This is a genomic window from Bradyrhizobium sp. 63_E2_N1_3 (genome assembly GCF_052076005.1).
Lineage (GTDB): Bacteria > Pseudomonadota > Alphaproteobacteria > Rhizobiales > Xanthobacteraceae > Bradyrhizobium > Bradyrhizobium barranii.
In genome coordinates this window covers 8306369-8415524 of record NZ_CP197235.1, presented here as the reverse complement: position 1 = coordinate 8415524, position 109156 = coordinate 8306369, and the positions used below count along the sequence as shown (strand labels likewise).

115 protein-coding genes, 3 tRNA genes and 2 pseudogenes (2 of these 120 cut by a window edge) are annotated in these 109156 nt (G+C 64.9%); 73 read left to right on the top strand and 47 right to left on the bottom strand.

What is annotated here, in order from left to right; translation table 11 throughout:
* The 3 genes in view from hpaH to AB7531_RS40055 are tightly spaced (at most 25 nt apart) and all read left to right on the top strand, a layout consistent with a single transcriptional unit that may run on beyond the window.
* Positions 1-700: the 3' portion of a 2-oxo-hept-4-ene-1,7-dioate hydratase gene (hpaH, locus tag AB7531_RS40065; protein WP_063985891.1), read on the top strand. The gene continues 104 nt to the left of window position 1, outside the view; the window shows 700 of its 804 coding nt (coding positions 105-804); the start codon falls outside the window, past its left edge; it ends in the stop codon at positions 698-700.
* Between the two features lie 25 nt (positions 701-725).
* Entirely contained in the window at positions 726-1118 is a 393-nt protein-coding gene (locus tag AB7531_RS40060; RefSeq protein ID WP_063985890.1) for a RidA family protein, read from the top strand.
* A gap of 13 nt (positions 1119-1131) precedes the next feature.
* Positions 1132-2007 (top strand): amidohydrolase family protein, encoded by an 876-nt coding sequence (locus AB7531_RS40055; RefSeq protein ID WP_063985889.1) that lies wholly within the window; start codon positions 1132-1134, stop codon positions 2005-2007.
* A 218-nt stretch (positions 2008-2225) separates the two neighbouring features.
* Here the strand turns inward: AB7531_RS40055 and AB7531_RS40050 are convergent, their stop codons facing one another.
* The 3 genes from AB7531_RS40050 to AB7531_RS40040 form a co-directional block, all read right to left on the bottom strand.
* A complete protein-coding gene (locus tag AB7531_RS40050; protein WP_063985888.1) occupies positions 2226-3233 on the bottom strand; it encodes an LLM class flavin-dependent oxidoreductase in 1008 nt (335 codons plus the stop codon).
* Between the two features lie 309 nt (positions 3234-3542).
* On the bottom strand, positions 3543-3761 hold the full coding sequence (locus AB7531_RS40045) for a hypothetical protein (RefSeq protein ID WP_028151408.1): 219 nt from the start codon (positions 3759-3761) through the stop codon (positions 3543-3545).
* Positions 3762-3819: 58 nt separating this feature from the next.
* Complete coding sequence (locus AB7531_RS40040) at positions 3820-3987, bottom strand: hypothetical protein (protein ID WP_231143679.1); 168 nt, start codon at positions 3985-3987, stop codon at positions 3820-3822.
* A gap of 170 nt (positions 3988-4157) precedes the next feature.
* On the opposite strand from AB7531_RS40040, the gene AB7531_RS40035 reads away from it, so the two are divergent.
* Together AB7531_RS40035 and AB7531_RS40030 are read left to right on the top strand one after the other, a co-directional pair.
* The gene (locus AB7531_RS40035) at positions 4158-4397 is read left to right on the top strand and encodes a hypothetical protein (protein ID WP_063985887.1); all 240 of its coding nucleotides are present in this window, start codon (positions 4158-4160) and stop codon (positions 4395-4397) included.
* Entirely contained in the window at positions 4394-4843 is a 450-nt protein-coding gene (locus AB7531_RS40030; RefSeq protein WP_063985886.1) for a DUF3085 domain-containing protein, read from the top strand. Before AB7531_RS40035 ends, AB7531_RS40030 begins: the two co-directional genes overlap by 4 nt.
* Positions 4844-4856: 13 nt before the next feature.
* Here AB7531_RS40030 and AB7531_RS40025 read toward each other — a convergent pair whose 3' ends face one another.
* Positions 4857-6620: a SulP family inorganic anion transporter gene (locus AB7531_RS40025; protein ID WP_231143678.1), complete on the bottom strand. Its 1764-nt coding sequence runs from the start codon at positions 6618-6620 to the stop codon at positions 4857-4859.
* Positions 6621-6991: 371 nt separating this feature from the next.
* On the opposite strand from AB7531_RS40025, the gene AB7531_RS40020 reads away from it, so the two are divergent.
* The 3 genes from AB7531_RS40020 to AB7531_RS40010 all read left to right on the top strand — a co-directional run bounded on the left by AB7531_RS40020 (position 6992) and on the right by AB7531_RS40010 (position 8815).
* Entirely contained in the window at positions 6992-7480 is a 489-nt protein-coding gene (locus tag AB7531_RS40020) for a hypothetical protein (RefSeq protein ID WP_063985884.1), read from the top strand.
* 11 nt (positions 7481-7491) lie between these two features.
* A complete protein-coding gene (locus tag AB7531_RS40015) occupies positions 7492-8130 on the top strand; it encodes a ferric reductase-like transmembrane domain-containing protein (protein WP_063985883.1) in 639 nt (212 codons plus the stop codon).
* A 196-nt stretch (positions 8131-8326) separates the two neighbouring features.
* A complete protein-coding gene (locus tag AB7531_RS40010; RefSeq protein WP_063985882.1) occupies positions 8327-8815 on the top strand; it encodes a cyclic nucleotide-binding domain-containing protein in 489 nt (162 codons plus the stop codon).
* A 96-nt stretch (positions 8816-8911) separates the two neighbouring features.
* On the opposite strand, the gene AB7531_RS40005 is transcribed toward AB7531_RS40010, so the two are convergent.
* Positions 8912-9403, bottom strand: coding sequence for a septal ring lytic transglycosylase RlpA family protein (locus tag AB7531_RS40005; protein ID WP_094184040.1), 492 nt, complete (start codon positions 9401-9403; stop codon positions 8912-8914).
* A gap of 1102 nt (positions 9404-10505) precedes the next feature.
* On the opposite strand from AB7531_RS40005, the gene AB7531_RS40000 reads away from it, so the two are divergent.
* On the top strand, positions 10506-11525 hold the full coding sequence (locus tag AB7531_RS40000; protein ID WP_245328497.1) for an outer membrane protein: 1020 nt from the start codon (positions 10506-10508) through the stop codon (positions 11523-11525).
* A gap of 100 nt (positions 11526-11625) precedes the next feature.
* Here the strand turns inward: AB7531_RS40000 and AB7531_RS39995 are convergent.
* Positions 11626-11700, bottom strand: a tRNA-Thr gene (locus AB7531_RS39995).
* Positions 11701-12017: 317 nt separating this feature from the next.
* Here AB7531_RS39995 and AB7531_RS39990 point away from each other — a divergent pair.
* From AB7531_RS39990 to AB7531_RS39970, 5 genes are all read left to right on the top strand, one after another.
* The gene (locus tag AB7531_RS39990; RefSeq protein ID WP_063985880.1) at positions 12018-12206 is read left to right on the top strand and encodes a hypothetical protein; all 189 of its coding nucleotides are present in this window, start codon (positions 12018-12020) and stop codon (positions 12204-12206) included.
* A gap of 40 nt (positions 12207-12246) precedes the next feature.
* Positions 12247-13953 (top strand): FAD-dependent oxidoreductase, encoded by a 1707-nt coding sequence (locus AB7531_RS39985; RefSeq protein ID WP_063985879.1) that lies wholly within the window; start codon positions 12247-12249, stop codon positions 13951-13953.
* Positions 13954-14079: 126 nt separating this feature from the next.
* Entirely contained in the window at positions 14080-14388 is a 309-nt protein-coding gene (locus AB7531_RS39980) for an EthD family reductase (RefSeq protein ID WP_063985878.1), read from the top strand.
* A 260-nt stretch (positions 14389-14648) separates the two neighbouring features.
* Positions 14649-15158 carry a hypothetical protein gene (locus tag AB7531_RS39975; RefSeq protein WP_028151419.1) on the top strand — a complete coding sequence of 170 codons (510 nt, stop codon included), beginning with the start codon at positions 14649-14651 and terminating at the stop codon, positions 15156-15158.
* A 114-nt stretch (positions 15159-15272) separates the two neighbouring features.
* Positions 15273-16097 carry an alpha/beta fold hydrolase gene (locus tag AB7531_RS39970; RefSeq protein WP_028151420.1) on the top strand — a complete coding sequence of 275 codons (825 nt, stop codon included), beginning with the start codon at positions 15273-15275 and terminating at the stop codon, positions 16095-16097.
* Between the two features lie 200 nt (positions 16098-16297).
* Here AB7531_RS39970 and AB7531_RS39965 read toward each other — a convergent pair whose 3' ends face one another.
* A complete protein-coding gene (locus AB7531_RS39965; RefSeq protein WP_063985877.1) occupies positions 16298-16951 on the bottom strand; it encodes a TetR/AcrR family transcriptional regulator in 654 nt (217 codons plus the stop codon).
* A gap of 84 nt (positions 16952-17035) precedes the next feature.
* Between AB7531_RS39965 and AB7531_RS39960 the strand changes: the two genes are divergently transcribed.
* From AB7531_RS39960 to AB7531_RS39910, 11 genes are all read left to right on the top strand, one after another.
* Positions 17036-17974 carry an SDR family oxidoreductase gene (locus AB7531_RS39960; protein ID WP_063985876.1) on the top strand — a complete coding sequence of 313 codons (939 nt, stop codon included), beginning with the start codon at positions 17036-17038 and terminating at the stop codon, positions 17972-17974.
* Between the two features lie 26 nt (positions 17975-18000).
* Complete coding sequence (locus tag AB7531_RS39955) at positions 18001-18660, top strand: NAD(P)H-binding protein (protein WP_063986740.1); 660 nt, start codon at positions 18001-18003, stop codon at positions 18658-18660.
* An 81-nt stretch (positions 18661-18741) separates the two neighbouring features.
* Positions 18742-19191, top strand: coding sequence for a DUF2948 family protein (locus tag AB7531_RS39950; protein ID WP_063986739.1), 450 nt, complete (start codon positions 18742-18744; stop codon positions 19189-19191).
* Positions 19192-19336: 145 nt separating this feature from the next.
* The gene (gene hisD / locus AB7531_RS39945; protein ID WP_063985875.1) at positions 19337-20632 is read left to right on the top strand and encodes a histidinol dehydrogenase; all 1296 of its coding nucleotides are present in this window, start codon (positions 19337-19339) and stop codon (positions 20630-20632) included.
* Positions 20629-21126 carry a UPF0262 family protein gene (locus AB7531_RS39940; protein ID WP_063985874.1) on the top strand — a complete coding sequence of 166 codons (498 nt, stop codon included), beginning with the start codon at positions 20629-20631 and terminating at the stop codon, positions 21124-21126. The genes hisD and AB7531_RS39940 overlap by 4 nt, the downstream gene beginning before the upstream one ends.
* Before the next feature lie 132 nt (positions 21127-21258).
* Positions 21259-21726, top strand: coding sequence for an arsenate-mycothiol transferase ArsC (locus AB7531_RS39935; protein WP_063985873.1), 468 nt, complete (start codon positions 21259-21261; stop codon positions 21724-21726).
* A 145-nt stretch (positions 21727-21871) separates the two neighbouring features.
* Positions 21872-22501 carry a Maf-like protein gene (locus tag AB7531_RS39930; protein ID WP_028151428.1) on the top strand — a complete coding sequence of 210 codons (630 nt, stop codon included), beginning with the start codon at positions 21872-21874 and terminating at the stop codon, positions 22499-22501.
* Between the two features lie 145 nt (positions 22502-22646).
* Positions 22647-22829, top strand: a complete 183-nt coding sequence (gene yacG, locus AB7531_RS39925) for a DNA gyrase inhibitor YacG (protein ID WP_028151429.1) — start codon at positions 22647-22649, stop codon at positions 22827-22829.
* A 184-nt stretch (positions 22830-23013) separates the two neighbouring features.
* Positions 23014-23089: transfer RNA gene (locus AB7531_RS39920), tRNA-Phe, on the top strand.
* 109 nt (positions 23090-23198) lie between these two features.
* Positions 23199-23354 (top strand): hypothetical protein, encoded by a 156-nt coding sequence (locus AB7531_RS39915; RefSeq protein WP_187387828.1) that lies wholly within the window; start codon positions 23199-23201, stop codon positions 23352-23354.
* A 114-nt stretch (positions 23355-23468) separates the two neighbouring features.
* Positions 23469-23960, top strand: a complete 492-nt coding sequence (locus tag AB7531_RS39910; protein WP_063986738.1) for a hypothetical protein — start codon at positions 23469-23471, stop codon at positions 23958-23960.
* A gap of 674 nt (positions 23961-24634) precedes the next feature.
* On the opposite strand, the gene AB7531_RS39905 is transcribed toward AB7531_RS39910, so the two are convergent.
* Positions 24635-25018 carry a PLDc N-terminal domain-containing protein gene (locus tag AB7531_RS39905; protein ID WP_028147401.1) on the bottom strand — a complete coding sequence of 128 codons (384 nt, stop codon included), beginning with the start codon at positions 25016-25018 and terminating at the stop codon, positions 24635-24637.
* Positions 25019-25174: 156 nt separating this feature from the next.
* On the opposite strand from AB7531_RS39905, the gene AB7531_RS39900 reads away from it, so the two are divergent.
* Positions 25175-25300, top strand: coding sequence for a hypothetical protein (locus AB7531_RS39900; RefSeq protein WP_256376437.1), 126 nt, complete (start codon positions 25175-25177; stop codon positions 25298-25300).
* Positions 25301-25425: 125 nt separating this feature from the next.
* Here the strand turns inward: AB7531_RS39900 and AB7531_RS39895 are convergent, their stop codons facing one another.
* Complete coding sequence (locus tag AB7531_RS39895; protein WP_084795314.1) at positions 25426-25653, bottom strand: DUF3551 domain-containing protein; 228 nt, start codon at positions 25651-25653, stop codon at positions 25426-25428.
* A gap of 899 nt (positions 25654-26552) precedes the next feature.
* On the bottom strand, positions 26553-28613 hold the full coding sequence (locus AB7531_RS39890) for an ATP-binding protein (protein WP_063985872.1): 2061 nt from the start codon (positions 28611-28613) through the stop codon (positions 26553-26555).
* A gap of 204 nt (positions 28614-28817) precedes the next feature.
* Here AB7531_RS39890 and AB7531_RS39885 point away from each other — a divergent pair, with 204 nt between their 5' ends.
* From AB7531_RS39885 to AB7531_RS39875, 3 genes are read left to right on the top strand one after another with little or no spacing between them, the layout of a single operon-like run.
* Complete coding sequence (locus tag AB7531_RS39885; protein ID WP_063985871.1) at positions 28818-29480, top strand: FABP family protein; 663 nt, start codon at positions 28818-28820, stop codon at positions 29478-29480.
* A gap of 19 nt (positions 29481-29499) precedes the next feature.
* The gene (locus tag AB7531_RS39880) at positions 29500-30210 is read left to right on the top strand and encodes a RibD family protein (protein ID WP_063985870.1); all 711 of its coding nucleotides are present in this window, start codon (positions 29500-29502) and stop codon (positions 30208-30210) included.
* 9 nt (positions 30211-30219) lie between these two features.
* On the top strand, positions 30220-31488 hold the full coding sequence (locus tag AB7531_RS39875; protein WP_063985869.1) for a flavin monoamine oxidase family protein: 1269 nt from the start codon (positions 30220-30222) through the stop codon (positions 31486-31488).
* A 31-nt stretch (positions 31489-31519) separates the two neighbouring features.
* Here the strand turns inward: AB7531_RS39875 and AB7531_RS39870 are convergent, their stop codons facing one another.
* From AB7531_RS39870 to AB7531_RS39840, 7 genes and pseudogenes are all read right to left on the bottom strand, one after another.
* A complete protein-coding gene (locus AB7531_RS39870) occupies positions 31520-31840 on the bottom strand; it encodes a hypothetical protein (RefSeq protein WP_063985868.1) in 321 nt (106 codons plus the stop codon).
* A gap of 121 nt (positions 31841-31961) precedes the next feature.
* Positions 31962-32536 (bottom strand): annotated as a pseudogene (locus AB7531_RS39865) (cysteine hydrolase family protein).
* 133 nt (positions 32537-32669) lie between these two features.
* Positions 32670-33017, bottom strand: coding sequence for a DUF3088 domain-containing protein (locus AB7531_RS39860; protein WP_063985867.1), 348 nt, complete (start codon positions 33015-33017; stop codon positions 32670-32672).
* Between the two features lie 55 nt (positions 33018-33072).
* Positions 33073-33648, bottom strand: a complete 576-nt coding sequence (locus AB7531_RS39855; protein WP_028147393.1) for a hypothetical protein — start codon at positions 33646-33648, stop codon at positions 33073-33075.
* Between the two features lie 202 nt (positions 33649-33850).
* Positions 33851-35167, bottom strand: a complete 1317-nt coding sequence (locus AB7531_RS39850; RefSeq protein ID WP_063985866.1) for a tetratricopeptide repeat protein — start codon at positions 35165-35167, stop codon at positions 33851-33853.
* Between the two features lie 12 nt (positions 35168-35179).
* The gene (locus tag AB7531_RS39845; RefSeq protein WP_063985865.1) at positions 35180-36202 is read right to left on the bottom strand and encodes an aldo/keto reductase; all 1023 of its coding nucleotides are present in this window, start codon (positions 36200-36202) and stop codon (positions 35180-35182) included.
* Positions 36203-36508: 306 nt separating this feature from the next.
* On the bottom strand, positions 36509-36934 hold the full coding sequence (locus AB7531_RS39840; RefSeq protein ID WP_063986737.1) for a PaaI family thioesterase: 426 nt from the start codon (positions 36932-36934) through the stop codon (positions 36509-36511).
* 71 nt (positions 36935-37005) lie between these two features.
* On the opposite strand from AB7531_RS39840, the gene AB7531_RS39835 reads away from it, so the two are divergent.
* Positions 37006-37632: an NUDIX hydrolase gene (locus AB7531_RS39835; protein ID WP_063985864.1), complete on the top strand. Its 627-nt coding sequence runs from the start codon at positions 37006-37008 to the stop codon at positions 37630-37632.
* 56 nt (positions 37633-37688) lie between these two features.
* Complete coding sequence (locus AB7531_RS39830; protein WP_063985863.1) at positions 37689-38903, top strand: hypothetical protein; 1215 nt, start codon at positions 37689-37691, stop codon at positions 38901-38903.
* 172 nt (positions 38904-39075) lie between these two features.
* On the opposite strand, the gene AB7531_RS39825 is transcribed toward AB7531_RS39830, so the two are convergent.
* Positions 39076-39384, bottom strand: a complete 309-nt coding sequence (locus AB7531_RS39825) for a hypothetical protein (RefSeq protein ID WP_063986736.1) — start codon at positions 39382-39384, stop codon at positions 39076-39078.
* A 197-nt stretch (positions 39385-39581) separates the two neighbouring features.
* Between AB7531_RS39825 and AB7531_RS39820 the strand changes: the two genes are divergently transcribed.
* From AB7531_RS39820 to AB7531_RS39800, 5 genes are all read left to right on the top strand, one after another.
* Complete coding sequence (locus AB7531_RS39820; RefSeq protein ID WP_063985862.1) at positions 39582-40061, top strand: hypothetical protein; 480 nt, start codon at positions 39582-39584, stop codon at positions 40059-40061.
* Positions 40062-40270: 209 nt separating this feature from the next.
* Positions 40271-41218 carry a TAXI family TRAP transporter solute-binding subunit gene (locus tag AB7531_RS39815; protein WP_063985861.1) on the top strand — a complete coding sequence of 316 codons (948 nt, stop codon included), beginning with the start codon at positions 40271-40273 and terminating at the stop codon, positions 41216-41218.
* Positions 41219-41408: 190 nt separating this feature from the next.
* Positions 41409-43517: a TRAP transporter permease gene (locus tag AB7531_RS39810; RefSeq protein ID WP_063985860.1), complete on the top strand. Its 2109-nt coding sequence runs from the start codon at positions 41409-41411 to the stop codon at positions 43515-43517.
* Positions 43478-43891 carry a DUF1850 domain-containing protein gene (locus AB7531_RS39805; protein ID WP_063985859.1) on the top strand — a complete coding sequence of 138 codons (414 nt, stop codon included), beginning with the start codon at positions 43478-43480 and terminating at the stop codon, positions 43889-43891. The genes AB7531_RS39810 and AB7531_RS39805 overlap by 40 nt, the downstream gene beginning before the upstream one ends.
* 90 nt (positions 43892-43981) lie before the next feature.
* A complete protein-coding gene (locus AB7531_RS39800) occupies positions 43982-44788 on the top strand; it encodes an SDR family NAD(P)-dependent oxidoreductase (RefSeq protein ID WP_063985858.1) in 807 nt (268 codons plus the stop codon).
* Between the two features lie 166 nt (positions 44789-44954).
* Here AB7531_RS39800 and AB7531_RS39795 read toward each other — a convergent pair whose 3' ends face one another.
* Together AB7531_RS39795 and AB7531_RS39790 are read right to left on the bottom strand one after the other, a co-directional pair.
* Complete coding sequence (locus tag AB7531_RS39795) at positions 44955-45725, bottom strand: hypothetical protein (protein ID WP_063985857.1); 771 nt, start codon at positions 45723-45725, stop codon at positions 44955-44957.
* Positions 45726-45811: 86 nt separating this feature from the next.
* Entirely contained in the window at positions 45812-47389 is a 1578-nt protein-coding gene (locus AB7531_RS39790; protein WP_084795312.1) for a cation:proton antiporter, read from the bottom strand.
* Positions 47390-47506: 117 nt separating this feature from the next.
* Between AB7531_RS39790 and AB7531_RS39785 the strand changes: the two genes are divergently transcribed.
* From AB7531_RS39785 to AB7531_RS39765, 5 genes are all read left to right on the top strand, one after another.
* Positions 47507-48268, top strand: a complete 762-nt coding sequence (locus AB7531_RS39785; RefSeq protein WP_063985856.1) for a tetratricopeptide repeat protein — start codon at positions 47507-47509, stop codon at positions 48266-48268.
* Positions 48269-48402: 134 nt separating this feature from the next.
* Positions 48403-49788, top strand: a complete 1386-nt coding sequence (locus AB7531_RS39780) for a tetratricopeptide repeat protein (RefSeq protein WP_063985855.1) — start codon at positions 48403-48405, stop codon at positions 49786-49788.
* Positions 49789-50120: 332 nt separating this feature from the next.
* Complete coding sequence (locus tag AB7531_RS39775) at positions 50121-52031, top strand: propionyl-CoA synthetase (RefSeq protein WP_063985854.1); 1911 nt, start codon at positions 50121-50123, stop codon at positions 52029-52031.
* A 260-nt stretch (positions 52032-52291) separates the two neighbouring features.
* Positions 52292-52561 carry a hypothetical protein gene (locus AB7531_RS39770; protein ID WP_063985853.1) on the top strand — a complete coding sequence of 90 codons (270 nt, stop codon included), beginning with the start codon at positions 52292-52294 and terminating at the stop codon, positions 52559-52561.
* Positions 52562-52742: 181 nt separating this feature from the next.
* A complete protein-coding gene (locus AB7531_RS39765) occupies positions 52743-53489 on the top strand; it encodes an OmpW/AlkL family protein (protein WP_063985852.1) in 747 nt (248 codons plus the stop codon).
* 310 nt (positions 53490-53799) lie between these two features.
* Here the strand turns inward: AB7531_RS39765 and AB7531_RS39760 are convergent, their stop codons facing one another.
* Positions 53800-54495 carry a DUF1013 domain-containing protein gene (locus AB7531_RS39760; RefSeq protein WP_063985851.1) on the bottom strand — a complete coding sequence of 232 codons (696 nt, stop codon included), beginning with the start codon at positions 54493-54495 and terminating at the stop codon, positions 53800-53802.
* 265 nt (positions 54496-54760) lie between these two features.
* On the opposite strand from AB7531_RS39760, the gene ispH reads away from it, so the two are divergent.
* The 3 genes from ispH to rnhA are packed head-to-tail and all read left to right on the top strand — an operon-like array spanning position 54761 to position 57180.
* Positions 54761-55729, top strand: coding sequence for a 4-hydroxy-3-methylbut-2-enyl diphosphate reductase (gene ispH, locus AB7531_RS39755; protein ID WP_063985850.1), 969 nt, complete (start codon positions 54761-54763; stop codon positions 55727-55729).
* Positions 55730-55735: 6 nt separating this feature from the next.
* Complete coding sequence (locus tag AB7531_RS39750; protein WP_063985849.1) at positions 55736-56719, top strand: homoserine kinase; 984 nt, start codon at positions 55736-55738, stop codon at positions 56717-56719.
* Complete coding sequence (gene rnhA, locus AB7531_RS39745) at positions 56716-57180, top strand: ribonuclease HI (protein WP_063985848.1); 465 nt, start codon at positions 56716-56718, stop codon at positions 57178-57180. The genes AB7531_RS39750 and rnhA overlap by 4 nt, the downstream gene beginning before the upstream one ends.
* 180 nt (positions 57181-57360) lie before the next feature.
* Here rnhA and AB7531_RS39740 read toward each other — a convergent pair whose 3' ends face one another.
* From AB7531_RS39740 to AB7531_RS39715, 6 genes are all read right to left on the bottom strand, one after another.
* A complete protein-coding gene (locus AB7531_RS39740) occupies positions 57361-57846 on the bottom strand; it encodes a peroxiredoxin (protein WP_007597501.1) in 486 nt (161 codons plus the stop codon).
* 96 nt (positions 57847-57942) lie between these two features.
* Entirely contained in the window at positions 57943-58497 is a 555-nt protein-coding gene (locus AB7531_RS39735) for a DUF924 family protein (RefSeq protein WP_063985847.1), read from the bottom strand.
* Between the two features lie 30 nt (positions 58498-58527).
* Positions 58528-60213 (bottom strand): long-chain fatty acid--CoA ligase, encoded by a 1686-nt coding sequence (locus tag AB7531_RS39730; RefSeq protein WP_063985846.1) that lies wholly within the window; start codon positions 60211-60213, stop codon positions 58528-58530.
* Positions 60214-60404: 191 nt separating this feature from the next.
* Positions 60405-61874, bottom strand: a complete 1470-nt coding sequence (locus tag AB7531_RS39725; protein WP_063985845.1) for a D-alanyl-D-alanine carboxypeptidase family protein — start codon at positions 61872-61874, stop codon at positions 60405-60407.
* Positions 61875-62050: 176 nt separating this feature from the next.
* A complete protein-coding gene (locus AB7531_RS39720) occupies positions 62051-63847 on the bottom strand; it encodes a glucan ABC transporter ATP-binding protein/ permease (protein ID WP_063985844.1) in 1797 nt (598 codons plus the stop codon).
* A 91-nt stretch (positions 63848-63938) separates the two neighbouring features.
* A complete protein-coding gene (locus AB7531_RS39715) occupies positions 63939-64988 on the bottom strand; it encodes an ABC transporter substrate-binding protein (protein ID WP_063985843.1) in 1050 nt (349 codons plus the stop codon).
* Between the two features lie 227 nt (positions 64989-65215).
* On the opposite strand from AB7531_RS39715, the gene AB7531_RS39710 reads away from it, so the two are divergent.
* The 7 genes from AB7531_RS39710 (at position 65216) to AB7531_RS39680 (ending at position 71020) form a co-directional block, all read left to right on the top strand.
* Positions 65216-65593, top strand: a complete 378-nt coding sequence (locus AB7531_RS39710; protein WP_063985842.1) for a hypothetical protein — start codon at positions 65216-65218, stop codon at positions 65591-65593.
* Between the two features lie 148 nt (positions 65594-65741).
* A complete protein-coding gene (hisE, locus tag AB7531_RS39705; protein ID WP_028147364.1) occupies positions 65742-66146 on the top strand; it encodes a phosphoribosyl-ATP diphosphatase in 405 nt (134 codons plus the stop codon).
* 134 nt (positions 66147-66280) lie between these two features.
* A complete protein-coding gene (locus AB7531_RS39700) occupies positions 66281-66883 on the top strand; it encodes a YqaA family protein (protein ID WP_081369120.1) in 603 nt (200 codons plus the stop codon).
* Between the two features lie 122 nt (positions 66884-67005).
* The gene (locus tag AB7531_RS39695; protein WP_063985840.1) at positions 67006-67545 is read left to right on the top strand and encodes a hypothetical protein; all 540 of its coding nucleotides are present in this window, start codon (positions 67006-67008) and stop codon (positions 67543-67545) included.
* Between the two features lie 27 nt (positions 67546-67572).
* Complete coding sequence (locus AB7531_RS39690) at positions 67573-68973, top strand: aspartate ammonia-lyase (RefSeq protein ID WP_014491544.1); 1401 nt, start codon at positions 67573-67575, stop codon at positions 68971-68973.
* 155 nt (positions 68974-69128) lie between these two features.
* The gene (locus AB7531_RS39685; protein ID WP_014491545.1) at positions 69129-70097 is read left to right on the top strand and encodes an NAD(P)H-dependent flavin oxidoreductase; all 969 of its coding nucleotides are present in this window, start codon (positions 69129-69131) and stop codon (positions 70095-70097) included.
* Between the two features lie 149 nt (positions 70098-70246).
* Positions 70247-71020, top strand: a complete 774-nt coding sequence (locus AB7531_RS39680) for a thioesterase family protein (RefSeq protein WP_063985839.1) — start codon at positions 70247-70249, stop codon at positions 71018-71020.
* A gap of 421 nt (positions 71021-71441) precedes the next feature.
* Here AB7531_RS39680 and AB7531_RS39675 read toward each other — a convergent pair whose 3' ends face one another.
* Entirely contained in the window at positions 71442-73004 is a 1563-nt protein-coding gene (locus tag AB7531_RS39675; protein ID WP_231143672.1) for an AMP-binding protein, read from the bottom strand.
* Between the two features lie 108 nt (positions 73005-73112).
* On the opposite strand from AB7531_RS39675, the gene AB7531_RS39670 reads away from it, so the two are divergent.
* From AB7531_RS39670 to AB7531_RS39640, 7 genes are all read left to right on the top strand, one after another.
* Positions 73113-74078: an NAD(P)H-dependent flavin oxidoreductase gene (locus AB7531_RS39670; protein WP_063985837.1), complete on the top strand. Its 966-nt coding sequence runs from the start codon at positions 73113-73115 to the stop codon at positions 74076-74078.
* A gap of 168 nt (positions 74079-74246) precedes the next feature.
* The gene (locus tag AB7531_RS39665) at positions 74247-74495 is read left to right on the top strand and encodes a hypothetical protein (RefSeq protein WP_028147356.1); all 249 of its coding nucleotides are present in this window, start codon (positions 74247-74249) and stop codon (positions 74493-74495) included.
* Between the two features lie 130 nt (positions 74496-74625).
* A complete protein-coding gene (locus AB7531_RS39660) occupies positions 74626-75333 on the top strand; it encodes a hypothetical protein (RefSeq protein WP_063986734.1) in 708 nt (235 codons plus the stop codon).
* An 87-nt stretch (positions 75334-75420) separates the two neighbouring features.
* Positions 75421-76104, top strand: coding sequence for a hypothetical protein (locus AB7531_RS39655; RefSeq protein WP_231143671.1), 684 nt, complete (start codon positions 75421-75423; stop codon positions 76102-76104).
* A gap of 130 nt (positions 76105-76234) precedes the next feature.
* Complete coding sequence (locus tag AB7531_RS39650; RefSeq protein ID WP_063985836.1) at positions 76235-76456, top strand: hypothetical protein; 222 nt, start codon at positions 76235-76237, stop codon at positions 76454-76456.
* Positions 76457-76464: 8 nt separating this feature from the next.
* Positions 76465-76932 carry a hypothetical protein gene (locus tag AB7531_RS39645; RefSeq protein ID WP_063985835.1) on the top strand — a complete coding sequence of 156 codons (468 nt, stop codon included), beginning with the start codon at positions 76465-76467 and terminating at the stop codon, positions 76930-76932.
* Between the two features lie 2 nt (positions 76933-76934).
* Complete coding sequence (locus tag AB7531_RS39640) at positions 76935-78824, top strand: hypothetical protein (protein ID WP_063985834.1); 1890 nt, start codon at positions 76935-76937, stop codon at positions 78822-78824.
* A gap of 127 nt (positions 78825-78951) precedes the next feature.
* Here AB7531_RS39640 and AB7531_RS39635 read toward each other — a convergent pair whose 3' ends face one another.
* Positions 78952-79176: a cysteine rich repeat-containing protein gene (locus AB7531_RS39635; RefSeq protein WP_063985833.1), complete on the bottom strand. Its 225-nt coding sequence runs from the start codon at positions 79174-79176 to the stop codon at positions 78952-78954.
* Between the two features lie 225 nt (positions 79177-79401).
* On the opposite strand from AB7531_RS39635, the gene AB7531_RS39630 reads away from it, so the two are divergent.
* Positions 79402-79683: a hypothetical protein gene (locus AB7531_RS39630; protein ID WP_014491556.1), complete on the top strand. Its 282-nt coding sequence runs from the start codon at positions 79402-79404 to the stop codon at positions 79681-79683.
* Between the two features lie 137 nt (positions 79684-79820).
* Here AB7531_RS39630 and AB7531_RS39625 read toward each other — a convergent pair.
* The 5 genes and pseudogenes from AB7531_RS39625 to AB7531_RS39605 all read right to left on the bottom strand — a co-directional run bounded on the left by AB7531_RS39625 (position 79821) and on the right by AB7531_RS39605 (position 86097).
* Positions 79821-81757 (bottom strand): annotated as a pseudogene (locus tag AB7531_RS39625) (sensor histidine kinase).
* On the bottom strand, positions 81754-82437 hold the full coding sequence (locus tag AB7531_RS39620) for a response regulator (RefSeq protein WP_063986733.1): 684 nt from the start codon (positions 82435-82437) through the stop codon (positions 81754-81756). The pseudogene AB7531_RS39625 and the gene AB7531_RS39620 overlap by 4 nt, the downstream one beginning before the upstream one ends.
* Positions 82438-82558: 121 nt before the next feature.
* A complete protein-coding gene (locus tag AB7531_RS39615; protein WP_063985831.1) occupies positions 82559-85306 on the bottom strand; it encodes a DUF2235 domain-containing protein in 2748 nt (915 codons plus the stop codon).
* 272 nt (positions 85307-85578) lie between these two features.
* Positions 85579-85830: a GCG_CRPN prefix-to-repeats domain-containing protein gene (locus tag AB7531_RS39610; RefSeq protein WP_063985830.1), complete on the bottom strand. Its 252-nt coding sequence runs from the start codon at positions 85828-85830 to the stop codon at positions 85579-85581.
* Between the two features lie 24 nt (positions 85831-85854).
* Positions 85855-86097 (bottom strand): hypothetical protein, encoded by a 243-nt coding sequence (locus AB7531_RS39605; protein WP_063985829.1) that lies wholly within the window; start codon positions 86095-86097, stop codon positions 85855-85857.
* Positions 86098-86399: 302 nt separating this feature from the next.
* Between AB7531_RS39605 and AB7531_RS39600 the strand changes: the two genes are divergently transcribed.
* Positions 86400-87359 (top strand): AraC family transcriptional regulator, encoded by a 960-nt coding sequence (locus AB7531_RS39600; RefSeq protein WP_063985828.1) that lies wholly within the window; start codon positions 86400-86402, stop codon positions 87357-87359.
* A gap of 7 nt (positions 87360-87366) precedes the next feature.
* Here AB7531_RS39600 and AB7531_RS39595 read toward each other — a convergent pair whose 3' ends face one another.
* Positions 87367-87597, bottom strand: a complete 231-nt coding sequence (locus AB7531_RS39595) for a hypothetical protein (protein ID WP_063985827.1) — start codon at positions 87595-87597, stop codon at positions 87367-87369.
* A gap of 136 nt (positions 87598-87733) precedes the next feature.
* Here AB7531_RS39595 and AB7531_RS39590 point away from each other — a divergent pair, with 136 nt between their 5' ends.
* Complete coding sequence (locus tag AB7531_RS39590; RefSeq protein ID WP_231143670.1) at positions 87734-88183, top strand: DUF6314 family protein; 450 nt, start codon at positions 87734-87736, stop codon at positions 88181-88183.
* A gap of 35 nt (positions 88184-88218) precedes the next feature.
* Here the strand turns inward: AB7531_RS39590 and AB7531_RS39585 are convergent, their stop codons facing one another.
* A complete protein-coding gene (locus AB7531_RS39585) occupies positions 88219-88521 on the bottom strand; it encodes a hypothetical protein (protein ID WP_028147344.1) in 303 nt (100 codons plus the stop codon).
* A 192-nt stretch (positions 88522-88713) separates the two neighbouring features.
* A tRNA-Leu gene (locus AB7531_RS39580) sits at positions 88714-88798 on the bottom strand.
* Positions 88799-88954: 156 nt separating this feature from the next.
* Between AB7531_RS39580 and AB7531_RS39575 the strand changes: the two genes are divergently transcribed.
* Positions 88955-89494 (top strand): disulfide bond formation protein B, encoded by a 540-nt coding sequence (locus AB7531_RS39575; RefSeq protein ID WP_063985825.1) that lies wholly within the window; start codon positions 88955-88957, stop codon positions 89492-89494.
* Positions 89495-89662: 168 nt separating this feature from the next.
* On the opposite strand, the gene AB7531_RS39570 is transcribed toward AB7531_RS39575, so the two are convergent.
* Complete coding sequence (locus tag AB7531_RS39570) at positions 89663-90748, bottom strand: AbrB family transcriptional regulator (protein WP_063985824.1); 1086 nt, start codon at positions 90746-90748, stop codon at positions 89663-89665.
* A gap of 101 nt (positions 90749-90849) precedes the next feature.
* The gene (locus AB7531_RS39565) at positions 90850-91146 is read right to left on the bottom strand and encodes a PsiF family protein (protein WP_063985823.1); all 297 of its coding nucleotides are present in this window, start codon (positions 91144-91146) and stop codon (positions 90850-90852) included.
* Positions 91147-91344: 198 nt separating this feature from the next.
* Here AB7531_RS39565 and AB7531_RS39560 point away from each other — a divergent pair, with 198 nt between their 5' ends.
* Positions 91345-91836, top strand: a complete 492-nt coding sequence (locus AB7531_RS39560) for a hypothetical protein (RefSeq protein WP_063985822.1) — start codon at positions 91345-91347, stop codon at positions 91834-91836.
* Between the two features lie 45 nt (positions 91837-91881).
* Here AB7531_RS39560 and AB7531_RS39555 read toward each other — a convergent pair whose 3' ends face one another.
* The gene (locus AB7531_RS39555; protein WP_028159202.1) at positions 91882-92430 is read right to left on the bottom strand and encodes a TetR/AcrR family transcriptional regulator; all 549 of its coding nucleotides are present in this window, start codon (positions 92428-92430) and stop codon (positions 91882-91884) included.
* A 111-nt stretch (positions 92431-92541) separates the two neighbouring features.
* Here AB7531_RS39555 and AB7531_RS39550 point away from each other — a divergent pair, with 111 nt between their 5' ends.
* The 3 genes from AB7531_RS39550 to AB7531_RS39540 all read left to right on the top strand — a co-directional run bounded on the left by AB7531_RS39550 (position 92542) and on the right by AB7531_RS39540 (position 94205).
* On the top strand, positions 92542-92967 hold the full coding sequence (locus AB7531_RS39550; protein WP_014491606.1) for an acyl-CoA thioesterase: 426 nt from the start codon (positions 92542-92544) through the stop codon (positions 92965-92967).
* 3 nt (positions 92968-92970) lie between these two features.
* A complete protein-coding gene (locus AB7531_RS39545; RefSeq protein WP_063985821.1) occupies positions 92971-93447 on the top strand; it encodes a PaaI family thioesterase in 477 nt (158 codons plus the stop codon).
* A 98-nt stretch (positions 93448-93545) separates the two neighbouring features.
* Entirely contained in the window at positions 93546-94205 is a 660-nt protein-coding gene (locus AB7531_RS39540) for a DsbA family protein (RefSeq protein ID WP_063985820.1), read from the top strand.
* Positions 94206-94283: 78 nt separating this feature from the next.
* Here AB7531_RS39540 and AB7531_RS39535 read toward each other — a convergent pair whose 3' ends face one another.
* From AB7531_RS39535 to AB7531_RS39525, 3 genes are all read right to left on the bottom strand, one after another.
* Positions 94284-94490 carry a hypothetical protein gene (locus AB7531_RS39535; protein ID WP_028159206.1) on the bottom strand — a complete coding sequence of 69 codons (207 nt, stop codon included), beginning with the start codon at positions 94488-94490 and terminating at the stop codon, positions 94284-94286.
* Between the two features lie 82 nt (positions 94491-94572).
* Complete coding sequence (locus AB7531_RS39530) at positions 94573-95643, bottom strand: phospholipase (protein WP_441280264.1); 1071 nt, start codon at positions 95641-95643, stop codon at positions 94573-94575.
* 34 nt (positions 95644-95677) lie between these two features.
* A complete protein-coding gene (locus tag AB7531_RS39525; RefSeq protein WP_063985818.1) occupies positions 95678-96649 on the bottom strand; it encodes a S1C family serine protease in 972 nt (323 codons plus the stop codon).
* A gap of 284 nt (positions 96650-96933) precedes the next feature.
* Here AB7531_RS39525 and AB7531_RS39520 point away from each other — a divergent pair, with 284 nt between their 5' ends.
* From AB7531_RS39520 to AB7531_RS39495, 6 genes are all read left to right on the top strand, one after another.
* On the top strand, positions 96934-98352 hold the full coding sequence (locus AB7531_RS39520) for a M20 family metallopeptidase (RefSeq protein ID WP_063986732.1): 1419 nt from the start codon (positions 96934-96936) through the stop codon (positions 98350-98352).
* A 260-nt stretch (positions 98353-98612) separates the two neighbouring features.
* The gene (locus AB7531_RS39515; RefSeq protein ID WP_063985817.1) at positions 98613-100403 is read left to right on the top strand and encodes a peptide ABC transporter substrate-binding protein; all 1791 of its coding nucleotides are present in this window, start codon (positions 98613-98615) and stop codon (positions 100401-100403) included.
* Positions 100404-100432: 29 nt separating this feature from the next.
* The gene (locus AB7531_RS39510) at positions 100433-101392 is read left to right on the top strand and encodes an ABC transporter permease (RefSeq protein WP_063985816.1); all 960 of its coding nucleotides are present in this window, start codon (positions 100433-100435) and stop codon (positions 101390-101392) included.
* On the top strand, positions 101358-102275 hold the full coding sequence (locus AB7531_RS39505) for an ABC transporter permease (protein WP_014491615.1): 918 nt from the start codon (positions 101358-101360) through the stop codon (positions 102273-102275). Before AB7531_RS39510 ends, AB7531_RS39505 begins: the two co-directional genes overlap by 35 nt.
* A complete protein-coding gene (locus tag AB7531_RS39500) occupies positions 102275-103270 on the top strand; it encodes an ABC transporter ATP-binding protein (protein WP_014491616.1) in 996 nt (331 codons plus the stop codon). Before AB7531_RS39505 ends, AB7531_RS39500 begins: the two co-directional genes overlap by 1 nt.
* Complete coding sequence (locus tag AB7531_RS39495; RefSeq protein ID WP_063985815.1) at positions 103267-104235, top strand: ABC transporter ATP-binding protein; 969 nt, start codon at positions 103267-103269, stop codon at positions 104233-104235. The genes AB7531_RS39500 and AB7531_RS39495 overlap by 4 nt, the downstream gene beginning before the upstream one ends.
* 24 nt (positions 104236-104259) lie before the next feature.
* Here AB7531_RS39495 and AB7531_RS39490 read toward each other — a convergent pair whose 3' ends face one another.
* The 4 genes from AB7531_RS39490 to AB7531_RS39475 all read right to left on the bottom strand — a co-directional run bounded on the left by AB7531_RS39490 (position 104260) and on the right by AB7531_RS39475 (position 108573).
* Positions 104260-104883 (bottom strand): HAD family hydrolase, encoded by a 624-nt coding sequence (locus AB7531_RS39490; protein ID WP_231143669.1) that lies wholly within the window; start codon positions 104881-104883, stop codon positions 104260-104262.
* A gap of 129 nt (positions 104884-105012) precedes the next feature.
* Positions 105013-106038, bottom strand: a complete 1026-nt coding sequence (locus AB7531_RS39485; protein ID WP_063985813.1) for a helix-turn-helix domain-containing protein — start codon at positions 106036-106038, stop codon at positions 105013-105015.
* Positions 106039-106267: 229 nt separating this feature from the next.
* Positions 106268-108172, bottom strand: a complete 1905-nt coding sequence (locus tag AB7531_RS39480; RefSeq protein ID WP_063985812.1) for a sensor domain-containing diguanylate cyclase — start codon at positions 108170-108172, stop codon at positions 106268-106270.
* 179 nt (positions 108173-108351) lie between these two features.
* Complete coding sequence (locus tag AB7531_RS39475) at positions 108352-108573, bottom strand: dodecin (protein ID WP_063985811.1); 222 nt, start codon at positions 108571-108573, stop codon at positions 108352-108354.
* Between the two features lie 146 nt (positions 108574-108719).
* Here AB7531_RS39475 and AB7531_RS39470 point away from each other — a divergent pair, with 146 nt between their 5' ends.
* Positions 108720-109156: the beginning of a DMT family transporter gene (locus tag AB7531_RS39470; RefSeq protein WP_063985810.1), read on the top strand. It continues 445 nt past the right edge of the window; 437 of the gene's 882 nt are visible here — the first part of the coding sequence; the start codon lies at positions 108720-108722; its stop codon lies beyond the right edge, outside the window.

Genomic DNA, 109156 nt, shown 5'->3' with positions numbered 1-109156 from the left:
CATCGAGGATGCCTACGCCATCCAGCGCGCCTGGACGAAACTGCAGCTCGGCCGCGGCCGTGTTATCAAGGGACACAAGATCGGCCTGACCTTGAAGGCGATGCAGAACGCGGTCGGCATCTCCGAGCCCGATTACGGCGTGCTGTTCGCCGACATGTTCTATGCCGACGCCACGCCCATTCCGTTTGACCGCTTTCACGCGCCGCGCATCGAGGTCGAGCTCGCCTTCGTGCTGAAGGCGCCGCTGCGCGGACCTGACTGCACCATCTTCGACGTGCTCAACGCCACCGACTACGTCACGCCTGCGCTCGAAATCCTGGAGACGCGCATGCATCGCATCGATCCCGAGACCGGCAAAACGCGGAAGGTGATGGACACGATCTCGGACAACGCGGCCAACGCCGCGCTGGTGCTCGGCGGCCGGCCGTTCCGCCCGATGGATGCGGATTTGCGCTGGATCGGCGCGCTGCTGTTCCGCAACGGCGAGGTCGAGGAGACTGGGCTTGCGGCCGGCGTGCTCAATCATCCCGCCAACGGCATCGCCTGGCTCGCCAACCGTCTTGCGCCGCATGACGAACATCTCGCGGCCGGCGAGGTGGTGCTGGCGGGATCGTTCACCCGTCCCGTCGACATCCGGCGCGGCGACACGTTCCATGCCGACTATGGCGCGTTCGGCTCGGTGTCGTGCCAGTTCGTCTGAATCAACACATAAGAGGGAGCGCATCATGACGGGTCAAACGCGGCGCAAGAGCATCCACATCGGCGGCTTCAAGCACGCCAACCCGATTCCCAACGCCTGCCGCATCGGCAATCTCGTGATGTCCGGTGTCATCCTCGGCCGTGATGCGGCCGGCGTGATGCCTGCGAGCCTGGACGCGCAATGCGCCAACATGTTCGCGCATATGAAGGCGACGGTGGAAGCCGCCGGCGGCACCACGGACGACATCATCAAGATGACGGTGTGGCTGAAGGACCGTACACACCGCGGCCCGGTCAATGTCGAGTGGCTAAAAATGTTTCCGGACGAGCATTCGCGCCCGGCGCGTCACGCGCTGCCGATGGACAATATGGACGGCGGCGCGCTGGTGCAGTGCGACTTCACCGCCGTGATCGACTGAGGGAGCTTTGCGCATGCCGACTTATCTGCCGTTCGACCCGAACCCCCGTCGCCCGGTCAGGGCGCCGCCGCCGAAGACTGTCGACAGCCAGTTTCACGTGCTGGGGCCCATCGACAAATATCCGGAACGCCCCGGCGCTGCCTATCGGATGCCGAGCGCGACCTGGGAAGCAGCGCTGCGCGTGCACAAGACGCTCGGCATCGAGCGCGGCATCATCGTGCAGACCACGACCTATGGTGCGGATCATTCCGTCGTACTCGACGGTCTTGCGGCGATGGGCCCGAACTATCGCGGCTGCGCCAACGCACTGGTGTTCGCGGAAGCGAGCGACTCGTATCTTTCCAAGCTGCATGACGCGGGTGTGCGCGGCGCGCGCTTCAGTTTCCGCCAGGAGCTCGGCGCCGTGCTGTCGGACGCCGATTTCGCCCGCGCCATCGCGCGCATCCGCGAGCTCGGCTGGTACGTGAAGATCCAGCCCGAGAAGGACGGCATCGTCTCCAGCGTCGCCAAGTACGAGAATCTCGACGTCCCCGTGCTGATCGACCACATGGCGCGGCCCGTGCCCTCGAATGGCCGGGATGATCCGAACCTGCGCAAGATGCTGGAGCTGCTCGAGAAGGGCAATTTCTGGGTCATGCTGTCGCTCGGCGAGAAGACCTCGCAGGCCGGCCCGCCCTATGACGACGTGATCCCGATCGCGCGCGCCTATATCGAGGCCGCAATCGACCGCTGCGTCTGGGCCAGCGACTGGCCGCATCCCGTCTCCGTCAAGCAGCCGCCCAACGACGCCGACCTGCTAGAGCTGATGTACCGCTACGCGCCCGACCAGGCCGAGCTGGAGAAGATCCTCGTGCACAATCCGGCAAAGCTGTTCGGCTTTCCGGACTAGCAAGACCCTCATGGTGAGGAGCGCGGTACGCGCGTCTCGAACCATGCAGGCCCGGCTGTCGCCCGAGGCCATCCTTCGAGACGCCCGCCTTTGGCGGGCTCCTCAGGATGAGGTCTCGTATCGTGGCAAAGTCTTAGACCCTCATGCTGAGGAGCCGCTAGCGGCAGACGTCTCGCCCCATGAAGGCCGGGCGCTTTCACAGCCTCCAATTCTGGCGCTCACACCGCCGGCCGTGCCGCCAGCCGGTCGCGCACCCCGGCTGCGATTTCGAACGAGCGCAGCCGCGCGGCGTGGTCGTAGATCTGGCCCGTCGTCATCAGCTCGTCCGCGCCGGTCTCGGCGATCAGCGCCTTCAGCTTCTCCTCGACAGTTTCGGGCGAGCCGACGGCGGAGCAGGACAGCGACTGGCCAACCATGGCCTTCTCGGCCGGTGACCACAGCGCGTCCATGTCGTCGACCGGCGGCGGCAGCGGGCCGGGCGTGCCGCGGCGCAGATTGATGAACTGCTGTTGGAGGGAGGAGAACATCCTCTGCGCCTCCGCGTCGCTCTCGGCGGCGAACACGTTGACGCCGACCATCGCATAGGGCTTGTCGAGCTGCGCCGACGGCTCGAAGCGCGCCCGATATTCGCGCAGCGCCGGCATCATCATTTGAGGCGCGAAGTGCGAGGCGAACGCGAATGGCAGCCCGAGCATCGCGGCAAGCTGCGCGCCAAAGGTGCTCGATCCCAGGATCCAGAGCGGCACTTTCGTCCCAAAGCCGGGCACGGCGCGGATCGACTGGTTCGGCTGGACATCACCGAGCAGCGCCTGCAACTCCAGCACGTCGTGCGGAAAGTTTTCGGAGCTCGTGGCGAGGTCGCGCCGCAATGCCCGCGCGGTGAACTGATCGGTGCCCGGCGCGCGGCCGAGCCCGAGATCGATCCGCCCGGGATAGAGCGACTCCAGCGTGCCGAACTGCTCGGCGATGACCAGCGGCGAATGGTTCGGCAGCATGATCCCGCCGGACCCGACCCGGATCGTCCTAGTCCCGCCCGCGACATGCCCGATCACCACCGACGTCGCCGCGCTCGCGATGCCCGTCATGTTGTGATGCTCGGCGAGCCAGAACCGCTTGTAGCCCCAGGTCTCGGCATGCTGGGCGAGGTCGAGCGAGTTGCGGAACGCCTGCGCCGCATCGCCACCTCTTCGGATGGGAGCGAGGTCGAGCACGGAGAAGGGGATCATGTTTGGCGTACCGGGTGGGAGTGCGATGTGCGCTGCGGCCTCACATGTAGTGGCTTATTATGGAAATGTTAGCGCGGCCGTAGCGCGCAAATGCAATCCAAATCTGCTGTGCTAACGTCAGAGACGATGTAGCGGGCCAGGATTCACCTTTTGCTTCTCAAGAGCGAAATCGTCCTCCGTTTACTAGTTTTGGCTCCATCTCGTGAATTGTTCTGCCGTTCCTATTCCACGTCTCTGGCGTCGAGGGACGAACCTCCATGATTGTCGGTTCGGTCGAGATGTGGCCGGCACTTTTCCCGTTGGCGGCAGCTACAGCAAGCCGCGCTTGTGCTGGATGATGATGATAACGCGAATGATGCAGTCCGATACTGACTCGCCGGGCCGCCGTGCCTTGTGCAGCATTTGCCACGTCACCTCATCGATCTGTATCTGCCATTTGCCGCTTGCCAGGCGTTGTCCGGTATCGTCGGACGGGAACTCGGCCGCAATCAGAGCGCGGCACTCGTCGGTGATTTCAATTTCCGGCATTGTTGGTCGTTCTCGCGGACGGTGTGCTCGCGTGCAGCCCTCGCCCGATCCGGAGAGATCAGCCAGTTAAATCGCGGTAACTACCGATCCAGCCGAAGCCGATGCCGATCGTCCTGACCATGGACGAGGAGCGCGACATCTGGACGCAGTCGCGGTAGGGCGCTGCGGCGCCACCAGTGGATGCCTGCTGAATATTGAGGGATGCGGCGCTGACAAGAAGGATCATTCAATGGCTTGGGTCTCGTTCGCGCAGCCGTGACGCTTGAGTCGTCGGGCTCCCGTCGTCGCCGGACATTGCCGATCCTTCACAACCTTAATGCGATTTAACGAGGTTTCCGTAAGCGGTGTGGGTAAACCGCGAGTCGCGGGGGCGTCCTCCAGACACGAGATGACGCCGTGAAGTTTGACGAACAGGAACGCACCGCGCTGACGGACGCTGGGTTTTCCGTCGCCGACAACAGCAAAGCTGCCTACGTCGAAGCCGTCGTGGTGATCGCCGCATACGACGCCGAAACCTATTGGCTGACGTTCGCCCTGCCGAATGATGCCCAGATCGTGTGCGTTGTGCCACGCGACCAGATTGCCGACGCGATCGCAACTCGTAACTACGCAGCTCGGCGGAACCCACTTCAGTGAAGCTGACCTTCCCTCATGCAAGGCTGAAGGCGCTCTGGAACGAGGCCGTCCGGCAATGGCCGGTTTCGGTGCGAGCCATGAACGGTCGAGATTCACCCGGTTTCTGGCTTGTCGGTGGCCAAGGCATCTATCTCGTGCATAACGGCGCCAGGCCTCGGGGCAGCGTGACTCTGGCCTACGCAAACGAATGCGACCCGCTCAGGGTGCCGGTCCAAAGTTGGTTGGGTATCAAGCGCGCCATCTTCGGCGATAACGATGGGAGGGAATTCATCGATCTGGTGATGATCGGCACTGCCGTCGATGCCGGCGCCGACCTCGAGGTGACCTTCGAGCCCGACGCGATGACGGTGGCTGTCGTCGAAAAAGGGACGGCGAGCATACGACTGCAATCGCTGCGCATCCGGGACAAAAATGACACCACGTCAGGACGCAGTTGTCGGGTTTGAGTCTGAATCTCGGCTAAGGACCAGACGCGGTATCTTGGCCCGCTACTCTCTCCAAGCCCTGCACATCGTCGTCCTCCCAGTCCTCCCGGTCCTCCCATTCCACGTTGTTGGTTTCGAGATAGCGGGCGACGGCTACGCCGATTGTCGGGAAGAAGTAATTCTCTCCAAGCTGCGCGAAGAGGCCAAATCTTTTCAGCTTGTCCTTCACGGGATCTTTGAGTTCGGCAAAACAAAACTCTATGCCTTGCGCGTGCAACGATCGGTCCAGTTCGGCAACCACGTCGCAGGCGGTGACGTCTACGCTCGTGACCGGCTCCGCGGCAACAACTAGCCAACGCACGGGTGTTGGCGATGTCGCTACGGCATCCAGGACGCGTTCCCTGAAGAATTCGGCGTTGGCAAAAAACAGAGGTGCATCCCAGCGAAACAGGACCAGCCCGGGGACCCGGCGCGCATCCGGATATCGTGTGATGTCGTGATAGCCTTTGACGCCGTAGGCGCGCCCCAATACGGCGGAGTGTGGGCGCCAACCGTCCCACAGGAACTCGATGATAGCGATTGCGATCGCAAGACCAATTCCTGGAATGACTCCGAGCACTGCTACACCGACAAAGCAGACGATGGCCAGCCAGAATTCCCACCGTTGAATGCGATAGATTCGTTTGAGGTCGGCAACTTCAATCAAGCCAATCGCCGATGCGATAACGACGGCGGCTAATGCGGCGGTGGGTAAATGTTGGAGCAGGCTCGGCGCGACCAGGAGGAGCAACGCGATGGCAAGCGCGCCTACGACGCTGGTGAGTTGAGTGCGGGCACCGGCGGCTTCCGCAACGGGTGTCCGTGAACTACTGCTGCTGATCGGGAAGCCCTGGAAAAATCCCGTCGCCAGATTGGCGGCACCGAGCCCGACCATCTCTTGGTTGGGATCGACCCGAGACCCCAATCGCGCAGCATAGGCACGTGAAAGTACGCTCGTATCGGCAAACGAAACCATCGCTACTGCACAACCGCCGATCAGCACCGGCACGAGGTCGCTGGAGGTGATCCATGGGACAACGAAACCCGGCAGGCCCTGGGGAAGGGGGCCCAGCACCTTGACGCCGTATTGCGTCCCGAGATCAAGCACCCCGACGACGAGCGTAGCCCCAACGACCGCAATCAGAAGGCCCGGTACCCGCTTGTTGTTCCTGAGAAGCAGGATCACGATCAACGTGGCGAGGCCAATCGCGAACGCGACCCAGTTTATCTGCCCCCCAAGGATCGCGCTGACAATCGCCCACAGGCTTCGCAGTGGCCCCTCGCTCTCGATGGAAAAGCCGAAGAGCTTGGGCAGCTGGCTGATCAATACGGTCAGGGCAATTCCGTTCATATACCCGTAGCGTATCGGCTTCGAGAGAAGCTCGGTGATAAAGCCAAGGCGCGCGACGCCTGCCAGGATACAGACCGTCCCTGAGACAATCGCCATCATGCCCGCGAGTGTCACGGCCCGCAGGGGATCGCCCTGAGCCAAGGGAGCGATGACTCCAAGGAGTATTGCCGCCAGCGCCGAGTCCGGGCCAAGGACGAGAATGCGGCTTGGGCCGAACAGCGCGTAGGCCAGCAGCGGCACGATCGTTGCGTACAAACCGTAGATGCCCGGCAGGCCCGATGCAGCTGCATAGGCAATGCCGACCGGGACCAGCATTGTCGCCAGGACGATGCCGGCGAAGATATCGTGCGGAAGCCATGCTGCTTCATATTGACGGAGAGTGTCGAGTCCGGGCAACCAGCGCTTCATTGATGGTTTCTCCCAGCCCGCATTGAGCAAGTTTGCCCCGCATGATGTGTTGGACCGATCAGGCTATTACGCCCGCAGCAGGCTGAACAGTGGCCCGGCGCTATGGCCGAAGCAGCACAGCGGGCCATGGGTGCCAGCCGGCACCAAGTCTTCCCTGCGCCCTCTTCACGGACGAGGGGGAAGGACCAAAACCGAACTCGGGCGTTCCATGCCGCGAGAATGGCGTTCGTTCGCGGCTGTTTGAGTGGCCTGTGCCTCCGTTCACAACCCTGTTATTGCGACCTGGTGCGCCCGTTGTCTCAACTGGGCGTTTTGCGCCTGTTGTTGTACCCTTGGTGAAACTGCTGCTGGGGTCGCGAGGAGGAACTGACATGACCATGGTCGTACTCAACCGACGCTATCTCCTCGCCGCCGGCGGCTCGGTCCTGGCGGCCGGGGTGTCCGGGCTCCTGTTGCCGGCCCGTGCCGAAGGCCTCGCACCGACCGAGTCGATGTCGGGTGGCGCGAACAACTACCGCAAGGGCGCGGCGATCGTGGACCGGATCGGCAAGGGCGGCTTCTGGATGAGCGGCACCGTTCGCCGCGCAGGCGACGGGGCTCCACTTGCCGGGCAGCGCATCCAGATCTGGGCGCACACGACCGAAGGGCAGGAGCACGAACCGCAAAGTCATGGCGCCACGCTCACCGACAAGGACGGCAAGTTCCGGCTCGAGATGCCGCAGATCATTCCGATCTTCGGCCAGCCGCATGGTCACCTCGCCTATGACAGCGGTGAGTTCAAGACCGTCTTTCTGCGGCCGGTGATGCGGAGCGCGAAGGAGACGAGCCTGGAAGCGCACTTCGTCCTGCAGACGGCCTGACCGGGTTGCGAATGAAGGGGTGGAGACTGGCCCGGGTGATCCTGATCTGGGTTGCCCTTGCTTCGGCCATTGGCGTGCCGATCGTCGCGGCAGCGGGAAGCGAGCAGCTCGCATGGCGCGGTCCGCTCTACGTCGTGGCCGGGTTTGCGGGAATTGTTGCCCTCGGCCTCGTGCTCGTTCAGCCCCTGCTGATCGGCGGATATCTGCCGGGATTCCCGGCTTATCGCGGACGGCGTGCGCATCACTGGATCGGCGGTACGCTGGTCGCAGCGATCGTGATCCATGTCGTTGGCCTCTGGATCACCAGTCCGCCCGACATGATCGACGCGCTGACCTTCTCATCGCCGACGCCGTTCTCTCCCTTTGGCGTGACCGCGATGTGGGCCATCTTCGCGGTCGCGCTCTTGGCCGCCCTGCGTCGGCGATTGGGACTGCGACCACGAACCTGGCGCTTCATTCACATGCCGCTGGCGATCGTCATCGTCGCAGGCAGCGTGGTCCATTGCCTGCTGATCGAGGGGACGATGGAGACGATCTCTAAGGCGGCACTCTGCGCGCTCGTCCTCGCGGCAACCGTAAAAGTCATGATCGACCTGCAGGTGTGGCGAAAGCGAAGGACCTTGCGCGGCGAGAGCACTGCGCCGCAGTGACATGGCCGCGCGTAGCGCATAGTAGAGCGAAGCGAAACCCATCGCACTTTGTCTGCGCGGAAGCATGATGGGTTTCGCAAGCGCTCTACCATCCTACGAAACTTTTGCTGACCGCCTTGTTCAAACACGTTCGGCGTCGTCAGCGCCGATCTCCGCTCCGCTTGCCGCAGATTGCGACGGGGCGTATCCTAGCGTGATGGTTGTCAGTGCCCCCGAGCTGAAAACGTTCCTGCTCGCGACGCCGTTCTTCGGCGGTCTTCCGGACCCGAGCCTCGACCTGCTGATTTCGATGCTGGTCGAGTGCCGCTTTGATGCCGGCGCGACCGTCGTGGCGGAAGGCGAGCCGGGACGCTCGCTGTTCATCGTCAAATCCGGCCGGCTGGCGGTGAGCAAGCAGGCGAACTCGGGGAGCGTCATCCCGATTTCCGTTCTGGAGGCTGGCGATTTCTTCGGTGAAATGACGCTGATTGAAATGCAGAATCGCTCCGCCACGGTGGTCGCGGAGAGTCCGACGGTGCTGTACGAGCTGACGGCGCAAAAGCTCTACGCTTGCTACAAGGCCGATATCCACGCCTATGTGATCGTCCTGCAGAACGTCAATCGAGAGCTATGCCGGCGGCTGCGCCGTGCCGACGATCGCCTCACCGGACACCAGGCGGACGAAGACGAAACCCCCGCGAGATGACTGTGCTTCTCTGCGCCGCCGCAAGTTCGCTCCGCGGCTGACGGTCCCGGATTACGCTCGCGCTCCATCCGGGCCACGCCACTTCGCGTGGGACGTTCAGCCCACCGGTCCCGGGATCCAATCGTCCCCTGAAAGTGGGATCACTCTTACGCCAACAATGACTCCGAGTTCCAGGCTTGGATCGAAATGGCGCATCGTCCGCTCGTTGAGGTCGATGATGCGGCCAGGCCTCAATGGCCCCACGTCATTTATCTTGACGATGACCTTCTTGCCGACGGCCTCGACGAGGGCATATTTCGGCCTCGCGCCAAATTGGACCCCACCAAATTTCCCGCGCAAATTCGTCTTGATGGCAGCCGCCCAGACAGAGGGATCATAGCGCTCGCCGGAGGCTGTGTTCGGACCGCCCTCTTCCTTGCCGGGCTTGAACGGATTGTACATGGATGCGGCGCCAACGATCGCCTCCCCGGAGGCGGCATCGACGACGGCGCTTGAGTGAACTTCACACGCTTCACTTCGATCAACGGGAACAGAAACGGCAAGCGCAACCAGGGCGCCGCAAATTGCGGCGCTCGAGCGGAACAGCATTATAACTCCTGTGATTTTTTCGATCGTCCGGTTCCGACACCGCAAGCATGGTCAAGCGAACGCGGAAGCGTTCACGAACTTGCACCAGTGCTTTGCGGATTCGAGCCAACCCCTGGCTACGGAACCGATGTGCGAACCAGAGCGGTCCGCACGCAGTGTTTTAGGTTGTCCCCGACTAAGACAGAGAATGCGTCAGCAGCATGACCTGATGGAACCTGCGGTGAGTGACACATGCGATGTCGCCACAAGCCGACACGCTCGCGCTAATTGATACGTCGGGCAAAACACCCGCCGCTCGCACAAACCCGTCAATCCTCTTCAGTAAAAATATTCCACTTTACCGAAATTCGGAATTACGGCATTCTCTCCGTCATCCCGCCCCGAGAAGAGGGGCGATCGTACGTCGTCACGAACGTGGGCCGGGGTGCGGTGGACGCGGCAGTGCCGGGCACGCGAATGCGGGACCAGGGCGAGATGAACCTCGTGAGGGCCTTGACTGCGTGCGGGACGGACGGCGCCTGTGTCCGGCGAAGCCCTTGGGCGGAGCTGGATCGCTGCGTACGGCGAAAACGCGTGGTCCTGACCGTCGTTGCTACGGTCAAGCCTTGCGGAGATGGATCGGGGCTCTACCGGGTTTCGAGGCATCGCCAATTCGCGAGGTGACGGAGGCCAGAAGGAACTCGGCTCCGGGGAGAGCGCGCATAAACCGTCAGACCATCGCGCAGGGAAGGCCGGGTGTTTTTCCGGCCCACCTGTTTCCCGCCTGCGCATTTGCGTGTGCAAATTCCTGGCGCAGCGGATCATGGGTGCCAGCCGGCACCCGGCCTTCCCTGCGCCCTCTTCACGGAAGAGGGCGAAAGAGGAGAGCAAAACTCGGGCGTTTCATGCCGCGAGAATGCCGCTTCATGCGTGAATTGAGAATCGTGTTGCCCGATGGGATTGATCGAGACGCGGGGTGCGTGTCGCTCAAAATCCACATGGGTTCGGAATCGCCAGCTTGGGTGCCTCAAACGGTCGCATCCGCGGACGCGATATCTTTGCGATGGCCTGACCAGATTCCATAGTGTCAGCGATGATTTGCAACCGAGGGGCGGGGTATCAAATGACAGCGCGTAAATGTTTCATCGTGGCCGCGGGATTGATGATGGCGAGCGCCGCCCATGCCGAGGACGTTCCCTCCAACGCCGAACTGTTTCGCATGCTGAAGGCGCAGCAGCAGACCATCTCCGAGCTGCGCGCCGAATTGAAGCAGGCCAAACAGGAGCGGCGCACGGTCACTCCGCGAGAGGCGACTGCATCGGCAGCCAAGCCAGCCGGACGCGACGCCGCGAGGGAGACGGTTGCGGTAGCACCGCCCGCGCAGGCTTATGCGATGTACAACAAGGGACCCGCAGTCGCGCCGGCGCGCACCGGCGGTGCCTATGTCGGTGTGTTCGGTGGCGGCGGCAGTCGCGGCGGCACTGACGTCAGCCAGCTCGGCACCGTCTTTTTCGTTGAGGCCGTCGGGGGCCCCTTGGCTGTCGACGCCACAGGGCGGACCAGCAGCGGCGGCGTCGGGTTCGGTGGCGCGCATCTCGGCTATGAATGGTCGTATGGTACGTATCTGCGGCCCGCTTTGGAGATCGAAGGTTTCTATCTGGCAGGTAACCAGCCGCGTGCGACGTTGGTGACCCCCACAGACCGATTTGCAGAGCACTCCTTCGACACGACTTTCCCGACGCGCACCACGGTGCTGCTGGCGAACATGGTTGTCGGCTTCAACACGCCCTATCAAGGCATCACGCCCTATATCGGTGGCGGGATCGGGGCCGCGAACGTCTCCATCAACGGCGCCACGTCCACACAGACCGACCCGGCCGAGCCTGGCATCAACCACGTCAACGCGCGTCCGGACTCCTCAGCCTGGACCTTTGCGGCACAGGCCAAGGCCGGTGCGCGCTTCGCCCTCGGCAACAGCGGCGCTTACCTGTTCGGCGAGTACCGCTATCTGTACGTCGGCGATGTGAATCAGGTTTTCGGCTCCACCGTGAATCCCGCTCATGCTGCGACCAGCCCGTGGACGGCCAGCTTCGGCGGCACATCGCACCATCTCGCAGCCGGCGGCATCGGCTTCGGCTTCTAGCTGAGCTCGATCACTGCGAGAATCGGAGGGGGCGGACGACACGTCCGGCCCCTCCCAGGAGGCAACCGGGCAACGGAAGAAGGCGATTTTCTGAGGAAACTGGTGCTGCCAGACAGGATTGAACTGTCGACCTCTCCATTACCAATGGAGTGCTCTACCACTGAGCTACGGCAGCATGTGCTGGGATAAGAATCGGCCGCCAAGGGGGCCTACCAAGCGGGCCGATATCTGCCACAAGCCCCCCTCCTGTGCAAGCTTGCTAGCTCCGCCAAAACGAGAAAATCGGGTCGATATCGGGGCCAAAATGCCCGTTTTCAGGTGAAAGTACCGACTTTCCGCCGATTTCGGTTCCGATATCCCCGGCCAACTGGCCAGTTGGCCGCGGCATGGCATTCGGCCCATTTTGGATTTCGCACGAACAGTTCGTGAGGGGCCTCTTGAGCTGCCGCATTCTCCGGGCATGTTATCGCGGATCGCTGGTATGGACCGCTGATGGCTGACGAGAACGACAAGAGCACGAGACAGGCGAGGGGGGCGCGGGACGACCGGCTGAAATCGGCGCTGCGCGAAAACCTGAAGCGACGGAAGATGCAGGCGCGCGAACGCGCCGCAATCACCGACCCCTCGCAGAATGACGATGCTTCCCTAGATGAGGGGACCGCCGGCAAGACTGGCGATTGAAGTCTGGCGATTAGAATTTTTGGAGTGCATGGACGTGGCAATGGGGCAGGACGAGCAGCAACGAGACGATGGTGACGCGCAGATGTCGCGGTTCACGCGCCCTGAGCAGACCTTTCCGGCGCTGACATCGGCCGAGATCGAGCGCATGCGGAATTTCGGCGAGGTCCGCACCTACGCTAACGGCGAATTCCTGTTCGAGACCGGCAAGCCCGGGCCGGGCATGTTCGTCGTGCTGAAGGGCCACGTCGCCATCACCCAGCGCGACGGGCTCGGCAATGTCACGCCGCTGATCGACCAGGGGCCGGGGCAATTTCTGGCCGAGCTCAGCCAGCTCTCGGGCCGGCCGGCGCTGGTCGACGGCCGCGCCGAAGGCGAGGTCGAGACGCTGCTGCTGCCGCCGCCCCGCCTGCGCGCGCTGCTGGTCGCCGAGGCCGAGCTCGGCGAGCGCATCATGCGCGCGCTGATCCTGCGCCGGGTCAATCTGCTTCAGGCCGGCGTCGGCGGTGTGGTGCTGATCGGTCCCTCGTATTCGGCCGGCGTGGTGCGCTTGCAGGGCTTCCTCACCCGCAACGGCCAGCCGCATCATCTGCTCGATCCCGAGCGTGACCGCGACGCCGCCGAGGTGATCGCGCGCTATTCGCCGAAGCCGGAAGACTGGCCGCTGGTCGTCGCGGCGAGCGGCGAGGTGCTGCGCAACCCCAGCGAAACCGAGGTTGCGCGCGCGATCGGCATGATCGGCGGCCCCCGCAACGACCGTATCTACGATGTCGCGATCGTCGGCTGCGGACCCGCCGGGCTGGCAACCGCGGTGTATGCCGCCTCCGAAGGGCTCTCGGTTGCCGTGCTCGACACCCGCGCCTTCGGCGGCCAGGCCGGTGCCAGCGCGCGCATCGAAAACTATCTCGGCTTTCCGACCGGCATTTCCGGCCAGGCCCTGACCGCGCGCGCGTTCAACCAGGCGCAGAAGTTCGGCGCCGACATCATGATCCCCGTCACGGTGAAGTCGCTCGACTGCACGCGCCGGGACGGCGCCTTTGCGGTGACGCTCGACGGCAGCGATCCCTTGCGTTCGCGCGCGGTCGTGGTTGCGAGCGGCGCGCGTTATCGCCGCCCCGAGATCGAGAACCTCGACAAGTTCGAGGGCCGCGGCGTCTGGTATTGGGCCTCTCCGGTCGAGGCGCGGCTCTGCGCCGGCGAGGAGGTGGCCCTGGTCGGTGCCGGCAATTCGGCGGGGCAGGCGGCCGTGTTCCTGTCGGGACACGCCAAGAAGGTGCTGATGATCATCCGCGGCGGTGGCCTGGGCGCCAGCATGTCGCGCTATCTCATCGAGCGCATCGAAGCGACACCCAACATCGAATTGATGTTCAACACCGAGATCACCGCGCTCGAGGGCGACGAGGCTTCGCTGCTGCGGCGCATCCGCTGGAAGAGCCGGCTGTCGAGCGATGAAGACTCCGCCGACATCAAGAATCTCTTTTTGTTCGTCGGTGCCGATCCCGCCACCAGCTGGCTCGACGGCTGCGGCGTCACGCTCGATCGCGGCGGCTTCGTCGTGACGGGCGCGCAGTCCGAGCTGAACCAGGGCAAGCTGGTGGCCCCACTGGAGACCTCGGTGCCCGGCGTCTACGCGGTCGGCGACGTCCGCTCCGGCTCGGTCAAGCGCGTCGGCGGCGCCATTGGCGAAGGCGCGCAGGTCGTGGCCTCCCTGCACGGCTATCTCGGCGACGCCGCAAAACCGGCGCTTTAGTCAAGGACAAGACAAGCAGACGGCAAGCGGAATCTCACTTGCCATCTTGCCGTGTCCCACAGACTATCGCCCCGTCGCGAGGCCAATCGCGCGTGGAAGAACAAAAGATTCACAAGGGAGGACTAAATGGCCGAACTCGTCGTGCTCTACAAGACGCCCAAAGACGCCGCCGCCTTCGACAAGCATTATGCCGAGACCCACATTCCGCTCGCGAAGAAACTTCCCGGCCTGAAGAAATACGCCGTCAGCACGGGCGCAGTCGGCTCGCCCGCCGGACCATCGGGCGTCCACCTCGTCGCCATTCTCAGCTTCGACAGCGTGGGCGACATCCAGAAGGCCTTCGGCAGCGAAGCTGGCAAGGCGGCCGCGGGCGACGTGCCGAAATTCGCCAGCGGCGGCGCCGATCTGCTGATCTTCGACACCAAGGAAGTCTGAGCGCGCGCGAAGCGTCTCGCCAAATTCGATTCAACTTTCGTCGAAGACCTGCAAGCTCGTAGCCCGGATTTAGCTTCGCCCCATCCGGGCTACAAACTGCTCTCGTTTGTGACAGCACTGCAAAAAATTCGGTCGTGCGTTTGTCGATTCGCACGACGGCGCATGGCTCCGCACGAGTCTGTGACATCGCGTATGTAGCCATTCGATGAGGACCGTAATATCAATCGCCTGATCTCAATGCAGAGAGTAGGAGAGATGCCGTGGTTCTTGGGTTGAGCCTGCCCGCCTTCACGTTGGTCCATGTCATCATCAGCCTGATCGGCATCGTCGCCGGCCTGGTCGTGATGTTCGGTCTGCTCGGGTCGAAGTCGATGCCGGGCCTCACCGCGATCTTCCTGCTGTTCACGATCCTCACCAGCGTCACCGGCTTCCTGTTTCCGTTCAAGGAGCTGCTGCCCTCGTACATCATCGCCGGCATCTCGCTGGTGCTGCTCGCGATCGCCTGCCTCGCGCTCTACGGAATGAAGCTCAAAGGGGTCTGGCGTCCCGTCTACATCGTGACCGCGATGATCTCGCTCTATTTCAACGTCTTCGTGCTGGTGATCCAGTCGTTCCTGAAGGTGCCGGCGCTCGCCGCGCTCGCGCCTGCCGTGCCGCCGAATCCGCCGGGAGGCCCCGTCTTCGCCGTGGTGCAGGGCATCGTGCTGGTGTTCTTCGTGGTGCTGACCATCGGCGCCTGGCGCCGCTACAAGCCGATGACGTTTGCCTGATCGCACGTTCACGGTCGGTGCGCGGCATCGACCTCGTGACATCGCCCGACCATCTCCGGATTGCCGGCTCGCGTTTTGCGAGCCCCGGATTGATTTTCACTGAAGGAGCCATTCATGCCCACCATCACCACCAAGGACGGCGTCGAGATCTTTTTCAAGGATTGGGGTTCGGGCCAGCCGATCGTGTTCAGCCATGGCTGGCCGCTGTCGGCCGACGACTGGGACACGCAGATGATATTCTTCGCCAATCACGGCTACCGCGTCATCGCTCATGACCGCCGCGGCCACGGCCGCTCCTCGCAGGTCGCCGACGGCCACGACATGGATCACTATGCCGACGATCTCGCGGCGGTGACCGCGCATCTCGACCTCAAGAACGCCATCCATGTCGGCCACTCCACCGGCGGCGGTGAAGTCGTGCACTACATCGCGCGTCACGGTGAGAGCCGGGTGGCGAAGGCTGCGATCCTCTCCGCGGTGCCGCCGCTGATGGTGCAGACGGCGGCCAATCCCGGCGGCCTGCCGAAGAGCGTGTTCGACGATCTCCAGAAGCAGCTCGCCGCCAGCCGCACCGGCTTCTACCGCGACCTCGCTTCCGGTCCTTTCTACGGCTACAACCGTCCCGGCGCAAAGCCGTCGGAAGCGGTGATCCAGAACTGGTGGCGCCAGGGCATGATGGGCGGCGCGAAGGCGCATTACGACGGCATCGTCGCGTTCTCGCAGACCGATTTCACCGAGGACCTGAAGAAGATCAGCGTGCCCGTGCTGGTGATGCACGGCGACGACGACCAGATCGTTCCCTACGCCGATTCCGGCCCGCTGTCGGCCAAGCTGCTGAAGAACGGCACGCTCAAGACCTACAAGGGCTTCCCGCACGGCATGCCGACCACGCACGCCGAAACCATCAACGCGGACCTGCTCGCGTTCTTCAAGGCGTGAGGGACTGATCTCACCCTCCCCTGGAGGGGGAGGGTCGATCGCGCGCAGCGCGAGCGGGGTGGGGTGATCTCTCCCCTCGGGCGCTGTTCGATGCGGAGAGACCGTCACCCCACCCCGTCTCACATTCCGCTGCGCTCCATGTGAGCCGACCCACGGGCGAGCTACGCTCGTCCCGGACCCCTCCAGGGGAGGGTGCGCACTCACTTCAAGATCGCCCTGATCGCATCGAACGTGCGCTTCACGAAAACCTCCGGTTTCTCCCGCACATCTTCGCCGATCCAGTTTTCGCCGCCGACGCGCATCGCGCCGGTGGCGATCATGGCGACGAGCCGTGCCTTCAGCCTGTCCGATTTGGTTTTGGCACGCTGCGAAAGCCCTTCGGCCAGTGCGCGCTCGAGCTTCTCGTATTTGAGCTGGTCGCGCGCGTGAAGCGCGGGATTGTCGCGCTTGAGCCGCGACATTGCCGCGGCTTCCGCCGGGTCGATCCGCCTGACGGCCGCCGCGATCGCATTCTCCGCCGCCGTCAGCATGGTTTCGCCCACTGGCCGCGCCACGACCTCTGCGACCAGCGCGCTTGCTGCGCCCTCCTGCCAGGCGGCGACCACGTCCTCTTTCGACGCGAAGTAGTGGAAGAAGCTGCGGCGTGACACGTCGGCCGCGGTCGCGATGTCGTCGATGGTCGTGGCCTCGAAGCCGCGCTCCAGGAACAGTGCCATCGCCGCGCGGGTCAGCCGCTCGCGGGTCTCTTGCAATTTACGCTGGCGCAGGCCGGGACCATCAGGGGATTTTGCTCCTGCCGGCAATGGCTTGGCGCCTGTCCTGACCGATTTCCCGCCGGGCTTTGAAGCCTTCAAATTATTTCACCTCTTGCAAACTTGCACTCAGTGCACATTTAGACCGGTCGCGGGCCTCATTCCAGCCCCGAACGGAGATACGGCATGACCGACTGGAGCACGGCAGACATCCCCTCCCTCAGCGGCAAGACCGCCGTCGTGACCGGGGCGACGGGCGGCCTCGGCTACGAGACGGCGATGGCGCTGGCGGGCGCCGGTGCCATTGTCATACTCACCGGACGCAACGACGCAAAGGGCCTGCGGGCGATCGAGGGCATTTGCGAGCGGTTTCCCAACGCATTGATCGCCTACGAGCATCTCGATCTCGCCAGTCTCGCCTCCGTCGCCGATTTTACCAGGCGCTTTGCCGCCAGCAACGAGCAGCTCGATCTCCTGATCAACAATGCCGGCGTGATGGCGCTGCCGAAGCGGCAGCAGACGGAGGATGGTTTCGAGATGCAGCTCGGCACCAACTATCTCGGCCATTACGCGCTGACGGCACAGCTGTTGCCGCAGCTTCGCCGCGCGAAAGCGCCGCGCATCGTCAATCTGTCGAGCCTCGCGCACCGCTCCGGCGCGATCAATTTCGACGATCTGCAAAGCAAGCGTTCCTATCGTCCCTGGCGCGCCTATTGCCAGTCCAAGCTGGCGATGCTGATGTTTTCGCTGGAGCTGCAGCGCCACAGCCTCGCCGCCGGCTGGGGCCTGACGAGCCTTGCTGCCCATCCCGGCTACGCGCGGACCGATCTCATTCCGAACGGGCCGGGCGCCGACACCTTCCAGTCGCGTGTCAGCCGTTGGCTCCAGCCTTTCATCAGCCACTCCGCAGCCGAAGGCGCGCTGCCCACGCTGTTCGCGGCGACCTCGCCGGCTGCAGAGCCCGGCGGCTATTGCGGTCCGAACTGGTTCTACGAATTGAAGGGGCCGCCCGCGCCGGCGAAGATCATGCCGCAGGCGAAGGATTTCGCCGCGGCCGCCATGCTGTGGGATGTCTCGGCGACGTTGACCGGTGTATCCTTCGACGAGATCGCGGTCGCCGCATGAGCCGCGGGCCGGGTGGGGACGTCACGATGCAAGTCATCATCTTCGGCGCGACCGGCATGGTCGGGCAGGGCGTATTGCGCGAATGCCTGATCGACACCGGCATCGACCGCGTGCTCGTGGTCGGCCGCAGCCCGACCGGCGTCCGCAATGCGAAGCTCACCGAAATCACGCACGGCGATTTCACCGACTACTCGGCGATCGAAGCGCAGCTCACGGGCTTCGATGCCTGCTTCTTCTGCCTCGGCGTCTCCTCGATCGGCATGAGCGAGGATCGCTATCGCCATCTCACCTACGATCTCACGCTCGCAACGGCGACGACGCTCGCGAAGCTCAATCCGCAGATGACGTTCGTCTACGTCACCGGCGCCGGCACCGATTCCACCGAGCAGGGATCGCGGATGTGGGCGCGGATCAAGGGCAAGACCGAAAACGATCTGCTCAAGCTGCCGTTCCGGGGGGCCTACATGTTCCGCCCCGGGGCGATCCAGCCCCTGCACGGCGCCCGCTCCAAGACCGCCTGGGTGCAGGCCGTGTATGCCGCAACCGGGCCGCTCTGGTCGGCGCTGCGCCGGATCTCGCCGCGGCTCGTCACCTCGACCGAGCAGATGGGCCGCGCCATGATTCGTGTCGCCCGGGAGGGGTATCCGCGGAAGGTGCTGGAGATGGAGGATATCAATAGCCTCTAGCCGGCTAGCCCGTTAGTTTCACGGAAATTTCCGCGTCCGCGCGCGTTGAGCCTTATCGGCCCCCGAGGAGAAATGCCGGCGATGTCTCCCCAGCTCAAACTGATCGCGCTCGACGCCGACGATCTCGCCGTGATCTCGACCCATGTGCAGGACGCCCGCGTCCAGGCCGCCGACATCATCTGGCGGCAAAGCGAGAAGCGGCTGGTGGTCGGGATGAGCCGGCTGGACTGGGAGCAGTCACTGGACGGCGAGGCCGAACCCCGCCGGCTGGTCGCCGCGCTCCGCTTCGACCGCGTGCTCGCCTGCAAGTCGCGCAACATCGACCTCGGCGCGCCGGACGAGGTTCTGGACCTCGTCGGCATCGAGTTTCACTCCCAGGACGGCCGCGACGAGGAGCCCGGCGGCAGCGCCCTGCTGCTGTTCGCCCATGGCGGCGCCATCCGCCTCGACGTCGAATGTCTGGAATGCGAGTTGACCGATCTGGGGGCGGACGCGCTCGGGGCCGGACTGGGCCTCGAGGAGGAGGGGTGAGCTGGCCGGTATACCAGTCAAGCCAGGTCGGGCCGCTGCCGGAACGGCATCTCCCGAGGGTTGACGCAGCTTCCCCGCCGCGCCATTGAGCAGGGGGTCGGGTGAGCCAATCCGCCCCAAAGACCAGCCGGAAGCCAAGCCAAAAATGCCCGTTCGTCTCGACCGCAGCAGCGCCGATTTTGACCAGCGATTCGCGGCCTTCCTCGCCGCCAAGCGCGAGGTCTCGGCCGACGTCGAGGCCGCCGTGCGCACCATCGTCGACGACGTCGCCAGGCGGGGCGATGCGGCCCTGCTCGAGGCCACGGCAAAGTTCGACCGGCTGAAGCTGGATGCATCCGGCCTGCGCGTCACCGCCGCCGAGATCGAGACGGCCGTGAAGGCCTGCGATGCCGCGACGCTGGATGCGCTCAAGCTCGCGCGCGACCGCATCGAGACCTATCACCGCCGCCAGCTCCCGAAGGACGAGCGCTTCACCGATCCGCTCGGCGTGGAGCTCGGCTGGCGCTATACCGCGATCGAATCCGCGGGCCTCTATGTGCCCGGCGGTACCGCGGCCTATCCCTCCTCGGTGCTGATGAACGCCGTGCCCGCGCAGGTCGCCGGCGTCTCGCGCCTCGTCATGGTGGTGCCGTCGCCGGACGGCAAGCTCAACCCGCTGGTGCTGGCGGCCGCTTCGCTTGGCGGCGTAAGCGAGATCTACCGGGTCGGCGGCGCGCAGGCCGTGGCGGCGCTGGCGCACGGCACCGCCACGATCGCGCCGGTGGCCAAGATCGTCGGCCCCGGCAACGCCTATGTCGCCGCCGCAAAACGGCTGGTGTTCGGCAAGGTCGGTATCGACATGATCGCCGGCCCCTCCGAGGTGCTGGTGATTGCCGACGACACCGGCAATGCCGACTGGATCGCCGCTGATCTGCTGGCGCAGGCCGAGCATGATGCCAGCGCGCAATCGATCCTGATCACGGATTCCGCGCGCCTCGCCGCGGATGTCGAGAAGGCCGTCGAAGCGCAGCTGAAGACATTGCCGCGCACCGCAATTGCCGGCGCCTCCTGGGCCGATTTCGGCGCCATCATCATGGTGAAGAATCTTGCCGACGCCATTCCGCTCGCGGATGCGATCGCGGCCGAGCATCTCGAGATCATGACTGATGATCCCGATGCGCTTGCCGCAAAGATCCGCAACGCCGGCGCGGTGTTCCTCGGGGCGCATACGCCCGAGGCGATCGGCGACTATGTCGGCGGCTCCAACCACGTGCTGCCGACGGCGCGCTCGGCGCGGTTCTCCTCAGGCCTCGGAGTTGCCGACTTCATGAAGCGCACCTCGATCCTGAAATGCGGCCCGGACCAGCTGCGTGCGCTCGGACCTGCCGCGATGACGCTCGGACAAGCGGAAGGGCTGGACGCTCATTCGCGCTCGATTGGATTGCGCCTCAATCTGTCATGACCCAGCCGCCCGAACAGGACGACTCGACCAATCGCATCGTCGCGGTCACCCTCGACGAGGACTCGATCGGCCGTTCCGGGCCCGACATCGAGCATGAGCGCGCGATCGCCATCTACGATCTGATCGAGCAGAACCTGTTCGCGCCCGATGGCGCCGACGGGAAGGGGCCGTTCACGCTGCATATCGGAATCACCGGCAGCCGGCTGATGTTCGACATTCGCCTTGAGGACGGTGCGCCCGTGGTCGCGCATCTGTTGTCGTTGACGCCGTTCCGGCGGATCGTGAAGGACTATTTCATGATCTGCGACAGCTACTATCAGGCGATCCGGACAGCTACGCCGGACAAGATCGAGGCCATCGACATGGGGCGCCGCGGCATCCATGACGAGGGATCGCGCACGCTCCAGGAGCGGCTGAAGGGCAAGGTGCGGGTCGACTTCGAGACCTCGCGCCGGCTGTTCACGCTCATCACCGTCCTGCACTGGAAGGGTTAGGCGCATGATCCCGAAAAGTGGGCACCGGTTTTCGGACCAGATCATGCGCGAGACAAACGGCTTAATGGCCCGGAAAAATGTGCAGCGGTTTTCCGACAAGGCCATGCCCTCTCTCAAAAGAGGCTAGGCGCGATGGCGGGTCCGCCACGCGCACGCGATCCGCAATCGGTGCTGTTCGCCTGCGCGATGAACAGCGTGCGCTCGCCGATGGCCGAGAGCCTGCTGCGGCACATGTTTCCGCAGGGCCTCTACGTGAAGTCGGCCGGCGCCAGGAAAGGCGAGCTCGATCCCTTCGTGGTCGCCGTGATGGACGAACTGGGGCAGGACATCTCCGCCCACAAGCCGCAGACCTTCGAGGAGCTGGAGGACTGGGAGGGGCTCAATTTCGACCTCATCATCACGCTCTCGCCCGAAGCGCACCACAAGGCGCTGGAGCTGACCCGCACGCTCGCCGCCGACGTCGAATACTGGCCGACGCAGGATCCCACCACCATCGAAGGCAGCCGCGACCAGAAGCTCGCCGCCTACCGCGAGGTCTGCGACCAGCTGTTGATGCGCATCCGCAGGCGTTTTGCGAAGGTCGGCGCGGCGAGCGGTTAGCCGTAACACCCGCGTCACAGACCGAGGGCACACGCATGTTGGACGCCTCGAATCAGTAAAGTCCGGGTTCCCGGGTTGTGAAATCAGCCCCCTTCCGATAGGTTCCGCGCGCAATTCACCCCCTGCTTCATCCCCCAATCACCTTATGCTCGGCCGCCCCAAATTCGTACTTGCCTCCGGTTCGCCGCGGCGCCTGTCGCTGCTCAACCAGGCCGGCATCGAGCCGGACGCGCTCCGGCCGGCCGACGTCGACGAGACGCCGAAGCGGGGCGAGCTGCCGCGCGCCTGCGCCAACCGTCTCGCAAGGGCCAAGGCCGACGCTGCCCTGAAATCGGTGCAGCTCGACGACGAGCTGCGCGGCGCCTTCATCCTCTCAGCCGACACGGTTGTGGCGGTCGGCCGCCGCATCCTGCCCAAGGCCAACCTCGTGGACGAGGCCGCGCAGTGCCTGCGGCTGCTGTCGGGCCGCAACCACCGCGTCTACACCGCGATCTGCCTGGTGACGCCGCGCGAGGCCTTCCGCCAGCGCCTGGTCGAGACCCGCGTCCGCTTCAAGCGCCTCTCCGAGGACGACATCCAGGCCTATATCGGCTCCGGCGAATGGCGCGGCAAAGCCGGCGGTTACGCCGTGCAGGGCATCGCCGGCTCCTTCGTGGTCAAGATGGTGGGGTCCTACAGCAACGTCGTCGGCCTGCCGCTCTACGAGACCACGACGCTGCTCGGCGGCGAGGGTTTTCCGATCCGCTTCGGCTGGCTCAACGCCACGGCCATCTAGCGCGCCGACAAAAATCTCGAAAACAACCCCATGCACAGTAGAATGGGCCCGCCGGACCCGGCCCGCGACGCCTGCGCGACCGCCCGAGGAACCGCTTTGCCGACAGGCTCTTGAACGCCTTCACCCCGAGTAAGCTGCCGACATCATGGACGACCACGTCAAAAAGCCCGCCGGCCCGCTCAAAACCTGCCCGATCTGCGGCAAGCCGCAGTCGGAAGCCACCCGCCCGTTCTGCTCCTCGCGCTGCCGCGACGTCGACCTGAACCGCTGGCTGAAAGGCTCCTACGTCATCCCCGGCCGCGATGACGAGGCGGACGGCGAAGAATAATTACTAATATCAATTGCTTACTCCGATGGTCGACGCGCCGCGCGCCTGCCGCAGCAAGTCCGCCCCATCTTGTGCACAGCCGGGCCGCGCCCGGCGAAGCCTCTTGGCGAAGCCGGGTGGACAGGCCGCTTCTAGCCCACTATAAACCGCCCGCTCGATGGGCCTTGGCCCCTCTTTGGAGCACGCCCAGGTAGCTCAGTTGGTAGAGCATGCGACTGAAAATCGCAGTGTCGGTGGTTCGATTCCGCCCCTGGGCACCATCCTGGTGTTTGCCCTCGTTCTCCGGCATCCGCTGACGCGAATTTCTCCGGCCTATTTCACGAACGCCACGCATCGTGGCTGAGCGCGAACCTTGGTTTAGCGGGCGCGGTGCTGCTGACGATGCTCATTCATGGCTGCGCCCGCTTCAAGGCGGAATGCAACGATGATTTCCGCCCGCTCCAGGAGCCAAACCTCATCGTCGTCGCCATCGCGGTCGCCGTTCTGATGACGTTCTTCCAGTGGTTGATCACCACGGACGGATGACGAGAGCGGCCGAATCAAGTTGCAGGGTTCGGCGATGCAACTTCAATCGGCGCGTGATATCCTCGTCTCGGGGGATGGAATGGACTGTCCCTCCGCATCTGGAAGGACATGGCCATGACGTTGTCGTCACGCTTCGTTGCGCGTCCCGCTGTCACATTCCCATCGATTGCACTGTTGCTGTGCGGCCTGAGCGGCACGGCAATGTCTCAACCGACGCCCACCGAGACTCAGCTTCCCAGCATCACGGTCGACGCGCCGAGACAGGTGGCGAGGCCGCACAAGCCAACGCATCACGTGGCCATCCGCAGCACCGGGTATCGGACATCGCCAGCCACATCGACGGCCGCGGCGGCGCCGATGTCGGATGCCGCGAGGCTCGCCAAGCTCGAACGCGAAACGAGCAGCTGTGCCGGCGGTTGCCAATCGAGCTTCAAGACGGGAAATCAGCCCTGGGTCGGCTGCAACGCTTCGGGCGGCGTGTACTCCTTCACGTGCCGGAACGTCGGCAACTTCAAGACTTACGACGAGTGCAAGGAAGCCGGACGGGTCACCGGCTGGCGATCGGGCGAGACCTCGGCGTATTGCAGCAGCCTGGCGTTGAAGTAGGGGCGGCTGGGGTTGAGGAGGCTCGTCGGCTAGGCCAGCCTCCTCCGATCGGACTGGGCACAGTCGCCCGCGTATCGATAATCACGGCGTGATCGCCGGTACCTATCATCGCACGCTGCGGTTCCGGTCGAAAACGCGACCAAGCCCAATAATGCTCAGTAGCGCTCCGTCAGAACTTCGAACCGACACCTCGATTGTTGATGCGAGAGCGATCCGGTGGGCAACCTGCAAACCCGCAAGACGAAGTCTGCCTTCTAATTCGCTTTGGGCCCGGGCGGTCCGATCGGGCCTGCAGGTCCGGCCGGCCCTGGAGGACCCGCTGGCCCGGGGAGGCCGCAATTCTGTATCACCACGTCTCTCGTATCTGGTCCGGACGTGATCTTTACAATACAAGTCGATGGAAACTCCGGTCCAATCCACCGAAATCCTCCGCTCGAAGTGCTCTCGACTTTCACGGTTTTGCTCGGACTGATCTTGATTTCCACGCTGGACTCGCGGGGCCGTCTTACTCTTCCGACGATGACCAACTCGCCCTGCGATATGGTGGCGGTTGTTATGAATATTTCCGCATGCGCGCTTTCAGTCCACGCAATTGCAAAGCCAGCAATAAGAGCTCCAACGGTGCCAAAAGGCTTTGCGAACATCATGGGCCTCCCCGCTTCCCTCACCGATGGTTAGGAGACCAGTTTGGTGCGAAGGCGCCCGTACTCGGTGTCGGTTATGGATCCCGATTTTTTGAGCTGATCGAGCTTGGAAAGCTCGTCGGCGACACTAAAGCCGACGATGTGCCGTAACTCCTCGCGCGCCCGCTGAGCCTGCTCGGCGCTGCGTTCCGCCATCCCCCTGCCTTGGGTGATGAGGTAAGCAAAGATGCCGAGGTAGGAGGTCAGAACAAGTGCAAGCACCCACAGTGCCTTACCCCATCCGGAAATGTCGTGGCGCCTGAACAGGTCGCCATAGATGACAATGAGCAGCCAGAACCAAACGACAAATGCGAATACAGCAATTATATCCATCAGGAAATTTCGATATGTGAATCCTTCCTGAGCGAAGAACATTGCGATCTCCTTATTGAGTTGCCGTTCTCGATCTTTTCTGTAGGCCAGTCGCACGGCCCGCTACGCGAAGGCTCAACGGCAGTACCGATGCGACACGCGGTGCGACCTTCCGCTGGTCGAGCGGTACCAGCAGTTGCCGTTCCTCCAATAATATCGATGCCAATGTTGATGTCGCCGGTGGGCGCCCGCGATGGCTCCGGCCGTCGCCCCTATGGCAGCGCCGCGGCGACCACCAACAGCACCACCGATGACGGCACCTCGAAGCGCACTCTGAGCAAATGATTCGCTGGAAGGGACCATTCCTGCGAACGAGAGCAGGATGACGAACAGTGCAAGCTTTCGCATTGGGGCCTTCCTTGATTGACCGCTTCTGCCATGCCGTGCCGCCGAATAGCTCCGAGCGGTGATTAGCGCCGCCGCGGAGCGGCATAGCGCGGGTTGATGCCGCAATATGCGTTCGTGCCAGAAGCAGCAGCCAGGCATTGCGAGCGGGTGGCGAACTGACAATTGCCCGGAAAGCCCCAATTGCGACCTCGCAGGCAGTATCGATCCGCCTCGGCAGCTCGGACCGGCTCCAAAAAAGCAAGGAATACAGCGGCAGTGAGTAACGTCAGCATCGGAGCGACACGATGCATATCGATCTCCGTGGATGGATGGAGGTGAATATACCGGCGGCGCGAGGGGAATACCGCCAGTAAAAGCCCTTGCCAGACGCTGGGGCGTTTATTGATGCTACCTGGCGCGAAAAGCGCTCATGCTATTCAGGCTCGGAACCGCTTGTAGGTAAACGTAACAGTTGCCATTGCGTGTCCTTGAATGCGGACCGCTGGCCGGATGACGTACGGCTTTCGGATAGCGAGCCCCGTTTCATCTGCGCCGCCTGCGGCAGGCGGGCGCCGATGTCGCGCCAGATGGAGCCGCAGAGACATGGTTCGGGGAGAACGATCCCGAGGGCGTGGCGTTTGAATATGAGGTTCTTCAATGAACCGGATCGGCCGCAGGACTATCTACGCCATGTTAGTAATCGTTGTGCTGCTGATCGACTGGTAGATTCTCGCACCGCTTTGAAGGGGTGAGACGTCGTCGCGCAAGGCCAATGAACCTTGCATACTTGTAACGAGGCGGACACCGAAGCGCCTTCTGGGTGGCCAAATGCTGGCGGAATGTGAGGGCTTATAAAAGCCGACCCTGGCCCACGGGATTTACTCCGATGTTATTTCAAGCGGCGATTATTTGCCTGATCGTACTCAGCATCGGCGTTCTCGTCGCCCACGCGGTTGACGCTCTCAGAACGTAGCGAGCCCGCCAGCGTGAACCGGCGGGCCTCCACCTCGGTCTTCTCAGTTCACGCCCAGAGTCTGGCGTTGAAGTAGATGCGGCTGGGGTTGAGGGGGTTCGTCCGCTGGGCAGCCTCCTCCGATCGGACTGGGGTACAGTCGCCCGCGCATCGATCATCACGGCGTGATCGCCGATACATGTCATCGCACCGGCATGTCGCTTTCGCTCATGCGAGCTGCTCGCCCGCTTGCGTCGCCTACCGCCCCGCCTTCGCCAAGCCTGCCAGGCTCGCCGCCAGCTCATCGCTTCGGAACGGCTTCGTCAGCCGCGACAGGTCCGGCGTGATGCCTTCGTTGTTGGCGTAGCCCGACACGACGAGGATCTGGAGCTCGGGATATTGATTGCGCAGCGCGAGGCCGAGGTCTGTGCCGCTCATGCCGGGCATCAAATGGTCGGTGACGAGCAGGTTCGGCCGCAGGCCTTCCCTGACGCGCTGAAGCGCATCCTCCGCCGAGCCGGCTTCGACGACGTTGTAGCCGAGCTCGCCCAGCATCTCGGCGGTGCTCATGCGCACCAGCGGTTCGTCATCCACCAGCAGAGCCGTGCCGACGGGCTGTGGCCGCAGTTTTGATTGCGGGACGGCATCAATGGCGCCCGCGACGGCGTGGCTGACCGGCAGCCACAGCTCGACCGTCGTCCCCGCCCCCACGGCGCTCCTGATCGTCAGCGCGCCGCCGAGCTGTGACGCAAGGCCGTGGACCATCGAGAGGCCAAGACCGGTGCCTCGCCCGACGCCCTTGGTCGAGAAGAACGGTTCGACGGCGTGGGCCAGCGTGAGCTCGTCCATGCCGATGCCGGTGTCGGCGACAGAGATGCAGACATAGGTGCCCGGTGCCAACTCCGAATTGTGAGAGTCTCCAACCGTCCGCGCCTTCGCCGAGATGCGCAACTTGCCGCCGTGGGGCATGGCATCCCTGGCGTTCACGCTGAGATTCAGGATCGCCATCTCGATCTGGTTGGGATCGGCCATGGCCGCGGGAAGGTCTTCCGGCGTGTCCACCGTGACCTGGATCTGCGGCCCGGTCGTGCTCGAGATCAGGTCGCCCATCTCGGCAACGAGGAGACCGATGCTGACGGGAATGGCCTGAAGCGGTTGCCGGCGCGCGAAAGCGAGCAGGCGCTGAACCAGCGTCTTGGCGCGCTCGGCCGCCTGTGCCGCACCGGCGATGAGGCGATGCTCGCGCTCGCCGCCGATGCCCTTGCGCTGAAACAGGTCGAGCAGGCCGACGATCGGCGTGAGCAGATTGTTGAAATCGTGCGCGACGCCGCCCGTGAGCTGGCCCATCGCCTCCATCTTCTGGGCCTGGCGGAGCGCCTCCTCGGCCTGCGCGAGCCGCGCCTGCTCCTCCAGGCGATCCGTCACGTCGACCCCGGTCAGGAACGCGCCGATCCGCGTGCCGTCCGGAGCGCGGAGCGCCTCGAACTTCAACTCGTAGACGCGGCGGTCGAACCGGGGATCGCCGAACTCCTCGATGTTGGTGAAGGCTTCGCCGGCCAGCGCCCGGCTCCAGACCGTGGTTGCCGCAGCGAGATGCTCGGGCCGGTCGGCCAGGAATTCGTGCAGGGAATCGCCGACCCGCGGGCGCTTACCGTAGATGCGCTGATAGGCATCGGCGCAGGACGTGTTGATGGCGAGCCAGCGATAATCGAGATCGAGGGCTTGAATCTGTCCGTCGGTGGTTTCCACGATCGTCGCCAGCAAATGACGCTCGGCGGTCCGTTCGGCGACGCGTTGTTCGAGGGTCGCAGTCAGCTCCCTGTATCGCGCTTCGCTCGCCCGCAGCCGCGTCTCGCCCAGCACGCGCTCCGTCGTCTCGGACACGATACAGAGCACTCCGCCGACCGAGCCGTCATCGTCCCGCACGGCTGAGTAGGAGACGTCCCAGTAGCTGGTTTCGCCGTAGCCGTGGCGCTCGACGTAAAACGGACGATCCTTGGCGGCGAACGTCTTTCTGGTTCGGCGCACGCCTGACAGCAGCGGTTCGAGATCGTCCCACAGCTCGCCCCAGTTTTCGATCGCGGGGCGACCGAGGGCGCGGGGGTGATTGGCGCCGATGCCCGGGGCGTAGGCGTCATTGTAGAGCGCGACGAAGTCGGGCCCCCAGAACAGGACGATCTGGGCTTGCGCGGCCAGCAGCATGCTGACCGTCGTTTTCAGTGCCTGAGACCAATCGCGGGGATGACCGAGCGGTGAATCCGACCAGTCGCGGGCGCTCATCATCGCGCCCAGCTTGCCTCCGTCAGCGAGGAAGCCCATTTCAATTGACCGCCGAGCAGCCTTCTCAGACAGCACCGGATCCCCCGCTACGCGTGACACGGGCGTCCTTGCCCATTCGAGCCGGTATTTCGAGGGCTCGTACTCAAGCGCAGATAACACCCGGCGCGCGCTCTGGTTCCATTCCAGTCGATTCCCGCCGTCCTTGTGCTATTGCTGCTCCCCGCAACTTGACGCGAGGTTCCCATGCTCCCCATTCCCGCAGACATCTTCACCGAACCCGAGGACGTCTCGCCCGACGGCCTTGCCAATCTCGGCCCGCTCCGCCGTCTCGCAGGGAGCTGGCAGGCGGACAAGGGCATCGACATCAATCCGAAGGCGGAGGGGCCGGAGCGGCGGACCTTCATCGAGCGCATCCGCATGGACCCGATCGACCCGCAGGCCAACGGGCCGCAGCTGTTTTACGGGCTGCGCTATCACATCCACATCAACACGCCCGAGGAAGACATCACCTTCCACGACCAGGTCGGCTATTGGCTGTGGGAGCCCGCGACCGGGCTGATCATGCAGACGCTCGCGATTCCGCGCGGACAGGTCTTGCTCGCCTCGGGCAAGGCCGGGCCGGATGACAGGAAGATATCGGTCACGGCGAAGCGCGGCGATACCGCTTACGGAATCTGCTCGACCGATTTCCTGGAACAGGCCTTCCGCACCGATTCTTATCGCTGCGACATCACCTTCAACGATGACGGAAGCTGGAGCTATCTGATCCAGACCGAGTTGTTCGTGCGCGGCGCGCCGTTCAACCATCACGACAGCAACACGCTGAAGCTCGTCGCGCCGCCAAAACTCAATCCGCTCGCGGTGATCGTGAAGGATCGCGCCGGGCGCGATGGATCGGCGGCCTGAAGCGTACCCGGAGAATTGCATGAAGCCCTACGTCATTTGCCTGATGCATTCCAGCCTGGACGGCCGCACGCATCCCAGCCGCTGGCGGCCGAAGGGGGCGGGCACAGACTGGTTCGAGAAGATCCATGACGAACTCGGCGGCGACGCCTGGGTGATCGGCCGCGTCACCGGCTCCGAGTTCGCCAAGGGCAAGCCCTATCCTGCAACGGCGGGCGAGACATTTCCCCGCCAAAGCTGGTTCGCGCGGCGCGATGCGAAAACCTACGGCGTCGTGCTCGACGCGCAGGGCAAGATCGGCTGGGGCCGGTCAGACATCGGCGGTGACCCGATCGTCGTGGTGCTGACCGAGGGCGTGCCGGATTCGCATCTGGCGGGGCTGCGCGACGAGGGTGTGTCCTACATCTTCGCCGGCAAGTCCGAGATCGACCTCGCACTGACGCTGGACATCCTCCATCGGGAGTTGGGTGTGAAGCGCCTGCTGGTGGAGGGCGGCGGCGTCGCCAATGGCGCCTTCCTGCGCGCCGGCCTCATCGACGAATTTAACTTGATCCTCAGCCCCGCGATCGATGGCGCCAGGGGCGCACCCTTCGTGTTCGATTCGACGGACGCGGACAGCGACAAGCGCGCGCCGCTCGCCGCGATGACGCTGGAGAGCACGCGCGACCTCGGCGGTGGCGTTCTGCTGCTGCGCTATCTGATCAAGAACGACCCGCAAGCGATGCCCAAGTAAGGCATCGGCATGGGACAATTGGAGCACATCGTCATCGTCGGTGCCGGCGCGGCCGGGCTGATGGCGGCGCGCGAGCTGGCACGTGCGGGCAGGACGGTCACGATCCTGGAGGCGCGCGAGCGCTGCGGCGGGCGCATCGATCCGCTGCCGGCGTCCGAGTTCGGCTACCCCGCCGATGGCGGCGCCGAATTCGTCCATGGCGAGGCGCCGGTCACGCGCAAGCTTGTGCGCGAGGCGGGACTGTCGCTGCAGGAGATCGAAGGCACCCAGTGGAGCTTTGACGGCACGAGGCTCTCGCACGAAGACCGTCACGATCCGCACGAGGCAGAGCTGTACGCCGCGCTGGGGGCGTTGAGGGATGATCTCACGGTTGCCGATTTCCTCCGCAGCCACTTCGCCGGGCCTGGGTATGACCAGCTGCGCCATTCGATCGAGCGCATGGTCGAGGGCTACGACGCCGCCGACCCCGAGCGCGCCTCGACGCTGGCGCTGCGCGAGGAATGGATGGACGGCGGGCATCACGCCCAGGCGCGCATCGTCGGCGGCTACGGCGCGCTGATCGATTTTCTGGCGAGCGAGTGCCGCGGGATTGGCGTGACGTTTCGCTTCGGCTGCGCGGTATCGACGATCGAGGAGACGGGCGGCGCGCTGGCCGTCCGCTGTGCCGGCGGCGACGTGCATGGCTGCGATCGCGTGATCCTCACCGTCCCGCTGCCGTTGCTGCGCGAGATCGCGCTTCCGGAGCCCGCACGCGCGAAGGCTGCGGCAGCTGACGATATCGGCTTCGGCAGCGTGATAAAAATCCTGCTGCGGTTCGCGCGGCCGTGGTGGCGCGAGCGAAGCGAAGATCTCGCGGACATGACCTTCCTGCTGTCGGACCAGTCGATCCCGGTGTGGTGGACGCGGCATCCGGACGAGCATCCCGTGCTCACCGGCTGGTTCGGCGGGCCGCGAACGGCCGAGCTTGCGAAGCTCGATCGGCAAGGGCTGATCGATGCCGGGGTCGATTCGCTTGCGGCCATCTTCGGCGTGTCGCGGGGCGACATCGCGCGCGATCTCGTGGCGGCTGCGGCGACCAACTGGCTGCACGATCCCTTCGCCCGCGGCGCCTATTCCTGGGCGACGCCGCGGACGCGCGAGGCCCAGGCGATCCTCGCGCGCGCCGACGGCCCGGTGCTGTTCTCTGGTGAAGCGCTCTATCGCGGCCGCGACATGGGGACGGTCGAGGCGGCGCTGGCGAGCGGGCTGGAGACTGCGGAGATGATTTTGCGAGGATGAAAAAAGGCCCGCACAAGGCGGGCCTAATGTCTCACCAGCGGCCGCCGCCGAAGCTGAACGTCACGCCGGGACCTCCGCCACCATAATAGCCGTACGGTCCGCCGCCGTAATAGCCGTGGTGCCGCGGGTAATAACCGTAGCTCCGGTAGTGCGGACGATAGTAGCCGTGATGGTGATGGCGCCATTGGTGATGGCGATGGCCGTGGTGGTGGTGCCTGTGCTGCGCGCTGATGTCGGTGGACTGGCCGGCTGGCGCGTTCTGCTTTGCGCTGGCCTTGCCCGCCGCGTTGGCCGTGGATCCGCCGGCGAGCGCCGCTGCACCCACAGCCATCGCGACAAAGAGATACTTCATGTCATCACTCCAGTTGAGAAGTCGCGTGATAACAGATGGCTGTCCGCTGCGTTCCGACCAGTGCGGGCGTCGAAACGACGCAGACGAAATTCCGATCGACGTGTGAACGATGTGGCGCGATCTATTGTCGCATCGCTTCGAGCGAAGCGATCACGTCGGCGGCGCTGACGATGCGCGCAAATTCGCCGTTGAGATTCGACAGCGTCATCGCATGAATCTCTTCAGCCGAATGCTTGTCGCCATCTGGTCCGATCCGGTCGAAGGTCCAGGTCGCATCGCGCACGAGGCTCGCGTCGAAACCGAGATTGCCGGCCATCCGCGTCGTCGTCTCGACGCAATGATTGGTGGTGGCGCCGCAGTCACGAGCGTCGTGATGTTGCCCGCGCGCAGGCGCGTCTCGAGATCGGTGCCGATGAAGGCGCTGTTGACGCGCTTGACGATCACCGCCTCGCCCGGCGCTTCGCGCGCCTCGCCCTTGACCGTGTAGCCGGAGTTTTGCGGCAGGAACGTCGAGTTCGGCTTGGTGCCTTCGTGGCGGATGTGGAAGATCGGCGCGCCGCGCTTCCTGAATGCGGCGAGCAGATCGGCGATGCGCGCCACCGCGTCCGGATTGTTGCGCCGCTTGCCGGCCGCCTCCCATTCGTCGAATGCGCGCTGAACGTCGACGACGACGAGGGCGGGGAGGGGGCTGATCATGAGGAGCGGCTTCCAGACTTGCTTGCTGCGCGAAGTATGCGGGGCGACCGACGTGGCAGGCAATGTCGATTTTCCCTCGTTTCGCGACAGCTCTCGTGCCCCGGACGCAGAGAGCTGCGCGAGTGCGCGGCCCTCACGGATGCGGATCGGGAAACCCGTGGCGTTCGGAGAGCACGGCGAGGATCGCGTCCTTGTCGGCGATGAAGGCGCGGCCGTGGTGACTGCCGGTCTGGTGCGGCGACGTCATCCCGTCGGCCAGCACGAGCAGCGGCAGCGACTGGTTCTCCTCGCCGACCAGCGCGATCGCCGACAGCCTTGGCCGCGGCCATGCGATGCGCTCAACGTCGAGCTTTTCGGCGAGCTGCGGAAACGAGGCGAGCACGCCCTCGATCAACGCGCAATGCCAGCAATAGAAACGCTGGCCCGGAAAGGCGGGGTCCTCGAAACCAGGGCGCAGCAGAAACAGGCGGTCGCGAGTCATGAATCGCTCCAAAGCATGGCGCGATCATACATGCCGACAGCAGCGGATGATGCCGTTACTTGAACGGATCCTGGATCGATGGCGACGATTGCCGGATGCGGCGCACGCTCACCGGCTTGCCGTCGGAGACGAACAGCAGCTCGTACCGGCGGCCCTCGCTGTCGGTCGCCGTGCAGGTGACGTCCGTGACCTTCCTTGCGGCGAAATTGCCGGTCTGGCGGCAGACGCCGGTCGAGGTCTGCTCAGCCGGCACCGGCAGGCCGTCGACCTTGGGCCTGTCCTTGGAATTGAGCAGCATGCGGTCGATTCGCAGCTCGTAGGAATTGTCGTCCGCGCGCTGGCCGTTCTCGCCGGAGAACGACACGACATGGTTGGCGTCGGAGGGATCGTCGACGGCGACCGCGAAATTGACCCGGCCCTTGTCACCATGGGCGTAAGCCACCGTCTTGCACGCGAAGGTGCGCCCCGCGACCTTCAGCGTCTTGCAGTGGCCCGACATCAGCGCCAGCAGGTCGATGAAGGCGTTCTGCGCCGGCGGGTTGTTGACGGGGATGGGCGCGGAAGACTCGGCAAAACAAGGGCTTGCGAGAATCGCGAGGGCCGCGGCGAGGACCGGTCGGCGGAGGCGCATCATCAGGCTCGTATGCCAGGGGGCCACGGCGGCGGAAAAGTTCCGCTCAACAACGAGCGAACCACAAATTGGTTGCGATCCCGTTTGTTCAGCTAGACCCGACTGGAATACCACCGCACCACCCATCGGCGATTCATCCGATCGCCCCATCCCGTCCTAGCAGGCCACTTGCTGCCAGACCGATGTTTTTTTCGTGGCAGAGCTAAACGGTCGCCGCCTGCCAGCGCGTATCGCGAAGCGAGGGCCGGCGGTGCAGGCGGGCGTCGAGCAGCGCGCGGGCACGGGGCAGCTCACCGCTGCGCATGAGCGCGACGATGTAGGTATCCTCGATCAGTTCGCGCTGGGCATGGCTGCCGCCGATGCGCACGACCTCGCCGAGGACGGGCGCGAGCGTTCGCACGCATGAGGCGTAATCCTCGCGGGCAAAGGCCACGAGCGCACGGCAGATCGCCGGCACCACGGGACCGGCCGGCAGCTTGCCCTCAGTGAGCCGCTGCTCGATCGCCGCGAGGCGCGCGGCGAGCGCCTCCTGGTTCTGCGTCGCCGCAGCGAACAGCGCCATGTGGACGTCGGCAAAGGGCAGGCTCGATTTCGGAAACAGTTTTTGCGCGGTGGCATCGGCCTCGAGCCAGAGCGCTTCCGGCACGGTGTGGCCGTAAGCCGACAGGCGCCAGAGCAGCGAGGCGCCGTCGGTGACGACGTTGAGCGGCGGCGCCTTCGTGGCGGAGGGCTGAAGCACGTCGGCATAGATCGCAAGCGCGCGCGCCGCATCGCCATGCTCGAGCGCGCCGAGCGCCTGGTGCCAGCGGATATGGCCGTGCAGGATGCCGGCGCGGTCGTAAGAGGGGATCCATTCGTCGACGAGGCGATCAGCCGCGTCGATCGAGCCGTCCTCGAACATCGCGTGCAGCACGGCGTGCGCGGCATGGGCGTTCTGACGGCGCAGGTCGAAGCCACGCTCGGTGACGCCGCGACCGCGCGCGACGTCGCCATTCTCGGTCATGGCCCAGCCGGACATGGTGAGAAACCACCAGTCCTCGCCATAATGCTGCGCGACGCGCTCGCACAGCTCGTGCCGCGCGCGGTCGTGATCGGGCATGCCGGAGAACGCGAACAGGCCGAACGCGCCGAGCGGCAGCGACAGCACCACGGCGTCGCGCGGCCATGCGTCGACGTGTTTCAGCGTCGATGCGATCGCCTCGGGCAGCCGGCCCTCGATCGCAAGCGCCAGCGTCTCGACATGCGAGCGCTCGCGCTCCGTGCCGCGCTTGGCGACGCGTTCGCGTGCCACAGCCGCCTTCTGCCGGGCGAGATCGCCCTGCTGATAGAAGGCATGCACGCGGGCGCGGGCGATGTGGGGAAGCGCGAAATCCGGATCGGCCGCAATCGCGCGCTCCAGCGCCTCCGCCGTGCCGGTCCAGCCGGCCAGCATGAGATCGACGCCTTCGCGATAGGCGCTTGCCGCCTCGTGCGAAGACGTCGAGAGCGAAAGGCCGTAGCGGTCTTCGTGCGCCGTCATCGTCTTCAGCTCTCAAGCCGTCCGCGCGCGGCGTCCCTCGATCGGATAGGCGGGGTCGTTGTAGCCCGGCGTCGAGGGATGGCCCGGCACGACCAGCCGGTCGATCAGCGCCTCGTCATCCGCCGTGAAGCGGTAGTCGAGCGCGCGGATGTAGCCGTCCCACTGCTCCTCGGTGCGCGGGCCGGCGACGATCGAGCTGACAAAGGCGGAGTTCAGCACCCAGGCGACCGCGAACTGGCCGGCGGTGATGCCCTTCGTCTCGGCGTGGGTCTTGATCTCCTGCGCGAGCTGGAGCGATTCCGGCCGCCATTCCGTCTGCATCATGCGGGTGTCGTTGCGGCCGGCGCGTGTCTCCTTGTCCGGCGCGGCGTCGGGCTTGTACTTGCCGGTGAGCACGCCGCGCGCCAGCGGGCTGTAGGGCACGATGCCGAGGCCGTAATAGGAGCAGGCCGGGAAGTGCTCGACCTCGGGCATGCGGTTCACGGCGTTGTAATAAGGCTGGCTCACCGCGGGCCGGTCGATGCCGAGCCGGTCGCAGATGTTGCAGATCTCGGCGACGCGCCAGGCGCGGTAGTTCGAGACGCCGAAATAGCGCACCTTGCCGGCGCGGATCAGATCGCCCATCGCGCGCACCGTCTCCTCCAGCGGTGTCGCATGGTCTTCCTTGTGCAGATAATAGATGTCGATGTGGTCGGTGCCGAGCCGCTTCAGGCTCTCGTCGGCGGCCTGCAACACCCAGCGGCGCGACAGGCCGACACGGTTGGGATCGTCGCCCATACCAGTGTTCATGGGGTTGGCGAGTTTTGTGGCGAGCACCCAGGCGTGCCGGTTGTTGCCGATCGCGCGGCCGACGACCTCCTCGGAGCCGCCCTTCGAATAGGCATCCGCCGTGTCGATGAAATTGATCCCGGCCTCATGCGCCTTGGCGATGATCCGATTTGATGCGGCTTCATCGGTAGGTCCGCCGAACATCATGGTGCCCAGACAGATCGGCGAGACTTTCAGGCCGGTGCGGCCGAGCTGGCGGTATTGCATGGGCTGTTTCCTCAACGCTATCGAAGCTGGCAGCATAGCCAGCTAATTCCGTCATTGCGAGCGCAGCGAAGCAATCCAGAGATGCATCCGCGGAGAGATACTGGATTGCTTCGCTGCGCTCGCAATGACGAGATTGGGGAGGGCGCTTGCCGCACTCTCAGCTGTCATCGCCCGCGAAGGCGGGCGATCCAGTATTCCAGAGACGGCTGTGATTGAGCCGAGAGGCTGCGGCGTACTGGGTCGCCTGGTCAAGCCGGGCGACGACAGCGGTGGGTGTAGTTAGAGCGGCAGCCCGACCGCGCGACGCTACCCCGGCCCCTTCAAGATCTTGAACACGCCATTCGCCATCACGATGCAGCGACCATCCACCGTCACTTCCGTGCTCATGAAGATGAGGCTGCGCGTCGAGCGCACCACGCGGGGGCGGGAGATCAGGATGTCGCCGATCTGGCCGGCCTCGACGAAATGGGTGTCGAGCTGCACCGTCGCCATGAACTCCTTGCCGGAAACGTAGCGGGCGGTCATGCCGCAGGTACGGTCCGCGAACGTCATCATCACGCCGCCCTGGACCATGCCGCGGCGATTGTGGTGCTTGTCCTCGGTGGCGAGTGCGAATTCGTAATGGCCGTCGACCTTGCGCTCCCACAAGGGGCCGATCAGGTGCAAGAAGCCCGTGGTCTCCAGGATGCTCCAGCCGTCCGATTTGAGCCTTGCGGCGGCCTTGTTGGTCATGTGGTCGTCCATTGCTGCGCGGGCCTTGCGAGCTCATTTCATCGGGGCCTGACGTGGTGTAGTCAAGCATCATGAGACCATTCGACGATGCCACACGGCGGAATATCGCGGCTGCCTGCGCGGCCTTCACGCGCCTGCCGGAGGACGATGCGCCGGCCGCATTGAAACGCGCCGCGGTGGCGGTCGCGCTGACCGCGGCGAGTGACGGCGATGACACCGCATTCCTGCTCACGCTGCGCGCGTCACACCTGCGCGCCCATCGCGGCCAATGGGCCTTGCCGGGCGGCCGCTGCGATGCCGGCGAGACGCCGGTCGAAGCGGCGCTGCGCGAGCTTGATGAGGAGCTTGGCCTCCGCCTTTCGCACGCGGAGGTGCTCGGCACGCTCGACGATTATCCGACCCGCTCCGGCTATCTGATCACGCCGGTGGTGGTCTGGACGGCCGACAGTGCCGCGATCCGGCCGAACCCGGATGAGGTCGCCTCGGTCCACCGCATCGCGCTCGCCACGATCGAGCATGAAGACGCGTTCGACTTCATCGCGATTCCCGAAAGCTCCCGCCGCGTGATCCGCTTCCATCACGAGACGAGCCTGATTCACGCGCCGACCGCGGCGTTGATCTACCAGTTCCGCGAGGTGCTGGCGGGACGTCACACCCGCGTCACCGAGCTGGAACAGCCGGTGTTCGCCTGGAAGTGACGATGGTAAACGGCGCGTTAACGTGACGGTTACCGGATGCCTGCTAAGAGGGCAGCATGCATCACTCGATTCGAAAACATCTCGCGCTGGTTCCATTCGCGATCGTCCTGCTCGCGCCCACAGCGCAGGGCGGCGAGGCCGACGCGCTGCCGCCGGCCGTCCGCGATGCCAAGGCCCAGCTCTTGTCGCAGTTCTTTGCGCAAGGTGGGGCGTCGCCGGCCGTGCTCGAATATCGCCGCAAGCTGCAGGAATATCAGGCGGCGCGCGGGGCCTTCGACGAAGAGGCGGGTGCCTATTGGAGCCAGATCTCCGAGAAGCGGAAAGGCCGCAACGCCAAGCGGCGCAGCGGACAGCAGGTCACGCTTGACGATTATGTGCTGCAGCATCCGCCGCTCTATAACGGGCCGAAGCGGCCGGTGAATCCGGAGCCGGAGGAAACGCCGGAGCGTCCGACCAGAAAGCCGATACCGGTGGTCGCCGATCTCCTGCAAGCGGCGCGGGAGCTCTATCAGTTCACGCCGCAGCGGCCGTCCAGCGAGGTCGAGTTCAAGCGCGCCTATGCGCGCTACGCGCTCGCCTCCGGGCTGACGCGCGAGCAGGCGGTGCGGGTCTATTCGTTCGAGACCGGCGGCACCGGCAATTACGATGTGCAGGCGGGTATTGAGCATGGCGGCAAGCGCGCGATCTCGACCGCGATGGGCTACAACCAGCTCCTGACCACCAACAGCGTCGAGCTGCTGGCCGAGCAGGGCCATGAACTCATCCGTGCGCTCTCCGAGAAGGTGGCGCGGACGTCGGGACCGGCGCGCCAGCCGCTCGAGCACAAGCTTGCCGTGCTGAAGAAGATGGTGGCGCAGGCGAAATCGGTGCCGGACACCTGGTCGGAGCACGAGAAGATCGGCAACACCGCGCAGGGCTGGGCCATGCATGCCATGGTGCTCGACATCGATATCGGCCCGATGCTGCAAACCCATAAGCTTTTGACTTCGGTGCTGTTCGCGCGCACCAAGGGCTACACCCGGCCGCTCACCGCCGCCGAGCTCGAGATGATGAACCTCACCGGCGACGGCACCGGTCTCGACATGGTGACGATGCCGCAGGCCATGCGCGAGCAGGTGCCGACCTCGAACTTCTTCCAGCGCGGCGGCTACGAGCGCAACCCGGTCGCGATCCGTCACAACACGGTGGCCAAGCTGCTGGCGGTGACGGACACGCGGATGGACAGTAACAGCAACAATGCCGGCGCGCGGGAGCTGGCGGGGGCGTTTTAGTCCTCGCTGCCACATCCTCCGCTGTCATGCCCCGGCTTGACCGGGGCATCCAGTACGCCGCAGCCTCTCGATTGAAGCACAACGGCCTCTGGAATACTGGATCACCCGCCCCAGTGCGCAAGCGCGCACAAGGCGGGTGATGACACCGAGTGCTTGGGTTGGCCGTCGCCCCTTACTGATCCGACCCGAACTTGAACTTGCCGTCGCCTTCGAGATACGGGCCGCTGCGCATGTAGAGCTGGCCGTTGTGGCCGATGAAGAACAGCGTGCCTTTCGGCACCTTCTTGGCGCCCTTCAGGAGTTCACCGGCATTGTTGGTGCCCATCTTGTAGGAGAAGGTCTTGCCTTCCTTGTCATAGGCATAGCCGGTGTCGGGCTTGAGCTCCCAGGGCGTTGCCGCGGTCTGCGCCAATGCGGGTGCGCTGAATGCGCCGAGCGTTGCTGTGAGTGCAAGTGCAAATGTCTTCGTTGAAAATGCCATCATCCCATCCTCCCCATCGTTGGGGTTGCCATCTTGAACAAATCACGAACGGCGTTTACAGGTCAATTTGCGAAAGCGCCGCAGCGCATCACGTCCTGCCCAGCAGTTTGTGATTTTCCCTTCGTCCCCGCGCGACTATGTTCCGCTTTCAGTCTAGAACGCAATTCGACAAAAATATTGGTAGGGGGATGATTCGGATGAACCAAGTCGTGAAAGCCTGCTCAGCCGCCGCGCTGTTGGTGACGGCGCTGGCGCCCGCCGCCCGGGCGGATGACTACCAGCTCAGCCACAACCAGCGGATTTCGTGCAGCCGTGGCCTCGCCCCGGGCAAGCTGAACACCGCGACCTGCAAGTCCTACACCTACCTGTTCAATACCAAGACCTCGGAATATTTCCGCTGCCAGGTCTCGCTCGCGCTGACCCGCGACAACAAGGAAGTCATCAACGTCCAGACCGACGGCGGCTGCACCAAGAAGCCGCGCATCTTCGAGACCGACGGCAAATACGATTTCGACGCGACCGAGACCGAACCGCCGAACACCAACTCGTTCTTCGGCCCCGGCGGCTACTCGGTCTGGGCCGCCGACGTCACCGCGCAGAAGGTGCGCGGCTGCATCATCATCTCCTCCGGCCTCGGCTCCGACATCTCCAAGTGCCTGGACATGACCTTCCAATAAGGGCTTGCCAGCAAGAGCTTGCCAGTAAGGCTTGCCAGCGCGGCGAGACACGCGCCAGACCCTGACTGCGCCACCTCGCCGCACCCGCGGGTTCCCCAAAAATCGAGCCGGGTCAGCCGTTTACCGCAGTCCTGTTGTGACTTTTGGATGGGTTGACCCGCTTCCCCCATCCGGCCAATTTCCCGGCCGGTTTGGGGAGTACAACAACCATGAAACGGACGATTTTCGGCGCGGCCGCGGCTCTTGCCCTGGCGGCGTCGGCACCTTGCGCGCATGCGCAATCCTTCATCAACGTGCTGACCGGCGGCACCTCCGGCGTCTACTATCCGCTTGGGGTCGCGATCGGAAAGATTTACGGCGACAAGATTCCGAACGTGAAGACGCAGGTGCAGGCCACCAAGGCGTCGGTCGAGAACCTGATCCTGCTCCAGCAGGGCCGCGGTGAAATTGCGTTCACGCTGGGTGACTCGCTCAAAGCCGCCTGGGAGGGCGACGAGGAAGCCGGCTTCAAGTCCAAGCTGGACAAGCTGCGCACCATCGGCGCGATCTATCCGAACTACATCCAGATTGTCGCGACCGCCGAATCGGGCATCAAGACGCTCGCAGACCTCAAGGGCAAGAGCCTCTCGGTCGGCGCGCCGAAGTCGGGCACCGAGCTCAATTCCCGTGCGATCCTCGCGGCCGCAGGTATGACCTATAAGGACCTCGGCAAGGTCGAATATCTGCCGTTCGCCGAATCCGTCGACCTCATGAAGAACCGCCAGTTGGGCGCGACGCTTCAATCGGCCGGCCTTGGCGTCGCCTCGCTGAAGGATCTCTCGAGTTCGGCCTCGATCACCGTGGTGTCGGTGCCGAAGGAGACCATCGACAAGATCGGCCCGCCCTTCATCTCGGCAATCATTCCGGCCAATACCTATACCGGCCAGGACAAGGACGTGCCGACCGCGGCCGTGGTCAACTATCTCGTGACGAGCTCCGCGGTGTCGGACGACCTCGCCTACCAGATGACCAAGCTGATCTTCGAGTCGCTGCCCGAATTGCAGAACGCCCATGCCGCGGGCAAGGAGATCAAGCTCGAGGCGGCCGCCACCGGCAGCCCGGTTCCGCTGCATCCCGGCGCGATCCGCTATTACAAGGAAAAAGGGCTGATCAAGTAGTCAGCTTTCGTTATCGGACGTCATGGCCGGGCAAAAGCGCGAAGCGCGTCTTCGCGCAGATGTCCCGGCCATCCACGTTCTTGGAGGCGCCGTGAGCCGTGGATGGCCGGGACAAGCCCGGCCATGACGGTGTGGCGAGCGGAAGCTCAATGTTATAAGCGCCGCAGATGATGGGCGCGGGGATACGGGCATGTTGCAGGCAGAGGGCTCCGCAGAGCCCATCAAGGTTGAATTCGACAATTTCGAGCACGGTTTTCCGGAAGGTTTTGGTCCGGGCTGGTGGGGCCAACTCGCCTACTGGATCGGCATCGCCTTCGCCACCTTCCAGCTCTATGTCGCCGCCTTCAACTATCTGCCGAGCCAGGTGGTGCGCGGCGTCCATGTCGGCTTCCTCGTTCTCCTCACCTTCGGCCTGATCGCCAATTTCACCGCGAAGAGCGATGTCGGTCGCGCGCTCGGCTGGGTGATCGGCGGCGCCGGCTTCTTCTGCGGCCTCTATCAGTGGATCTTCTATGCCGACCTGATTGCGCGCGACGGCGATCCGACCAGGCTCGATCTCGCGGTCGGCACCCTGCTCGCGGTGCTGATCTTCGAGGGCACGCGGCGCCTGATGGGCGCGGCGCTGCCATTGATGTGCGGCGCATGTCTCGTCTACTGGTTCTTCGGGCAGTATCTGCCGTCGCCGCTCAACCATCGCGGCTATGACTTCGACCAGATCGTCACGCATCTGTCGTTCGGCACCGAAGGCTTTTACGGCGTGCCGATCTACGTCTCGGCGACCTACATCTTCCTGTTCATCCTGTTCGGCTCGTTCCTGGAGCGCGCCGGCATGATCCAGCTCTTCACCGACGTTTCTCTTGGGCTATTTGGCAGGACCCGCGGCGGCCCCGCCAAGGTCGCAGTGTTCGCCTCGGGCATGATGGGCACGATCTCCGGCTCCGGCGTCGCCAACGTCGTCACGGTCGGCCAGTTCACGATTCCGCTGATGATCAAGTTCGGCTATCGCCGCGCCTTTGCGGCGGGTGTCGAGGCGACGGCCTCGATGGGCGGCCAGATCATGCCGCCGGTGATGGGCGCGGTCGCCTTCATCATGGCGGAGACGCTCGGCGTCCAGTACTCGGAAATCGTCAAGGCGGCGGCGATCCCCGCCATCCTCTATTTCGCGTCCGCCTTCTGGATGGTCCATCTCGAAGCCGGCAAGCACGGCCTCGTCGGCATGAAGCGCTCGGAGATTCCGAGTGCCTGGAAGGCGCTGGTGACGCGCTGGTATCTCGTGCTGCCGCTCGCGGCGCTCGTCTACATGCTGTTCGAGGGCTTTACGCCGCTCTATGCCGGCAGCATGGGCCTTGCGCTCACGGTGACGCTGATCCTGGGCGCCAGCATCACGGCCGGCGCCTCCTCGATGGTCGTCCGCTCCATCTTCTGGATCGGACTTGCGCTCGTCGTCGGCGCGCTGTCGCGCGACGGTCTCCAGATCGTGCCGGTCGCGAGCGTCGTCGTCGGGCTGATCGTGATCACGGCGTTCGTGCGCGGCGGGTTCGCGGCCTTGCGCGAATGCCGCAATGCGCTGGCCGAGAGTGCGAAGTCGGCGATCACGGTGGGTATGGCCTGCGCCATCGTCGGCGTCATCATCGGCATGATGTCGCAGACCGGCGTCGGCACCATTTTTGGCAGCTGGGTGATCGGTCTCGGCGAGAAGAGCCTGTTCCTGGCGCTGATCATGACCATGCTGCTGTCGATCCTGCTCGGCACGGGCATTCCGACCATCCCGACCTACATCATCACCGCCGCGCTCGCCGCGCCGGCGCTGGCGAAGCTCGGCGTGCCCTTGATCGCGAGCCATATGTTCGCGTTCTATTACGGCATCATGGCCGACCTCTCGCCGCCGGTGGCACTCGCCGCATTGGCGGCGGCGCCGATCGCGAAGGAGAATCCGGACAAGATCGGCTGGGAGGCGATGCGCATCGCGCTTGCCGGTTACGTCATTCCGTTCATCTTCGTCTATTCCCCGGCGCTGATGCTCCAGGCCGGCGACCCCATGGCGGCCAAGCTCGGCTTCTACGGCGCGGTGGCGCTCGCGACCTTCAAGGCGCTGGTGGCGATCGGCCTGTTCGGCATGGTCGCGATCGGCTTCCTGTTCACGCGCATGACGCTGCTCGAACGCGTGCTCGCGCTCGGCGCCGCGCTCTGCCTGCTCGGTGACTTCGCCTTCAGCGACACCGTGGGCTTCCTGCTCTCCGCCGCGCTCGTGCTGTGGCAATGGCGGCAGCGTCCGCCGGCAATTGTCGAGGCGGTGTGAGCCTCTGTTTCGCAACAGCTTCAGGCGTGAAAGCGCTCGCGCTTTCCGCCTTCACGCTGGTGTGGACGCATTCGATTGCGAAGGTCGACTGGCAGGAGGACTGGCGCGTGACGCCTGCCGGCCTCGAACTGGTGCAGGCGCGCGTCAAGGGCACCGGGCCCGGCATGGAGCCGCCGCCCGAGGCGCGGCTCGTCGACGGCTGGTTTCAATGGCAGCCGCAGCGTGCACCGATGCCGGAGGTCGTGCTCGGCAATTCGGGTGCGGCCGGGGAATGGCGGTTATGCCATGACGGGAAGTGCCGGACGTTGTCGGAGATTGTCGGGCACCCGATCGGTGCTAACGTCACGACGATGAAGATTTGTAACGATCCGTAGCCCGGATGAAGCGAAGCGCAATCCGGGAACAGTCGCCCCGGATTGCGCTGCGCTCCATCCGGGCTACAAGAACAGCAAGGGAGAAATGCGATGGATCGGCTCAAGGGCAAGGTTGCGATGGTGGTGGGCGCCGGCTCGATCGGGCCCGGCTGGGGCAACGGCAAGGCGACCGCGGTGACCTTTGCGCGCGAGGGCGCGCAGGTGTTTTGCGTCGACCGCAACGGTGCGGCAGCCGAGGAGACAGCGAAGATCATCACGGGTGAGGGCGGCAATGCGACTGCCTTCACCGCGGACGTCTCGCGCGCGAGCGAGATCGAGGCGATGGTGGCGGCGTGCCTGAAGGCCTATGGCCGCATCGACGTGCTCGACAACAATGTCGGCATCGCCGAGATGGGCAGCGTGGTCGAGGTCGCCGAGGAGAGCTGGGACCGCGTCTTCACTGTCAACCTCAAGAGTGCCTATCTCGCCATGAAGCACGTCGTCCCCGTGATGGTGAAGCAGGGCGGCGGCTCGATCATCAACATCTCCTCGATCGCCTCGATCCGGCATGTCGGGATTTCCTATGTCAGCTACAACGCCAGCAAGGCCGCGATGAACCAGCTGACGCGCTCGACCGCGATCGAGTTCGCGAAGAACCATGTGCGGGTGAATGCAATCCTGCCCGGTCTGATGAAGACGCCGATGGTGGAGCATTCCGCGGGTCTCGCGAACAGCTACGCCAAGGGCGACGTCGAGGCGATGTGGCGCGCCCGCGATGCGCAGGTGCCGATGGGGCACATGGGCGAGGCCTGGGACGTCGCCAATGCCGCGCTGTTCCTGGCGTCGGACGAGTCGAAATATGTGACGGGGATCGAGCTCGTGGTCGACGGCGGGATCACGTGCAAGGCGGGGGCGTAGCTCCAATTTCCGTCGTCGTCCCGGGACGCGCAAAGCGCGAACCCGGGACCCATAGCCACAGGACGAAGTTGCCGCGCGAGCTAGCAACTCCGAGTCTTCGCCAAACCACGTCCTGTGGCTATGGGTCCCGGATCTGCGCTGCGCTTGTCCGGGACGACAGCGGTGACTACTGCGCCAGCGCCAGAATCCCGCCGGCAAACGAATGCCACGCCGCACTCTCGCTGATCGGCCAGTTCAGCACCTTCACCGCCAGCAGCGCGAGCGTGCCGTAAATGTAGACCGGGTGCACGCGGCCATCGGTGCGCCAGTCGCGCGCCATGGCGACGACAAGCAGGAGCGACGCGACCACGGCCGGGGCGATCGTGACGGGCACCGGCGGCGGGCCGGGAGGACCGGGAGGCGCGAGGAAGGTAATGAACCAGCGCGCGATCGCGGCATCGAGGATCGAGACCGCGGCAAGCAGCATCAGGCGCTTGTGAATCTCGGGCTTTCGCGTGTTCACGATCGCGAGCACGAACACCACCGCGAAGAACGCGATGCCGCTCATCGGCACGATCGAGAAGCCGATGCCGGCATCCTTCTGCCCAAGTGCGGCGGCGTGCTGCATCACGTGCACCGAGGCGAGGAAGCCGAAGATCGTCATCGCGGTCGCAAGCGACACGCCGGCAATCCCGAGTGCGCGGTGATTGACCACGCGGCCCGACGCCGCGAGCCAGGTCTGGATCACGAAATAGAGAGACCAGGTGAAGAACAGGAGCCCGTGAAAATGAATCACCGGGCTCGCCGAAAACGTCCGCTGCGCGAGCGGTACGAAATAGGTCGGCGCGAAGCCGAGAAACGCGGTGGCTGCGCAGGCCAGTGCCATATTGAGATAAAAATATCGTGCAGGCGACGCATCACGCGCGCGTACACGACGGTCGTCGATCAAGGTCGTCATCTGGAATGAGTCTGGAGAGGCGGTGTTTGGTTCAAGCTCCTAACCACCTGGATAGGCCGGCACGCCGCTCAACGCTCGAGCGGAGTTTAACCGTCGGCGCTCAATTCTGCGCGATCGAGCTCTTCCTCGATCCGGTGAAACGCGTCGTCGCCGATCACTTCGGTATCGCGAAGGCCGAGGATCGATTTGCGCGCGGCCTCGATGGCGCGGCGGCGCAGCGGATCGGCGGGCAATTCGCCGCTGGCGATGCCGCCGTGCGGATCGTCGTCGGCCTGCATCAGGATGGCGCGGTATTCGAGCCGCAGGATTTCCGCCTCCTCCGACGGATCGTCCTCGATCGCATCGAGCGCGGCGCGATAGGCGACTGCGCGGGCGCGCGCGACCTCGATACCGACGGGATCGTCGTCCTTGAGGCCGAAGGCGAGAATCAGCGGCCGCAGCGTCAGGCCCTGGATGACCAGCGAGCCCAGCACCACCGCAAAGGCGATGAAGACGATGAAGTCGCGGTAGGGGAAGTTTTCCGGCAAGGCGAAGGCGGTGGCGAGCGTGACGAGACCGCGCATGCCGCACCAGGAGATGATGAGGCCACCCTTCGGCGAGGCAACCTGCTTGGGATCCTTCGGATGATAGAGCCCGTGCGCGATCAGGACGCGCAGCGTCGCGCGGTAGAACGTGATCCAGGCAAGCCGCACCAGGACCACCGTGAGCAGGATCCAGGCTGCGGCCACGCAATATTCCCAGCGCACCTCCGCGTCGAGCCGCGTCCAGATCGGCCGCATCTGCATGCCGATCAGCATGAAGGCGAGCACGTTGAGCACGAACACCATCGTTTCCCAGACCGCATAGGACGGCACCCGTAACCGCGCCGGCATGCGCGCCCCCGCCGTGCGCGCGACGGTGATGGCGTAGACGACGATGGTGAGGATGCCGGAGAGGCCGAGATGCTCGGCTGCGATCCAGACCATGAAGGTGGTGGCGAACTGCACGATGATCGCGCTCGGCGCTTCCTTCACGCGTTCCAGGAACAGCGGGATGATGCGCCCGGCCAAAAGACCGGCGAGGACGCTGCCGACCAGCCCGAGTGCGATCGTCGGCGCGACCTCGCTCCATTTCAGATGCTCCATGACGACAGCGCCGACCGCGATGCGATAGATCAGGAGCGCGCTGGCGTCGTTGAGCAGGCTCTCGCCCTCCAGGACCTTCACCATGCGATAGGGCAGCTTGACCTGGCTCAGGATTGCAACCGCTGCCGCGGCATCCGGCGGGGCCACGATGGCGCCGAGCGCAATGGCGGCGGCCCAGGGCATGTCAGGCATCAGCCGGTGCGCGACGAAGGCCACGCCGACCGTGGTCAGGCCGACCGCGGCGACCACCAGGGTCGAGACCGGAACCCAGTTGTTGCGGAGATCGCGCAGCGAGGTGTCGAAGGCGGCATCCATCAGCACCGGTGCGACAAAAAGTGCCAAGGCGAGGTCGGGTTCGAGCGTCCAGGAGGGGCTGTTCGGCACGAAGGCGATCAGCGCGCCGCCGATGGCGAGAAAGGTCGGGTAGGGGACCTTGATCCGCCGCGCCAGCGCCGATAATGCAACGGCGCCGAGCAGAAGCACGATGATCCATTCGAATGTCGACACGTTGATCCCCGAAACCGATTTTGGCCGTGCCACAAGCTAGCACCAATCCGGCCGTATGATGGATAGTGCACCCTCAAGGCAAGGCTCAAGCCAGACCCAGGCCAAAACCCAGGCCAAGACTCAAGCCAAGACTTTCCGACTGCAGCTAGCATGCGTTCTCAAAATCTCATTCGATTGTCCGGCGCGGTGGCGCTCTGTGCGCTTTCGCTAGGGGCGGCCCATGCCGCGACCGGCGGCGAGCCCGCCGCCGTCGTGCAGGTCGATGTCGCGCCGTGCCTCGCTGCTGCTGCCGCCGACGACATGGACAAGGCCGGCTCCGCCTGCGCCTCCGTCATCGACAACGAGAAGACGGCCAAGGCGGACCTGGTCAAGGCGCTGGTCGCGCGCGGCGCGCTTTATGCGCGGCATGACCAGGTCGACCGTGCGATCGCCGACGACAGCCGCGCTCTTCAGCTCGATCCGACCCTGGCCGACCTCTTCAACGCCCGTGGCGAGCTCTGGCTGAAGAAGGGCGATAAGCCGAAGGCGGTGCAGGATTTCGGCGCCGCGCTGAAGATCGATCCGAACCACGAGAAGGCCAAGGCCAATCACAAGGCGATGGCGCGCGAGCTCGAGCGGATCGGCGCGCAGATGGCGGTGGCCGGCAAGCCCAGCTTCAATTGCAGGAGTGCGGCCCGGGCCGTCGAGAAGGCGATCTGCGCCAACCGCGAGCTCGCCGATCTCGATCGGGAGATTTTTGCGTCGAACGCCCGCGCGATCCGGGAGGCACGCAATCCTGCGGAAGCTAAGGCGCTTCAGCGCGAGCAGGACGAGTTCATTGTCCGCCGCAATGCTGGATTTGGCCGGCCGGGCTATGATCTCAAGAAAGCGATGCAAGACAGATTGCAGCGGCTGAACGGGGTGGACGGGTAGTGAGGCGGTCTTCGGCTCTCCCCGCAAGCGGGGCGAGGGAGTGCGGGCGGCGGTGCGTCCCAACAGGGCCGAATTGAACCCATTCCTCGCCCGCCGCGACAATGGTGAAAACCTGATGTCACGGAGTCTCCCTGATGTGCGGCACGCGTTCTTCCGCGCAAATGTTCCCGTTTGCCAAAATTCCGCTTCGCGCCTTCCTGCTCAGCGCTGCAATGAGCCTTGTCCTCGCCGCCCCGGCCTCTGCTGCCGTCGATTGCGTGATGGGCAGCAAGACTGCGCCCGCCGAACTGATCACGGCGTGCGGCGCCATCATCGACCAGACCACCAATTCGAGCTCAGACCGCGCCGCCGCGCTGCTGGTGCGCGCCGACGCCAATGCGCGAACCTCAGGCGGCCTCACGCAGGCGCTGCGGGATATCGACCGCGCCATCGCGCTGGACGGCAAGAACGCAAAGGCATGGCGCCTGCGCGGCGACCTGCTGCGCGAGGCCGGCGGCGATCTCAACCGTGCCGCGGCTGATCTCAGCAAGGCCATCGAGCTCGATCCGCAGGACGCGGAAGCCTACGAGCTGCGCGGCGTCGTCTACACCAATCAGCGCCGGCTCGACCGCGCGCTCGCCGATTACGATCAGGCGATCAAGCTGAAGCCGGATGATGCGCAGGCCTGGTCCGACCGCGGCGTGAACTATTATCTCGGCGGCGACAACGAGAAGGCGATCCGCGATCTCAGCGAGGCGCTGCGGCTCGATCCGAACCGGCCGCGCGCCTACACCAATCGCGGCGCGGCCTACAAGAAGCTCGGCCAGCTCGACAAGGCGGTCGCCGATGACGGCGAGGCGATCAAGCTCGATCCGAAGGTCCCCGAATATTACGACAATCGTGGCCTGGTACTGGCCGCAATGGGTGAGTACGACAAGGCGATCGCCGACTACGACCAGGCGCTGCGGCTGGCGCCGCGGCCGAGCTTCTTCACCAACCGCGGCGATTCCTACCAGCTCAAGGGCGAGCTTGGCGCGGCGCTCAGCGACTACGAGGCTGCGCTGAAGATCGATCCGAATTTCGCGCAGACCTATAACAACCGCGCGGTGCTCTACAAGAAGATGAGTGAGCGCAGGAAGGCGCTGGCCGATTACGAGACGGCGCTGAAGCTCGATCCCGGCAACGAGAACGCGGCCAACGGCCGCCGCACCATGATGGCGGAGATCGCGAAGTTCGGCGCCGAGCCGCTGCGTCCGCTCGCGGCGAATTCCGGCAACGGCCCGTCGTTCGATTGCGCCACGGCGAAGCGCGAGGTCGAGAAGGTGATCTGCGCCGATCCGCAACTCGGCGTGCTCGATCGCCAGATCGCCGAGACCTATGAGCGCGTGCTGAAGGTTACGAAAGGCCGCTCGGCCGGCGATCTCCGCAAGACCCAGCGCGATTTCCTCGCCACGCGGAATGCGAGCTTCGGCCGGCCTGGCTATGATCTGAGGAAGGTCATGCAGGATCGGTTGCAGCGGCTGAATGCGATGGAGAGTTGAGGCGCCTCTACGCGCACACTGCGTTCCCTCCCCCCTTGCGGGGGAGGGTTAGGGAGAGGGTGGCCACAAACTCTAGACTGAGTTCGTGGCCACCCCTCTCTCCCGCTCTCCCCCGCAAGGGGGGAGGGGGCTCACCTTTGTCGTGGCTCCAGCTTGCCTCGATGGCCTTTCTTCCCTCCCTCCCAAAGACCCATCCTTTTCAGCTTGAACCGCGGCCCGTTCCCGGGAAAATACCTCTCAAACAACGCCGGCACTTGATCCCTGTCATGGCGGGACGCTCGTCCTGTCGGTCAGGTCAAGGCAAGGCGACTAAAGGGAACGGGAGCGCGGGAATGAACGTCAAGGGAACGAGTCTCTATCACGAGGTCCATGCGCGCTCGCTGGCTGATCCCCAGGGCTTCTGGGCCGAGGCGGCCACGGAGATCGACTGGATCGAGCCGCCAAAGACGATCTTCGATGCCTCGCAGGGCGTCTACGGCCGCTGGTTCATGGGGGGCGTCGTCAACACCTGCTACAACGCGCTCGACCGCCATGTCGAACGCGGCCGCGCCGACCAGGTTGCGCTGATCCATGATTCGCCGCTGACGGGCTCGGTCACCAAGTTCACCTATGCGGAGCTATTGGGTGAGGTGCAGGCGCTCGCCGCCATCATGCAGGATTTTGGCGTCGCCAAGGGCGATCGCGTCATCCTGTATATGCCGATGGTGCCGGAAGCCGTCGTCGCGATGCTCGCCTGCGCGCGCATCGGCGCGGTGCACTCGGTGGTGTTCGGCGGCTTTGCCGCCAAGGAACTCGCCACCCGCATCGACGACGCTCAGCCGAAGCTCATCCTCTCCGCGAGCTGCGGCATCGAGCCCGGCCGGATCGTGCAGTACAAGCCGCTGCTCGACGAGGCGATCAAGCTTGCGGGCACGAAGCCGAAGGCCTGCATCGTGCTGCAACGTCCCCAGCACATCTGCGACCTCACGCCGGGCCGCGACTACGATTGGGCGAGCCTGCGCCGCAAGGCGATGAACGACGGCAAGAAGGCCGCTTGTGTGCCTGTCGCCGCCACCGATCCGCTCTACATCCTCTACACCTCAGGCACGACCGGGATCCCCAAGGGTGTCGTGCGTGACAATGGCGGCCATCTCGTCGCGGTGAAATGGTCGATGTTCAACCTCTATGGCGTCAAGCCGGGCGAGGTCTGGTGGTGTGGCTCCGACATCGGCTGGGTGGTCGGCCACAGCTACATCATCTATGGCCCGCTGCTGCATGGTGCGACGTCGATCATGTACGAGGGCAAGCCAATCGGCACGCCCGATGCCGGCGCGTTCTGGCGCGTCATCAGCGAGCACAAGGCGGTCGCCTTCTTCACCGCGCCGACGGCGTTCCGCGCGATCCGCAAAGAGGATCCGGAAGGCAAGTTCATCCGGCAATACGACCTGTCGCAATTCCGCACGCTGTTCCTCGCCGGCGAGCGTGCCGATCCGCCGACGGTGGAATGGGCGGAGCAGCAGCTCAAGGTGCCGGTGATCGACCATTGGTGGCAGACCGAGACGGGCTGGTGCATCGCCGGCAATCCGGTCGGTCTCGGCATGCTGCCGGTGAAGCATGGCTCGCCGACGGTGCCGATGCCGGGCTACCAGGTTGACGTCGTCGACGAAGCCGCAAAGCCCGTCGGCCCCAACACCATGGGCTCGATCGTCATCAAGCTGCCGATGCCGCCGGGTTGCCTGCCGACGCTGTGGAATCAGGATGCGCGCTTCAAGGACGCCTACCTCACTGAATTCCCCGGCTACTACAAAACCTCGGACGCCGGCTACAAGGATGAGGACGGCTATGTCTTCGTGATGGGCCGCACCGACGACATCATCAACGTCGCCGGCCATCGTCTCTCCACGGGCGGCATGGAGGAGATTCTGGCCTCGCATCCGGACGTCGCCGAATGCGCCGTGCTCGGCGTCAAGGACGCGATCAAGGGCGAGGTGCCCTGCGGCTTCCTGGTGCTCAAGGCCGGCGTGAAGCGCGCGCCTGCGGAGATCGAAAAGGAGATCGTCGCGCTGGTGCGCGACAGGCTCGGCCCCGTCGCCGCCTTCAAGCTCGCCATCACCGTCGGCCGCCTGCCGAAGACGCGCTCGGGGAAGATCCTGCGCGGCACCATCAAGAAGATCGCCGATGGCGAAGCCTGGACCATGCCGGCCACGATCGAGGATCCCAAGGTGCTGGACGAGATCGGCGAGGCGCTGAAGGGCAGGGTGTGAGGCGATCTCCGCTGTCATCACCCGCGAAAGCGGGTGATCCAGTACGCCGCGGCCGGAGTTGTGTGACCCAATGACCGCCGCGGAGTACTGGATTCCCCGCCTGCCGCCTACGCTAAAGCTTCGGCGCCCCTGGACCTCAACCCCGGCGAAGCCTTGGCGTAGCCGGGTCGCGGGGAATGACAGCGCGTGGGGAACGACGCCCAGGGACTTACAATCTCCTCATTCCGGGCTAAACAGGGCCGGCCAACAGGGGACCTCGTATGCCACTCGCCACCGCGCCGCGCCTGCTTGTCGCCGTGCTGCTCGCCATCGCTGTCTCCGCCTGCTCCGCGCGCTACCAGACGCCGGTGGCGGTGGGCGGTGACGATGACGACGCGGTCTGTCAGAGTCGCGGCTATGCGCAGGGCTCGCCCGAATACGTGGCCTGCCGCAAGGACCGCGACGTCCAGCGCAACGCTGCCACCGCCCGGTCCGACCGCCGTCAGCGCGATCTCGGCGAGTACATGCTGAACCATCCCGACCGGCCGTGACATCGGCTACGGAATTATCCTGCGCATTCATTCGCGTATCTCGTGACACATCGGCAACGCCACAACCAAATCGTGTCGCGTCAGTCCTGATTTGATCGGCGTCAAATCCATCACCATCCCCTTTCTGCTCTGACGCTGACGTCGCGCAACGACGCGCGAGAGATGGCTGAAGGGGAATGCAATGAACGGAACGACAAAAAACCTGGCGCGGCTTGCGACGGTTGGCGCGATGCTCGTGGGGACTTTTGGCTCGGTGCAGGCGGCCGATCTGCCTGTCTACAAGAAGGCACCGCCGTCGGTAGAAGCGTTCAATCCGTGGATGGTGCGTCTGCGCGTGCTTGGCGTGTTGCCGGATGCCGGTAGCTCAACCGTCAATGTCGCAGGCGTGCCGTCGCTGTCGTCGCCGAATTCCGGGCTCTCGATCAGCGACCAGGTCGTGCCCGAGCTCGACATCAGCTATTTCTTCACCAAGAACATCGCGGCCGAGCTGATCCTCGGCGTGACCAGGCACTCGATCAGCGGCAACGGCTCGCTCGCGAACCTGCCGATCGGCAAGACCACGCTGCTGCCGCCGACGCTGACCTTGCAATATCACTTCGACAATTTCGGCGCGTTCAAGCCGTATATCGGCGCCGGCGTGAACTACACCGTGTTCTTCAACAATTCGGCTGCCAATACGCCAGCCGCCATCGTCGGTCCGCCCGCGATCGTTGCCACCACCACCAGCGTGCACGTCAGCAACGCCTGGGGCGGCGCCGTGCAGTTCGGCTTTGACTACATGCTCGACCGGCACTGGGGTCTCAACGTCGACGTCAAGAAGCTCTGGCTGCGGCCGGATTACTCAGCGACCGTCAGTGGCCTGCCGGTCACAGGCACCGCGCATATCGATCCGTGGCTGGTCGGTGGCGGTGTGACGTACAAGTTTTGATACGTCGTTGCTGTCGTTTTCGAGCTGTCGCCTAGGCGAACCCTGCGCTCCCTCCCCCCTTGCGGGGGAGGGCAGGGGAGAGGGGTAGCCCAGCAAACGGTGCGTGAGAGTCGCGCGAGACGCTTTGAGTTGATGGAGAGAGTCCCCGTGGGGCACCCCTCTCCCTAACCCTCCTCCGCAAGGGGGGAGGGGACTGCAGCTTGCGTGTGGCTGCATCTGTGCCGATCGCGAGGGTCTCCGCAAAACAAAAACGCGGCAGGTTTCCCTGCCGCGTTCAAATTGCGTTCGATCGTAAACCGGGAGGGGAGCCTTACTCCTCCTCCTCGTCCTGCTTCTTGCCGCCGAGCGTCTTCAGCTTGGCGAACACGGCGTCGACGTTGAGATCGTCGTTCGATCGCTCCGCCGGCTCGTACTCGTCCTTCTTGGTGGTTTCGGAAGCCGGCAGCAGGGTGGCGCCGCCATAGGCTGTGTCGATCGGCTTTTCCTTCGCCGCGCGCGCCACTTCGAAATCGAGCTCGATCTGCGAGCAAAGGCCAAGCGTCACCGGGTCGATCGGGGTCAGCTGGGAGGTGTTCCAGTGGGTACGGTCGCGAACGCTGGCGATGGTGCTCTTGGTGGTGCCGACCAGACGCATGATCTGGGCGTCCTTGAGCTCCGGATGGCTGCGCAGCAGCCAGAGGATGGCGCTCGGGCGCTCGTGGCGGCGGGAGACCGGGGTGTAGCGCGGGCCCTTGCGCTTGGGCTGCGGCGGCAGCACGACCTTGCTCTCCTGAAGGCGGAGCCGGTAGTCCGGGTTCTTCTCGCCCTTCTCGATCTCCTCGCGGGTCAGCTGGCCGTTGGAGAGGGGATCCATGCCCTTGATGCCCTGGGCAGCGTCGCCGTCGGCGATCGCACGCACCTCGAGGGGATGCATCTTGGTGAAATCGGCGACCTGGTCGAAGGTCAGCGCGGTGTTGTCGAGCAGCCAGACGGCGGTCGCCTTGGGCATCAGAGGTGCGTTGCTCATGGCAAATCTCCTTTGTGCTTCGCCCACCCCTCTGGAGGCGAAACCGGTGGTCATCAGCGATGACAGGGAATTCGCGCTATATAAGCCCTGAGGGGCTAGCCACGCAATGGTTCTGCTATAGATAGTGCCTTGACAGAGCCCGAAAGGGGGCCCAATTCCCTTGGAAGCGCCTGTAAAGTCCTAGCAGACCCCTTTAAGCCCTATTCCATCCATTGACCGCCCCCGCCAGAAGGCGAAACGGGTGATTCGGTCCCGAGATCGCTCAATGTCAGCCAAACCAGACCTCAAGATCGTGCTTTGTTCTCCCCGCGGCTTCTGCGCCGGGGTGGTCCGGGCAATCGACACCGTGGAACGGGCGCTCGATAAATACGGCGCCCCCGTCTATGTTCGCCACGAGATTGTGCACAACAAATACGTCGTCGACGGGTTGAAGAAGAAGGGCGCGATCTTCGTCGAAGAGCTCGCCGAAATCCCGGAAAACACCACTGCGCCGGTTGTGTTCTCGGCCCATGGCGTGCCGAAATCGGTGCCGGCCGACGCCACCTCCCGCAATCTGTTCTCGCTGGATGCGACCTGCCCGCTGGTGACCAAGGTGCACCGCGAGGCCGCGATCCACTTCAAGCGCGGCCGCGAGATCTTCCTGATCGGCCACTCCCACCACCCCGAAGTGGTCGGCACGCTCGGCCAGCTTCCGGTCGGCGCCGTAACCCTGATCGAGACCGCCGAGGACGCCAAGACCATCGTCCCGAAGAACCCCGACAACATCGCCTTCGTGACGCAGACCACGCTGTCGATCGATGACACCGCGGAGATCGTGGCGCTGCTCAAGGAGCGTTTCCCGAACATCAACGGCCCGCACAAGGAAGACATCTGCTACGCCACCACCAACCGCCAGCTCGCGGTGAAGAAGGTGGCGCCGGTCGTCGACGCCCTGATCGTGGTCGGTGCGCCGAACTCGTCGAATTCGCAGCGCCTGCGTGAGGTCGCTGAGCGCGAAGGCTGCGGGATCGCGGTGCTGGCGCAGCGCGCCACCGACATCGACTGGACCAGGTTCGGCAACATCAAGAGCCTCGGCATCACCGCGGGCGCGTCCGCGCCGGAAGTGATCGTCGAGGAGATCATGGATGCCTTCGCCGAGCGCTACACGCTGCATGTGGAGACGGTCTCGGCCGCGGAAGAGAACGAGTTCTTCCCGTTGCCGCGCCAGGTGCGTCCCGAAGCCGCCGCCGAGTAGACTTTTATGGCGGTCTACACCGACGTTGCCGCCGACGAGCTTGCGGATTTCCTGAAGCCATACGATCTCGGCGAATTGCTCTCCTACAAGGGCATCGCCGAGGGCGTCGAAAACACCAACTTCCTGCTGCACACGAGCAAAGGCTCGTTCATCCTCACGCTCTATGAGAAGCGCGTGGCGAAGAACGACCTGCCGTTCTTCCTCGCGCTGATGACGCATCTCGCCGAGCACGGCGTCACCTGCCCGCTGCCGGTGAAGGCCGGGGACGGCGAGGCGCTGCGCGAGCTGTCGGGCCGGCCGGCCGCGATCATCACCTTTCTCGAAGGCGTCTGGCCGCGCAAGCCGAATGTGGCCCATTGCGCCGGCGTCGGCGAGGGGCTGGCCAGGATGCATCTGGCCGGCGCCAATTTTGCGATCAAGCGTGGCAATGCGCTGTCGGTCTCCGGCTGGCGGCCGCTGTTCGACGCGGCGGCAAGCCGCGCCGATGAGGTCCAGCCGGGCCTGCATGCGTTTCTCGCGGCCGAGCTCGACTATCTCTCGAGCGGGGTCTGGCCGAGCAATCTGCCGGGGGGCGTGATCCACGCCGATCTCTTCAACGACAACGTCTTCTTCCTCGGCGACAAGCTCTCCGGCATCATCGACTTCACCTTCGCCTGCAACGACATGCTGGCCTATGACGTCGCGATCTGCCTGAATGCCTGGTGTTTCGAGCCGGACCATTCGTTCAACGTCACCAAGGCGCGCGCCTTCCTCAATGCCTATGGCCGGGTGCGAAAACTCTCCGAGGCGGAAGAAGCCGCGCTGCCGCTGCTCGCGCGCGGCGCCGCGATCCGCTTCCTGCTGACGCGGCTGGTCGACTGGCTCAACGTGCCTCCAGGAGCGCTGGTCAAGCCCAAGGATCCGCTGGAATATTTTCGCAAGCTGCGCTTCCACCAGAGCGTTTCCAGCGTGCGCGACTACGGGCTGATGCCGTCAGGACTGGTCGCGTGAGCGAGCTTCCCATTGTCACGATCTATACCGACGGCGCCTGCTCGGGAAATCCCGGGCCGGGCGGCTGGGGCGCGATCCTGAAGTTCGGCGACAAGGAAAAAGAGCTGAACGGTGGCGAGCGCCACACCACCAACAACCAGATGGAATTGATGGCCGCGATCTCCGCGCTCGAAGCGCTGAAGAAGCCGTGCAGCGTCGATCTCTATACCGACAGCCAGTATGTGCGGCAGGGCATCACCGGCTGGATCCACGGCTGGAAGCGCAACGGCTGGCGCACTGCCGACAAGAAGCCGGTGAAGAATGTCGAGCTATGGCAGCGCCTCGATGCGGCGCTGAAGCAGCACGAGGTCCGCTGGCACTGGGTCAAGGGTCACGCCGGGCATCCCGAGAACGAGCGCGCGGACCAGCTGGCGCGGGACGGGATTGTGAAGGCGCGGTTGCAGCAGCGGGTGGCGGAGTAGAGCGCGGCCGCGGCCACTCTACCGTCATTGCCGCCTCATTCTCAGCTGTCATCGCCCGGCTTGACCGGGCGATCCAGTACTCCGAGACGGTTGTGATTGAGCCGAGAAGCCTCGGCGTACTGGATGCCCCGCCTTCGCGGGGCATGACAGTGTCATTTGTGGTTGAGAGCGTTGGCCGCCTTACAGCTGCCCCAGCAGCGTATCGCCGCCGGAAACCTCGACTTTGCCGGGCATCGCTTCGAGGTTCAGCTTCTTCACCACGCCGTCCTCGACCAGCATCGAATAGCGCTTGGAGCGGATGCCGAGGCCGTTGCCGGAGGCGTCCAGCTCCATGCCGATCGCCTTGGCGAAGTCGGCGTTGCCGTCGGCGAGGAAGATGGCCTCGTCGCGCTGGTCGGTATCGCGCTTCCAGGCGTTCATGACGAAAGCGTCGTTGACGGAGACGATGGCGATGGTGTCGACGCCCTTGTCCTTCATGGCATAGGCGTTGAGGAAGATGCTCGGCAGATGCATCTTGTGGCAGGTGCCGGTGTAGGCGCCGGGCACCGCGAACAGCGCCACTTTCTTGCCCTTGAAGATGTCGTCGGTGGTCTTCACCTGCGGACCTTCGGCCGTCATCACGCGGAATTTCGCCTCGGGCAGCTTGTCGCCAGTCTGGATCGCCATCGTCAGTCTCCCTGAAAATCGATCCCGCTTTTTAGACCGTGCGGCGGCGCTGCACAACATTGGCGGCGAGGGTCGCGGTCCTTCACCGTTCTGTCATCAGCCGGCAAAGCCGCCGCCGTCGAGGAAGGCCTGTTCTTCCTCGGTGGTGGCGCGGTCGAGGAGGCGGTTGCGGTGGGGAAAACGGCCGAACCGCTGGATGATGTCGGCGTGCTCCCGCGCGTATTTCAGGTTCTCGGCATTGTCGGTGTTCTGAAACAGCGCGACGCAATGCAACTGGTCGGGCAGGTGCTCGGAATGCATGAAGGGCAAATAGAGGAATTCGAGCAGGATGGGGTCGATCCTGCCGTCGACGCCCCGATCGATTGCGCGGCGGGCGACGTCGCGCGCCAGCGCGTCGCTGGCAAAGGCTTCCGGCGTGCCGCGAAACATGTTGCGGGGAAACTGGTCGAGCGCGATGACGAGCGCGAGCGCGCCGTCGTCGCTTTCTTCCCAGGAGGCCAGCTCGCCGGCGGTCGCCCGCTTCCATAGCGGAAGAAAGCGACGCCCGACCTCCGCGTCGAAAGCGTCGCTGCGCTTGTACCAGCGCTCGCGGCCGGCCTCGCGCCAGAAGGCGAGAATGCCTGATGGCGTGATGTCGCCGACGTCAGTCATGAACCCAAGAGTCATGAACCAAGGCGCGGCCTACGCCGCCTCCGCCTTCTTCTCGTCGCGGAGCTGCCGGCGCAGGATCTTGCCGACATTGGTCTTCGGCAGGTCGGTGCGGAATTCGATGTGCTTGGGCACCTTGTAGCCGGTGAGCTGGCCCTGGCAGAACTTGATCACGGCTTCCGCGGTGAGGTTGGGATCCTTCTTCACCACGAACGCCTTCACCGCCTCGCCCGACTTGGAATCGGGGATGCCGATCACGGCGCATTCGAGCACGCCCGGATTGCTCGCGATCACTTCCTCGATCTCGTTCGGATAGACGTTGAAGCCCGAGACCAGGATCATGTCCTTCTTGCGGTCGACGATCTTGGTGTAGCCCTTCTCGTCCATCACGCCGATGTCGCCGGTGCGGAAATAGCCGTCGGCGGTCATCACCTTGTCGGTCTCTTCCGGCCTGTTCCAGTAGCCCGACATCACCTGCGGGCCCTTGGCGCAGATCTCGCCGGGCTGGCCGAGCGGGACTTCGTTGCCGTCGTCGTCGCGGATCGAGATCCAGGTCGAAGGCACGGGGATGCCGATCGATCCCGAGAACTCGGTCGTGGTCGCGGGATTGCAGGTCAGCGTCGGCGAGGTCTCCGACAGGCCGTAGCCTTCGGCGATGAAGCAGCCGGTCACCGCCTTCCACTGCTCGGCGACGGGGCGCTGCACCGCCATGCCGCCGCCGTTCGAGATCTTCAGCTTGGAGAAGTCGAGCTTCTTGAAGTCGGGATGGTGCATCAAGCCGTTGTAGAGCGTGTTCACGGCCGGGAAGCTGTTGACCTGGTACTTCGCCAGCTCCTTGACGAAGCCCGCGATGTCGCGCGGATTGGGGATCAGCAGATTGCAGCCGCCGGCACGCACCGCGAGCAGGTAGCAGGCCGTCAGCGCGAAGATGTGATAGAGCGGCAGCGCGCAGACGATCATGAGCTGATCGACATGCGGAGGTGCAGCGAGCGCCGGCTGGAGCCAGGCGTCGTTCTGCAGCACGTTGGCGACGATGTTGCGGTGGAGCAGGGTGGCACCCTTGGAGACGCCGGTGGTGCCGCCGGTATATTGCAGGAAGGCGACGTCGCCCGGCGACAGCTTCGGCTTGTTGAACGTCAGGCCGCGGCCGGCCGATATCGCGTCGTTGAAGGACACCGCGCCCGGCAGCGACCAGGCCGGCACCATCTTCTTGACGCGGCGGACGACGAGGTTGACGATCACGCCCTTGAAGCCGAGCAGGTCGCCCATGCTGCCGACGATGACATGCTTGACTTGCGTCTTCGCGATCACCTGCTCGACCGTGTGGGCAAAATTCTCCAGCACGATGATGGCTTCGGCGCCGGAATCCTTGAGCTGATGCTCGAGCTCGCGCGGCGTGTAGAGCGGGTTGACGTTGACCACCGCGAAACCGGCGCGCAGCACGGCAGCGGTCGCGACCGGATATTGCAGCACGTTCGGCATCATGATCGCGACGCGGGCGCCACGTTGCAGGCCACGGCCCTGTAAATAGGAGGCGAGCGCCAACGACATCTGGTCGAGGTCGCGATAGCTGATCGCCTTGTCCATGCAGATGAATGCCTTGCGGTCGGCGAACTTGGCGAAGCTCTCCTCCAGAAGGTCGACCAGCGATGCGTATTGGGTCGGCTCGATATCAGCAGGCACGCCGGGCGGATATTGCTTGAGCCAGATGCGCTCCATGGAAAACTCCCCTCAATTTACCAGAGCCCGTTGTGTCTCGGGCTTGCCTCATTGCGGCCAGTATCGAGCCTGCCGGAACGGGTGGCAAGCCGGTCGAGGCTTAGGACAAAGGTCAGGGAGTGGCTACTGGAATTGTCGCAAGCCGCTCTGCCGCAGGTGCGAAGCGCGGGCGCGGCTTGCGGTGGGTGCCGTTAGCTGTTGTTGGCCGGCTTGGCGGCGGGCTTGGTCGCCGCCTTGGGCTTGGCGGGCTTGGCCGCCTGATCGCCGCTTGCCGCAGGCTTCTCGGCGGGTTTCGCCGCCGCACCGTGCTTGGCCGCGGCATGCTTGGTCCCGGCCGGCTTCGCCGCGGACTTGGTATCGCTTTTGGCGTCAGGCTTGGCGGCATCCGGCTTTGCCGCCGCCGTCTTGGCATCCTTCGGCTTGTCGGCTGGCTTGTCGGCCGCATCAGGCTTCCTGGCGACGCGCGACTTCTTGCCACGCGGCTTTGGCGTGGCCTGCTGGTCGGCATCGGCCGCGACCGCCGCGATCAGGGCGCTGCCGGTGCGGGTCGGGCCGGTATAGACCAGCACGGGCTCGGCCGCAGCGGGGGCGGAGGCCATCAGCTCGGAGGCCTTCATCAGGGGCGGCTGAAGGCCCGCGGTGAAGAAGGTGACCTGGGCTTCGCCGCCGGTGGCGGAGGCCGATCCGGACGTGCCGCCATTGGCGGCGATCAGTGCGTCGTCATCATCGCTGGCCGGCCGCTTGCGATGACCGCCGCACATGTCCTCGCGCAGGTTCGGCGGCGAAGCGTCGACCGGCACGAGCTTGTCGACGGTGCCGAGCGAGGGGCGGAGCCAGGTGAGATTGTCCTGGCTGAAGCCGCGTTCGAGCAGCTGCGCGGCCTTCACCGCACGCGCAGTGCCGGAGTTGGCGCCGAGCACGACGGCGATCAGCCGTCGGCCGTTGCGCGTGGCCGACGCCACGAGATTGTAGCCGGAGGCGCAGATGAAGCCGGTCTTGAAACCGTCGGCCCCGGGGTAGCGGCCGATCAGCTTGTTGAAATTGCCGGTGACGCGCTTGCCGAAGCGGATTGCCGGGATGTGCACGAAATATTCGTATTCCGGCAGGTCGCGCAGGAACGAGCGCGCGAGAATGCCGAGGTCGCGCGCGGACGTGATCTGGCCGTCGGCGGGCAGGCCGTTCGGATTGACGTAGCTCGTCTGCGTCATGCCGAGCTTCTGCGCGGTGTCGTTCATCATCGCCGAGAAGCCGTCGATTGAGCCGCCGACGCCTTCGGCAAGCACCACGGCCATGTCGTTCGCTGACTTCACCATCATCATCTTCAGCGCGTTGTCGACGGTGAGCTGCGTTCCCGGACGGAACCCCATCTTCGACGGCGATTGCGAAGCCGCCGTCGGCGACACCGTGATCAGCGTGTCGAGCGTGAGCCTGCCGTCCTTCACCGCCTTCAGCGTCACGTAGGCCGTCATGATTTTGGTGACGGAGGCCGGATACCACGGGATGGTCGCGTTCTCGGCCTGCAGCACCTTGCCGCTGTCGGCTTCGATCAGCAGCAGTGCTTCGGCGCTGGCCGTGCGCGGCGCAAGCAGCACCGCGGATGCGAGGGCCGCAGCGAACAGGTTGAACAGGGACTTGCGAAGCAGCGGGCGAAGGGCGTGCACTATCCGATTCCGGTCCTTGGAGACCCGCCGGTTCCGGTCGGCTCTCGTGATCTGATGTTCGGTTCTGAAATCCGGCGCCGCCGCTTGCGGCGTCGCAAACCTATACCGGCTCGTGCGTCGAGAATAGGGGTTTCGGCCGGGTATTCCGTGATGAAATAGGCCGAATTTCGACGATGCTATGGGGACTTGACCGCAGTCGCCGCAGCCTCAGCGGCCGTCACGCTGGCCCGTGCATTTTCCTGAACCATGAATTGGGCCCTGGCGAGTTCGGCAAAATGGCCGCCTTTGGCCACGAGTTCATCGAAAGTTCCGCTTTCGATCACGCGGCCGTTCTCGAACACCAGGATCCGCGTGGCATTGCGGATGGTGGAGAGACGGTGGGCGATCACGAACGTGGTGCGTCCCTTCATCACTTCGTCGAGAGCGGCGTTCACCTTGGCCTCGGTGACGGCGTCGAGCGCGGAGGTCGCCTCGTCCAGGATCAGGATCGGCGGATCCTTCAGCAGCGCGCGGGCGATCGACAGCCGCTGGCGCTCGCCGCCGGAGAGCATGCGGCCGCGCTCGCCGGCATTGGTCTCGAAGCCGCCGCTGCGCTCGATGAATTCGAGCGCCTGCGCGCGCTCCGCTGCCTTGCGCATCTCGGCTTCGGTCGCATCCGGCTTGCCGACGTGCAAATTCTCCGCGATCGAGCGGTTGAACAGCAGCGCCTCCTGGAACACCACGCCGATGTTCCGGCGCAGCGAGGTCAGCGTCACGCCGCGGACGTCCATGCCGTCGATCCTGATGAAGCCCGACTGCGGATCGAAGGCGCGATGCAGAAGCGCGATCGCAGTCGACTTGCCGGCGCCGGTCGCGCCGACCAGCGCGATGGTCTGGCCCGGCAGCGCGGTGAAGGAGAGGTCCTCGACCGCCGGCCGCTTGCCATCATAGGAGAAGGTGACGTCGTTGAATTCGACGAGGCCGGAGAGCCGCCCGGCATCGATCGCGTCGGGCCGGTCGTGCACCGTGGGCACGGCGTCGAGCACGTTGAAGAACTCGCGCAGCCGCGGGGCTTCCATGAACACGTTGTTGATGAAGCTCACGACCTGCTCGAGCTTCTGGATCAGCAGCGTCGCGAAGCTCACGAACATCACGATCTCGCCGACGGAGGTGAGCCCCTGGTCGTGTAGCGCGATGCCGAGCGCGAAGATCGCGAGCACCGTGATCGTCGTGGAGGCGCGCGTGATGACGGTGACGAGCGCCCACCACGACAGCACCGGCATCTGCGCGGCCAGCAGCTCGTCGGCGACGGAGCGCAGTCCCTTCACCTCGGATTCGACGCGCACGAAGCTCTGCACCAGCGCGACGTTGCCGAGCGCGTCGGAGGCGCGCGCGGAGAGCTCGCTATATTGCTCCTCGACCGCCATCTGCATGCCGAAGGTCTTGCGCACGACGAAGGTGGTCAGCACGGTGAAGACGATGCAGAGCACGAACAGCAGGATCGCGAGCCGCCAGTTCAGGTAGAGCGACAGCGGCAGCAGCACCACGACCGACAGGATCGCGGCAAAGTGCTCGCGAAAGAAGCCGAGCCACAATCGCCACAGCGCATCGGTGCCGTTGAGCATCACCTTCATCAGCCGGCCCGAATGGGTGCCTGAGTGGAAGGTCAGCGGCAGTTGCAAAATGTGCTCGAAATAGTCGGTCAGCACCGCCTGGCGCTGGCGGTGCGAGAGCCGGTCGGCCTGCAGCGCCACGATCGCGCTGCAGCCGATGGTGAACAGCCCGAACGCCACCCAGGCCAGCAGGAACGGCCAAGCCGAGTTTGATCCGGCGACCGCCTTGCCGGAGAGCACGTCGACGATCCGGCCGAACAGCACGGGTTCCGCGAACTGCGAGGCGGCGAGCAGCAGATTGGCGAACGCCAGCAGCCAGCCCAGCCGCGCCTCCTTGCCGAGCAGCTCGAGAACGCGGGTGTAGAGGCTGAAAATGGACATGCGGGCGAGGAACTCAGGCGGATCGAACGAGGTGAGCCCATATTCTAATCAGGGATCGCCCGCGAGATACAGCGGAAGCTGCTGGTTTTGCTCAGTTGATCAGCCGTCCCGCGACCGGCGGCAGGAACCGGTCGTCGAAGATATCGCCGGCCGCCGGCCGTTTGCGGAATTTGAAATCCTGCGCGATCTGGTCGATCGAGCGGTCCAGGCGCGCCGGGTCGATGCCGCCGAGGCCGTTGCGCTTGACCTCGTCGGTCAGGATGTTGTCGATGAGCACGCTGCGAAGGCGTTCCCGCTCGAGGTCGCGGTCGCCGTCGTCGATCCGGCTCGTGGCTTCGTCCGCCGCACGGGCCGGCTCTTTGATGGTCGCGTTGACGCCGGCGATCAATGCGCGGACGAATCCCTTCACGGCGTCGGGCTTCGCGGCGGCGAAAGCGGGGTTGGCCACCACGGCGAAGCCGTAGGCCTCGCAGCCATAGTCGGCATAGCGGAGTACCACGAGATCGCCACCGGGCACGCCGCGGTCGCGCAGGTTCACCGCCGAGAGATAGCTGAAGCCGGCGACGGCATCGACCTGGCCCGCGGAGAGGAGCGGCTCGCGGACCGCGGCGCTGATCTTGTGGAATTTCACTTGCGACGCGTTGATGCCGTTCTGCTGCGCCAGCGCCGGCCACAGCCGCATCGACAGATCGCCGTCGGCGACGCCGACGGTCTTGCCGTCGAGGTCGGGTAGCAAGTGAATGCCGCGGCTCCTGCGCGCGACGATCGCGTAAGGCGCGCGATTGAACAACACGAACACGGCTTTGATCGGCGCGGCATCGTCCTTGTCGCGAAAGCGGATCAGCTCGTTGATGTCGACGAGCGCGAGCTCGCTGTCGCCCTTGGCGACGCGCGCGAGCGCCTCCGGCGATCCGGCTGAGCTCTTGAAGGACACGTTGAGACGCTCGGTGCCGAAATTGCCGTCCTTCGCGGCGAGGAAGAACGGCGCCATGCTCGCATCGACGGGACGATCGAATGTGAAGTGGATCGCAGTGGACGGCGCAGCAGTCTCGGCCGCGCTGACGTCGCGCGCAGCCAGCGCGGCAAGCGAGATTGCAATGGCCAGCAGGCCGCGAAGGGCGATCGTCTTGAATGCAAACATCAGGCGCGCCGGTCCCGCATTGTTGTGGTTTCGTGACGCTCGCAGCGCCGGCCAGTGACGAGCCTGCGCGCGCCAACATGAACGGCGGATGAGCGGGGGTTGCGTGATCATGACGCAACCCCGTTCAGCTTCTGTTGGGGTTCGGGAACCCAACATGGGCTGCGGGTGTTTGAAGGACATGAGCCTGTCGTCAGGCACCATTCGAGGTCCCAAGGAGGGTCCAGGACATGTTTGACCGATTTTCGAGATTTGCCGGCCGCAAGGCCGTCTTTGCCACCGCCGCGGTGCTGGCGCTGACCGCGGTCGCCCCGACCGCCTCATACGCAGGCGGCCGCCACTGGCATGGCGGTGGTGGCGGCGTAGCGGCTGCTGCGGCCATCGCCGGCATCGTCGGCACCGGCCTTGCGATCGCTGCGACCCGTGACGCCTACGCTTATGATTACGGTCCGGGTCCGGGTTATGGCTATTACGGCGGCCCTGCCTATTACAGTGGCCCCGCCTACGGTCCCTACTACGGCCCGGGCCCGAACTACCAATATCAGCGCTATGGCGGCACGGCTCCGTCGGAGCTCTGTGGCCAGGGCTACATGCAGAACTGCTACTAGCCTTGGCTACCAAGTCCTTGGCTACCAAGTCCCTGGCTACCAAGTCTTGACCACAACGGGCCGTCGCGCTTGCCGCGGCGGCCTGTTTTTCGCTTTTAACCCTGCGCGTTAACGCGCTCGCCATTGGTTTAGGGTAGTTTTGAGTACCATGAGTGATTCGCTTGAGCGGCTATATCTGGCTGTGCTCGCGGCCAAGGATCTTGATCCGGCAACATCGCGTACCGCCCGGCTGTTTCAGCGTGGGCCATCCAAAATGGCGAAGAAACTGGCCGAAGAAGCCATTGAGGTCGTCATCGACGCGGTCAATGGCGATAGCGAGGCCGTGATCCGGGAAAGCGCCGACCTGCTCTACAATCTCACGGTGCTCTGGGCCTCGGCCGGCGTGCGCCCGGAGGATGTTTGGCGCGAGATGGCGCGGCGGGAAGACATGCTCGGCATTGCCGAGAAGCTGCCGAAGTCGCCGATGAAGCTGCCCAAAGTCGCGTCACCGCGCGTTGCCGCCAGGCGGCCAATTGTCGCGCTGGAAGGGCGCGTCTCGCGCAAGCGCCACTAAAGGCGCGGTGAAACCGGCGCCAAGCGTCATCGCGCTTTAGGTTGTTGTTTGGGCGCGATCTTTCGGAAAACCGCGACACACTGTTCCAGATCACGCCAAATCGTCACAAAACTCGCGATGGACAAATCCGTCCCATGGTGCTTCATCGCGGCGCCATGCTGAAACGTATCTACGACTGGTGCATCGACGCCGCCCACAAGCCCTACGCGCTCTGGATCATGGGAGCCGTGGCTTTCGCAGAAAGCTCCTTCTTTCCGGTCCCGCCGGATGTGATGCTGATCCCGATGTCGCTGGCGCGCCCGCAGCGCGCCTGGCTCTATGCCGCGGTCTGCACCGCGACCTCGGTGGTGGGCGGTCTTCTGGGCTACGCCATCGGTGCGCTGCTGTTTGACTCGGTCGGCCATTGGCTGATCCAGGTCTATGGCCTCGGCGATAAGGTCGATGCCTTCCGCGCCTCCTATGCGGAGTGGGGCGCGGTGATCATCCTGCTCAAGGGCCTGACGCCGATCCCCTACAAGCTCGTCACCATCACCTCGGGCTTTGCCGGTTACAATATCGGCCTGTTCATCCTGTGCTCGATCGTCGCGCGCGGCGGCCGTTTCTTCATCGTCGCGATCCTGCTCAACCGCTATGGCGACTGGATCCGCGTCAGGATCGAGAAGCATCTCGGTCTCTGGGTGGCGCTCGGCGCCGCCGTGCTGGTGCTCGGCTTCGTCGTTGCGGTCAAGCTGATCTAGGGAATGATCCGGACCCGAAGGGCCGCCTCAGCGCAACGTGTGAAGCCGTTCTCCGCAAAGATCATGTTCGCTCAATAACCCCGCGCTTTGCCGCCTCGCCGGGTTCGGCTACGGTTGCCGTCATGATGGTTCGATCCGGCAATCCGGTCCTCCGACCGGGGACGCTGATATTTGCAGTGCTTTCGCTCCTGCTCGGTGCCGGCGGCACCGGCTGGCCGCAATCCGCGCCGCCGGCGCTCGGCTTGCAGGAGCAGGGACCGCAGACCGCGCCGCCGCCCTCGACATCAGCTCCTTCGTCGCCGCCGGCGCGCGAGGAAAATCCCGGGCTGATCAACGAAATGGGCAAGCTGTTCGACAAGCTGCCCTCGATCCTGCCGCCGATCAAAAGCCCGAGCGAGACCATGAACGACCTGTCGCGGCTGGCGACGCCGTCGGCCATGGTGTCGGGGCGCATGGCCTGCCCCGCCTCGTCGAATGGCGCGCCCGACTGCAAGCAGGCCGCCGACCAGCTCTGCCAGAGCAAGGGCTACAAGGAAGGCAAGAGCCTGAACGCCGATTCCGCGGAAAAATGCTCGGCCAAGGTTCTGATCCCGGGCCGGCAACGCAAACCGGATGACTGCCGCACCGATACCTTCGTCACCAGCGCGCTGTGCCAGAACTGAGGACGTAGCGCCAGCAAAGGAGCGCCCATGAGCCGCACGGAGCAGGACTTCCTCGGACAGCGCGAGATCGCCGACGACATCTACTACGGCGTCCAGACCATCCGCGGGAAGGAGAACTTCCACATCACCGGCATTCCGATGAACCAGGAGCCTTACTTCGTGAAGGCGCTCGGTTACGTCAAGAAGGCTGCCGCGATGGCCAACCGCGACCTCGGTGCGGTCGACGCGAAAGTTGCGGACGCGATCATCCAGGGCTGCGACCGCGTCATCGCCGGCGACATGATGGATCAATTCGTTACCGATTTCATCCAGGGCGGCGCCGGCACCTCCACCAACATGAACGCCAACGAGGTGATCGCCAATCTCGCGCTGGAATCGCTCGGCTTCAGCAAGGGCGACTACCAGCACGTCAGCCCGAACGACCATGTCAATTACGGCCAGTCGACCAACGACACCTATCCGACCGCGTTCCGGCTGGCACTGATCCTGCGGCTCGAGAGCTACATGACGGCGCTGCGCCAGCTCCAGGAGGCCTTCTTCACCAAGGGCCGCGAGTTCGAGCGCGTGCTGAAGATGGGGCGCACGCATCTTCAGGACGCCGTGCCGATGTCGCTCGGCGCCGAATTCCGCGGTTGGGGCACCACGATCGGCGAGGAGGTCGACCGCATCTCCGAGGCGCGCGCGCTGCTGCGCGAGATCAATCTCGGCGCCACCGCGATCGGCACCTCCGTCACCGCGGCTGTCGGCTATCCAAAACTTGCGGTCCGGCATTTGAGTGCGCTGACCGGCGTCGACTTCATCCTTGCCGGCGATCTCGTCGAGGCGACCTCGGACACCGGCGCCTATGTGCAGCTCTCCGGCGTGCTCAAGCGCACGGCGAGCAAGCTGACGAAAATCTGCAACGACATCCGCCTGCTGGCCTCGGGCCCGCGCGCCGGCTTCAACGAGATCAACCTGCCGCAGCTCCAGCCGGGCTCCTCGATCATGCCGGGCAAGGTCAACCCTGTCATCCCCGAGGTGGTCAACCAGACCAGCTTCCTCGTCATCGGCCTCGATACCACGGTGACGCTCGCCGCTTCCGCCGGCCAGCTTCAGCTCAACGTGATGGAGCCGGTGATCTCGTTCGCGCTGTTCTTCTCGATCCGCACCATGGAGCGCGCGGTCAACAGCCTGCGCGAGAATTGCGTTGTCGGCATCACCGCCAACGAAGAGCACACCCGCAACATGGTGCTGAACTCGTTGGGTATCGTTACGGTGCTGAAACCGCTGCTCGGCTACAAGCAATGCGCGGAGATCGCGCGCGAGGGCTACAAGAGCGGCAAGTCGCTGCACCAGATCGTGGTGGTCGAGCGCAAGCTGCTGACGCAGGAGAAATGGGACGAGATGTTCTCGTTCGAGCGGCTGATCAATCCGGATCTGATTGGGTGATGCCGCCCGCATTTTCGTAGCGAATTCCGCATGTTGGAATTGCGGTAACGGCATCCGCCACGGCGTCAAAACGCAATACTTGACAGTGGAAAGATTGCCTTGTTGGTATGGCCTCCAGCTTTCGATTTGCTCGCCACCAAAGGATCGTTTCGCCTATGTCCATGCCTGCCTTGTTCAAGGGGCGCCTGTCGATCCCCGTGATCGGTTCGCCGCTCTTCATCATCTCGGTGCCCGATCTCGTAATCGCGCAGTGCAAGGCCGGCGTGGTCGGCTCGTTTCCGTCGCTGAACGCGCGGCCGCCGGAGCTGCTCGACGAATGGCTGGCGCGGATCACCGAAGAGCTCGCGGCCTATGACCGTGCCCATCCCGACAAGCCGTCGGCGCCGTTTGCGGTGAACCAGATCGTGCACAAGTCGAACAACCGGCTCGATCACGACATGCAGCTCTGCGCCAAGTACAAGGTGCCGATGATCATCTCGTCGCTCGGCGCGCGCGAGGAGCTCAATCAAGCGGTGCACGGCTGGGGCGGCATCGTCTTCCACGACGTGATCAACCAGAAGTTCGCCCACAAGGCGATCGAGAAGGGCGCCGATGGCCTGATCCTGGTTGCGGCCGGCGCCGGCGGCCACGCCGGCACCATCTCGCCGCTGGCCTTCGTTGCAGAAACGCGAAAATGGTTCGACGGCCCGATCGCACTGTCGGGTGCCATCGGCAACGGCAAGGCGATCCGCGCCGCGCGCATCCTCGGCGCAGACTTCGCCTATATCGGCTCGGCCTTCATTGCGACCAAGGAAGCCAACGCGGTCGAGAAATACAAGGAGATGATCGCGGGTTCGACGGCCGACGACATCGTCTACTCCAACCTCTTCACCGGCGTGCACGGCAACTATCTGAAACCGTCGATCCTCGCGGCCGGCATGGATCCGGAAAACCTGCCGACGTCCGATCCGTCCAAGATGAACTTCGGCACGGATGCCTCCGGCGAGCGTGCCAAGCCGAAAGCCTGGAAGGAGATCTGGGGTTCGGGCCAAGGCATCGGCAGCGTCGACGGCATCATCCCCGCCGCCGATCTGATTGCGCGCTTCAAGAAGGAATATGACGAGGCGATCGACCCGCCGCTCTAACCGCTCTCGTGTCCCGGACGCGCTGCAGCGTGCAACGCTGCTGCGCGGAGCCGGGACCCATCGCTGCAGCAGATGGACCCCGGCTCTGCAGCGCGCCGCTTACGCGCTGCACTGCGTCCGGGGAACGCCAGCCGAGATATCGTGCAAACATGACCGCCATTTACCGCGTCGACGGCAACAACGTCGTCACCAGCCCCAATGCTGCCGGTCCGTGGGACCGGCGCATGCAGCACGGCTCGGCGCCGTCTGCGCTGGTGACGTGGGCGGCGGAACGCATTCCGACGCCGGTGCCGATGAATGTTGCGCGCGTCACCATCGACTTGATGCGCCCGGTGCCGGTGGCGCCGCTCACGATCGAGAGCGAGGTTTTGCGCGAGGGGCGCAAGATCCAGCTCTGCGAGATCAAGTTGTTCGCCGACGGTGTTCAGGTCGTCGGTGCCACCGTGCTCAAGATCAAGCGGCAATCACAGCCGTTGCCGGACGACGTCAAGGAGTTGCCGGTCACGCTGCCGTCGCCCGAGGACTCGCTGGTCGAGGACGGCCATGGCGCGACCAGTCCGTTCGCAGGCATGGTCTCGATGCGCGCCGCGCGCGGCCGCTTCGGCCAGGCCGGGGCCGGCGCGATCTGGTTTCGCCTCGACCACCCGCTGGTCGAAGGCCAAGCGGTCTCGCAGGCGATGCGCGCCGTGGTCGCCGCCGACTTTTCCAACGGCACCGCCTCGACGCTCGACTTCCGTGCCTGGACCTACATCAATGCCGACCTCACCGTGAACCTATCGCGCCAGCCGGTCGGCGAGTGGATCTTGCTCGACGGCGAATCCTGGATCGGTCCCGACGGCGCCGGCCTCGCGATGTCGCGGCTCGCGGATCGTCACGGCTATTTCGGCCGGGCGGTGCAGAGTCTGGTGATCGAAAAGCGGTAAGCGTGTCGGCAAGCGCCGTGATCGCTCCTTGCGCCGATGGAACGGCAGACTTCCGCCGCCGCGGAAGGGATGCCCTGGTCGCGAACCTCTTCTTGTCCGGAGGTCTCTGTTCGACGCCAGCGTCCTGCCAGTTCAGCTGCCGTAGACGATCTTGATCTCCCACAGCAGGACGATGATAGCCGTGATCAACGTGATCGCGGCCAACGCACTTTCCAAGGAAGCGACTCTCATTTGATACTCCGCTTCCCAGCCCCGTCAGCGGTCTAGTTGATTCGTTGATTCGCCCGCAATTGCGCGGACGGCGTGCCTGAAAAGTCCCTTCCGAGCTGTTGTTCGCGGGTCACAGCGACCCGTAGAACCCCGGGGTCCGGCCGCGGGAATACGTGCGGTGCTGCCTGCTACAAGTTGCAGATCGGGATGACTACCCCACCAACCGGTCCCGTCCGCTCCAGAAGCCTGCGCGCAGCACCTTCTTGTCGACCTTGCCGACGCCGGTCATCGGCAGCTGCTTGACGAACTGGATCTGCTTCGGTGCATGTGCCGAGCCTTTTCGCGTCCTCACCAGATTGATCAGCTCGTCCGGATCGGGCTGTGCCCCCTCACGCGGCACGACGATGGCGGTGACGGCTTCGCCCCATTTCTCGTCGGGAATGCCGACGACCGCGACCATCGCGACATCCGCATGCTGCGACAGCACGTCCTCGACCTCGCGCGGGAAAATGTTGAAGCCGCCGGAGACGATCATGTCCTTCTTGCGGTCGAGGATGAACATGTAGCCGCGCTCGTCCTTGCGCGCGACGTCGCCGGTGTGGACCCAGCCATTCTTCAGCGTCTCGGCTGTGATGTCGGGCCGCTTCCAGTATTCGGCCATGGCATGCGGCGCGCGCACGCAGATCTCGCCGGCTTCGCCCGTCTTCACTTCCTGGTCGTTGTCGTCCAGGATCCTGACCTCGCAGGCCGAGATCGGGAAACCGCAGGACAGGAACAACTCCGGCGTTTTTGGATCATGATCCGCCTTGCGCAGCACCGAAATCGGATAGCATTCGGTCTGCCCGTAAAGCTGCGAGAACACCGGCCCGATGCGTTCGATGCCCTCGACCAGCCGGCTCGGCGACATCGCGGATGCGCCATAGAGCACGAGCTCCAGTGAGGACAGATCGGTCTTGCTTAAGGCGGGATGATCGAGCAGCACATAGATCATGGTCGGCACGAACAGCGTAAAATTGATGCGCTCGCGCGCGATCGTTGCCAGCACCGCCTCGGGATCGAAGCCTTTCAGCATGTGCACGGTGCCCCCGCGCATCAGCGTCGGCACGACTTTCGTGCCGGCGACATGGCTGATCGGGGCAACCGCGAGATAGTGCGGGGTGTCCGGGATCTCGAAGTCGGCGAGGATCGCGGCAGCACCCCCGGCGTTCTCGCGGTGATAGCGCAGTGCGCCCTTGGATTTTCCGGTCGTGCCACCGGTGTAATTCAGCGTTGAGAGATCGTCGGGGCCGGCGAAGCAATGCGCGCTGGCATGGCCTTCGATCTCGATCGCCTGCAGGAGGTCGACGCCATAGTCGGCCGGTCCCGTGGTGAAGACTGCCTTCAGCCGGCTCGCACTCGCGGCAAGCTCGCCGCCGCGATCGCGGAAGGTGGCGGCATCGACCACCAGCATCTCGGCCTCGGAATCCTCGAGCTGGAAGAGCTGGTCTGCCCTCGATCCCAGCGGATGCAGCCAGGTGACGCAGAGCCTGGATAATTGCGCGGCGACACCGGCGCACCAGGTGTCGGCACGGTTCGCGGTGAGGAACGCGACGCGCGCGCCGGGCTGCAAGCCCAGCCGCATGAACACGGCCTGGATGCGTCCGATCAGGTCGATGGTGCCCTGATAGCTCAGCGATCCACCGGGCCAGGCGAAAGCGGTGCGGCCGGGATAGCGCGACAGTGCCCGCAGCGTCTGCGCGCAAGTCGGGGACGATGCGTGGAGCGGATCGGACATATGTTTCCCCGTTGTTTTGTCATCGGCTTTTGACGTGCCAATGTTTGTGCGCAACGCTAGCACAGAGAATGCGGGATGGAACGACAAAGCCCGTGCAAGGAGGCGTGAGTGACATCCGATCGACTGCAACACTTCCGTGATCGTCTCGCTCTGCCTCTGATCGCGGCGCCGATGTTTCTGGTGTCGGGCGTCGAACTCATGGTCGCGGCCTGTCGCAATGGCGTGATCGGCAGCTTCCCCACCGTGAATTGCCGCGGCACGGAACAGCTCGAGGCGTGGCTCACCGAGATCGAAACGCGACTGCGGCAACACGAAGATCACACAGGTCGCAAGGCCGCGCCGCTTTGCCCGAACCTGATCGTGCATCGCTCCAACGCGCGGCTTGAGCAGGATCTCGCGGTGCTGCTGCGACACAAGCCGGAGATCGTCATCACCTCTGTTGGGTCGCCCGCGCCGGTGTTGAAGCCGCTGCACGATGCCGGCGCGCTGGTGCTGGCGGACGTGGCCTCGATCCGCCACGCCCAGCGCGCGGCGGAAGCCGGCGCCGACGGGCTGGTGCTGCTCACCGCGGGCGCCGGCGGGCAGACCGGCTGGCTCAATCCGTTCGCGTTCGTCCGCGCGGTGCGCGCATTCTTTGACGGCATCATCGTGCTCGCCGGAGGCATCAGCGACGGCCGCGCGCTGCATGCGGCTGGAGTCCTCGGCTGCGATCTCGGCTACATGGGCACGAAATTCATCGCGACGCGCGAGAGCATGGCGGACGAGCGCCACAAGGAGATGCTGGTCGACAGCAGCGCCGACGACATCTTGCTGACCACCGCGTTCACGGGGTTGCAGACCAGCATGCTGAAGCCGTCGATCGTGGCTGCGGGCCTCGATCCCGACGATCTGCCGGCGCGTGGCGCGATCGACATCGGCAAGGACATTGACGTCGACGCGCGCGAAAACCGCCCGAAACGCTGGCGCGATATCTGGAGCGGGGGGCACGCGACATCGGGCGTGACCGGCGTGATGGCGGTCGACGATCTCGTGGCGCGGACCCTCGCCGAATATCGCGATGCGGGCGGGCGGTAGGCGGCGTCCTTCCCCTCGCCCCGCTTGCGGGGGAGGGAGAGGAGGGGCCGTCGGCCCCGATCACAGTTAATCGAGCGCTCCCCCGCGGCCCCGTACTTAACGGCAGATTAACCAACGCCCGCCAAGAATCCCCTCACGGCCGCCAATCAGGACCGAGAGGGACAGGCGATGGACTTCGATTTTCTCAATAGCAAGACAGCCGCGACGCTGGACGAAATCCGGGTCCGCGTGGCCCATGCTCTGGCCCGTCATCCGCTGTGCCGCAACGTGCGCTTCGACATCCTCAGCGTCCCCCGCACCCGCCGGGGCGGCAACTGGACGGTGACGCTGCAATCGGTCGAGCCGCGCGCGGTCTGGGAGGCCTCCGAGATCGTCGCCGACATCCAGGATGCCTACGACCTGGCGCTAGCTGCCTGATTTTCTTGAGATTTCGGGCATGTCGCCGCAGTCCGCGCGATTGCCGTTACGATGGCACGGTTAAGCCTTATTTACCGCCCAGTTTCCGGGCACCCATCACGTGGACTTGAAGCTGGGCCTGGAGAGACGTTTGTCCAAAGCCATCACCATCGTCGTGCTGACCTGTTTCCTCGTCCTCGGCGCCGCCACCACCGCCATCCTTGGCCGTGACAGCGTGCCCAGCGTCAGCGCAGAGATGATCACGCAGGCTCCGCCGCCCAAGCAGCTTTCGACAAATCGCGCCGCCAAGGCCGACCGCCTGGTCCCGACGCTGGCATTGGCCTCGGCCGCGATCGATCCGGTCCAGGTCCCCGCCGACAAGCTTTCGCAGGCGCCGGTGCTGACCGAGCCGCTGCGCCAGGCGTTTGCCGCCGCAACGCCCGCCGATTTCCCGATGCCCAAGGCGAGTGTGCATGAAGCGCCTGCTGCCGCAGAGGCTCCGGTCGAAGCTCCGGCCAAGCCGAAGGTCGCCGCCAAGCCGCAGCCGCAGAAAAGCTATTCGCTGCTGTCCGACGTACAGATCGCGGGCATCAGGGATCGCCTGAAACTGTCGTCGTCGCAGGAATATTACTGGCCCTCGGTCGAGACCGCGCTGCGCAATGTCGTCCGCAAGATCTCTGCGAACAAGCTCTCCAATCCGAACGCGCCGGGCGTGCCGATCGATCCGAACTGCGACGAGGTCCAGCAGTTGAAGTCGGCCGCAATGCCGCTGCTGTTCCAGTTGCGCGAGGATCAGAAGGAAGAAGTGCGCAAGCTCGCCCGCATCATCGGGCTTGAAAAAGTCGCGCAGCAGATCTGACGCGCAAGTTCCTCCGGGAACTGCGCCCCGCATCGGGAACATCCGGCAATCGGCAAGCGTTGCCCGCTCCAAAGAGGGAGTGGATCAATGCGCGCCTCGACAGCTTATTTCGTCGGTGCCGGAACGATCGTTGCCGCCATCGCCATTGGTCTCGGTGGCGGCATCGTCGCCGGCAATATCATGAATCCGGTCGCGCCCAAGCAGGGGCCGGACACGAGCAAGATGTCGCAGCGCGCTGAAGCCGCCAAACCAGCGACGACGGACGCTCCGTCCGAGCGCTTGCAATATCTCACCGGCTCGCAAGCCTTCGGCGCCATGATCGCCGCGCCGGCACAGGCCGAAGCCAAATCCGAACCCGCAAAGCCCGACAGGCAGGCAAGTCAAGCGAACGCCGAGCCGCCAGCGCCGCAGCCTTCCCAGGCGGCCGCGGCCGAGCCGCCCAAGCCGGCACCGGCATCGCCTCCGCAAGTCGCAAAGCCTGCCGAGCAGCAGGCATCGACAGAGCAGCCATCCTCACCCGACAACGCCTATGCCAAGGCCAGGGATTCCGATGTGAAGCGCGCCGCGTCCGAACGGCGCCGCACGGAGCGCCGCGAGCGCTGGGCCGAGCGCCGGCACTACGATCCCCGCGAGCCGCGCGGCATGCGCGACCGCACCGATTGGGATGACGTCGCGCGCAACATCCGCGAAGATTCCGACGCGCGCGATGTCGCGAGCCGGCCGCGCGGCGGCTTGCCGCAGATCAGGCTGTTCGGGTCTGACGACGATTAGCGCCCATCCTCGCCGTCGTGCACGCGATCGTGAGCGACGGTTCGTTCTGCGGACGTGCTTGTCTCGAATTTCAACTTCCAGACGATCTCCGTTCAATGCATGATTGGCGTCGCTAGCCAAAGGCCGCGTCATGGGCGTAGCGCTGTTAGCTTGGGGTCGCTTCTTCGCGCCGTACCGCGAAGGCGTCACCGTGCCGACGCCGGTTGATAGAGCCGGCATTGCCTGGCTGCTCCACTTTCTCGCGCGACACGCGCGGAATCGCGGCTTCACCGCGCTGCAATGGCCCTCGAAGGCGGACGACGGGGCGGCCTTCTCGACTGACCTCACTTATTTCGCATTGCAAACCTTTTAGAGGTTTCCATGTCGATACATCTGTTGTGGACGTCCGCGGACAGTCTCATCGTGGCCTTTGCGCTCGCACTCATCGTTCCGCAACCGCATGTGCTGCCGCTCATTCTGATGTTCGGCGCTTGCGATGCGCTGGGTTCCGCGCTCGGCGTCACGATGCCGGTCGCGGGCGGGCTCGCAGCGATCCTGTTGATCGCGTGCGGCGCATCGCTGGTCGTGCGCCACCCCATCGCGCAACGTCTTTTGAATGCGCCGGGCTGGTTCTATGTGCTGCCACCGCTGCTGGCGATCGACAATCTCGTGTCGCGCACGCCTGATGCGCCGGCCGTTGCCGCACTGTCGAGCGCGATCATGGCCGGGCTCGGCTTTGCCTGCGGAGCCGCCGTGTCGAGCGGGTGGCGCGCAGGCTTGCGCGACGTACGACCGCTTGCGGCGGCTTGCCTGATTGCGGCCGGAAGCCTCCTCGCCTACGGAGCCTGACCATGGTCGCCTCCGTCACGACCCGCAGCTACGACCGTGCCCGTACCGGTGCGAACAATTCCGAGACGGTGCTGACGGCGACCGCCGTCCGCAGCAGGGGCATCGTCAAACTCTTCAGCCTTCCGATTCCCGACGATCCCAGGCTCGAGGCGCAGCCGCTGGCGGTCGGCGGCGTGCACACGGCCGACGGCAAGACCCGCGACCTGATCTTGCAGGCCAGCATGGGCAATTGGGTTTATGCATTCGACGCTGTGACCGGTGAGAAGATCTGGGCGACCAACTTGGGGCGTCCCATCGTCGGAACGAGGGTGATCGACGGCCACATGACCAACGTCCATTGGGGCATTCTCTCGACCCCGGTGATCGACGAGGGGGCGAGCATTCTCTATGCCTGCGCCTGGATCAGCGACGACGGCAGCGTCGCCAAGGGGCAGCATTTCCTCGCGGCGCTGCGGATCCGCGACGGCTCGAAGGTGCACGGGCTGCTGAACCTGGAGGGCGCGGTCTACACGCCGCCGAACGGCCTGCCGGTGCAGAAATTCGTCTCGGCCCAGCGCAAGCAGCGCAGCGCCCTGACGCTGACGCGGAACCACGTGCTGATTCCCTTCGGCACGATCGCCGAGACGTCGAAGACGGCGCGCGGCTGGCTGCTCGCGGTCGACGTCCATGCCTGGCGGCTCGCTGCGTCGTGGTGCTCCACCGTCACCGGCTCCGGCGGCGGGCTGTGGCAGAGCGGGGCCGGCCCGGCCCTCGCTCCCGACGGTTCAATCTACGTCATCACCGGCAACGGAGCGTTCTCGCCGCAGCATGGCGATTTCGGCGAGAGCATCGTGCGGCTCGCCTTGCACACCGGAAGCCATGCGCATTTCGAGGTCATGTCGTGGTGGGCGCCATGGACCGACGCCAACCGGGTCGGCGCGGCCGCGGACGCAGCAGCCGCCGACGACGACAATGACGAACTGGCGTTGCCGTCGAATGTTTCCCTGCCCTCTGTGATCGCGCATGCAAGGCGCATGGGAATGACGCTGAAGCCTCGGTATGCGCGCGAGATGCCGCATGTCGCGGTCACCTCGGGTCGCAGTGCAACCGATGCGCAGATCGCGCCGGTCGTGGCGCATCACATGGAGGCGATGAACGAGTCGATGTGGGGCGACCAGGATTTCGGTTCCGGCGGTCCGGTCTACGTCGCCTCCGCCCATGCCATTCTGGCCGCGGGCAAGGACGGCATCCTCTACACCGGCAATGCCAATGCGCTCGGCAAGACGCAGCCGGGCGAACTTGCGGCCGGCCATTTCGCGGCGAACTACAACAGGCTTCTCATGCCACCGATCCTGTACACGTATTTCGATCCCGCCGTGCCGCCGGCACCGGCGTCACCGATGGAGCTGAACGTGTTTCCCGGCGGCGCGACGCGGCATCTGCATGGCACGCCGCTGCTGTTCCAGTCCGCCACCCACGGCACCATGCATTTCGTCGGCGGCGAGAACAGCGCCTTGCGGGCCTGGTCGATTGCGGCCGACGGGAGAACGACCTATCTCGCCGGGGGCAACGAGATCGCCTCGCCGCAATCGCCGCGTCCGCCGGGCGGCATGCCTGGCTGGAGCATCACGCTTGCCGCCAACAACGGCACCGATGGCATCATCGTGGCGATGGTGCCCTATCAGGACAGCAACATGATTCTCAGTCCGGGCCGCTTCCTGGTCTACGACGCGCAGAATTTCGCCACCAATCCGGATGGCTCCAAACGGCTCCAGGTGATCTGGGACAGCGAGGACTGGGGCCCGGAGCACGCCTTCATGCATCCCAAGTTCAACCGTCCGATCGTCTGGAAAGGCCGCATCTATCGCCCGACCTATGACGGCCGCATCGACGTCTATGGCCTGACGAATTAGCTGCTGTCCCCCTCCCTTCTTCGCGGGAGAGGGTGGCTCGCGGTAGAGAGTCTCTGCTCTGGGTGCGTCGAGGCAGCTCTCATCCGCCTGCCATTGGCAAGGCACCTTCTCCACAGGGGGAAGAAGATCACCCGCCGTGCGACTCCACCACCTTGCGGCAGGCGTCCGAGAGCTTTGTCTTGTTCTCGCGCAGGCAGGCATTCATCTGCGGCGGCTTGCCGACATGTTCGGCGCAGAATTTGCCGGCGTCGCCGCGGCAGGCCATCTGCTCCTGCGGCGTCGGACCGGATTGCGCAGCGGCGGGCAGGATGGCGGCAGCGAGCAGCAGCGCGGCAAGAACTGAAGTCTTCATGAAACATCTCTTTGGGATTGTGACGGGTCCCGCTGGGATCGGGTGAGCCGGACCATCTCGCGGAGGGCGTTGCCGGTCCATGCCATGTTCATGGCATCGGCTCGCCCGCCACACCCCCATCTTCATGGCATGTATCCGCGCGCCGTCTTTTGCCATTCAGGCTGCACGTCGGCTGCGAAACCCGGTGATTGCATCGGGGCGCCGAACGGGAAGCAGGAGAGCAAGATGTCGAAAAACGTGGGAGCGCTGAGCGCCGGCCTGACGGTCATGATGCTCGCGGGTGCGGCGATGGTGTCGCTGGGCACGAGCCCGGCGCAGGCGGTGGTCTATTGCAAGACGGTCGGCGTGCCCAAGGGCTGCGTGGTGCGGCCGACCGGGGCAGTGGTGGTTGCGCCGGCCGCCGCGGTCGCGGTGGCGACGCCCGGGGTCGGCGCGCCCGGCGTCGGCGTTCGTGCGGGAACGCCGATGAATCGCGGAGGCCCGGTCAATCGCGTCGGCGTGCGCTGACGATCTCGTTTGATTGAGTTGATTGCATCGCTTCGGGCGAAAGGATGACTTGCGGACGAACCCCCCGTCCTCCGCATGACGATAATCCGGCCCGTTCCCTCTCTCCGTGCGTCCCACACGTTCGGGGAGGGGGCTTTTCAGCCCGTGGCGGCGGCGTCGCTATCGGGAAAGATTTTCGGTAGTTGCAGCCGTACGCGCGTCCCCGAGGAATCCGAGGCCAGATCCAGCACCGCGCCGCAGCGCGCGGCGCGGCTTCGCATGTTGCGCAGACCCCGCGCGGTCTGGCCTGCACTCCCGGCTTCGCCGTTGCCGGACAGGGCAAAGCCCATGCCGTCGTCCGCAACGCTGATCACGCCACACGGCCGGTCACCATCTCCTTGGCCATCGTCGCGCGTCTCGATGGTAACAACGATATGGCGCGCCTGCGCGTGCTTGACCGCGTTGGTCACGGCCTCGTCGAGAATGCGCACGATCTGGATGACGTGCCATGGCCGCAGTTCGGGATGGAGCGGCAGGCCCTGCGGCGTCGCCACGTGCCATTCGAGTGCGACGTCGTGTGGCCGCAATTGTGCCGCCGCACGCTCGCGCCAGGAGCCGAGCGCAAGCATCAGGTCGCCGCCGATGTCGTCCATGGAATCGATGACCAGGCGCAGATCCTTCAGCGCGGCGCGCGCAGCGTCCGTGATGGTCGCGCCCTCGTGTCCACGCTCGGAGAGCGCGACGATGCTGACGAGCTGGCCGCCGAGGCCGTCATGCAGGTCGCGCATCAGCCGCGTGCGCTCGTTGGCGAGTGCGGCGGCCCGCGCCCGCTCTTCTTCGCGGGCGAAGCTTGCCTTCAGCCGCTCCTCGGCCTCGCGCACGCGTGCGATGAGCTGGCCGGCGAAGCTGTCGACCTCGTTGAGCGCGCGGGCGAAGCGCCAGGTCAGTCCGGCGCCTATCGCCACCAGCATCGCGGAATAGGACAGCCGCGTGACGAAGGTGCGATCGTCCGGCACGAATTCGAACGCCGAGAGCATGTCGTGAAACCAGCAGGTCAGCACGATGGTCACGGCGCAGCCGAAGGTAAAGCTCGCCGCGTCCTGCCGCCTGATCACCGCCCACGTCAGGATGACGACCAGCAGCATCAGGCACAGGCCCACGGTCGGCACGCCGAGGAACAGGAAGGTGATGCGCGGGATCGGCTGGCCCGCAAAGAGCCCGACCAGCAGGATGACGAGCCCCGGCGCGAACAACAGCAGCCCGTAGCGCGGCCAGCGCCAGCCGAAGAACAGCACCGCGAACGTCACGACCAGCGCGCTCTCGATCGGCGCGGACGCCAGCAGGATGGCGGCCAGCCGCGGATAAGGCGCGGGCGGCAGCGGCGCCGGCGCGAAGGCCTGCATCGCGCCGACGAGCATTCCTGCCGCCAGCACGCCATAGACCGGCTCGCGGCGTCGCATCAGCCACATGATGGCGAGGATCACCGCCAGCAACGATTGCCAGGCCGAGAACACCACGGGCAGCGTCACGAACAGCAGCGTGCGCGTCTCGTAGGCTCCCCGCAGGCTTTCGTCCGGCCCGACATAGACGGTGTCGAGGAAGCCTCGCAGCGGACCCCACACCAACAGCCGCACGGTGATCTCGTTGCTGCCGTCGCGCAGCAGCGACGACGGGATCAGTGCGATCTCCGGCGTGTTGCGGTCGGGCCGGTTGGCGGTGGGATCGCGCCGGGAGTCCAGGATCGCGACGCCGTTGACCGCGACCTCCACGCCGTTGCTGAAGCGCGGCAGAAAGACCGACCAGGCCGTGTTGCCGCATCGGGCTTGAAGACGAACGTGCCCGAATAGAGCGGCGGGTCCTGGAGCGCGTAGCGCGACGACGTGAAATGCGGCAACGTCACCGCCCGGGTCGTGCCGTCCTCCCGCAGCGAAAATTCGCTCACGGCATAATCGTCGGGGTCGCTGGGCTGGAGCAGCCGCAGCCCCTGGATGGTGACGATCACGATCAGCGCCTGTAGCAGCAGATAGGGCACGAGGCGCGCCGCGATCAGCCGGCGCCGCGGTCGCGCAGGTGCTTTCACCGCGATCTCGCTCACAGCTTGATCAGGCCCTGCTGCACCGCCTCGAACACGGCTTCACTGCGCGTGTGCACTTCGAGCTTGCGATAGATGTTCTTGATGTGGCCGGGCACGGTCTGCCTGGAGAGGCCGAGATGGCTCGCGATCTCGGCGTAGCTGAAACCCTTTGCGATGCCCCAGAGGATATCGATCTCGCGCGGGGTGAGTCGTGCGGTGTTGAGTACGGGACCCCGCGGCGGCTCGACCGAACTCGGCGCGACGCCTTGCGTTCTGCGCACGATGAAACGGGCGATCGAGGCCGAGATCGGCGAATGGCCGGCGACCAGATCGCGCACGGTGGTGGCGATATCGGTCGGGAAGGCGTCCTTCAGGAGATAGCCGGTGGCGCCGACGGTGATCGCCGAGATCACGCTCTCCTCGTCGCCGAGCGCCGAGATCACCATGATCTCGGTGTCGGGAAAGCGCTGCCGGGTCTCGCGGATTAGCTCGATGCCATGGCCGTCGGGCAGCCGCAGATCGGTCAGCAGCACGCGCGGCGCGCCGCCGTTCAGGGCCTGGCGCGCCTCGCCGAGCGTGCCTGCGCTGCGCACCTTGTAGCCGGCCTTGACCAGCGCATCCTGGAGCCGCCAGCAGGTCGGCGCGTCGTCCTCGACGAGGAGGATGGTGATGGCCTCACCCGTCTCGCCCTGTTCGCTCATGTTCATCGTCCCGCACCGCGTGTCCCCCGCGGCGCGAGGCCAAGTTTAGCCGCGGCGCGGACGCCGCGACACCCATAATCATGGGGGCGTTGTCACTCTTCCGCTCCGTTGTGGCCGGCGCCTACTGCTTTGCCGCAGCCGATGGCGTCGGCGGCGCGGGCAGACGCTGTACCGTGATCCGCGCCGTGCCGCTGTTGTTCTTGTAGTATTGTTCGTCCGGCCCGAAATAGTCGGCGTATTTTGCCGGAGCCAGCCATCGCAGGAAGCCCGGGACGATCTGCACGGCGTCGTTGACGTAGAAGAACAGCTCGCCGGAATCAGGTGCGGTGAATTCGGCCACCATCCGGTCTGCAAGTTTCTGCGTGTCCCAGACCTTGCGTGCCGACTCGTCTGGCGGAAGCGCATCGAATGTGCCCATCTTCGCGATATCGGCCTTGAGTTTCGTCAGCTTCGCCGCATCGTCCGTGCTCGATTCCTCAGCGCTTTCGATGCGGACGGGATATCTGTTTTTTGGCTCATCCTGAGCATTTTCCTCGGGAAGGGTCGGGTCAATGCGGCGCGGCAGTTCATCTGCCGACATCACGTTCATGGCCTGCAGCGGCCGATCGTTCAGGCCCTTCTCGCCGACGCGTACGACCGGCTGGAACCAGTCCGCGCCGAACAGTCGCCGGGTCGGGAGAGCGAGGTAATGGTGGTTTTCGTAGGTCTGGAATCCGTTGACGCCGGTCATGATCGTACGGTCAAACCAGCGTTGGTCGATATCGATCCAGACCCGGTATTTGCGGCCCTTCTCCACGGCGAGCCTGCTTGCCCAGCAGAACTGGTTGACGTTGAAAAGCTCGGTCGCAGGAAGCGCGTTGTCGCCCACCGGCTTGGCTGGCGGAATGTCTATCGCGACGTTCGCTCCCTTTTTCTGCGCCTCTTCGGCTTTTGTTTCCGGGGCTTCACAAACCTGTCCGGTCGCGACGCGCCAGGTGAAGAAGCTGCTCGAGGCGATCAGCAAGGCCGCGGCGTAGATGACGACGATGGAGACGACGGGAAAGATGATCTTGGTGAACGGAAAGCTCATCCACCGCGCATTTCGCTGCATCAAACCGCCAAACCTGAACAACCAACTCATCCGGCTGAGGTTTTTTGCGCTCGCCTTCCGTTCCGGCCGGTACCAGGCGAGCCGCGCCCGCTCCTGGATGCCATCACGCAGCGAGGCGTTGATGCTCCAGACCCACCACGTGACCAGCACGACGAGTGAGGTCGCGACAGGATAATAGAGTGCGATATTGAGCCATGGCCCCGCATAGGAGGGCAACACGTTCTTGAGCAGGTTCGCGACGGAGCCGAGTATGGCGCTGAAACCCCAGTCGATGTTGCTGACAAAATCGCGCAGGCTCTTGCCGGATGTATCTATGATCTTGTGGGCGATCCACGGCCAGGCGGCAATGATGCCCGTCATGATCAGGAGCGCGAAATAGGCCACGCGTCGCCACCACACGGCGCCGCGCGCCAGATTCGCCATGTCCGCGTCTGGCGCTTTCATTCCAGTGAAGGCGTCGGATTCCTCCTTGCTTATCGGACGCCTCGCTTTCTTCGCGTAGGCGTCATGCATGGCCTGGTGCGCGCCGTCGTTGGTGAGCTCCTTGATGCTTCCGTCGGGCATCAGCACCCGCGCGTTCGCCGGCAGCATGATCGGCGCATAATCGTCGCATCCGAACAGCATTCGTTCGACCACGGCGAAGTGAACGACCGGTTTGCCGCCGTTCACATCGCCTTCGAGGATCGGCCGCGGACCGTAGCGGTAAAGCACGGCGGCGCCGCTGCGTGAATCGTGCTTTGGCCCGATCGCCGATTGATACTCGCGGAAACGCTCGATCGTGCCGTTCTGAAAGCGCAATTGGCCACCGAGCTGCTCGGTCATCCAGACCAGCGGAACGAAGGAGAGGGTGGATTCCGGGTAACCGCCGCCAATGTCGGAATGGACGCCCGCGAACCACACCTCCTTGACAGTCTGGTCATTCGCTAGACGGCTCTGGTCGATCCGCAGCGGATGAAAGGTGGTGCGCTCGTCGTCGAGCGCGAGCGCGTGACAGATGTGCTTCGCCTTGCGCGAGGGCCGGTGATTGCGGAACGAAATCGGCCAAATTGCCCAGTCGATCGCGACGCGCAGCTCCTCGATCGGTACGCCGAAAGCCTCGACCGTGTCGAACAGCCCAAGGAATTCGATCTTGACGTTCTTGCGGCCGGCCATGGCCTTGCGGACCGTGCAATAGGAGCGGTGCCCGCAGACGAAATGGTAGATGATGAGCAGCAGGTCGCGAATCCAGCGCGTAATCCAGATCGTCGGCAGGCTGCGATAGCCCACCGATTCCTTGCGGTATTCCCGCCATGCGGACATGGCGTTGCGCTCCATCTCGGCATGCGAGACCGGCTCGCCCTTGATTTCCGCCGGCACCAACCCTTGGCTCGCGATCAGCGCCGCCAGCGTGCGCGCGGTGAAGGCGCCGCGGCTGAAGCCGAAGATGTAGATCTCGTCGCCCTCGCGCCAGTTCCAGCACAGGAAGCGGTAGAGCTTGCGGACGTTGGAGGGAACGCCGATGCCGGTGGCGCCGTCGATGGCTGCGAGCGGCGCCCAGCCGGCGGTGCCGACACCCTTGATGTAGTGGGCGATCTGGTCCGGCTGGGTGTGGTCGAGCGCTTCATAGAGCCGCCAGACGCTGGATTCCTGGGCGGTGAACGCGTTGCCCGTGCCGTCGGCGAACAGCACCAGCTTGCGCTTCGACAGGGTGGTGGCGGTCGGCCCGCCGGCGCTTGCATCGTCATGCGTGTGCTTGGGTCTGGCAGAATCGCCATTCTGCGCGCCATCATGGTGGGTCATGGGGCCCCTCTGGCAATCGACGGTGAAGCACTTCAGGCCGGAGCCGTTCAGTACTCCACGATTTCAATCAATGGTTGTGTTATGAAAACAGGTGCATTCTGTGCATAGTCCCGTTGAGGTAGCAAGCGGGATCGCGCCGCCGCCCTGCCGCGGTCGGACGCCGCGGCATGACGGTTACGAAAACGTTTGGTCTTGCTGGTGCCGGTGGCGAGAGGCGCGATGTCGGCGGACGCCTCTCCCCTGCGAGCGGGGAGAGGCGGAATGTTCAGCTCCTACCTGCCATTGCCGCGGCAAGCGCCGCCGGGGCCGATATGGTAGCCGCGCGGGCAGGCATGCGCGGCGGGGTTGGCGTAGTTCCTGAGGCAGCCGCCATAGGGGCCGCGGTGCCAGCCGGGGCCGCAGCCGCCGGCGACCGCGATGACGTCGCCGTTCGCGGCTGCGTTGAGCAGGGTGAGCGGCATGGCCTGGGCAACGCCCGTGATCGCGCCGAGCGTGAGAGCCGTGGCAAACAGGGTGCGTATCATGTCTTCCTCCCGAATGCCGTTGCTTCAATGGCCGGCGGCGAACGCGATGCCGGCGCGTACTTCGGCGATCGCCTGGTCGATCATCCCGATCGCCTTCTCGCGATGACCGCCCTTGTTCGGCTCTGCCTTGCCGAGCTCGGCGCGGGCCGATTGCAGGATCGCGATGGCTTCGTCCATGTGCGGCTGCGCGCCAAGCGCGTAACCGATGCAGAGGCTGGTCGCGATGGCGCCGCCGAGCACGAGGCTGCGGGGTAGAGAGGTTCGCATGTCGTTGTCTCCTCCAGCGGGCGTCAGGCTGGGGCCGCCCGTTTGCCCGGATGCAGTCCCGTCTGTGCCGGGATGCCGCATCCGCGGCCTGAATAGGGCCCGCCTGTGCGGGGCGTCTTGGACTGACCGGCGCCAGCGCCGTCGCAGCTTGGACTGACCGGCGCAGCTTGATTCACGTTGGCGTGCTGATAGCTTGCGGTATGCTGGTCTTCTGCGGGCGTCCGTTTGGCGTGCGAGGTTCAGCGAGCGCCAAGTCTTTTTTTGAAGAACTTAGAAAAGCCATTCTCGAAAAGTCGTTCTCGATGTCCGTCATCAGGAAGTCGCTCTCGACCGAGATGCTGCCGCAGGACTTGTCCGACCGGCAGCGCTTCATCCGCTTCGCGGAGCTGTTCGAGCATTTCTCCAACACCGGCGAGCTCGATCCGGCGTCCGACGTGCCGTTTCGCGCCACGATGAACTCGATCCATATCGGCACCACCATGCTCGGCCGTTGCGACGGCAGCTTCGTCACGGTCCGGCGCGAGAAGCGCCAGGTGATCGAGACCGGCGACGACCGCTTTTGCCTCGCGCGCAACACCGGAGATCTTCCGTCTCAGGTGATCCATCGTGGCCGCGAATTCACCATGCGGCCGGGAGCGATGGTGCTGCTCAAGCTGGACGAGCCGTTCTTCGCGGCCGACGGCGCGAGCCAAAAGCGTTTCACCAACGTGCATCTGCCGGTCGATACGCTGCGCGCGATGGTCGCCGACATCGACGATCTCGTCGGCTGCGAGCTCGAGCCCGGCGGCGCGCTGTCGCTGGCGATGGATTACAGCGATCTCCTCCTCCGCAATCCCACGGCCGCCGACGAGGCCGGCATGGCGATCGCCGGCCATCTGCTCGACCTTGCCGCGATCGGTCTCGGTGCCCGCAGCGATATCGCCACTGCCGCGCGACGCGGGGGCCTGCGCGTCGTGCGGCTCAAGGCCGTGCTGTCGATTCTTGAGGCGCGCTTCCACGAGCCGGGTTTTTCCGCCCAGAAGCTTGCCGCCGCCGCCGGCCTTTCCGAGCGCTACGTCAACGAACTGCTGTTCGAGGCCGGCGCCAGCTTCACCACCCGCCTCACTGAGCTGCGTCTGCGCAAGGCCGCCGACCTCCTGGCGCACCGCGAGGGCCGCATCAGCGACATCGCCTTTGCCTGCGGCTTCAACGATCTCTCTTATTTTAACCGCTGCTTCCGCAGGCGGTTTGGGTTGACGCCGACCGCGGCGAGGGGGAAGTGAGAGAGCGCTAGGTCTCCACCCGCGGCGGCGGATAGCGGCGCGCCAGCGCCGACAGCGGCAGGTGCCGTTCGCCTTCCGGCAGCTCCAGAAAGGCCAGCACTTGCGGCCGCTTCCAGTCACCGATGCCGAAATCCATCGCCATCCATTTCTGCGGCTCGGGGCCCTCGAGGCCCCGGACCCAGACGAAATAGCGGGGGAGGTCGTCGGCGTCCGCTTCCGTCGTGCGTCTCCTGGCCATCAAAGCTGCTCACTGCATCACCATTTCGTTGCGGTAGGATATAGGTATCGGCTCGCCGAAGTCGAACTCCCGGCTGCGGGTCCTGTGAGGCTGGACCGGTTGGTTGATGTGCAGGTCTGAAGATATGAACGAAGTCATGATCGATTTTTGGGGTGACGCCTCGGACGTCACGAAAAAGCTGATCGGCTCGTGGTCCTTCGACCGTGTCATCGAAGGCCAGGCTACGATGCAGGGTATCGCGATCTTCACGCCACTGGACGGGGGGCGGTTGGCCTATCGTGAGCAGGGACATCTGAAGCTCGCGAACGGCACCATTGTGCAGGCCGAACGCGAATACGTCTTCAGCAACAGCGACGGAGGATTCAAGGTCTTCTTCAGGGAAGATCCGCCGCGGCTGTTTCACGAGATTTCACTGTCCGCATCTTCCGGGGGAGTGCTGAGCGGACGTGCGAGCCATCTTTGCAAGCACGACGACTATCAGTCGGCCTACATGTTTCGGCCGGATGGAACGTTCGTCGTCCGTCATGTCGTATCGGGTCCACGCAAGGACTACACGATGAACACGACCTACACGCGTCTCTCGTGATCAAGCCGGGGCGATGGCGACGGCCGTGCCGCCTCTCACCGCCAGAGCTCACTCTCCGCCACGCGGTTGATGTCGGCGAGCCGGCGGTCGGCGTCGCCGTGAAGATCGATGCTCTCGACCAGCGTTAGCAGACGCTGATATGCGCCATCGGCGATTTCGACCGGCAGCGGCTCCTCGTCAAAGGCCTCGACATAGCTGCCGACGAGGCCGCTCAACAGGCGGCAAAGACCGCGCTGGGCGGGATCGTCCCGGCCGAGCGTCTCGAGCTTTTGCTGAAATGTCCGGAAGGTGCGCAGGCCGTGGTGCTGTTGCGAAAGCCACGTATGCAGGTCGTTCATGTGAGCTCCTTCGAGTTACAGAAGAAGCTACCGGTTTATACAGGCGGGATGTGACGATTGGAAGGGGAGGGAAATACCGGATTCGTTGATCTAGTCCGCCTTCGCCAAGGCTTCGGCGGGACAGCCTTCCCTGCTTCGCATGGATAGACTGGAGCCTGGCTCGCCCAGCCGTAGCTGCGAAGCAGCGAAGGCTGGTGCCCCTGGCCGGAATCGAACCAGCACTCCTTGCGGAACTCGATTTTGAGTCGAGCGCGTCTACCAATTCCGCCACAGGGGCTCCCGGTCGGCCCTGGAAAGGGCCTCGCAAAGCGGGCGGACTATAGCCATGGACAGGGCAGGGTCAACCCGCGCCAAAGTGATCCCGGCCGTTCTCGACAGCCGCCTGGGCCGGGGTTAGAGCCTTAAGAAAGCGACCCCATCGGAAGAGGCTGCCGTGACGACCCAGAGTGCCGCAATACCTGCATTCAGGCCGGCTGGGACCGGTCCCGCGCTGACTGCCTCGGTGCTCGTCACGCTGATTGCCGCCGCGACCATCGCCGGCGCCTGGTTCTTCCAGCTCGTGCTGGAGATCCTGCCCTGTCCGCTGTGCCTGGAGCAGCGCTACGCCTATTATTTCGCGATCCCGGTCGGTGTGCTCACGGCGCTTGCGGCGCGGAGCGGGGCGCCGCGGCCGCTGCTGCTCGCGGGCCTTGCGATCCTCGCGCTGGCGACACTCGCCAATGCCGGCCTCGGCACCTACCATTCCGGCGTCGAATGGGGGTTCTGGAAGGGCCCGACCGATTGCTCCGGTCCCGTCATCAATCTCGGCAATGCCGCCGACCTGCTGTCCAAGCTCGATACCGTCAAGGTGGTGCGCTGCGACGAGGTGCAGTGGCGTTTCCTCGGTCTCTCGCTCGCCGGCTACAATGTGCTGATCTCGCTGTTGATGGCCGCGATCGCGGCGTGGGGATTTTTGCGGACGGCGAAGCGCTAGGCAAGCGCCGTAGGGTGGGCAAAGCGACTTGTCCGCCGTAGCTCGAAGAGCGATGGCGGAAGCGTGCCCACCATTTTTAGCGATAGTGCGGGAGCATGGTGGGCACGGCGCTAGCGCGCCTTTGCCCATCCTACGAGACCGGAGCTCCGCTACGACTGCGGCGCTTCGCTAATCATCCACATCGTCCTGCGTGCGGCCGAACAGGTGCACGATGCCCGGGGTCGCGATCGTCACGAACACGAAGCGCGACAAATGATGGGCGCCGACGAAGATCGGGTCGATGTGCAGCGTGAGCGCGAGCGCCAGCATCGCATCCATCGCGCCCGGCGCGAAGGCGACGACGACATCCGATAATTTCACCTGCGCGGTGAGCGCGATGATGCCGACGAAGATGGCGGAGACGGCGATGGCCACGGCAAACGAGCCCAGCGCCGCATGGATGTGGCCGGCGAGCGTCTTGATCCGCATCCGCGCGAAACGGCTGCCGATCAATGCGCCGATGCCGATCAACGCCACGCCGCGCACCCAGTTCGGCAGGCCGCCCTCGACCCAGTCTGCGCCATGCAGCACGCTGGAGGCGATCATCGCGCCGAACATCCAGCTCGCCGGAAACCTGATCAGCCGCAGCAGGAGCGCCGCGGCCAGCGAGGCCGCGACCAGCTCCACGAGCTCGAGCGGTGAGGCGATCGTCGTCGTCAGCGACGGTGCGACGGAGGGCGCCACGCCCGCGAACGCGAGCACCATCGGTAGCGCCGCGGTGAGGATGATGACGCGCATGGTCTGCACCACCGCGATGCCGGGCAGGTCGGCGCCGCGCTCGACCGCCAGGATCGTGATCTGCGACAGCGCCCCGGGGCTGCCGGCGAGGAAGGCCGAGGTGCGGTCCCAGCCATGAATGCGCTGGAGGTAATAGCTCGAGCCGAAGGTCGAGCAGAAGGTCGCGAGCGCAAGCAGGCCGATGGTGAGGGGATAGGCGCTGACCTGTTGCAGCAGGTGGCGCGAGACGACCGAGCCCAGTGAAATGCCGAGCAGCACCAGCACGGTCTGGGTCAGGATCGGCGGCAGCGCCAGCTGGCGGCCGGCGATCGCGGCGATCCCGACCGCGATCATCGAGCCCGAGATCAGTCCCCCGGGAAGTCCGGCGACCAGAAACACGAGGCCGCCGACGGTGCCGATGACGAGCGTCTCCACCGTGCTCAAGATCTTGGCACGGCTTGGCCATTCGAACGGCAGGGAGGCGGTGATTTGCTTCACGCCACCTTATCGCAAATCAGCGAGAGGCACACAATTGCAGCTTCGTCATGCCGCAATGCGCGCGCCTCTCACGGATGCTCGCGAGCCGTAGTGTGACGGATTTACTTCTTGTCGGCGGCGGGGGCGGCGGGGGCGGCGGTGCCGGCCTTCGCTTCCTTCATGCACTCACGGCGAAATTTTTTGCGCTCCTTGCCCTTCAGCGCCTTGGCGTCCGCTTGCTTGGAGCATTCGAGCGACTCCGCCGAGCGCTCCTTCGACGCCTTCTTGTCGGCGGGGGCGGCGGCAGTTGTGGTCTTGGCGTCGGTCTTGGCAGCCGGCGCGGCGGTCTGCGCGAAGGCGGTGCCGGTGGCGAGCAGGGAGGTCAGGGCGACGATGGCGAGGCGAGACGTGAAGGTCATGGTGGTGCACTCTTGCGAGATTGCGGAGGGTTGGGAACGTCGGCTCGCCTTGCTGAACGCGACATGAATAATCCGAGCCGGGGGATCACTATATTTTGGCGGCAGGAGCCATCGCTTCCTTGTCGCGGCCGGGCGGCACGCTAGGATAGCAATCCTCGTTTCGCTTCCGTCGGGGAAGACCAAGGAGGAGGACCAAGGATGACCATTCAATCAAAATTGCTGTGTGCGGTTGCATTGACGGGCTTTGCCGCGCTGGTCGCGAGCGCGCCGGCGCAGGCGCTGACCTCGCAGGAGTGCAGCGCGAAATACCAGGCCGCCAAGAAGGACGGCTCGCTTGGCACAACGAAGTGGAATGACTTCCGCAAGGCCCAGTGCGGAGCGGATGCGACGCCTGCCGCCGCGCCGGCCGCCGCTGCTCCGGCTGCGCCCGCCGCTCCTGCCGAGCCGAAGCAGGCGAAGAAGGAGGCGGCCCCCGCTGCCGCGCCAACCCTGCCGGCCGGACCCGCAATCTATCCGAATGCGGTCGACCCGAAATACGCCAAGGAGACCGCCGGCAAGGCCCGCCTCCACACCTGCGTCGACCAGTACAACGCCAACAAGACCACCAACGGCAATGGCGGCATGAAGTGGATCGAGAAGGGCGGCGGCTATTACAGCGAGTGCAACAAGAAGCTGAAGGGCGCCGCCTGAGCTTCGACATGATGCGATGGCCGGAGCAAAGCTCCGGCCATTTCGCTAGTCGAGCAGCTTCTCGGCCGACTTCGCCACGAGCTGCGAGCGTTTGCGTGGACCGCGCTCGACGAACAGCAAGCTCTGGCCGAAGATGAAGCAATAGAACAGGAAGGCCTGCGCCTCGGCCGCCTCGGCCTCGAGGCCGGTCGCGCGATAAAGCTCGGCGACGTGCTTGAGCCGCGCCGCGTCCACGCTCGCGACCGCCGCGGCGGCGTTTTCGTCCGAGCGGGCCCATTGCCGGATCGCGAGCTCGATCGCCATGCCCTCCGGATTGAGCCGCTCGGAATAGAGCTGGATCACCGCCTTCAGCCGCTCGCGGGGCTCTTGCCCATCGAGGCTTGTCTGCTGCGCGATTGACGCCGCACGTCCCTCGCGCCAGCGTTCCAGCATGGCATCGAGCAGCGCGGCACGGTCGGCGAAGCGGCGGTAGAAGCCGCCCTTGGTGACGCCGAGGTTCTTGGCGAGCACCTCGACCCTGACACCCTCGACCCCCGAGCGGGCGAGCTCGGTAAACCCTGCCTCGACCCAGACATCGCCCTTGCCGTCGTTCATGAAGGAAGCCTCACCGGTTCTTGATACGGTACCGTATTGCTAACGCGCGGAGGCGTTGATACGCTACCGTATCAATGATCAGAGGGCGGAAAAACGGCAGGAGGAATTGCGATGCAGGAGGCGACCTATCGCGGCACGGTCTATCCGTGGCAGTGCGATCATGTCGGCCACATGAACATCATGTGGTATGTCGGAAAATTCGACGAGGCCAACTGGAATCTGTTCGCCCGCCTCGGGCTGACGCCGAGCTATCTGCGCTCTTCCGGCCGCGGCATGGCCGCCGTCCAGCAGAACATCACCTACAGGCGGGAGCTGCTCGCCGGCGACATCGTCGAGATCCGCAGCCATTTGCTGGAGGTCCGCGACAAGTCGATCCGCTTCCGGCACGACATGACCAATGCCGAGACTGGCGAGATCGCCGCGTTCTGCGACATCACCGGCGTGCATATGGACCGCAGCCAGCGGAAGTCGGCGCCGTTCACGGATGCGATCCGCGCGGTCGCTCTGCAACATCTTGCCGAGCCGGCCGAGGCCTGAGCCATGGCCGCGTTCGAGCCGAAAAATCCGGGCTATCGCGCTGCCGCCATTGCCATGTTCGACGGCCAGCCGGCGATGCGCACGCTCGGCATCGTGATCGTCCGCCTCGCGCCGGGCGAGGTCGAATTGGCAATGCTGCATTCGGCGGCCTTCACGCAGCAGAACGGTTTTATCCATGCCGGCATCATCACGGCAGGCCTCGATAATGCCTGCGGTGTCGCCGCCTTCACCCTGATGCCGCGCGAGGCCGACATCCTGACCGTCGAGTTCAAGACCACGCTGCTGGCACCCGCCCGCGGCACTCGCTTCGTCTTCAAGGCCGAGGTGGTCAAGCCCGGCCGGACGCTGACCTTCTGCGAGGCGAGGGCCTTTGCCGAGCACGAGGGCAACACCACGCTGATCGCCACCATGACCGGGACGCTGATGGCGATGCTGCCCCGCGCGGCGGCTTCGCCAGCGCCGGCGGCGATCCGCGCATAGCATGGCGATGACATCGCGCCCGCAACGCTCTATATGACGCGTAACAGTTCCCGGTCGCGAACCGTATTTGCAGCGATGGGACCGAAACGGGACGAGATATGGCTGGATTCAGGAACAAGGGCCTCGTGGCGACGCGGCGTGCGGCGCTGACGCTGATCGGGGCGGGTGCCCTTGCGGCAGGTCGGATCACCTCTGCGCGCGCGGCCGCCGCCGATGACGAGGTGCTGACCGAAGCCAAGGTGCTGCGCGACCCCGATGTTCCCGTCGCCGGTAATCCCGACGGCAACATCAGCATCATCGAATGGTCCGACTACAACTGTCCCTATTGCCGCAAGCTCGAGCCGGAGCTGCGCCAGGTGGTCCAGGACGATGGCAAGGTCAGGCTGGTGATGAAGGATTGGCCGATCCTCGGGCCGGTCTCGGTCACCGCGGCGCGGATCGCGCTCGCGGCAAAATTCCAAGACAAGTACCATCAGGCGCATGACGCCATGATGGGTGTCAGCTCGCGCCTGACAGAGCCGCGCATCAACGAGCTGCTCGCGGCCGCCGACGTCGACATGGACCGCCTGAAGCGCGATCTCACCGACCGCGCCAATGACATCGACGCCGTCCTCAAGCGCAACAACGAGCAGGCCGAAGCCTTCGGCTTCAGCGGTACCCCCTCCTTCATCGTCGGCAAGTATCGCGTGCCGGGCGTGCTCAGCATGACCGAGTTCGAGCAGGTCATCGCCGATGCCCGCAAGGCCAAGATGAACTGACGCGACCGGATCGATCGCCGTCAACACAAAGGCGCCGCCGCGGACCCGCGACGGCGCCTTGTTCGTGATACGGCGTCGTTACTTCGACGAGATGCGGACCCAGTCCTTGTGCGCGCGATCGCGCAGCGCATCCCAGTCGGCCTTGGCGACGTCCCAGTTCACGATGGTGCGATTGGTCGTCGCGACCTCGCCATTGGCGACCGACGACGTCTGCATGGAGTCATAGACGTATACGCCGCAACCGAGCAGTAGCGCGCCCAAAATCATTCCGAAAAACGTCTGCATCTGCGAACCTCCGGTGACGGGCGATAACGTCGGCCCGGAGTGATGGTTCCGCGGCAGTACGGCGCAGATAAGGACGACCCGTTCATCCGCGGTTCAGCCACTCCAGCAGCTCTGCGTTGATCTCGCGCGGATAGGTGTGGCTGAGGTCGTCGATCTCGCGATAGGTGACATCGGCGCCGGCGGCGGAGAGGGCCGCCTGCGTCTGGCGCGCGGTCTGTACCGGAAACATCCAGTCGAGCTTGCCGTGGGTGATGAAGATTGGCAGTCCCTGCAGGCGCACGGCGTCCGCCATCTCCGCCATCAGCGGATGGAAGGTCGCCGACACCGGCGCGAGATGCGTGAAGGGCGAGGCGCCGTCGAGCCCGGTGACGTAGCAGAAGGTGCCGCCGTCACTCATGCCGGTCAGCAGCAGGCGCGAGCCGTCGATGGTCCAGCGGCTGCGCACCGTATCGAGAATGCGCATGAGGTTCGGCGTGTCGCTATCGTCGCCCATCAGCGCCCATGTCGGGCCGGTCGCGGTTGGCGCCACCAGGATCGCGCCAAGGCAGCGAGCATCGCGCAGCCAGCTCCAGAGAAAGCCGCGGCCGTTGCCGCTGCCGCCATGCAGCGCCATCACCAGCGGCATGGCGCGCTCCGGCGAGTAATATTCTGGCACATAGACCGAGAAGCCGCCGCGGCTGCCGGGCTCGTTGTGGTCGTGGAAGATGCCGGCGTGTTCGCCCGCGCCGGCTTCCAGCCGCGCCAGCAGATCGTCATTCTCGCGATTGGCGGCGTTGAGGAAGAAGTTGCTCACCGGCGGGAACTGGGTCGACAGCGGATACAGCGCCTCCTGTGCACGAGGCAGATGGCGCAGCGCGCGGAAGACCGCGACGAGATCGCCATTGCCGCGCTCGACCTCGCGTATGGCGGCAAAGGCGGCGATCGTCTCGTTGCAGGCGCGGTCGAGCCGCTCGCGCAGCCCCGTGAACTGCTCGGGCCAGGCACCAATCGCAGCGTGCGCCGCCTGCAGCGCCGCGTCGGGCGCGCCGATCGCATTCATCACCGAGGCAAAGGCCGGCGGATGCAGATTCCGGGTGAAGAAGCCGAGTGCTTCCAGCGCGTTGAGCAACGGCGGCAGCACGGTCACGATGTCGTCAACGACGGCCTCGGTCATCGCCGCTTCCTTGCCTGATGTCGGTTCGATCTCGTCAGTGGAGCTTCGGCGCCTTCAAGAGCTTGAAGCGGTCGGTCGACGTCACCGTGACGTCGAAGGTGACACCTTCATGATGCACGGTGAGCGGCACGTCGACGCCGGCGGCGCCGAGCGCCCACATCTTTTTGTAGAAGGCGGTCTGGCTCGTCACCTCCTCGCCGTCCACTGCAAGGATGACATCGCCGGTCTTCAGCTCCGCGCGCGCGGCCGGGCCGTTGGTGGAGATCCCGATCACCACCAGGCGGTTGTCGATTTCGGTCGAATAGAGCCCGAGCCAGGGGCGCGACGGCTTATTGACGCGGCCGAATTTGCGCAGATCGTCGAGCACCGGCTTCAACAGGTCGATCGGCACGATCATGTTGACGTGCTCGGCCTTGCCTTCGCGTTCGCGCTCGAGCTGCAGCGAGCCGATGCCGATCAGCTCCCCGCGCTCGTTGAGCAGCGCCGTGCCGCCCCAGTTCGGATGCGCGGGATAGGTGAACACGGCCTCGTCCAGCAGATATTCCCAGTAGCCGGCGAATTCCTGCTTGGCCACGATCTGGCTCGCGACCGAGCGCGTGCGCCCGCCGGCGCCGCCGACCACGACGCGGTCGCCGACCCTTGTTTTCGCCGAGTTGCCGAGCGGCAAGGGTTCGACGTCGAGCTGACCGAGCGCCTGCACGAGGCCGAAGCCGGTGACGGAATCGAAACCGAGCGCATGCCCCTCGACGACGCGCCCGTCGGCGAGATGCAGCCACACCGATTCCGCCTCGGTAATGAGATAGCCGATGGTCAGCACCAGCCCGTTGTCGATCACGACGCCGTTGCCGGCGCGTTCGGTGCCCAGCGTTTCGGCACTGAAGGCATCGGGCGGGATGATGGCGTGCAGGCCGACGACGGACGCGAGCGAACGGTCCAGATCGAAACCGTAATCGCTCGCGCGCGGCTGATTGGCCGGCGGCACTCTCCATTCGGTCAGGGCGGGCATGGAGTTCTCCTGGCTGAGAGCATTGCTCCGCCTTGGCCGGCGGAACGACGCGCGAAGCACTCATAATTTAGGCTGGAGGAGGCCGTCTTGAAAGCCTCGTTCCCAACTATTCCGGAGATCGCCGCGTGAAATCTTCGACAGGCACAGGACGCCCGCACAGGTGGCAAGCGGCCGCGCGATCCAGCACCGGCCGCATGGCTGCTGTCCCGCGACGTGCTAGGCGGGGTGCAATGAAGCTGCTAACCATTGCCGCTTCGTTTGACCAAGAGATCACGGACCGAAGCATGGATAATCGCAGCGACATCTGGCGTGGCGTCGACACGATCAAGGCGCGTTTCATCGACCTCAGCGACAGGGTCTGGGGCATGCCCGAGGTGTGCTACACCGAGGCGCGGTCCGCCGCCGAGCATCTCGCCGAGCTGCGCCACCAGGGTTTCCGTATCACCGAGAACGTCGCGGGCATCCCGACCGCGGTAATGGGCGAGTGGGGTGAGGGCGGTCCGGTCATTGCCTTCATGGGTGAATATGACGCGTTGCCGGGCCTCAGCCAGGAGGCCGGCGTCGCCGAGCACCGTCCGGTCGAGACCGGCGGCCACGGCCACGGTTGCGGCCACAATCTGCTTGGTTCCGCGGCGCTGCTCGCCGCGACCGCGATGAAGGACTGGCTCGCCGAGAACAAGGTGCCCGGCCGCGTGCGCTATTACGGCTGCCCGGCGGAAGAGGGCGGCGCAGCCAAGGCCTTCATGGTGCGCTCGGGCGCGTTTGAAGACGCCGACATCGCCATCACCTGGCATCCGCACAGCTTCTGGGAAGTCGCGGTGACGCCGTCGCTTGCCAACACGCGCGCGGATTTCATCTTCACCGGCCGCACCTCGCATGCGGCGGCCTCGCCGCATCTCGGCCGCTCTGCGCTCGACGCAGTAGAGCTGATGAATGTCGGCGTGAACTACATGCGCGAGCACATGCCGAGCGACGCGCGCGTGCATTACGCCCTGCTCGACACCGGCGGCATCGCCCCCAACGTGGTGCAGGCGCATGCGCGCGTGCGCTATTCGATCCGCGCCCGCGATCTGCCCGGCATGAACGAGCTGGTCGGACGCGTCAGCAAGATCGCGGAAGGCGCGGCATTGATGACCGAGACCAAGGTCGAGATGAAGATCATCTCCGCGGTCTCCAACATCCTGCCGAACACGCCGCTGGAGCAGGCGCTGCACCGGGTGATGGAAGAGCTGGGGCCGCCGCATTTCGACGACGCCGACAAGGGCTTTGCCAGCCAGATCCGCGCCACGCTGACCGACAAGGACATCGCGTCGGTCTATTACGCGATCGGCATGGAGCCGACTGATCGGCCGCTGGCCGACTTCCTGGTGCCGCTCGATGCCAAGCGCAACCCGCTGGTCGGCTCGACCGACGTCGGCGACGTGAGCTGGGTGGTGCCGACCGTGCAGGTTCACGCACCCACGGTTGCAATCGGCACGCCGTTCCACACCTGGCAGGTGGTGGCGCAGGGCAAGAGCGGACACGCTCATAAGGCAATGGTGCAGGCGGCGAAGGCGATGGCCGGGATCGGCATCAAGGCGTTGACGGATCCGGAGCTGATTAAGGCCGCGAAAGCGGACTTGCAGAAGCGGACCGCCAAGACACCTTATGTCTGCCCGCTGCCGGACCACGTCGCGCCGCCGCTGACCATGTCCGTGGCGTAGAATTTCGCCTCGATACTTCGTCTGATGCCGCGAACAAATTTTCCGCAGTGCAACGTGGATTCCGGCGCGATTTAGCGCCGGATTGCCGAACGCTTGGGCTGCGGAACAGAGTTTTGCCCAACAGACAGCCAGAACACCGTTTGCATACACATGGTCGCAGTTGACGCGCGGCCTATTCGGTGTGCCATCTACCGCCAGCAAAACCCGGCGGCCGCGGTGCGGCTGCCTGCATCCATACGGGAACCAGACGGGGGACAACCATGCTGGATAAAGAACTGCGTTCGATGATCGGTGACGTGAAGGACGGCCGGATGGACCGCCGTGCCTTCATCATGCGTATGGCCGCGGTCGGCCTCACCGCACCCCTCGCCAACCAGATCCTCGCGCTCGGCGGCGTCGCCATGGCGGAAGGTGCCCAGACCTACAAGCCGACCAAGCGCGGCGGCGGCGGTGCGCTGAAGCTGCTGTGGTGGCAGGGGCCGACCCTGCTCAATCCGCATTTCGCCACCGGCACCAAGGACCAGGACGGCGCGCGCCTGTTCTACGAGCCCCTCGCTTGTTGGGATCCCGACGGCAACATGAAGCTGGTTCTGGCGGCCGAAATTCCCTCGATCGAGAACGGCGGCCTCGCCGCCGACGGCAAGTCGGTGACCTGGAAGCTCAAACCAGGCGTCAAATGGCATGACGGCAAGCCGTTCACCGCCGATGACGTCGTGTTCAACTGGGAATACGCCAGGGATCCCGCGACCTCCGCCCTGACCATCGCGACGCTCCGCGACATCACGGTCGAGAAGGTGAATGACCTCACGGTTCGCATCCTCTTTAACAAGCCGACGCCGTTCTGGGCCGACGCCTTTGTCGGGGCTCCCAACACCATCATCCCCAAACATTTGTTCGCCGACTACAAGGGGTCCAAATCGCGGGAAGCGCCCACCAACCTCTCGCCGGTCGGCACTGGCCCCTACAAGTTCGTCGAGTTCAAGCCGGGCGATCTCGTCCGCGGCCAGCTCAATCCCGATTACCACATGCCGAACCGGCCTTATTTCGACACGGTCGAGATGAAGGGCGGCGGCGACGCCGTCTCTGCGGCGCGCGCGGTGATCCAGACCGGCGAATATGATTTCGGATGGAACATCCAGGTCGAGGACGACGTGCTGCTGCGCCTCGAAAAGGGCGGCAAGGGCAAGACCGTTTATGCCGTGGGCGGGGACACCGAATTCATCGCGCTCAACTTCACCGATCCGAACACCGAGGTCGATGGCGAGCGCTCCTCGATGAAGACCAAGCATCCGCTGTTCTCCGATCCGGCGGTACGCAAGGCGCTGTCGATGCTGGTCGACCGCGAGTCCATCAAGAAGGCGATCTACGGCCGCGCCGGCCGCACCACCGCCAACTTCCTCAACGGTCCCGAGAAGTTCGTCTCCAAGAACACGACCTGGGAATTCAGCATCGAGAAGGCCTCGAAGCTGCTCGACGACGCCGGCTGGAAGCCCGGCGCGGATGGCATCCGCGAGAAGGACGGCAAGAAGCTGAAGCTTCTGTACCAGACCTCGATCAACGGACCGCGTCAGAAGACCCAGGCGATCGTCAAGCAGGCCTGTCAGAAGGCCGGCATCGACGTCGAGCTGAAGTCGGTGGTGGCGTCCGTGTTCTTCTCCTCCGATGTCGCCAACCCCGACACCTACGCGCATTTCTACGCCGATCTCCAGATGTTCCAGATCCCGCTGAGCCAGCCGGATCCGTCTCAGCATATGCGCCGCTATCTGTCGACCAACGTCGCCACGAAGGAGAACAAGTGGCAGGGCACGAACTTCCCGCGCTGGGTCAACAAGGACTATGACGCAGCGATCGAAGCAGCCGAAGGCGAAATGGATCCGGTCAAGCGCGCGGCGCATTATATCAAGGCCAACGATCTCATGTTCCAGGACACCGTGTTCATCCCGGCGCAGCATCGCCTAAAGGTGGAAGCGGCGGCCAACAATCTGCGTCCTATCATCAGCGGCTGGGCCAACGAAACCGACAATCTGCACGATTGGTATCGCGAGGAATGATCCCCCAGCTCTAGACGGGGTCTTTCCCTATGAGTCAGTACGTCCTGCGTCGCCTCCTGATCGCGATTCCGAGTCTTCTCGGAATCTCGGTCGTGCTGTTCGTCGTGCTGGCGCTTGCGCCAGGCGATCCGTTCTCGGAACTGGCGACGAACCCGAACGTCCCGCCCGAGGTGCAGGCCGCACTTCGGGCCAAGTTCGGCCTCGACGATCCGATCCACCTCCGTTACCTGCACTGGCTCAACGCCATGCTGCACGGTGACTGGGGTTTCTCCTTCGTCAGCCGGATGAACGTCGACACGCTGATCCTCCAGCGTTTGCCGGCGACGCTCTACGTGATCGGTTCGGCGCAGATCCTGGCGCTCCTGATCGCGATCCCGGTCGGGGTCTATGCGGCGACAAAGCCCTATTCGCTGTTCGACCAGATCGCCAATACGCTCGCCTTCGTCGGCTTCTCGCTGCCGACCTTCTTCACCGGCATCCTGTTCATCCTGATCTTCTCGGTCACGCTGGACTGGCTGCCTTTCGTCTATACGACCGACATCAAGGGCACCGGCATCCATTGGGTGCTGGAGATGATCCGGCAGGCGATCATGCCGGTGGCGGTGCTCGGTCTGTTTCAGGCGGCGTCGATGACGCGTTTCGTTCGCTCGGCGATGCTCGACGTGATCCGGCTCGACTATGTCACCACGGCGCGCGCCAAGGGGCTTGGGCAGGCCACGGTCATCGTCAAGCACGTCATGCGCAACGCCATGATCCCGGTCGTCACCCTGATTGCGTTGCAGATGCCGGCCGTGTTCGGCGGCGCCATCGTCACCGAGCAGATCTTCCGCATCCCCGGCATCGGCTCGCTGCTGATCTCCTCCATCCTTTCCAACGACACGCCGGTGGTGATGGCCGTTACCTTCGTCTTCGCGTGCCTCGTCGTGCTGTTCAATCTCATCGCGGACGTCCTTTATGGCTGGCTTGACCCTCGCATCTCCCTCCGCTGAGCGGCGCGTCTACTCGCCCTGGCGCGAGATGTGGCGGCGCTACAGCCGCCACAAGCTCGCCGTGGTCAGTGCGTTTCTGCTCCTCATTCTGATCCTGGCGGTGGTGGCCGGCCCCTTCGTCTGGCGGGTCAAGATCGACGACATCGATATCGTGGCGGGCATGCAGGGGCCGTCGCTTGCCCATCCGTTCGGCACCGACGATCTCGGGCAGGACATCCTGGCCCGCATGATCTATGGCGGCCGCATCTCGCTCGCGGTCGGCCTTGCCGCGATGCTGGTGTCCGTCTTTATCGGTGTCCTGATCGGCGCGCTCGCCGGCATGTCGCGCGGCGCGCTCGGTCACGGCCTGATGTGGCTCACCGATCTCTTCCTGTCCCTGCCGCAACTGCCGCTGCTGCTGCTGCTGATCTATCTCTTCCGCGACGGGCTGAAGCAGATGTTTGGTCCCGAGGGCGGCATCTTCATCCTGATCGTGCTCGTGATCGGCGGCTTGCGCTGGATGCCGGTCGCGCGGCTGGTGCGCGCGCAGTTCCTGTCGATCCGCGAGAAGGAGTTCGTCGAGGCCGCCCGTGCGCTCGGCGCAAGTCCGGTGCGCCAGGTGGTGCGGCACATCCTGCCCAATGCGCTCGGTCCCGTGATCATCGCCGGCACCATCGACGTGGCTGCCGCCATCATCGCGGAATCGACGCTGTCCTTCCTCGGCCTCGGCTTTCCGCCGGATACGCCAACCTGGGGCCGGCTCTTGTACGACGCCAAGGATTTCCTCGACATCGGCCCGCACTGGGCGCTGTTTCCGGGCGGCGCGATCTTCATCGCGGTGGTCGCCATCAACTTCATCGGCGACGGCCTGCGTGACGCGCTCGATGCGCGACGGGTGATCTGATGGCGCCGCTGCTGGAAATCAAAGGGCTGAAAACCCACTTCTCGACCGACGACGGCATCCTGCAGGCCGTCGACGGTGTCGACATCTCCATCAACAAGGGCGAGACGCTCTGTGTCGTCGGCGAATCCGGCTGCGGCAAGACCGTGACCGCGATGTCGATCCTGAAGCTGATCGCCATGCCGCCGGGCCGCATCGCGGCGGGCCAGATCATCTTCGAGGGCCGCGATCTCGTGCCGCTGACGAGCCGTCAACTCGACGAGATCAGGGCCAAGGAGATCGGCTTCATCTTCCAGGAGCCGATGACCTCGCTCAATCCGGTGCTAACCATCGGCGAGCAGATCGCCGAGAGCCTGCGCCGCCATGAAGCGGTGACGAAGAAGCAGGCGCTCGAGCGCACCATCGAGATGCTGAAGCTGGTGCAGATCCCCAACGCCGAGGGACGCGTGCACAATTATCCGCACCAGTTCTCAGGCGGCATGCGCCAGCGCGTGATGATCGCGATGGCGCTTGCCTGCAGGCCGAAGCTGATCATCGCCGACGAGCCCACCACCGCGCTCGACGTCACCATCCAGGCGCAGATCCTCGACCTCTTGCAGGACATGAAGGAGCGCTTCGGCATGGCGGTGATGCTGATCACCCACGCCATGGGCGTCGTCGCCGAGACCGCGCAGCGCGTCGTCGTGATGTATGCCGGCAAGGTGGTGGAGGAAGCGCTCGTCGACGACCTCTTCGGCAATCCCGGCCATCCCTACACCCAGGGGCTGATCCGCTCGATCCCGCGCATCGATCTCGACAGCGAGCACAAGACAAGGCTCGAAGCGATCGGCGGCTCGGTGCCGATCCTGATCAATCCGCCGGTCGGTTGCCGCTTCGCCCCGCGCTGCAAGTTTGCCATGAACGTCTGCACCGAGAAGGAGCCGCTGCTGCGCGAGATCGCGCCCGGCCATCGCATGGCCTGTCACCTCGGAGATACGCAGTTGGGAGGCACGGCATGACCGAGCCCTTGCTCCGCGTCAGCGGCCTGAAGAAATATTTCCCCGTGCACGGCGGCCTGTTGTCGCGCCAGGTCGGCAGCGTCTATGCGGTCGACGGGGTCTCGTTCTCGGTCAACCGCGGCGAGACGCTCGGCCTCGTCGGCGAATCCGGCTGCGGCAAGTCCACCACCGGCCGCTGCGTGCTGCGCCTGATCGAGCCGACCGACGGCGAGGTCGTGTTCGACGGCCAGGACGTGCGCCAGCTCAGCGGCAATGATTTGCGCGCGATGCGGCGGAACATGCAGCTGGTGTTCCAGGATCCGTTCGCCTCGCTCAATCCGCGCATGACGGTCGGCGCCATCCTCGGTGAGGCCCTGATCATCCATAAGCTCGGGTCGTCGGCCAAGGAGCGCGAGGAGCGCGTCGCCAGCCTGCTCGTGAAGGTCGGCCTCAAGGCCGAGCACATGCGCCGCTACCCGCACGAATTCTCGGGCGGCCAACGCCAGCGCATCGTGATCGCGCGGGCGCTCGCGGTCGAGCCGAAGCTGATCGTCTGCGACGAGCCGGTGTCCGCGCTCGACGTCTCGATCCAGGCGCAGGTGATCAATCTGCTGGAGGATCTCCAGGCCGAGCTGAACCTCACCTATCTGTTCGTCGCGCACGACCTGTCGGTGGTCGAGCACATCTCCGACCGCGTCGCCGTGATGTATCTCGGCCGGATCGTCGAGCTGGCGAAAGCGAGCGATCTCTACCGCAATCCGCAGCATCCCTACACCAGGGCGCTGTTGTCGGCGGTGCCGGTGCCCGATCCCAAGCTCAAGCGTGAACGCATTCGCCTCAAGGGCGACGTGCCAAGCCCGATGAAGCCGCCATCCGGCTGCCACTTCCACACCCGCTGCCCGATCGCCCAGCCGCGCTGCGCGGAAAGCGCGCCCGTACTGAGGGAAGGGGCGGGCGGCCATTTTGTGGCGTGCCATCTCGCCTGACGTCGCGCGAGGCGGTGCGCCCGTTCATCCGTCCCTGAGCAGGCCGTGGGCCGAAAGGGCCTGCCGGAAAGCCTCCACCGACGTGTGATGATGCGCGAAGAGGCCCGCTTCCCGCGCGCCGGCGACATTTGCCGCGAGGTCGTCGACGAACAGAACGGTCTGCGGCGTCGTCTGTAGCTCCGACAGGCAGAGGCGATAGCAGCGCGGGTCCGGCTTGGCGGCCTTGAACCGGGCCGACGTGTAGATGCGGGAGCCGAACAGCGGACGCAATTCCGGCAGCAGCGCGTCGATATGGTCGGCGACCAGCGTGGTATTGTTGGTCAGGACGGCAACATCGATGGTCTCATGCAGGCGGCGCGCAATCTCCAGCATCGCGCGATCGGCCTTCATCGAACGGCGGCGCGCCTCCACCCACTCATCGAGCGAGAGGGGATAGCCGATGCGCTCGCCAAATCCCCGCAAATAGTCGGCGGCATCGAGCGTGCCGGAGTCGCCGAGAAGCTCGAATCCGCTCTCCCAGATCGCCTTGTAGACGAACTCACTGGTGGTCCCCGCAAGCTCCGCCAGAAACGCGACGCGCCTTCCTCTGTCGTATTCGCAGAGGACATTGTCCATATCAAAGAGGACAAGCTTGATCTCGTCAGGCACGGGAACGCTCCCGGCCGGACCGAAACATCCGGCCGTGCTCAAAGTCATATCCCACTGGAGCGCGGGCGACAAATCCGGGCGCCAAGGCCGAACGTTGCGATACTGGTGTCGAGCGTCGCAGCTTCATGGCTACGAGGTGCGGCGGCGGGCCAGTTGATGCAGCACCGTGTCGATGGTCGGGACCGCACCAGTCTCGCGGAGCCAATTGTCGGCCAGCTCCCTCAGTTCGCCCGGCGTCAAGCCGAACTTGCGGCGGAATGCGCGAATGAAGGTGGAATCGCTGCTGAAGCGCATGCCGACGGCGAGGTCGATCAGCCGCGTGTCCTCCGCGGACGGCGATATCAGCTGGCGGAAAGCGAGATTGAGCCGCTGCTCCCTCACATAGTGCGAGAGCCCGCCATCCGCCTCAAACAGCCGATAGAGGGTCGCGCGCGAGATCTGGAAGTGGCGGCACAACTCGTCTGCGGTGAGCGCGTCGGTCTCGAGATTGTCCGCGATGCGGCGCTTGATCATCGCAAGATAAAGATGCCGCTCGGCGCGTTCGACTCCGGCTGCAATGTCGGCGGTCCCGCCGGCGGCCGCGGCAACGATGTCGGCGATCGCTTCGATCGTGGCCTCGGCGCTGCCGGCCTCAGGCTCGGGTGGCAGCGTAAGCGCCGCGTAATGGCTGGCAAGCAGGCGCGTATGAGGATGGTTTGACGGCAGCAAGGTTGCCGTGGCCGAATCCGGATGAGCAAGCCGTGGTGCCAGCATGGCGCGTTGCAGGATGATCGCCATCAGACGGGTACGACTGCCGCCGCCGCGCAACACCGTCCGGTTCGGCTGCGCCATGTCGATCAGGCAGATGGCGCCAGGCCCCATCGTCACCTCGCGCCGGCCGGAGCTGAACCGCATCTCGCCTTCGACACACAAGGTGATCTGAAAGTGATCCATCGCACCGCGGGCGACGTGTGCAGGCGTCCGGTCGTATTCCTGATCGGTCGCGCGCGTATCGACCAGCAACGCATTGCGGGTCATCATCGTCACGGTGGTGACATGGAAGTTGTCCTCCGTGGTGAGCGGAACGACATCGCAGATGTCGGCCGTCATGGCGCGCAACTGTCTCAGCGCGTCCACCCCGCGCCCCGGGATGTCCGCCGGCATGGTCTCGTTCACGGCCGTCTCGTCTGCATTGCCCCACGATGAGGCCGTACCGCATGGACCCGATCGAAGAAGTCCGGCGGCCCCCCAACATCGCCTCGGGATGTAGCCATTCAGAAATCGGTGCGCAAGCGATGGTGGGCAGGAATTGGCGCGCGCCGATGTGCCGCATGTGCACGCCGCGCTAGCCTCGCTTGCCTGCTACGCAGGAAAGGGCGGCGTTCGCTACGCCTGGCAGAATTCGTCACGCGCTCTTCGCGGGCCAGGGCACGACCTGTCCCGACATCACCATACGGTCACGGCCGCTGTCCTTGGCGGCGTAGAGCGCGCGGTCGGCGCCGGCGACCAGCGTGTTGCAGTCCAGCGCGGTCTGAGATGGAAGGCTTGTCGCAGCGCCGATGCTTGCCGTAACCAGCCGGGAGGGCGGATTCTGCGCATGCAGCATGGCGAGGTCGTGCAGTGCCTCGCGAATCCCTTCGCCGACTTCGGCGCAACCATCCGGGCCGGTGTTCGGCAACAGAACGGCGAATTCCTCGCCGCCGTAGCGCGCCGCGAGGTCAGCCGGGCGCCTGGCCTGAGCGGACAGGATCCGGCCGAGTGCGCGCAGGCATCCGTCGCCCGCCTGATGTCCGTAATGATCGTTGAATTTCTTGAACTGATCGACGTCGATCAACAGGAGCGAGATCTGCGTGCCGTCGCGCCGGGCGCGTGCCCATTCCTCCGCGAGGCGTTCGTCGAACGCGCGGCGGTTGGCAAGGCCGGTCAGGCCATCGGTGGTCGCGAGCGATGCCAGTTTGTCCTGCAAGTCCTTCTGCTCGGTCATGTCGCGCACGACCGCGACGACACCGTCGACTTCGCCGCTGTCGGAGGCTCGGGTCACGTGCAAGGCCGCCTCGGCCCAGATATCGCCCTTGTCGCGATGGCGCTGGCGATAGACGAACCGCGCTTCCTCGGCCTCGCCGTTCTTCAGCGCTGCGATGGCCTGCTCGACCCGCTCCATGTCGTCCGCGTGGATACCGGCCACCGCTGACGTGCCGAGCAGCTCCTCGGGAGACCAGCCGATGATGCGCACGCACGAGGGCGAGACGTAGAGCAGCCGGTTATCCAGCCCGATCCGGGATACCATGTCGCTGGATTGCTCGGCGAGCAGGCGGAAATGGGCTTCATTCGCGACCAGGGCCTGCGCCATTCGCTGCCGCTGCCAGAGCTGGCGGACCAGGTAGAAGCCGATCACCGCGATCAGCGCGACGAGGCCGAGCACGAAGACCGTGCGTACGGCTGCCGCGCGCCGCCAGGGCGCCAGCACGTCGTCCTGCGACTTGCTCGCCAGCACCATCAGCGGATAGCGGTTGCTGCGCTGATAGTAGCTCAGCCGCTGCACGCCATCGAGCGGCGACTTGAAATAGTAGACCGCAGCCGCCGGGCGACTTTTCCATTCCCTGAACAGCGGCGCATTGGAGAGGTCGCGCCCGATGAAGGCGCCGCTCTCGTCGTGGCTGCGCGCCAGCATGATACCGGCGTCGTTGAGCAGCGATGCCGAGCCGTTCGACCCGACGTCGAAGCGCTCGTAGAATTTCGCGAAATAGGCGACGTCGATCGTTAGCAGCGCGACGCCGGCAAAGCTGCCGTCGGGGTGGTTGATCCGGCGTGACGCGGTGATGATCCACTGGCCGCCGGCGCGGCTCTTGATGGGCCGGCCGATCAGCGTGTCCTTCGCCCGGGAATCACGGTGCTGCCGGAAATATTCGCGATCGCTGTTGTTGAGCTTGGCGAAGTCGAAATGCTCGGTCGTAGCAAGCCATCGGCCGGTCTCGTCATAGACGAAGATGCCGCGGATGCGGTCCGATGATTTGCGGGTCGGCAGGTAAGTCTGGAGCTTCGCGATCGTGTCCGGGCCGGTTCCGTCGAGTTCGAGGCGATGGACCAGTCCGACCAGGATCGTATCGGCAAGCTCGAACGTGTCGTCCGCGTGCTGGACCAGGGAATGCGCGAGGTTGGCGACGTCGATCTCGGCGTTCCTGAGATCGGCGTTGTGCGTTTCCCATTCGCGCCAGACGCTCAAGCCGAGGATCGCCACGCAGATCAGCACGACGAATCCCGCCGCCCAGAGCGGAAGGCGCGTCTTGCCGAGCTCGCGGGCCGTGACCATCGGCTTGCTCCAAATCGGAGCAAACCTCTCACTTTGGTCTTAACGGCCTGTTGCAACTTCCGCGATGATTTTGCGCGTCCGTAGTCAGCCAGAGGAGATCGTCGATATTTTGATCGACTCTCATCGTCGGATGTTAACCACGCCGCCGCGGCAGGATGTTTCGCGCGGCGTCTGTCGCGTCAGTCCATCAGCGTGAAGCCGACGCGCAGCGTCACCTGGTAGTGGCGGACGGCGCCATTCTCGATGTGACCGCGTGTCTGCACCACCTCGAACCATTTCATTTCGCGAACGGTCTTGGCGGCGCGGCTGATCGCATTCTTGATCGCATCCTCGATGGAGGTTTCGGATGATCCGACCAGCTCCAGGATCTTGTAGACGTGATCCGTCTCGGCTGTGGGCATGGTACGTCTCCCTCGTTTGCGCTGCGGCACCACCGCCACCCGCTCCCATTTGAACGGGTACCGGCGTTCCCGGTTCCATCGTCCGCCATGGCCCGCATGCGCCAGCCGAGGTGGAGTGCGCCGCACCCGCCTGCTAAGCGCTGTCCATGGATTCGGCGCGGCGCGACAGGACGATCGGCTCTCTCTGCCTCGGTGTGACCGCGTTCGGCTGGGCGCTGAACTGGCCATTGATGAAGCTGCTGCTCCAGCAATGGCCGCCGCTGTTCGCGCGCGGGCTGGCCGGCGTCTGCGCCTCGCTCATTCTCGGTGTGCTGGTACTGAGCCGGAAGGAATCCTTCGCCGTTCCGCGCGAGGCGATTCCGCGGCTGTTGTTTGCGACCCTCACCAACGTCCTTGCCTGGATGGGGCTCGGCACGGTCGCGATGAAATATGTGACCGTGAGCGAGGGGGCTCTGCTCGCCTATACGATGCCGATCTGGGCCATGCTGTTCGCCTGGCCGGTGCTGGGTACGCGGCCGACCATGCGGGATATTTTGGGTCTCGTCCTCGGCGTCGCCGGCGTCGCGCTGCTCCTCGGCGGCCA

What these genes read in the sequence shown, in the direction of transcription:
- AB7531_RS39970 (WP_028151420.1), top strand. Translation starts at nt 15,273, where the DNA reads ATGCCCACCATCACCACCAAGGACGGCGTCGAGATCTTTTTCAAGGAT.
- AB7531_RS39750 (WP_063985849.1), top strand. Translation starts at nt 55,736, where the DNA reads ATGGCGGTCTACACCGACGTTGCCGCCGACGAGCTTGCGGATTTCCTG.
- AB7531_RS39560 (WP_063985822.1), top strand. Translation starts at nt 91,345, where the DNA reads ATGACCATTCAATCAAAATTGCTGTGTGCGGTTGCATTGACGGGCTTT.
- AB7531_RS39795 (WP_063985857.1), bottom strand. Translation starts at nt 45,725, where the DNA reads ATGACGACCTTGATCGACGACCGTCGTGTACGCGCGCGTGATGCGTCG.
- AB7531_RS39640 (WP_063985834.1), top strand. Translation starts at nt 76,935, where the DNA reads ATGGTCGCCTCCGTCACGACCCGCAGCTACGACCGTGCCCGTACCGGT.
- AB7531_RS39510 (WP_063985816.1), top strand. Translation starts at nt 100,433, where the DNA reads ATGAGTCAGTACGTCCTGCGTCGCCTCCTGATCGCGATTCCGAGTCTT.
- AB7531_RS39815 (WP_063985861.1), top strand. Translation starts at nt 40,271, where the DNA reads ATGAAACGGACGATTTTCGGCGCGGCCGCGGCTCTTGCCCTGGCGGCG.
- AB7531_RS39990 (WP_063985880.1), top strand. Translation starts at nt 12,018, where the DNA reads ATGGCTGACGAGAACGACAAGAGCACGAGACAGGCGAGGGGGGCGCGG.
- AB7531_RS40045 (WP_028151408.1), bottom strand. Translation starts at nt 3,761, where the DNA reads ATGCCGGAAATTGAAATCACCGACGAGTGCCGCGCTCTGATTGCGGCC.
- AB7531_RS39680 (WP_063985839.1), top strand. Translation starts at nt 70,247, where the DNA reads ATGACCGCCATTTACCGCGTCGACGGCAACAACGTCGTCACCAGCCCC.
- AB7531_RS39890 (WP_063985872.1), bottom strand. Translation starts at nt 28,613, where the DNA reads ATGGGCTTCCTCGCTGACGGAGGCAAGCTGGGCGCGATGATGAGCGCC.
- AB7531_RS39695 (WP_063985840.1), top strand. Translation starts at nt 67,006, where the DNA reads ATGATGGTTCGATCCGGCAATCCGGTCCTCCGACCGGGGACGCTGATA.
- AB7531_RS39985 (WP_063985879.1), top strand. Translation starts at nt 12,247, where the DNA reads ATGGGGCAGGACGAGCAGCAACGAGACGATGGTGACGCGCAGATGTCG.
- AB7531_RS39645 (WP_063985835.1), top strand. Translation starts at nt 76,465, where the DNA reads ATGTCGATACATCTGTTGTGGACGTCCGCGGACAGTCTCATCGTGGCC.
- AB7531_RS39620 (WP_063986733.1), bottom strand. Translation starts at nt 82,437, where the DNA reads ATGAGCGAACAGGGCGAGACGGGTGAGGCCATCACCATCCTCCTCGTC.
- AB7531_RS39595 (WP_063985827.1), bottom strand. Translation starts at nt 87,597, where the DNA reads ATGGCCAGGAGACGCACGACGGAAGCGGACGCCGACGACCTCCCCCGC.
- AB7531_RS40015 (WP_063985883.1), top strand. Translation starts at nt 7,492, where the DNA reads ATGAAGGGGTGGAGACTGGCCCGGGTGATCCTGATCTGGGTTGCCCTT.
- AB7531_RS39495 (WP_063985815.1), top strand. Translation starts at nt 103,267, where the DNA reads ATGACCGAGCCCTTGCTCCGCGTCAGCGGCCTGAAGAAATATTTCCCC.
- AB7531_RS39715 (WP_063985843.1), bottom strand. Translation starts at nt 64,988, where the DNA reads ATGTTTGCATTCAAGACGATCGCCCTTCGCGGCCTGCTGGCCATTGCA.
- AB7531_RS39730 (WP_063985846.1), bottom strand. Translation starts at nt 60,213, where the DNA reads ATGGAGCGCATCTGGCTCAAGCAATATCCGCCCGGCGTGCCTGCTGAT.
- AB7531_RS39650 (WP_063985836.1), top strand. Translation starts at nt 76,235, where the DNA reads ATGGGCGTAGCGCTGTTAGCTTGGGGTCGCTTCTTCGCGCCGTACCGC.
- AB7531_RS40060 (WP_063985890.1), top strand. Translation starts at nt 726, where the DNA reads ATGACGGGTCAAACGCGGCGCAAGAGCATCCACATCGGCGGCTTCAAG.
- AB7531_RS39610 (WP_063985830.1), bottom strand. Translation starts at nt 85,830, where the DNA reads ATGATACGCACCCTGTTTGCCACGGCTCTCACGCTCGGCGCGATCACG.
- AB7531_RS39505 (WP_014491615.1), top strand. Translation starts at nt 101,358, where the DNA reads ATGGCTGGCTTGACCCTCGCATCTCCCTCCGCTGAGCGGCGCGTCTAC.
- AB7531_RS39720 (WP_063985844.1), bottom strand. Translation starts at nt 63,847, where the DNA reads ATGTCCATTTTCAGCCTCTACACCCGCGTTCTCGAGCTGCTCGGCAAG.
- AB7531_RS39955 (WP_063986740.1), top strand. Translation starts at nt 18,001, where the DNA reads ATGCAAGTCATCATCTTCGGCGCGACCGGCATGGTCGGGCAGGGCGTA.
- AB7531_RS39530 (WP_441280264.1), bottom strand. Translation starts at nt 95,643, where the DNA reads ATGACCGAGGCCGTCGTTGACGACATCGTGACCGTGCTGCCGCCGTTG.
- AB7531_RS39615 (WP_063985831.1), bottom strand. Translation starts at nt 85,306, where the DNA reads ATGACCCACCATGATGGCGCGCAGAATGGCGATTCTGCCAGACCCAAG.
- AB7531_RS39905 (WP_028147401.1), bottom strand. Translation starts at nt 25,018, where the DNA reads ATGTTCTTCGCTCAGGAAGGATTCACATATCGAAATTTCCTGATGGAT.
- AB7531_RS39585 (WP_028147344.1), bottom strand. Translation starts at nt 88,521, where the DNA reads ATGAACGACCTGCATACGTGGCTTTCGCAACAGCACCACGGCCTGCGC.
- AB7531_RS39590 (WP_231143670.1), top strand. Translation starts at nt 87,734, where the DNA reads ATGATCGATTTTTGGGGTGACGCCTCGGACGTCACGAAAAAGCTGATC.
- AB7531_RS40005 (WP_094184040.1), bottom strand. Translation starts at nt 9,403, where the DNA reads ATGCTGTTCCGCTCGAGCGCCGCAATTTGCGGCGCCCTGGTTGCGCTT.
- AB7531_RS39780 (WP_063985855.1), top strand. Translation starts at nt 48,403, where the DNA reads ATGTGCGGCACGCGTTCTTCCGCGCAAATGTTCCCGTTTGCCAAAATT.
- AB7531_RS40050 (WP_063985888.1), bottom strand. Translation starts at nt 3,233, where the DNA reads ATGATCCCCTTCTCCGTGCTCGACCTCGCTCCCATCCGAAGAGGTGGC.
- AB7531_RS40055 (WP_063985889.1), top strand. Translation starts at nt 1,132, where the DNA reads ATGCCGACTTATCTGCCGTTCGACCCGAACCCCCGTCGCCCGGTCAGG.
- AB7531_RS39515 (WP_063985817.1), top strand. Translation starts at nt 98,613, where the DNA reads ATGCTGGATAAAGAACTGCGTTCGATGATCGGTGACGTGAAGGACGGC.
- ispH (WP_063985850.1), top strand. Translation starts at nt 54,761, where the DNA reads ATGTCAGCCAAACCAGACCTCAAGATCGTGCTTTGTTCTCCCCGCGGC.
- AB7531_RS39835 (WP_063985864.1), top strand. Translation starts at nt 37,006, where the DNA reads ATGAGACCATTCGACGATGCCACACGGCGGAATATCGCGGCTGCCTGC.
- AB7531_RS39850 (WP_063985866.1), bottom strand. Translation starts at nt 35,167, where the DNA reads ATGACGGCGCACGAAGACCGCTACGGCCTTTCGCTCTCGACGTCTTCG.
- AB7531_RS39700 (WP_081369120.1), top strand. Translation starts at nt 66,281, where the DNA reads ATGGTGCTTCATCGCGGCGCCATGCTGAAACGTATCTACGACTGGTGC.
- hisE (WP_028147364.1), top strand. Translation starts at nt 65,742, where the DNA reads ATGAGTGATTCGCTTGAGCGGCTATATCTGGCTGTGCTCGCGGCCAAG.
- AB7531_RS39690 (WP_014491544.1), top strand. Translation starts at nt 67,573, where the DNA reads ATGAGCCGCACGGAGCAGGACTTCCTCGGACAGCGCGAGATCGCCGAC.
- AB7531_RS40020 (WP_063985884.1), top strand. Translation starts at nt 6,992, where the DNA reads ATGACCATGGTCGTACTCAACCGACGCTATCTCCTCGCCGCCGGCGGC.
- AB7531_RS39520 (WP_063986732.1), top strand. Translation starts at nt 96,934, where the DNA reads ATGGATAATCGCAGCGACATCTGGCGTGGCGTCGACACGATCAAGGCG.
- AB7531_RS39555 (WP_028159202.1), bottom strand. Translation starts at nt 92,430, where the DNA reads ATGAACGACGGCAAGGGCGATGTCTGGGTCGAGGCAGGGTTTACCGAG.
- AB7531_RS39525 (WP_063985818.1), bottom strand. Translation starts at nt 96,649, where the DNA reads ATGCCCGCCCTGACCGAATGGAGAGTGCCGCCGGCCAATCAGCCGCGC.
- AB7531_RS39605 (WP_063985829.1), bottom strand. Translation starts at nt 86,097, where the DNA reads ATGCGAACCTCTCTACCCCGCAGCCTCGTGCTCGGCGGCGCCATCGCG.
- hisD (WP_063985875.1), top strand. Translation starts at nt 19,337, where the DNA reads ATGCCCGTTCGTCTCGACCGCAGCAGCGCCGATTTTGACCAGCGATTC.
- AB7531_RS40040 (WP_231143679.1), bottom strand. Translation starts at nt 3,987, where the DNA reads ATGATCCTTCTTGTCAGCGCCGCATCCCTCAATATTCAGCAGGCATCC.
- AB7531_RS39760 (WP_063985851.1), bottom strand. Translation starts at nt 54,495, where the DNA reads ATGAGCAACGCACCTCTGATGCCCAAGGCGACCGCCGTCTGGCTGCTC.
- AB7531_RS39935 (WP_063985873.1), top strand. Translation starts at nt 21,259, where the DNA reads ATGGCGGGTCCGCCACGCGCACGCGATCCGCAATCGGTGCTGTTCGCC.
- AB7531_RS39540 (WP_063985820.1), top strand. Translation starts at nt 93,546, where the DNA reads ATGGCTGGATTCAGGAACAAGGGCCTCGTGGCGACGCGGCGTGCGGCG.
- AB7531_RS39765 (WP_063985852.1), top strand. Translation starts at nt 52,743, where the DNA reads ATGAACGGAACGACAAAAAACCTGGCGCGGCTTGCGACGGTTGGCGCG.
- AB7531_RS39480 (WP_063985812.1), bottom strand. Translation starts at nt 108,172, where the DNA reads ATGGTCACGGCCCGCGAGCTCGGCAAGACGCGCCTTCCGCTCTGGGCG.
- AB7531_RS39895 (WP_084795314.1), bottom strand. Translation starts at nt 25,653, where the DNA reads ATGCATCGTGTCGCTCCGATGCTGACGTTACTCACTGCCGCTGTATTC.
- AB7531_RS39870 (WP_063985868.1), bottom strand. Translation starts at nt 31,840, where the DNA reads ATGAAGTATCTCTTTGTCGCGATGGCTGTGGGTGCAGCGGCGCTCGCC.
- AB7531_RS40010 (WP_063985882.1), top strand. Translation starts at nt 8,327, where the DNA reads ATGGTTGTCAGTGCCCCCGAGCTGAAAACGTTCCTGCTCGCGACGCCG.
- AB7531_RS39800 (WP_063985858.1), top strand. Translation starts at nt 43,982, where the DNA reads ATGGATCGGCTCAAGGGCAAGGTTGCGATGGTGGTGGGCGCCGGCTCG.
- AB7531_RS39600 (WP_063985828.1), top strand. Translation starts at nt 86,400, where the DNA reads ATGTCCGTCATCAGGAAGTCGCTCTCGACCGAGATGCTGCCGCAGGAC.
- AB7531_RS39910 (WP_063986738.1), top strand. Translation starts at nt 23,469, where the DNA reads ATGACGTTGTCGTCACGCTTCGTTGCGCGTCCCGCTGTCACATTCCCA.
- AB7531_RS39930 (WP_028151428.1), top strand. Translation starts at nt 21,872, where the DNA reads ATGCTCGGCCGCCCCAAATTCGTACTTGCCTCCGGTTCGCCGCGGCGC.
- AB7531_RS39710 (WP_063985842.1), top strand. Translation starts at nt 65,216, where the DNA reads ATGTTTGACCGATTTTCGAGATTTGCCGGCCGCAAGGCCGTCTTTGCC.
- AB7531_RS39805 (WP_063985859.1), top strand. Translation starts at nt 43,478, where the DNA reads ATGGCGGCAGCGTCCGCCGGCAATTGTCGAGGCGGTGTGAGCCTCTGT.
- AB7531_RS39855 (WP_028147393.1), bottom strand. Translation starts at nt 33,648, where the DNA reads ATGCGCCTCCGCCGACCGGTCCTCGCCGCGGCCCTCGCGATTCTCGCA.
- AB7531_RS39980 (WP_063985878.1), top strand. Translation starts at nt 14,080, where the DNA reads ATGGCCGAACTCGTCGTGCTCTACAAGACGCCCAAAGACGCCGCCGCC.
- AB7531_RS39500 (WP_014491616.1), top strand. Translation starts at nt 102,275, where the DNA reads ATGGCGCCGCTGCTGGAAATCAAAGGGCTGAAAACCCACTTCTCGACC.
- AB7531_RS39875 (WP_063985869.1), top strand. Translation starts at nt 30,220, where the DNA reads ATGGGACAATTGGAGCACATCGTCATCGTCGGTGCCGGCGCGGCCGGG.
- AB7531_RS39845 (WP_063985865.1), bottom strand. Translation starts at nt 36,202, where the DNA reads ATGCAATACCGCCAGCTCGGCCGCACCGGCCTGAAAGTCTCGCCGATC.
- AB7531_RS39950 (WP_063986739.1), top strand. Translation starts at nt 18,742, where the DNA reads ATGTCTCCCCAGCTCAAACTGATCGCGCTCGACGCCGACGATCTCGCC.
- AB7531_RS39860 (WP_063985867.1), bottom strand. Translation starts at nt 33,017, where the DNA reads ATGACTCGCGACCGCCTGTTTCTGCTGCGCCCTGGTTTCGAGGACCCC.
- AB7531_RS39880 (WP_063985870.1), top strand. Translation starts at nt 29,500, where the DNA reads ATGAAGCCCTACGTCATTTGCCTGATGCATTCCAGCCTGGACGGCCGC.
- AB7531_RS39810 (WP_063985860.1), top strand. Translation starts at nt 41,409, where the DNA reads ATGTTGCAGGCAGAGGGCTCCGCAGAGCCCATCAAGGTTGAATTCGAC.
- AB7531_RS39665 (WP_028147356.1), top strand. Translation starts at nt 74,247, where the DNA reads ATGGACTTCGATTTTCTCAATAGCAAGACAGCCGCGACGCTGGACGAA.
- AB7531_RS39940 (WP_063985874.1), top strand. Translation starts at nt 20,629, where the DNA reads ATGACCCAGCCGCCCGAACAGGACGACTCGACCAATCGCATCGTCGCG.
- AB7531_RS39735 (WP_063985847.1), bottom strand. Translation starts at nt 58,497, where the DNA reads ATGACTGACGTCGGCGACATCACGCCATCAGGCATTCTCGCCTTCTGG.
- AB7531_RS39740 (WP_007597501.1), bottom strand. Translation starts at nt 57,846, where the DNA reads ATGGCGATCCAGACTGGCGACAAGCTGCCCGAGGCGAAATTCCGCGTG.
- AB7531_RS39475 (WP_063985811.1), bottom strand. Translation starts at nt 108,573, where the DNA reads ATGCCCACAGCCGAGACGGATCACGTCTACAAGATCCTGGAGCTGGTC.
- AB7531_RS39565 (WP_063985823.1), bottom strand. Translation starts at nt 91,146, where the DNA reads ATGACCTTCACGTCTCGCCTCGCCATCGTCGCCCTGACCTCCCTGCTC.
- AB7531_RS39535 (WP_028159206.1), bottom strand. Translation starts at nt 94,490, where the DNA reads ATGCAGACGTTTTTCGGAATGATTTTGGGCGCGCTACTGCTCGGTTGC.
- AB7531_RS39630 (WP_014491556.1), top strand. Translation starts at nt 79,402, where the DNA reads ATGTCGAAAAACGTGGGAGCGCTGAGCGCCGGCCTGACGGTCATGATG.
- AB7531_RS39635 (WP_063985833.1), bottom strand. Translation starts at nt 79,176, where the DNA reads ATGAAGACTTCAGTTCTTGCCGCGCTGCTGCTCGCTGCCGCCATCCTG.
- AB7531_RS39655 (WP_231143671.1), top strand. Translation starts at nt 75,421, where the DNA reads ATGCGCGCCTCGACAGCTTATTTCGTCGGTGCCGGAACGATCGTTGCC.
- AB7531_RS39840 (WP_063986737.1), bottom strand. Translation starts at nt 36,934, where the DNA reads ATGACCAACAAGGCCGCCGCAAGGCTCAAATCGGACGGCTGGAGCATC.
- AB7531_RS39885 (WP_063985871.1), top strand. Translation starts at nt 28,818, where the DNA reads ATGCTCCCCATTCCCGCAGACATCTTCACCGAACCCGAGGACGTCTCG.
- AB7531_RS40000 (WP_245328497.1), top strand. Translation starts at nt 10,506, where the DNA reads ATGACAGCGCGTAAATGTTTCATCGTGGCCGCGGGATTGATGATGGCG.
- AB7531_RS39775 (WP_063985854.1), top strand. Translation starts at nt 50,121, where the DNA reads ATGAACGTCAAGGGAACGAGTCTCTATCACGAGGTCCATGCGCGCTCG.
- AB7531_RS39675 (WP_231143672.1), bottom strand. Translation starts at nt 73,004, where the DNA reads ATGTCCGATCCGCTCCACGCATCGTCCCCGACTTGCGCGCAGACGCTG.
- AB7531_RS39545 (WP_063985821.1), top strand. Translation starts at nt 92,971, where the DNA reads ATGGCCGCGTTCGAGCCGAAAAATCCGGGCTATCGCGCTGCCGCCATT.
- AB7531_RS39820 (WP_063985862.1), top strand. Translation starts at nt 39,582, where the DNA reads ATGAACCAAGTCGTGAAAGCCTGCTCAGCCGCCGCGCTGTTGGTGACG.
- AB7531_RS39785 (WP_063985856.1), top strand. Translation starts at nt 47,507, where the DNA reads ATGCGTTCTCAAAATCTCATTCGATTGTCCGGCGCGGTGGCGCTCTGT.
- AB7531_RS39830 (WP_063985863.1), top strand. Translation starts at nt 37,689, where the DNA reads ATGCATCACTCGATTCGAAAACATCTCGCGCTGGTTCCATTCGCGATC.
- AB7531_RS40025 (WP_231143678.1), bottom strand. Translation starts at nt 6,620, where the DNA reads ATGAAGCGCTGGTTGCCCGGACTCGACACTCTCCGTCAATATGAAGCA.
- AB7531_RS39960 (WP_063985876.1), top strand. Translation starts at nt 17,036, where the DNA reads ATGACCGACTGGAGCACGGCAGACATCCCCTCCCTCAGCGGCAAGACC.
- AB7531_RS39770 (WP_063985853.1), top strand. Translation starts at nt 52,292, where the DNA reads ATGCCACTCGCCACCGCGCCGCGCCTGCTTGTCGCCGTGCTGCTCGCC.
- AB7531_RS39550 (WP_014491606.1), top strand. Translation starts at nt 92,542, where the DNA reads ATGCAGGAGGCGACCTATCGCGGCACGGTCTATCCGTGGCAGTGCGAT.
- AB7531_RS39685 (WP_014491545.1), top strand. Translation starts at nt 69,129, where the DNA reads ATGTCCATGCCTGCCTTGTTCAAGGGGCGCCTGTCGATCCCCGTGATC.
- AB7531_RS39900 (WP_256376437.1), top strand. Translation starts at nt 25,175, where the DNA reads ATGCCAATGTTGATGTCGCCGGTGGGCGCCCGCGATGGCTCCGGCCGT.
- yacG (WP_028151429.1), top strand. Translation starts at nt 22,647, where the DNA reads ATGGACGACCACGTCAAAAAGCCCGCCGGCCCGCTCAAAACCTGCCCG.
- AB7531_RS39825 (WP_063986736.1), bottom strand. Translation starts at nt 39,384, where the DNA reads ATGGCATTTTCAACGAAGACATTTGCACTTGCACTCACAGCAACGCTC.